This is a genomic window from Bacillus sp. AK128, assembly GCF_053903075.1.
Map to the genome: position 1 here is coordinate 3,168,874 of NZ_CP096379.1, position 115,343 is coordinate 3,284,216.

Consider the following 115,343-nt stretch of genomic DNA (forward strand, 5'->3'; position numbering starts at 1 on the left):
CAACACCCATTTTATCAAGGAACGACAAGCCGGCTACAAAAGTGACTGCGCTAACCGAACCATAATGTGCAGCTAACGCTAAAGAGTTAGCTGAATCAAACTTGAACATATTTCTAACAATTAGATAGGTAATCGCTAGCATAAATAAACTTAATAATAAAGCAGCAATAATGGTTAGGAACATCTCACTGAAAGAGGCGTTCTTTAATTTTCTACCCCCATTTATACCTATTGTTAAAAGGATAATCATCGTATACCCGGTATAAAAAGCCTCGGGTACTTTTAAATCTGAATTTACGAGTGTGGCGATAATTCCGATAATAAAAAATAATATGAGTGGAGATAGTAAATTTGTATAAATGACTTCAAGTACTGGCCCCATTTGTGTCCTGCCCCTTTTTGTATTTAGTATTCCTATTCAGAGTATATTCATTCATTTAATAACATATCAGCGTTGCTTTTATAAATTCATATGTTTTCTCATAAATCCATCTATACCTGTGCAATCTATAAAAGAGAGGAATGGTGACAACTATGGATTTTGCAGGGCTTGCAATTAAGCTGGTCGTTGGATATCTTGCTTTAATGATTACAACAAGAGCACTTGGCAGAACTCAAATTAATCAATTAACTCCCTTTGATTTCATTTCTTCACTTGTTCTAGGTGAGTTAGTCGGTGGAGCTATTCATGACAAAGATATTAATTTTTGGCAAATCCTATATGTCGTGACAATTTGGGGGTTCCTCATTTATTTTACTGAATTTATTACTCAAAAATTTAAGGCATCTAGAAATATACTAGAGGGAAGACCTTTTATCATTATTCACAGAGGTCAAATTAATTACAAGGAACTTAAATCAAATAATTTAGATCTTAACCAACTTCAAAACCTATTGCGGAAGAAAGATGTTTTCTCAATTAAGGAAGTAGAATATGCACTTCTAGAGACAGATGGAACGGTTAGTATATTAAAGAAATCAAAATTTGATACACCAACGAAACAAGATTTAAATATTAAAGAAGAACCCACTTATTTGCCTATAGCCCTCATTCAAGATGGGGAGATTGTAAAGGATAATATAATAGAGGCAGGCGTTAATCGTGAGTGGTTGTTAAGTCAATTAAAAGTACATGGATGCAATCGAATTAAAGATTGCTTATATGCAGAATGGAAAGAGGGAGAAGCCCTTCATGTAATTAAATACTAGGCTTCTCCCTCTTTTTTATCATGAGAGTATTATTATGTAATTCTAAAGTTACATCTTGATCATCGTAGAGCTTCGTTAAGTACGCAGTTATAGCCGTTCGATATAAGGCCCACGATGTTAGGTTTTTTAATTCAATACCTCTTTTTTCACACATTTCGCGAATCAACTGCTCATGACTAACCCCTAGATGATTCTCGTCAATAACTATTTTCATTGTATCTAGAATTTCTAAATGAATTTTTATATTTTCGTTAACCGTATTTTTAAACTCTTCCTCAAAAACACCGTGTCCTGGAATCGACCCAAAACAAGATAGACTATTTAGTTTATCTAATGATGTTAGGGTTTGCTCAAGATCAATAATATAGGGGATTTTATGCTTTTGTAAGGAGTCATTTCCAAAGTAAGAGTCAGCTGCGTACAAAAGATTATTTACCTTCAATCCCATCTGATTCATACTGTGTCCAGGAAGTGAGATCACTTCCAAGGTAAACCCATCTATTTCTACAAACCCTTCATTTACTACCTGGTCTACTTGGATAGCCTGTCCTTCTATAAATTTGTTACGAAGATCCCTGATTGGATAATTAGCTTGATAAAAGGATAATGAAGCCAAAATCGGATTGCGGAGCACTGCCTCCTCTAAATAGGGTGCAATTGTATAAACCTTCTTGTTAGATTGAAGATAAGCCGCACCACCATAGTGATCTGCGTGGGAATGAGTAATAAAAAGATGCGTAATTGGAAGTTGTTCTTCATCTAACCTCCTAATCACCTTTTTCATACTCTGGGAATCAAGTCCTGCATCAATTAAAAGCCCCATCCCCTCTTTTGATTGATGTACATAACCGATATTAACAGCTGCTTTAAAGTAGTAATGATCTTCAAATATTTTTATAAATTCCATTTTAGTTGATCCTTATCATTAAATTGCCTCGTCTATATTTCTACCCTTACCAGTAATTTTTGAGATTAGTTGATAATTTAATGTCGGCTTAACTTGCTGTTTAGTGGTAGATTGAGCAGTAATATTATGCTCCTCAGAAGCTTCGAATTCAAATTGCTCGTGGTTGGTTTGATCATTTAATCGCTTTTCTAATGATACCTTAGCAACTTGCGGTAATACAAATGGGGATGCTCCAGTTTTTAACATACGGTTCGCATATTGCGTATATTCATGCCTAGTTATTGGAAGTATATAACCCATTTTAAACACCTCTCCTTAATTATTTACCCACTTTTTTCACTTACTAAACCATTCGTATAATTTTATGTTTTTATGTCCATGAAACGTTCAGATCATAACCTAGTCCCATTATCTAATATGCCTATTAAAAACATTGACGTTTTTTGTTATAAAACAGCCAAAAACATACAACTTTTTCTGACATTCTTAGACAAATACAGAGACTATATAAAAAAGACCCTTCACCTGAGGCGAAGGGTTAAGAGAAATTAGCATTTGGGAATCTGTTCTCTATATACTATGTGGCTAGACCAGAACTGACTGGACAAGTGTACCGGGTCAAATGTGGAAATCCATAAAGAATCCTTCACCACATTAACGCGCCGGGGGCCTGTCCCCCACTCCTTTAACGCAGCACCGTGACGGGGGACAGGCCCCCACCGCTTTAGTGCGTTAGTGTGTTTGGTGATGGGAATCTAGGTTTTGGATGAGTGTGGACATTTGGGTAGCTTGTTGTTGATAGAAGGTTTGAATGGTTTTGTTAGTTGTTTGAAGGCTTATTAATTCTAGCTCTGCTTGGCATTTTTTTAAGGTTGCTGATATTCTTCTCGATTCGAATGTATAGTTAGTTCGTTGCTGGTCATCATCATATAAGTCAAGATGAAGTTGGTTGTTTCCATCAATTTGTGCAAGGTACACTTCTTCTTTCCTCACACCATTCTTTTCAAGCTCGTTCTGTAGCCAACTTTCGCTTAGTTGTAGTGTTGATAAATAATCATCTAAGACTTTTCCATCCATTATAATAACCTGAGGTTCTCTTTCAGATTTTGGATGTTGATTAAGATCATGTGGAGTTATTGGTTGTTTCTCTCTTTTTAACATGACGCTTAAATCACCTGTAGGTTCTAAAGAGGCGAATTCGACGTCAGCTACTTTAAACACATTTTTTTTACGAAGCATTTCCAGCAGTTCGTCAGCAGAGAATTTTTCTTTTGTTAAGTTTTTCTCTAATATTTTTCCATCTCTAATAAAAACGGTCGACTTTCCTTCCACAAAATCACGAAATCTTTTGCTCTTTACAGCAAAAAAATCCAAGAGAAAGGGAATTAATGCCCAAATAAAAATTGCTGCAAGGCCTTGTACATACGAAACGGCTAAATCCATAGAAATTGTCCCTGCTATATCACCTATTGTGATCCCAACAATCGTCTCAAAGAAGGAAAGCTGTGATAATTGTTTTTTTCCTAGGATTTTTAATATAAAAAAAAGTCCTATTAATATAGAAATAGATCGTATGATAACATGCAGCCACTCAGGCATAAAATCCCTCTCTTTTTTAGGCTCTTTACTAAAATCTTTGCTTATCGAAGGTAGTCCTTCGAAGGTAAGAATCCGATACCTTGGATTTTTACCTTACTCCACCACTATACGAACAGCACTTCTTTCATCCCTTAGGTTTAAATATTAAGGCACCAATAAACCCAAAGATGATAGCAGCTGAAATACCAGAGCTTGTTACCTCGAACATTCCAGTTAAAACCCCAATAATCCCATGCTGCTTTGCTTCTTCCAACGCACCATGAACAAGAGAATTACCAAAGCTCGTGATCGGAATAGTAGCTCCAGCACCGGCAAAGGCAATTAACGGCTCATAAAGGCCAAAACCATCTAGAATAGCACCCGCTACAACTAATGTACTCAATGTGTGGGCTGGAGTCAGTTTGAATACATCCATCATAATTTGTCCAATTACACAAATAAGGCCACCTACAACAAATGCCCAAAAGAATGTTCCAAGCATTATGCCTCACCTCCATATTCAATGGAAACCGCATGCGCGATACAAGGAATCGATTCCTTCTGTTGAAAGGAAAGTGGAGATAAGAGCGCACCAGTAGCACAAACCAATATTCTCTTTAGTTCTCCTTTTCTCATCTTGTTTAATAGATGTCCATACAAAACGGTTGCTGAGCATCCAGGACCACTAGCTCCTGCCATAACCGGTTGGTCGTCCTTGTAAATTAATAATCCACAATCCTTAAACTGGTCTGGAGCAATCCCAAGTTGATGCTCTGTCATCAAGTCTAATGCAATCTTTCTTCCGATTTTCCCTAAGTCCCCTGTAAGAATTAAGTCATAATAGGAAGGTTCAATTTGCCTCTCCTTAAAATGAGCTTCAATCGTATCAACCGCAGCAGGGGCCATTGCTCCTCCCATATTGAAAGGGTCCTTAAGACCCAAATCCATTACCTTACCTATCGTAGCAGAGGTAACACGTGGACCCTGACCGGTTTTACTCACCACACATGCTCCCGAACCAGTGACTGTCCATTGTGCAGTAGGCGGCTTTTGTCCTCCATATTCAGTAGGATATCTGAATTGCTTTTCCACTGCAGAATTATGACTCGAAGCGGCGGTCACGATATGCTCGGCCCCACCATGATTAACAATAAACGATCCCAGGGCAAGTCCCTCCATCGAGGTTGAACATGCACCAAACAATCCAAAATAAGGAGTTCCAAGTGTTCTCGCCGCAAAACTAGTTGGTGTAATCTGGTTAATTAAATCACCTGCAAATAAAAATTGAATATCGTCCTTTGTTAAGTTAGCTTTTTCAATCGTTTTATATATCGATTCCTCTAATAAAATCTTATGAGCTTTTTCATAGGTGTCCTCACCCATCCATAAATCATCATGGAGAATATCAAAGTCATCTGCTAGATTTCCATTTGCTTCAAAAGGACCACCAACTGCTGCAGAAGCCGTAATGACAGGCTTGTTTTCAAACACCCATGTACGTTGCATTTGAGTCATATTAGAGTACACCCCACATGGTTAAAATTGTTTTAATTAATGCGACAACAAAAGCGGAGAAGGTACCAAACAGAACAACAGATCCTGCGAGTTTAAATATATTTCCACCGACTCCTAATACAAAACCTTCTGTTCTATGTTCGATAGCAGCAGAAATCACAGCATTACCAAACCCTGTAACAGGTACAGCACTTCCCGCTCCTGCAAATTGGGCAATATGATCATATACTCCAAATCCGGTTAAAAGCATTGAAAAGAAGATCATCGTCGCAACAGTCGGATTTCCTACTGTCATCTCAGTAAAATTAAAAAAGCTAATATAAAATAAGGAGACGGCCTGTCCAATACAACAAATGAGACCTCCTACTAAAAAAGCTTTCAAACAATTAGTAAAAACAGGTCGTTTAAACTCTCGCTGCTTTTCAAATTGCTGGTATGCCTGTTGTGAAGACATATGATTTTTATTTGCCATTGGATTCTCCCCTTCCCATATTGTTAGGTTTTTTCCTTTGAAAGGTTTTTAATCTTATTAAGTTGCTTTTCAATATCTTTTTCAGATAAATTCTTATCCTCATCCAAAAGCTTTCTTAACTCAATCAATATCTTCTGATCATGCGATACCGTAATCTTTTCATCAGGAAAGAGCTTCGCTAGCCTTTTACTTACTTTGGCTTCTACATCCATTACCTTGAATTCATCAAGCTTGTTCACATTAAAGCCGACAAGCAATTCCTGATCATGATGTACCGCAATGACCTCATTGATTTCCTCATAATTTAAAATTTCATGCTTAGCCTTTATAGCTACAGCATCTCTTGTTAACCTTAGCTTTTCACTATACGTTTCATTGGTTGACACATTACGTATGCCATTGTCTCCTTGAGCTGTACCTTCTTGATTCGTCCCTGTACAACCAGCTAGATATAACAAGACTAGAGAAATAACAAAACATTTTTTCATAGGTATCATCCTCGTTCTAAACTATAAGCTGTATTTTAAGTACTTAAATTAGATTGTGTTGTTTTGATTCAATTATGATGAAACACTACTTCCAATTTTTTCAACATAAGAAAAGAATAGGCATCATTCTGCCTATCCTTATAAGTTTTGTTTTCTCTTTCTACCACAGCCACAGCCTTTTTTCTTTTTCTTTACTGGTTCCGTCGTGACTTGCTGTTTTTTAACAGAATTAGCTTGCTTATTTTTCATCTGTTAGTTCCCTCCTAGCTTGTTAGCTCTACTAATATGATATGAAACCTATAGAAACAGAGTTCCTTTCCAAGCTAAAAAAGGCAAAACTACCTATCAGAAATTTTTAAAACCATCGTTTCAATAATGGCCGCACAGCCGGCTATTGCAAGAATAATCACGAGTGGTTCAACACCAACCGGCCAAAACCACCAAGCGCCATATAAGGCAGCTGCACACCAAATCCCTGTACACCAGTAACAGCTAAGCAGCTCGCCAAACCACTTCCTAATACCTGTACCTTTTACAATGATGTAAGTAGAAGTTGTCCCATCCTCTTCTTCTTCTGTTACCTCATCATGAAAGGGCCTTCGTAAAAACGAGGTGATATTGTCAAAAACCAGCAAATGAGTTAATCGAAAGCTTGCTAGGCTTAACAAAATAAAATGTAACCAAGTCACCCTACCGCACTCCTCTACTGAAAGCATAACTGATAAAATTTATCTCACTACAAATCTAAATAGAACAATTTCCTATAAAAATAAATTCATCTTTATACATTATTCAGCTAGTACAGGGTTGGTGACATATAAAAAAGGAGCAGTTGTAGTTGCTCCTTTTAGATCGCCTTTTTTTGAAGAGTCAAGAATAGAAGTCTGCAGAATAAGAGGAATGCAATGAACGCAACAAAGGAGTAAGTATGCTTCCAGTTTTCTAGGGTAAACATATTGAAATAAACAAACCCAGGCTCAATTACAAATGATAAAATTAAAGACCAAATAACTGTTGCTATACAAAAATTTTTCCAATGATTATACCTCTGATAAATGAGCATAGCAGAAACAGGGATGACAGAAATATCTGCAGGGAAGAGGGGTGGTATCATTGAAAAAAGCTTATCTGGATATCCCCACAATATTAAATCAACACCTATAACATCCAAAATAGTGGCCATGATGCCACAAAATAATCCAAATGATAAAATCTCAAAAAATCTCTTTTGGTCTACAAGCTTCCACCATATGATATAAGGAAGAATGGAGGAAATTAGCAGAAACCACCAAGTCACCGTAAAAAGATCATCTTTTACCCAGTGGTTAATAGACATCTGACTAAGAGTTCTTCTAACTTCTTGGATTTCTTCATAACTTGGTATTTGTCCGATTAATAGATTTTCCATACTTTTCTCCTAACTCTTCTTCCTTTTAGTATGAAAGATAAGACTAGGATTCATGTATGCTTTTTAAAAATATTGATACCTTATGCATATCATTCAAGAGAAATCTTATTTCAGCACCAAAAAATAAAAACACTACCCGTTTTAATTTTACTTAGGTAGTGTTTCTATTTTTATTTAGATCGTAGTTCAGCAGAATCAACAGTATGCTTGAGTAGCATCGAAATGGTAACCGGACCGACCCCACCTGGGACAGGAGTAATCGCACTTGCCTTTTCAAAGCAAGCATCATAATCAACATCCCCAATGTTCCCAGCATTATAACCAGCATCTAGAATAACAGCACCTTCTTTGATCCAATCACCTTGGATAAAATTCGGTCTTCCAACTGCTGCCACGACTATGTCTGCCTGTTTTACGATTTCAGAAAGATTTTGGGTTCTAGAATGACAAGTTGTAACAGTAGCATCACGGTTTAAAAGCATAATGGATACAGGCTTACCTAAAATCGGACTTCTACCTACAACCACAGCATGCTTGCCTTCTAGTGGAAGATTATAATAATCAATAATTGCCATAATAGCAGCTGGTGTGCAACAAGGGTATTTACCAAATCCGAAAGCAAGCTGTCCAAAACCATAACTAGTTACACCATCAACATCCTTTTCTATTGAAATAGCTTCAAATGCTGCTCGCTCATCAATTTGTTCAGGAACTGGATGCTGAAGTAAAATCCCATCAATATGAGGATCTTGATTTAATTCTTGAATACATTGAATAAGCTCTTCTGTCGTTGTTGCTGAAGGTAAATGAATCCTCTTTGAATGTATACCCAGCTTGTCGCAAGCATTCCCCTTCATACGTACATATGTTGCGGAAGACGAATCATCTCCAACTAAGATTGTAGCCAAACAAGGAGTGATTCCTTGTTTTTTTAAATCACTTACTCTTCCCTGTAGTTGTGACTTAACATGATCTGCTACTTTCAGCCCGTCCAAAATTAATGGTTGTTTCATCCACCTTGCCCCCTTGAAATGGTAAAAGGTAAGGATTTTCCCTACCTCTGCCCAGACGACCGGCTATCTATCGACGCAGCTCCCCAGTGGTCACTTCCACTATGTCGTCAGTTACTGCGATTTTTTATAATCCTATCATAATAAGTTATATAATAACACAGAAAAACCGAATAAACAATTCAACTACAGGTATTTTCGTTCGCTTTTTGTTCATGGAGAAATTTCGCATACTGTACCGTGTTTCGAGCAACATCTAATTCCAAGCTATAGGTGGGAGGAGTACCAGGTCTCCAATTCACTTCATAAATCCACGCCTTTTTCATATCATCAATACCGATATCAATCCCTAGTTCATCTAGACTTTCATCATACAGACTATCAAAGTGTTCTGCAAAGCTAACCGCAAAACGTTCTAAGTATCGCTTCATATTATAATAATCACTACCGTATTCCATACGTAAAAAATCCTCTAGTAAATTGGTATAGCCACCACCACTAATATTAGCTACAATCCCTTTAATTGTAACCCTTGGATAAATGGTAGTGATCTGCCATACACCCTCCCCATTTTTCTGAACATGTAACCTAAAATCATAAGGATGCCCATCCTTTGTTATCGATTTTAAATATGGCTGGATCAGCCATTCATTCATTGACAATAAATCGAGAACATAACGATTGAGATCCTGAATACCAAGTTTGAGTTCCCGCTTCTTCACTAATAAACGAAATTCGTCTTTTGATAATTTTTCTACAAAAAGTACATTTTCTCCTTTTCTACCTGATACTGGTTTAATAACAGCTTTATCAAATCTTTGTAAAAGCTTATGAAGTAAGGAGATCGATTGTAACTTAGTTGATTCAAGTAAATAGTGTTTAAATTCTTGACCTTCAAGAATCCTCTTATATACGCTCATCTTATTTCCTATAGAATGACTCGTAAAGGGAATCATCTCCCTAAGTTTCTGCTCTACCTCATATTGCATCCCCATTTTTGCACTTCCTGCATTATAGATCACATCAGGAAAAGGGAAGCTCTCTTGTATCCAACTTCCTTGTTCATACTTATACCCTGTAATCTGCTTTGTCTGAAAGTTAACCTTTGAAAAAGAAAAATAATAAAACTGTACTCCTTCCATCTTAGCTGCTGCTGCATATGCATATGCCTTTTTTACAGTTTCAGGATGTTTACGAAAATGAAGCATACCGATGGTGACCATCTAAATTCACTCCTGCTCTTCAATATAAAATTTAATTTCTTTAGCAGCTAAAAGGGCAAGCTCCTTTGCACGAGCTTTTGAGTCAGCTTCAATAATTAAATACCCATATCGGTGACCCATCGATGTCGGTGGATACACGTGCATTCCTTTTCGAGGTTTAATAAACACTTCCTTTACCCCTTCACATTGAGAGGCCCTCTTCTTTCCAGTAACCTTTAACAGACGTCCCTTGGTATAAATGGTTAAATAATAAGTATACACATACTGTTTTTTCTTAGGGGTTAGATCAAATGGTAAAGAAAGAAATAATTTTAATGTCTCTTCGACTAAATTAATTCCATAGCTATAATAGATCATTGAATTCATTGCTCCACCTGAAATCCGCGGATTTACTTCAATTAACTTCCACGTATTATTGCTTAATCTCAATTCGAAATGGCAGGCACCTTTATTAAGTCCAAATTTGTTAACGATGGCTAACAACGTCTCCTCCAGATCTTTTAATAAGGAAGGATCCATATCTAACACAGAATAATAACCAGTTATAATAAATCGTTCATTCTTAGTGATTTCTTGTTCTATAATGGCAATGATTTCAACTTCACCATTCACAACAAGTGTTTCAACTAAGTATTGTGGACCATCAATAAACTCTTCAAGCAGAATCGGTTGGTTCTCGTATTTTTTTTGGAGTCGAGAAATATCTTCTTTCAATTCAGAATCATTGCAAATGAGAGAAACATCCTTTGAACCTGTGGATGAAGGTGCTTTTACGATACAAGGGAACTGAAAATGCTTATTTTCAATCAATTCATCAATTGAATCTTCAGGAGTAAAAATGAGATGTTCCACATTAGCTAAGATATCATTTAACGCTTTTCTAGTTTGAATTTTATCCTCCATCATTTCAATTGCTGAATGAGTAAATCCCTCGATTCCATATTGATTAGACATTTTCATTGCTAACGTAACGTACGGATCCACAAAACTAATAACCCCTTTAATGAGCTTTCCTTGCATAAGGAGCCTATCTATTTTGGGTATCATCTCTACTTCTAAAATATCATGTAGAAAAATCATTTCATGGACATCCGGAAATTCTTCTCGTTGTAACATAAAGTTTTTCTTTTTGGTAAATAGGACTGTATAAAATCCAAGCTTTTCTGCAGACCGAATGGCCTCACGGCTAGAGCCCGATTTATTTGTTTCGATAAATATAATCGTTTTCAACACACGACACCTTCTTTGCTATAAGAAGACTAAAATAACATCTAGTTATAGCATATAAAGTTTTTTAAGGAACGTGATGTGTCCACATGGAAAATAAAAAAGACTAAGCATGAAGCTTAATCTTCTTCAAATTAGAACTATCTTTAGAACCATCTTGGACGACGACGATCGTCTGCAATATCTTCTGCATCTTCTTTTTTATCCTCTACATCCTCCACTAAATCATCATCTTTAAATTTGTCATCCTTAAACTCGTCACTAACACCTAATACATTATCATCGAAATCACGGCGATCCCCTCTTAAGAAACCAAACCAAGGATCACGGTCACGATCCTTTTCACGGTCACGACGGTGGTCATCATTCAAAATAATCACTTCATCTGCTTTTACAATTAATTTATCTACATGGATAACCTTTTTCTTTTTAGACATCTTTTCTCCTCCTTTAATAGTTGGTCAGATTTATCATATGTTAACTTTCTTTTTAAGGTATAGGCGGTTGTCTATTCTGTTAACGAACCTTTCTCTTTAACACATTAACGCATTGGGGGACAGGCCCCCAATGCGTTAATGTGTTAAATCACCATTTCGGTTCTACGATTGGCCATTTACGATTCACTAAACGTGGATCCAGAAATTGAACGCCACATATATCTTTTAACGGAACCGTTAAGCAACAGGATGTTCTTTCTAAACGATACAATTGATATTGGGTATTTACAGGATTTCCATCAATGTCAAACGGCAAGAGATAACTAATTGTTATACATCCATCAGCTTCATGAATCTCTTCAATTCTAAAATACATGGTAGAAAAGTTTTTTATTTTTTGTTCTCGTTTACTATAATAAAAGCCTATTGTTTCAAGCCAATCCCCAGCACTCTCACTAGTAATTAATGTAAATGGAACTGTATCCTCTCCCATTTTTCCAGGAAGGAGAGACTTATAATACGTAGACATAAAATTATAAAAAGTGTCTTGAATATTTAATGTCTTCTGTAAGATTGAACAAATACTTTGGCTATACGTCATAGAAACACCCCCAATACCTTCCTAAAAAACAGTGTATGCATTGGGCAAATAACTAGTGAATTCCCATTCCTTTTTCCGCCAAATAATTGGCATAAAGAACAAGATTCCTTGCTGCTTCTAATTCACGATATTTACTGCCAGGTCTCCAATTCACTTCAAATATCTTTAAAGACATCTGATGATCTAGTCCAACATCTATACCAAGTTCATCAAAAGAACAATCATATAACTGTTCGAAAGCAGCAGGAAACCAATCAGCAAATGTCTCCAAGCTATTCTGAATTGTATGTGCAGACTTTGGAAATTCGTTACGCAAAAAAGCTTCTAAGTCAGCTCGATAACCACCACTATGAATATTACTAACAATCCCATTTAGTTGACCCACTCTAGGATAAATATGATTTATGACCCATAAACCTTCACCGTTCTTTTGTACATGAATTCTAAAATCAAACGGATTCCCATTTTTGGTTAGACATTGAAGATAAGGCTGGAGTAAAAAAGCCTTTGATTGAATTTTTTGGTTGATCCGGAATGTTGCATCTTTAACTTCTACTTCTTCTTTCCCTTGATGTTCAGTCCAATTTAAGACATCATCCTTCAGTGAATCCATAAAAATAATCTCTTTTCCTTTACTACCCTTCTTCGGTTTTAAGACTACCTTTTTATATTGTTCCATATACCTAAACACTTCTTGAGCGTTATTAATCTCATGAGATGGAATAAGTATTTCATCAAACTCTCCCGAAGCTTCCATTCTTTGATATACAGCATATTTATTTCCGATTGAATAACTGGTATAAGGAATAAATTCTTTTAAATGGTTATTAATCTTTCTTTCTCTCTTACTCCTTGGTGAACCTGCATTATAAATAACGTCTGGATAGGAAGTGAGAATTCCCTTCCACTCTCCGTCCTCATAAACTTTCCCTTGAATTAGTTCCTCTTTCATATTCACATCTTCAAACGTAAAGTAAAAAAATGAAAATTGTTCCATTTTTGCAACTGCAGCACAGGCATATGCTTTTCTAAGCTTCTCTGGTTTCTTTTGATGGTGTAGCATTCCAATCGTCGTCAACATAACTCTCTCCTTATTACAAAAAAATTGACGAACCATAAGCATCTATTTCTATATTATTTACTGGAAATTAGAAGGTGAAAGAAATTTACAATCTACTAGACTATTTTAGGATTTCTAAAAAGAGATGATAGCCGTACCTGTCCAACTTTAAACCTCTTACATAAGATATAGTATCCCCTTTAGAAAGAGGTGAGGATTCATATGGCTAAAAAGAAAAAGAGAAAAGTAGAAAAAGTAGTCAAAGTAATCGTAAAAGACAAACGCCATCATCACATTGATGATGACTGTCATTGTAAGTCACTCTGTAGACGCTTCCGTTGTCGTCCAGTTTGTCATTTAAGACATAACTGCGGCTGTAGACGCGACCATTTCTTTGATGAGTATCACCATTATTGGTAAACACACATTTTTGGAGAGGACAAGATAAACTTGTTCTCTCTTAAGGCTTATGTCCATTTCAAATTACAAGATATTTCATATTATATGATATACGGGGATAGGAGGTTAATGAATGTCACATCAGCATGTCACTTGTCATTCATGTCAATCAAAGTTGCACCAACAATCTCATGTTCATTCTACTAATAGATTACAATCTCTCCATCATCACTCATGTCGTTGCCACCATAGTAGCAGATTACTTAGTGATGGTCATCGTAGTATTCATCACAATTGTAGTATTCAGCGTACTGGCTTGCGAAATCATCTAGGAGTTCAGAGATTAACTCCACTAAGAAGGAGAAATCACCATTTAATTGAGGACAACGGTCTTCACCATTACAACAATGGAGGAAGATCTTCAAATACAACGATAAACTTCTTCTTATAATCTCATTAAAGTTTTTTTAAAATTATCATATGGGAGGAAAAAAACTATGACTCAATATTGTTCAATATGTGGTAAGAAAACTTCTTATCACGATTTCCATCATGAGCATCACGGTTTCGAACATCATAGTCACCACCACCATCAAGATCATCATAGACACCATGATTTTGATCATCATGACCATGATCATTTCTGTGACCGCTTCTTATGTGACAAGGATTTCCGTGTACGTTTAGGAGGCTTACAAGGTGGGTTAAACTTCCGCCTTCGCCAGCTTATTGGATGTGTAGTGAAGATGGAGCTTGAAGGAGATCGTAAAGTAAAAGCTAGAATTTGCTTTGTAGGCTCTGATTTTGTAGAAATAGAAGTTTTAAATGATGATAGAAAAGAAGATGAGAAGCAAATAGAAAATAATGAAAAGAAAAAAAAGAAAAAGAAGAAAAAAAAGCACAAAAAAATGGGTAAATCATGGATACTTCCGTTCGAATCAGTAGGATTTGTTGAATTAGATGATCATCACAATTAAGTAATACCGCTCTCTATGGGCGGATACATACAAATAGAAAGGAGGGTAAACAATGGAACGACAATTGTCTATACAGCGATTAATCCAACTCACTCAAAAAAAGAAACCTTACTGTTTTGGTGAATTCGTGCCTGAAATTGTTATTGCCATCTATTTAGAAAATGGAAAGCCTTTTACTCCATTTATTCATATTGGTAAAGAGTGTTTCTCTACAAAATATCTCAAACCTTTACATGTAGACATTGAAACAAACTGTCTTTTTGTTCGACCGGTCCATGAGCATCACCCCTCTTTCAAATCCCGGCAATGTATTACCTTGGACTTAAAACAGGTTTGTACTATACAATTTTTCGAGGTAAACATGAACAAAGAAGAAAGCTATAATGAATTAGATGAACTTGTCACAGCCCATTCAGATAAAGCAACTGAAACAACTTCTGCTAAGAGATCAAAGAGAACGATAACTTTCCCTCACTCCCCAACTATTACTAAAAATGAAGATAAAAACAATGCCTTTAAAGAAAATGAAATCACCGATAAAAAGCTAAATAAGCCTAATACTTCTAAAAAGGGTATTGATAATACTAAAGTTTATTCTGATGAAGCAAAAGATGATCTAATACAAAATGATTCAATTATAGATCAAGTAATTGAAGCTCAATCTGAGTTAGAAATAGAAGCAGAGTTAGATACAAACATGGATACACATATACTAGAAGCTACCCCTTCCAAACAGGTTCAAAATAAACAAATGAAAAAAGAGCCCGATATGCCACTATTAGATAATAAACCACGAAAGAAGAAAAAAAGTAAGTACAATCATTGGATTGTACCAGTTTCATCTATAATTAAAATTGAATTAGATGAAGAGAATGATAGAGGTGAAAAATAAATTCACCTCTATTTTTCTTCTCATCACAAATAAACGTCACTTTTGAATAAGTGACGTTTATTGTCTATTTCTTTAGTACAGCTATCTTACAGACGTTATTTATTGGGATTTCTCTCTCTTTACTCTTCATTTTTATTGTGAAGGACTCATCATGAACTTCACATACTTTTCCTTTCATTTTGCGACCATCTAAACTAACCTTTACCTTTTCACCTATTAGTAACATTAGATAGATTTTAAGATTAAGCCTGAAGAAGAGCTGGATTAACTCTGGGGAAGATGAAACTACCTCACCAAAGTTATACGTTAAACTTCTTCTAAAGCATGGATCTATATCGCTAAGTCTTGCTTCCGATTCTGGTTCAGCGAATCGATTCTTTAATTTTATTAATAATACTTGTTCAAACCTTACCAATACATCTGATTTCTTTCTCTTCAACAATACAAAGTCTTGACCTACAAGATATACTCTTCCTTTTATACTCATATTTTTCCCGTCTCTAATTAGGCTTGGGCAAATTAGCTTTACTATTACCTGTTGTCCCACTAGCCCATCAAACGCTTCCTTGAAGATCTCATTTGGCTCCCTCTCTCCTGAAAGCCCGAGATTTAATAAGAGCTCATTTACTGCTTCTATATTAGCTTCCACTTCTTCTAATTCTTCTTCAGGTAAACAGGAATTGGGGGATGGATATTTTGGTTGTGGTATTTGTTCTGGACAACACTCTTCTGGAATGCAAAAATCATCTGGGGCATTAGCTGGTACAAATTCAGGACACCTAAAATCTCTACATCCATTTTCATTTTCCATATTTTCACCACCTTCTTTTTATTAGGGGACAATTAGTCCCCTATTTACTTACTTTTCTAGTGGAGGTAAATGCTTCATGAACCTCTCATGAACACGCATGATTCCCCACATCCCTAACTCTATATCCCACATAATATTACCTGAACGATACATATAATCTCCTGGGAAGTTAAAGTGACCACCTGCACCACCTATCAGTTCTAAATCTGCTTTTCTTCCCATTACATTAAATCCAACAAAAGATTCAATACGTGAGTTCAAATCTCTCGGATCAAATCTCCAGTAATGTCCATGCAGGTGGAAGGTATGAGTTCTTCTTCTTTCTGCAGGAGTTACCAGTCTAATTGATACTGGGTCCCCAGGGTAAGCTTCAAAAACAGGTGTAGCAGGATCCCCAAATACTTTAGAGCTGAATAGATCACTTAATTCTGGATGTTCCCTAAATCGATTGATTAAACGTTCAGTACGATAATTAAAACCTCTTGAGCCTTGGTCATAAGTATCGGCTTCTTCTATAGCCAAATCCTCTGGACCATCTGCTAACAATACTCCATCAATAGGATCTACAATCACTTGACCTGCCTCATCATGAAGGCGAACACCGTCATGCATAATCATGACAAACTCACGTATATCAGGAAGAAGAGGATGACGTAAAACTGCACTAGACCCAGATTTAAGGGGTTCAAGCGTGTAAGGATCTAAATATACAGTCCCCCTTGATTCACCTATAATGGCTCCAAACGCCCCTTGTGAACGATGGTTGCGGATATCTGCCATATCCCACATTCCCCTTGCTGAACCGTTCGCCCTATCTATATACCATTTATATGTGATGGTCTCACCAGGACCAACTGTTTGATCAGGATTAAATCCAACTGTTTCACCGGCTGAGGTTTTAACATCATATAATAAGAGTTGTGGGTGTAAAGAAACCCTTAAAGAAGGTGGATAAAAGGCCTGTTCTTTTACAATTGGATATGGGTAGATTCCATCTTTAAATGGAAATTTATCGAATTCTAGTAGACTAGTAAGATTTATCTCAATGGTATCTCCTACATTCCCCCTTATCACCAGTGGTTCAGGATTTTTCCGGCCAGCAAGTATATCTTCAACATCTTCAGCTAAAGCATACACAATGCCATTCTGATCCACTTCACCATAGGATACGTTATAAACGATTGGGGTTTGTACGGCTACAATATCATAGCACCTAACAGGGCTATCCGGTGGTCCAAGACTTACTAACTCTGTTGCCTTTTCTGGTGGCTTGCCTGTACAAACTGGTAATGGCTTGGTACGTTTTGGTGGAAGAGGCTGATCTGACAACGGTATTAAGTTTGGTACTTCTTCATCGTAGGCACGGATGAGACCCCATGTTCCATTCCATAGATCCTCTTCTGTTTCAAAAGTCCATAAATAATCACCCGAAGTATGCACATACGTTTCAAATGTGAAAGATTCTGAGATCCCTATATGCATTTGATCTTCATTCTTTGAATCCAAATCTCGTCTTTCGCTGAGCCATTCCAATCCATGAAGGTTAAAGCTGTGAGATTCTTCATGTGCTCCTTGTAGAAGCCGGATACGGATTGGATCCCCTTCATAAGCCTTTAATATATCCGTTACTGGATCACCGTGAACGTAGGAGCTAAAGGAATATGCAGGATCACAATCAGGTCCAAGTCTGAATTGAAGTGGTTCATTTCTAAGGTTTACAGCAAATACGCCTGGATCATCTAGAGAACCTGGGTATCCTGGTGGCGCAATGGGATTTCCGTCCTTATCAAATAAATAGACAAAATCCTGAACACTTAATACGAGGTCACGGTAGTCAGGTATGAGAGGATTAAACACTGTAACCTGAGTGCCTCTCACCGTTTCTTCACCAGTCTCAGAATCTACAGTAGTAGAAAATCTTGGTTGTACTACCCCTGAACCGAAAACTCCATGCTGTTCATGTTGAACGGCAAATAAATGATCGTGGAAAAACCATGCCTTTAATTCTACATCTGCAAAATATTCGTAACGAATGGTTTCACCTGGTAACACACTAGAATCATAGTTCCATCCTACATTGGCTCCATCATTTACTAAAACATCAAATTTCACAAAGTGAATATGCATTCCAACTTCATACGTTCTAACCGCAGTTTGAAACGCGTCCCCATCTAATATATGAGGTAGCCTATTTGTAAAATTCACACGTATACATACACCTGCTGGCTGGTGAATGATTAAAGGTACTGGCTCTTTTCGTCCTGATAGAACGTCATCAATATCCTCATCGAGGATGAAAATACGTCCCTTTGGATCATGCCAGCCTTGTTTATTATAGACAATTGGTAACTCAATAAGAGAAATATCATATTCAACAACCGGAGCATTATCTAAACATGGATCTGAAAAAACTGCACCAGGACGCGGATTGGGAATAGCCGCATTAAGTTCTAGTTCTGTCATTTCTCGACCACCCACTATCCCAAGTGGAGGCCTTGGTGCTTTACAACCTACTTTTCCAGGAATAAAGTTAGGAAACCCAGGACGTTCTGGAGTAGGAATTGGTGGTGGCTCTCTGTCAGGAAGTGGCTGTAATGCTTTAATCGGGACGCCGTTTGGGTAGCACTGAGTGCCATCCTGAAGGGTATCAAATATCCTATTAATCCCCCACATTCCGGCTCCAAAATGTGGATATAAATGACAGTGAATAATACCGTCACCGATTGCTCCATGCAAACTACCTAACCCATATAAAGGTTCAATATCGTAATGCGTTTGCGGGCTTGTTGATTGAGAGTCAAATATTTCCGAATTTATATTTTTAGGATCTCTAAACCACTGGTGAACATGGTAGTGAAAGACATGAGTTTCTTTTACCCCTGCATGACTAAGTCTGATTTTAGCTGGGTCTCCAACATAACCTCTCAAAATTGGTGTGGCTGGATCTCCAAACACCCATGAATCATGATGGACTTCTTCCCCATCACAATCAGGACAGACAACCCCTTCAGAGATTAACTGTTTCCTTCTATTTAATGGTTCGTAACGATAATTAACACCATGAAAGGATTCTGACTCTTGTCCTGTATCAAAATCAATCGGTCTATTCCCTGTCATATCATTGATTTCCATCTGATCTGCAAACATCCAAGTGTACTCTCTAAACGATGGAACATATGGATTGTGAATATCAGCATCTGCACCGCTGTTAATCGGGCCTCCAGTTACTGGATCTGTCCACCATGAAAAGCGTTTCTCTACATATAAAGCTCCATATAACCCATTGCTATTAGAACCATTCTCACTGCTAGAAGGATTTCCCAGGTCAGTGAACAAATAAATTCCTTCGTGACTTGCATTCAATCGATAAAGAATTTTCTCACCGGTGGGGACAGTCGTATCTGGATTAAATCCAACATTTGCCCCATCTGAGGTTAGTACATCATAATCTGCTTCTTGAAAATGCATGCTTGATGCAAACGGTAGCTTATTTTCAAATAAAATTTCAACAACATCCCCCTGATTTGCTCGAATTATGAGCGGTTGAACTAAGTCAACTGGAGTAAATGGATTCTTCTTAACAAGTTCTCTTACTTTCTTCTCGTTTTCTTTTAATACGTACATCATACCGTTTGGATTGTGATCTCCAAAGGTGTTTACAACTATACGTATCGGAATCGCGACGACATGATAGCATCGCTTCATTATAAAACCTCCTCTCTACTAACCATTTGTTAATTCAGGAATAGTTGGCCCATCATCTCTTTCAATATAAAAGACCTCAATATTGTGGATATGAACATGCCACAACCTATTCTCTAATTGGGCATAGTGTGTTGTTTCCACATCAATCTCAACTAGGTCATTAATAACGTCTACAATAGTTCCTATAAACAGAAAAGGAAATGACGGCATTAACACAAATACTTTTCTACCAATCCCATCAATGAAATGCTGGATAATCGCTTCATCATGAATATCATTTATTGATGTAAACGATTGATCATTACTAAATTGGCTCATGGGTTTTACCTCCTCTTATGAAATTGGAAATCTTGTACTACAATCAAAATTAGTAGTAAAGTGGGCAATTTTTTCAAAAGGTATGCTTATTGGAAATGGATTTTCGTAAAATGGGGCATTAACAAACTTTATAACGACAGGAAATAACGTAATATGCCCCGTCTCAACCTCTGCAATGGTTCCACAGAAAATGGGTCTAAAGGTTTGACCCAATAAGTTTAGTTGTGGAGCTTCTGTAACAAGTAGGATTTCATCCCCAATCATTCCTACAAGATCTTCAAAAATGCGGTCAACAATAGGTTCTTGGTCATGGTTGTGGCTCATACCATATCCTCCTTTTAATAAAAGATTATTAGTAATCTATTCTTCTTAATTACAGTTGGTATAGGTCCATATACTGATTACACTTAAAAATTCATCCATTTTTTTATAACATCAAGTAGTCTTATCGTCTCAATGTAAGCAATATCCTTCACATTGACTTCAATATTTTTTTTCCAAATTTTCAAGTGAAGCACATCTTTTTTCACATTAACAATATTTCCTATTTCCCTATTTCCTGAAAGGGTTCTAACTTCTACCCAGGACCCAATCCATCTCTTAAGGCTAGACTGAATAGAATCCTCATTAAAAAGTTGATATATGGGGTCTCTTTTAGTAACCGTTTCTCCAAATTGGTATAAAAGCTTTTCACGATATTGATTGTCATATAAAAAATGTTGATGAGTGTTGGAGTAGTTAGGGATTCCATACGGAACATTTGCGGAGTCAATAAATTGATAAGGTATCCAAAACCTACTTTTTAAATTGGTTAACATCACATGGTCCCTTCCAACCCCACTTACTTTCCCCACCGTATAAATTGACATTTCATCACAAAGTGAATAGATCTCGACCTGTTGATTTCGCTTCATTTTAAAGAATTTTTTTAGTGTTAGGACCTTTTTCCTTGCTGGATCTTCACTTGTTATATTGAATAGGTTTCTTTGCTCCATATATTCTATTAATATTCTTGTTTCTTCTGTTGAAAGGTTGCTTGTTGGTGAGGTTAAGCCATCACCTAAAGATATATTTCTTTTATTAATTTGATCTATTTCAATTACTTCGTGTTTTCTCTTTTCAAGTAATCTTTTTACATATTCATCATGAAGAATTCTTTCCTTCAAGAAGCTTCCTCCTTTCTTTTAAAGGATATCTCTATAATGTATGTCATTAGTCCTACATACGTAATTGGCATATGCCCCTCAATATCAATTATTTGAATGACTACGTTTAGCCTATTTTTCCAAACTAGGGACACCCTCCCAACACCAAAATGCTGTCCACTCATAGATTAGTTAGTGACGATAAGTCAAAAACAAAAATTCCGAGGAGATGATTTTCAATGAGTTGTAACGATGGATTAAACTGTGTATGTGATGCAGTAGAAGCTATTCTAGATGCTCAAGAAGCTGTTGAGGATAACTGTCCTACAAGTTGTTATTCAAATCTTTTAAGCCCTGTAGCGGCAGGTAGAGACACAATTCCATTTATCCTTTACACGAAAGAAGGTAAGCCGTTCACAGCATTTGGTAACCTTAAGCCAGGCTTAAATTCTTTCAAAACACCTTTCTTCCGTGTTAGAGGTTTAGACGGTTGCTGTGCTACACTTGAGTTACTTGAATCAGATGTAGAACCAGATTGCGAAATCGACAATCTAAAAGAGTTAATCTGTGACACAGAGCAATTATTCAGAACTAACAACTGCATCGAAGTAGACTTAAAATGCTTCTGTGCAATTCAATGCTTAGATCCTAGCTTAGTGGCTCCACTAACTGGTCAATTCAGAAAATAAAGATACTAACACAAGACAAAGAAAGCTCGAACATTTCGAGCTTTCTTTTTTCTGTCTAGTAAAATAGGTGTTTCCCTACACACATGTACACCTGTCCATCTATATGATAATAAGGACTAACAAGGTCAAACAATCCTCGGGAGGCAATAATAATGAGTAAACATAAGGATGAGTTTAATTGTGTATGTGATGCAGTGAAAAACATAGCTGATCTTCAGGATGCTGTAGAAGACAGATGTCCGACTAGCTGCTTTGAAAACCTTCTAGCACCAGCGAATTTTGTAGGTGATACGATTCCTTTCTTGCTTTATACAAAAAAAGGTGAACTTTTTAAAGCATTTGGAAACGTTGGAGAACTAAGAGGTGGAGACTGTTTTGTTACTCCATTCTTTCGTGTTGAAAATGTAAAGGATGGCTGCTGTGCTACTCTTTCTCTGTTAAGACCAGCTGGTGTTGACTTTCAAGATGAGAAAGACTTATGTGATGTAGAAAACTTACTAAAAACAGACTTTTGTTTTGAGGTTGATCTAAATTGCTTCTGTGCTATTCAATGCTTAGATCCTCGCTTGGTAGTTGATTTCTTTACTGTAACAAATCAAGAAGATGAGGTTGAAGATGTAGTAGAAGAAATTATTGAGGATACACCTAGAAGACGTGGAAGAAGAGGATAACATAAAAGAAGAAATTGTCAAATCGACAATTTCTTCTTTTACCAAAGTCTATAGGCTAATAATATCTATACTTTGAATACTTTCAATTGGCAATTCAACCTTATACGGCTCATTGAAAGTACTGATGGTAACTTGCCCCTTTGAAAGTTCAGTAATTTTTCCATGAATTTTTTCATCAAGCGTGATAATTTCACATGTTGATCTTGGTACATTCATAGGTAGCTTAATAAAGAAGTTAATTTTCTCTTCAATGGATAGTTCTATAAATCTTTTTCTTCTATCTGCTTTTGTTTTCTTAGACTCCCGACGTTCTGGTTCTTTTCTAATTTGTTCAGGTTGTTCTTCTTCAATAACCTCATCCATTTCCTTTTGTTCAGGCTCCAACACCAATGGCTCTCGTTTACTAATAACTGTAGTCTGCATAAACACATCAGTTGGTTGTAAATTCGGCTGTGTGATATACATAAGAGGACGCTGTTTGACAGATTTCGTTTCCTTCACACTCCTCAACCTCCGTTAACTATTTATCTCTTATTTGTATGCAAATTAAATATGGTATGTGCCTAAGTAATGTTTCAGCTTTAAAATAAAAAAGGTCAAATCCTGAAGATTTGACCTTTTTTATTATCTGCTTCTATTACGAACTAATTCCCTAAAATATGATATCCAGAATCAACATGAATCATCTCACCCGTAATCCCACGAGATAGATCACTGAATAAGAATACAGCTGTATCGCCTACTTCTTCTTGTGTCGTTGTACGACGTAGTGGAGATTTCTCTTCAATTTCCTTTAAGATGGAGTTAAAATCACTAACTCCTTTTGCTGATAAGGTACGAATTGGTCCAGCAGAAATGGAATTCACACGGATTCCTTGCTTCCCAAGGTCATTAGCTAAGTATTTCACACTAGCATCTAATGAAGCTTTCGCAACACCCATAACATTATAGTTGTTTACAACACGCTCTCCACCTAGATAAGTAAGAGTGACAATGCTTCCGCCTTCAGTCATTAAATCCTTCGCAACTTTTGCAACGGCAGTTAACGAATACGAGCTAATATTATGTGCTAATAAGAAACCGTCTCTCGTTGTATTCATATAGTCGCCATTTAGCTCTTCCTTGTTTGCGAAGGCAATACAATGGGCAACGCCATGAATTACACCAACTGATTCCTTAATTTCCGCAAAACATTTTTCAATATCCTGATCATTTGTCACATCACAAGGTAGAACAAGAGAATCTTTTCGATCTAGTGATTCAGCAAGATCACGTACACTTTGCTCTAAACGTTCTCCTGCATACGTAAATACCAGGCGTGCACCAGCATCATGTAGTGACCTAGCAATTCCCCATGCAATACTTCTTTTGTTGGCAACACCCATTACCACATATGTACGATCTTTTAATGAAAAATTCATCAACGAGTTCCTCCTAGACATACTTTTATACAAGTTATTAGTACCTAGTCATAGTATATCATATAAACTTAGAGCTTTACCATATCCTTTAACTAAAAAAGAAAAGCCTTATCAAAATGATAAGACTTTTAAAGATTATACAGATTTACCAAACTCTAACACTCGTTTTAATTCATCGACATACTCTCTTGTTCCTGTAACAATTAATCGATCTTCTAATTGCAGTTCAGTGTCACCATGAGGTACAATCGAATCTTTCCCTCTAAAAATACGTACAAAGATTACATCTCCTGTAAAAGGAAAGTTTCTTAGCTGAATCCCGTTGTAGAGGCTATTTTTCATATTAATTTGATATAGAGCTGTTTCTTGATTGGTTAAGATATTCATGACACTTGGTGCCTCGATTAAAGCTCGCAATAATGATTTCGTTGATAACAGTACGGAAAATACTTCTACTCCATGACTCTTCAAAGCTTCATCGTATTCAGGAGTTTCAGCTCTTGCGATTACTCGTTCTACACCATATTCCTTTGCAAATGTGGCAATTTCTGAATTAGTCTCCTCATCTCCTGTGGTGACGACAAGAATATCTACTTCAAAAATATCCAGTGTTTTCAATTCATCTACGGAATAGCTTTCTAGCTCTACAATATTAAATAATGAGTCGGATACTTGCTTCTCGATCTTATCTTGCTTGATATGGTAAATCGTCGTTTCATACAAATCTTTGTTTAATTCTAAAGTTGCAGGTAAAGTCAGTTGGTTCGCACCAATAAATGCAACTTTTTTCTTTAAGTCCTCTTCCTTTTGCTCAGGGAAGATTTTCTTAAAGGCAATTGGTGTAATGATACTCGTAATAACTGCTACAAGGATTAGTGCACCAGACATTTGTCCATCAATGATTCCCATTCTTTCTCCAATGGTAGCAGCTGCAATCACTAATGATAAAGTAGATGTTAATAAGAAACCGGAAGCTAAGACGGTTTTATGATCAAACCATATTTTCATAATATAAACAGGAACTATTTTAGAGATAAATAGTGCAATTAATAATAATGGAATTAAGTAAATCACCTTAGAATCTTCAAAGAGACTCCAAATATCTAAATTAACCCCAACCATTACAAAGAATATTGGAATTAAAAAGCCGTAACCAAATGAGTCTAGCTTATGAACAAGGTCGGCATTGGGTGATAATAAAGAGACCAATACCCCCGCTAAGAAGGCGCCAAGGATATTCTCAGCTCCAACAGATTCAGATAATCCCACTAAAACAATTATTAGTGTAAAGACTGCTCTTGTTCCAATTTGGATTGTTCCTTTTGACATAGTTTCTAAATAAGTTTGGTTTTTAAAGTATTTACCTAGTAGATAAATACCTACTCCGGCACCAAACAGAATAAGTAGTAACCACATATTCCCTTGATCTTCACTGTATAATGAAACAAACACAGCTAGTAAGATCATCGTAACTAAGTCAGCAATGACTGCTACTAAGAGAATAGTCTGACCAATAGAACGCTTCATTATATTTGCATCTTTTAACGTTGGCACTACAACACCAAGTGATATCGTAGAAATAATAAGCGTCATTAAGAAAGCATTCTCGATAAAACCTGTCCAGACAAATAAATAAGAAAGAAATAATGAAATACCAAAAATCCCCACAAAAACGACAGAAGACACTAAAAATGCATTAGGTGCATTTTTCCCATTTGGTAATACTTCTTTCTTCTTATTACCTGCAAAGGCGGAAAAATCAATTTCTAAACCACTTAAAAACATTAAAAATATAAATCCTAGAGTTGAAAGTGTTTCAATCCACATATCAGGATGAATGAGATTAAAACCTGACTTACCAATGATTAACCCCATGATAATTTCAGCAACCACTACGGGGAGGAAATTAAGCTTGAATCGATGCATGAGCAATGGTGTTAAGAATGCGACAATCACGACAATGAGTAAAGATGTTACGGAAGCATGATGCTCCATGTTTATTCCCCCTTTAACTATAAGAGTTGTGGATCCACATCCACTAATACTAAAATGCCTTTTACCTAAAAAATTCTTATAACAGATACTGCATAAATATGGTTGCTAATCCAAAATATACGATAATACTAATAATATCATTAATCGTTGTAATAAACGGCCCAGAAGCAACCGCTGGGTCAATTTTAAACTGGTGCATAATTAATGGAATTAATGCTCCTGCGATTGTAGCAATAAATAGGGTGATAAAAATTGAAATACCCACTAATAATCCTAGAAAGAAATGTTGCTTCCAAATAAATACGACGACTGTTACTAATATTCCACAAGAAGCGCCAGTTATTAGTCCAGTTCCTGCTTCTCTCCAAATGGATTTCCAAACTGATGCTTCAAATGCATCTCCTGTTGCTATGTTTCTAACGGCAACAGCTAATGCCTGAGTTCCTGTGTTTCCAGCCATTCCTGCAATTAATGGAATAAAAACTGCTAATATAGCAACCTGGTCTAATGTTTGTTCAAATCTTCCAATTAAACTTGCTGTCAACATACCTAAAAATAGAAGAATAATTAGCCATGGCAATCTCTTTTGGGCTGCAGAAAAAGACCCTCTGTCAATTGTGTCCATATTAGATACGGCAGCTAGCTTTGAGTAATCATCTGATGCCTCTTCATCAATAACATCAATAATATCATCAACCGTAATGATTCCAAGGAGATGTTGATTAAAATCAACAACAGGTAGTGCTAAGAAATTATAATCCTTCATCGTTCTTGCGACAACTTCTTGATCATCCCCTACACTAACAGAGACAACGCGATCATACATGATTTCCGATATCATTTTATCCTCATCAGAAATAATCAAATCCCTCAAGCTTATGACTCCAACTAATTTTTTATCATCATTGATCACATATAAGTAATAAATCGTTTCAGCATCTGGCGCTTCATTTCTTAATATTTGCATAGCTGAACGAATCGTTTGGTTAGCTTCGATGGAAATAAACTCCGTCGTCATAATACTACCGGCTGTATACTCATCGTAGTGAAGAAGCTCTTTAATTTCCCTTGCCGCTTCATTATCCATAATTGTCAAGTAACTTGCAGCCTGATTTTTATTTAGCTCATTTAGAACATCTGCTGCATCATCAGCGTACATTTCCGATAACATGTCAGCAGCATAGCGAGGTTCCATATCTGACATGATTTCTTTGACCTCGTCCACAGTATCCAAATTCTCGATAATAGGTGCCATTTCTTCGGGTGACATGTACTCATAGATGCGACGCCTTAACTCACGATTCTGGTCTTCAAAAAACTTAGCTTGATCATAAGGATGAAGCTCCAAAAATTCCTGTCTAAATAAGAGAATCTCTTCTGATTCTAATAAATGAAGCAGTTTTTCTTCAACCAATTCGTCTTTTACTTCAGTCATATTTTTGCCACCTCCCTTTTAACGCATAGAATCTTTCGTCAAGATTCAACATTTTTCTCTATAGTAGCATGAATTTATTGTAAAAGTCCTTTCTAACGGACCAAACTGGATTAGCAATAGATATAATTGGTTTTAATGTTAATTCACTTAAAAGATAAAGCAAAGCCGAATAATAGTACATACCCACTTCTCGGTTTTATTAACCCTCTTACAAAAAACTAATCAAAAATAGGTTAGTTATTGGAAAAATTGGTATTACTGATAATAACCATCATTAGAAGAAGGGACATCTATGGATTCCGAAAAAACTTTGCAACAACGACTCGATTATACATTACTCTTCATTTTATTTTTATTAAGTATAGCAAGTACCTTAGCGATCTTCAGTGCTGAGGCATCTCTTCCTGAAAAGCTTCAACACATTAATTTTGTTGCTCAACAATGGCAGTGGTATATAGTGGGTTCAATAGCTATTTTTGTAACCATGATTGTTGACTATGACCGCTTTAAACAAGTAGCCTGGTATTTATACGGATTTGGTTTAATGTTATTAATGGGGCTTGAGTTAAATGTCCCTTCCAACTTGGTTCAAACGATTAAAGGGGCTACAAGCTGGTATAAACTGCCTGGAATAGGAAACTTCCAGCCTTCAGAGCTTCTCAAGATCTTTCTCATCCTAGTTTTAAGTCAGCTTGTCGTTTCACACCGTGAAAAATACCAGGATGGTTCAGTTAAACTGGACTTATTATTACTATCCAAGTTATCCATTACCACCCTTGCACCGGTATTATTATTAATCAAGCAGCCAGATATGGGAATGTCTATGGTATTTATGGCTATCTTTTTAACCATCTTAATTGTCTCAGGGATTCGCTGGCGAATTTTACTAGTGCTTTCCATAGTTTTTAGTGGAATCGTGTTGTCATTCATTTATATGTATTTTGCTTTCCCAATATTTTTCCGTGAGAATATCCTTGATGATTATCAATTAAATCGTTTCTATGGATGGCTCACACCCTATCAATATTCTAGTGGACAAGGCTTCCAGCTTATCAAATCATTACTTGCCATTGGTTCTGGTGCACTTTCAGGAAAGGGTTATATGCAAACGGAAGTTTACCTTCCAGAGCCCCATACCGATTTTATTTTTTCGGTGATTGGTGAGCAATTTGGGTTTATTGGGGGAAGTATCGTCATTTCTTTGTTTTTCTTACTTATCTACCGAATGATTCGTATTGCTATGGAATGCAATGATCCTTATGGAAGTTATTTATGTGCAGGGGTGATCGGTATGATTACCTTCCAGGTATTCCAGAACATCGGCATGACAGTGGGGTTATTACCCATCACGGGGCTTCCCCTCCCCTTCATTAGCTATGGTGGAAGCTCATTGGCTACGTATATGCTAGCAATCGGCATCATTTTGAATGTCCGTTCACGAACAAAGAAGTATTTATTTGATTGAGGTTTGGAAATAAGCATTTCAGCCAGTTATAAACCCGAACTAGTAGGTGATATACTGAAGTATCTTTCACCTACTAGTTCGGGTCTCTATTTGTTACATTCAATTAAGTCGTGGATTTTGAATACTATTTTTATAAACTAGTGGAATGGAGCGGAAGACACTCGACTCCTGTGGGAGAAGCGTGTTGAGAGAGACCCCACAGGCGCAGAACGCCGAGGAGGCTCCCGAGACCGCCCGCGGAAAGCGAGTGTCTGAAGCGCAATGGAACAACCCTGTTATCCAGCTTAACAGGTTAATAAGTATGAAAGAAACCACAAACATTATTATATTTGATAGGTAGACTAATTTTGAGATTGTTCGTCTTTGAGACTGGGGTATTAGGTTTTTTCCAGCCTTTTTTGGTTTATACTAATCCGGTACAAGAAGGAGGATTCAACATGAAATTAGATATTATTGGAGATATTCATGGATGCTACAGCGAGTTTGTCGAGCTTACCAAAAAGCTGAATTATGATTGGGAACAAGGATTACCTATTCATAAGGATGGAAGATTGCTTGCTTTTGTTGGTGATTTAACCGATCGTGGTCCTCATTCATTAAAGATCATTGATACCCTACATAAACTTGTTATTGTTGCTAAACAAGGCTTTTATTGTCCTGGTAACCACTGTAATAAACTTTATCGATATTTTTTAGGAAGAAAAGTACAAATCACTCATGGTTTAGAAACGACGGTTGCAGAATTTGAAGCATTATCTAAGCAAAATCAAGAAAAAGTGAAAAAGCAGTTTATTGAATTATATGAGGCTTCTCCTCTCTATCACATATTGGATGAAAAAAGAGTGATCATAGCCCATGCTGGTATTCGAGAGGATTACATTGGGAGACAAGATAAAAAAGTTCAAACCTTTGTATTATATGGAGATATTACAGGAGAAACCCATCCTGATGGATCTCCTGTTAGACGTGATTGGGCACAACATTATAATGGTAAGGCATGGATTGTTTATGGCCATACTCCTGTTAAAGAGGCTAGAATTGTTAATCATACAATTAATATTGATACGGGAGCTGTCTTTGGAGGAAAGTTAACGGCATTTCGTTATCCAGAATTAGAAACCATCTCTGTTCCATCCTCTATGCCAGTTGTTCAAGAGAAATTCAAATTTTTCCTTTAAATGATGTAGTCATAAATTTCACCATAAAGTAAGCTAATCACTCTGTAATACTTGCTCCATATCAATTGGAAGTGGAGTGGATAATGTCAATTGTTCTCCTGTGATTGGATGAAGAAAGCTTATTTCACGACTATGTAATGCCTGTCGTGTGATGAATAATTTACTTCCACCATAAAGTTCATCCCCAAGAAGAGGGTGACCTATATAAGACATATGGACTCTAATTTGATGGGTTCTTCCCGTTTCCAGTCTTAGTGCAACATGAGTAAACTCTTTATATCTCTTTAGCACTTCAAAATCAGTAACAGCCGTTTGTCCATCTTCTCTCACTTCTCGCTCTATGATGCTTGTATCTTTCCTTCCGATTGGTGCTTGAATGGTTCCACTGTCCTCTAATACCTGACCGTGGACAAGGGCTTCATAGGTTCTTTTTATTAGAGAGGCTTTCTGCTGTTTAGAAAACAAATGATGTGTATAACGATGCTTTGCAACGATTAATAGACCACTAGTATCCCGGTCTAGACGGTTAACAATATGAACCGTACTACCGATATTCTTTTGATCATAATAATAGAGAAGAGCATTTGCCAAAGAACCACGTGGATGTTCCCTTGATGGAATGGTCGGAATGTTAGCAGTTTTATTGACTACAAGCAAATAATCATCTTCAAATGCAACAGACAGTGGAAGGTCTTCCTTTCTTAACTCCTCACTTGGCAGTTCAATTGGGAAAATGACTTGAAGGTGATCACCGTCTTTTAATTGATACCGAACAGTTACAGGAAACAAGTTAACTAGTATTTCCCCACCTCTAAATTTAATATCCGTTAAGGCAGTTTTAGAGATTTCCCGCTCTTTTAGAAAATCTCTAACTAGCTTCCCTTCATTTTCTTTATTAACTTCCCAGCTTAATTGAAATCGTTCCACAAGCCTTTCCTTTCTCACTAGTCTCCAACGAATGAATCTCTAACTCTCTTCCAGAACGGAAAAGGACGGAAACGAGCAAATTTAATTTTTTCTTTTGCGACACGGTATTGAATTGATTTAACGTCCTTGTGAAGGAGCGTTAAATGATCAACTGTGATTTGAAAATCAACATGGTTAATGGGCTTTAGCATACATGTATGATGATTGGGTAGAACAAGAGGAGAACCGATTGTTCTAAACACTCTATTATTAATAGAAGCCATTTCTGCAACCTGGATTGCTTCTATAGATGGGTGAAGAATCGCACCACCTAATGCTTTATTGTAAGCGGTACTGCCTGAAGGTGTAGAAATACATAAACCATCCCCGCGAAATGTTTCAAAGCCTTGCCCTTTGATTTCTAAATCCATCACAAGGGAACCCTCAACAGCTTTTACCGTGCTTTCATTCAAGGCCAAATACCTTGCTTCTTTTCCACCATTTAGGTGACGTATAATTACTTCAAGAAGAGGATATTCAACCACCTGGTATGGAGTTTTTGCAATGGCAATGACAAGCTTCTCCACTTCTTCAGGTACCCAATCTGCATAAAACCCTAAGTGCCCAGTGTGAACACCTACAAAAGCTGTTTTATCTAGACGTTTTTGGTACCGATGAAAGGCATATAACAGTGTTCCATCCCCACCAACTGAAATGACAATATCGGGTTGATCTTCATCATAAACAAGCTCAAAATCCTGTAAATAAGTCTTCATTTTAAGCATTAATGTGTTAGATACTGTATCACCTTTAGATGTTATTGCAAACTTCATTGTTTCACCCACCCTTAAATCTCATTCTTTCTAGAAAAAGCAGCCTGAGCTTCCTGAATTTCATCCTTGATTAAGGACATTTCCTCATCTAATTGAAAGGCAGCCTCTGCTGCCCGCTGAAGTCTTTTTTGAATATTGATGGGAATCTGACCACTATATTTATAATTTAATGAATGCTCAATTGTAGCCCAAAAATTCATAGCTAACGTTCTAATTTGGATTTCAACTAATATTTTTTTTACACCTTGTAAGGTTTCTACGGGATATCGAATGACTAGATGATAGGAACGATAGCCACTCTCTTTGTTTTTGGAGATATAATCTCGTTCCTCAACAATTTCAAAGTCTCTTCGTTTTTTCAATAACTCAACTACTGTGCTGATGTCCTCCACAAACTGGCACATCATTCTAACTCCTGCAATATCTGAGATTTCCTCTTCTATTTTTTCTAGTTCAATACTTTTATGTAATGCCTTGTTCATAATACTTGGAATAGGCTTGACTCTTCCCGTTACAAATTCTATTGGTGAGGTGAGTGAGTGCTCCTCAAATTGAGAACGAATGCCTTTAAATTTTATTTTCAATTCATCAACAGCTTGAACATATGGAGCTAAAAATACATCCCAGTTCTCTATCATTTTATCACCGCCATTATCATTCACATTTCATTCTACCTATTTTAGAACATTAAAAACCGACTCAACTTCTTTCACCATTTCATCTCCATAATTGGTGTTGCCTTCAATATTTTGGACTAACTCATCTAGCTCCATTTCTAAACCAATTAATTCGATTTCTTGTTCACCCATTATCAACTTAACTGGATAATGGCTTTCCAATACTTTTTTAAGCTCTGGCCAAATATTCCTTGATAAGGATAAATAAACATATTCATCTACCAGTTCTAGTATGTAAACAAATGCTAATTGATCGGAGTCTACAAGTACCCTTTCAGCCGCCTTAATTGAGCTCCCATTAAGGTCTACAGGGCTTGAAATAAGAAGAAGTTCTTCTTCCTTCCACTCTATCTTCTCAATTGAGATTCTTTTCTGCATATTGATACTCCTTCCATTACTTAAATCTACATGTTATTTTACCATATAAAACCTTACCACATTAACTGTTTGATTATAGTATAATGGTTTTTAGGTAAAGGAGTTTGAGTGATGACACAAGAGATTGAAATTGAATTTAAAAATCTAGTAACTAAAGAAGAATTTGATTATTTAATAAAAGAATTTTCAATTGCGAAACATCAATTTATCATACAACAAAATCATTACTTTGATACAGATGACTTTTCTCTAAAGAATCAGAAATCAGCTTTGCGTATTCGCTTCAAAAAGAACAGCTATACACTTACGTTAAAGCAAACAATTGAAGAAGGAATTCTTGAAACTCATCAGGAACTTACAGATAAAGAAGCAAAAGAAATGCTTGATGGGAAGTTTTTATCTGGAGAGATTTTTAATATTATCACAGCTCTTCATATAAACCCTAAAGAAATTAAGTACCTAGGTACACTGGAAACAAATCGAGCTGAAATTGATTATTCAGATGGTACCCTTGTGTTTGACCATAGTCGCTACTTAAATAAGGACGACTATGAAATTGAATTTGAAGTACCCGACTTTCAACAAGGGCAATTGGATTTTCAGCAGCTTCTTCAAAAATATCAAATACCTATTCGAGAAACAGAAAATAAAATACGTCGTTTTTTCAATGAAAAACAAAGGAGACTGGAGGAGCGTTCATGAATATTAATCAGCTAAAAATGGTACTAGAGCTTCAAGCATTGCGCAACTTTTCTGGATCTTCATCTGCAGGTGAAACAAACTCTAATTTATTTCAGGAAATGTTCACAGAGTTATTATCAAAAGGACTCAATACTAGTGAACAAACTCTATCCTTCTTAAAAAATGAAGCCCAAGTAATGCCAAGTTCTCAAGCAATAACTGGATTATCTCCTGTATCAAAAGCACTACCTCCTATCCAGTTAGGTAGCATTGATGAGATGATCCAACAAGCTGCAAGTAAATATAATATCGATGAAAAGCTAATTAAAGCAGTGATAAAAAATGAGTCAAATTTCAATTCAAATGCGGTAAGCCACGCTGGTGCAAGTGGACTCATGCAGCTTATGCCTTCCACTGCTAGAGGTTTAGGAGTTACCAATATATTTGACCCTGCCCAAAACATTGAAGGCGGGACAAAGTATTTAAGAAATATGTTAGATCGATACGATGGTAATTTACGATTAGCCTTGGCTGCCTATAATGCAGGACCAGGTAATGTTGATAAATATAATGGAATTCCTCCATTTAAAGAAACCCAGAATTATGTTAAAAAGGTTACGAACACCTATAATCAGTTAAATGCATAAACACAGAGATACAAGCGCCCCGCTACTATGAACCTCCAGTTGGAATCCCAACTGGAGGTTTTTTACGGTTAGAAACCATAGAAGAGCACTGGATAGGACATGTAGCAAGCACTTTATTTGATGAACCTTCTAATGCTTGATAAAATAAAATCAGACATAAATATTTAACTTGGTGAGAAATTATAGCTAGATACTATAACAACTTGAACCTTCCTATAATGAAAAAGGAGTTTTTATTCATATGACAGAGCAAGAGTATGGCAATACCCCTTTCCAGGCAATCGGTGGCGAGGAGGTTATCTCTCGTTTAGTAGATGCCTTTTATAGAAGAGTAGGCAGCCATCCTGACTTAGAACCTATTTTTCCTAATGATTTAACGGAAACTGCTCGAAAACAAAAACAATTTTTAACACAATATCTAGGAGGACCTAGTCTTTATACAGAAGAACACGGTCATCCCATGCTAAGAGCTCGTCACTTACCCTTTGAAATCACCCCAACTCGTGCAAAAGCATGGCTAGCATGTATGGATGAAGCGATGGATGAAATTGGCTTTGTTGGTGAACTTCGTGATGGATTTTACCAACGACTTGTATTAACTGCACAGCATATGATCAATACTCCTGAACATAAGGAGGACAGTCATCGTGAATAACCACCTTGACCAATCAATTGTTCCGGAATGTAGCAAGAAGCCTTTAGAAATATATGTGTTTATCGATCCTCTTTGCCCTGAGTGCTGGGCACTGGAGCCAGCTTTAAAGAAACTACAAATTGAATATGGTAAATATTTTTCTATTCGCCACGTTATAAGTGGGCGATTGGCCTCTTTAAATTTAAGGAAGGCTACATTAAATGGAAATATCGCCAATGTTTGGGAGCGAACGGCTAGTCGATCTGGAATGTCTTGTGATGGGGATATATGGTTTGAAAATCCTATCTCAACGCCCTATACTGCATCCATTGCAATTAAGGCTGCAGAGCTACAGGGAAGAAAAGTCGGCCTTAAATTCTTACGAAAATTACAAGAGCTTCTTTTTTTACAAAAGCAAAATATTTCTGAAGAAGCTGTTCTAATTGAGTGTGCAAACGAAGTAGGTTTAGAAGTGGAAGAGTTTGAGAAAGACCTTCATTCTGAAAGTGCTGCAAAAGCATTTCAATGTGACCTAAAGATCACATCAGACATGGAAGTAGAAAAAATACCAACGCTCGTTTTCTTTAATGAAAATATTGAAGAAGAAGGTATGAAGGTGACTGGTTTATATCCTTATGACGTTTACGTGCGAATCATTCAGGATCTACTTCAGGATACACCTGCACCAAGCTCACCTCCACCGTTAGAAGATTTCTTAAAATATTTTAAGTTTGTAGCAACTAAGGAAATCGCAGTTGTATATAACATGGAACCAAATGAAGTTGATAAAGAAATGAAAAAACTGTTATTGAAGCAAAAGGTGGAAGTTGTACCTGTTAAGTACGGTACCTTTTGGAGATATATCGAATAACCAATAAGGAAATGTAATTATGCTTGGCTGATAATAAATACAGCCAGGCTTTTTTGTGTCTCGTTTAAGGTGTTTATGGTTTTCTTAAATTCAGCGAGGCAATGGAATAAATCTTTTTTGCTTTTCATCAATAAGATGCAAAGTTTTTGCATATGCATGGTAAAAAGGACGACTTCGAGCTTATCCATAACTACTTCATTGGAGGAATGCTTCATGAATATAAAAGTATTAGTCTGTGCTATAGCTTTTCTAGGAGCTTTTTATTTTCAACTTCTTGGTATGCTTAATTTGATCCCACTCTTCATCACTACCCCAATCCTATTTATCGTTTTACTACTTATTGTCAGTACCTTTAACAATCGAAAGCGTTTTAAAGGTTTTTAACAACACCAAGGTAATACATTACCTAAATTCAATTTTATTAACTCTAATAGAAAAATCACAAACACGATTCTACCTTTTTAGGTAGGATCGTGTTTTTTAAATTTTTGATGTACATACATTTAGAATTGGTTTAAAATATAAAAATGGAAATATTTACAATTTTTATTTTTCTCAATTCCTGAAACAATCTTTCTTAATTCAACGTTAAATACACTATAAGAGGAGGATAAGAATGCATGTTGTAGGTAGCTTTATTAAACAAATCATCATATTTATAGTCATTTCATTTCTATTAATATCAATTACTCTTATTCCAATTGGAACCGAGGAAATCATAAAGGATTATAAATTAACCTTTGAATATAACTGGTCTTTGTATTGGAATGAAGTGAAAGATACAAGCCTAAACTTGTTGGCGGGCCATGGTCTAGGAACGACTAGTATAGGTATTTCGGTGTTTGAGCATATCCAACAATATGTAGGACGTAGTTTACTACTGATTACTCTAGGCTACTTACTTAGCTTGGTATTTGGTTTTATTAAAGGCCTGTTAGATTTTAAATTTTCAAGGATGTCTCAATCATTAATGGGAAGAGTGAGTAATATTCTATTCACTTCTTTGCCTGATTTCTTTGTATTTATCTTACTCCAATATTCGTTCTTACTTTTGGCAAGAGCAGGGTTTCCAAGACTTGATTTATATGGTTTCGAAAATTGGTATAATATCTTCTTACCATTAATTGCATTGCTTATATTTCCTGTTTTTTATCTATCAAAGATTGTTCTTACAGAGCTTAAGCTTGCTGAGAAAAATGACTATGTATTAACAGCAAAATCAAAAGGCCTTCATTCGTATTGGGTTTTAAATAGACATATCATTAAGAACTGTATCCAAACCTTTATGGCTCATGGCCAAACTGTGTTTCTCTTCTTTTTATCCAGTCTTCCTATTATTGAGCTATTATCAGCTTATAACGGAGCAGGATACCAATTAATGACAGCGATTATGAACAAAGAATTACATTTGGTCATAGGATACTTCCTTACATTTTTACTAATTATGTATGTGGCCGTTTGGTTCAATAAAATTATTTTAATGATTTGGAAAAAAGAACGTCATTCTAGACTACTAACTAATAGACTGCCAGAAACTAAATCAAATCTTGTCCAACACTCAAAAGGAGTCTCACGATGAATGTATTTCGGTCAAGTCCTTTATTTCTAATCGGTTGCATTGCCTTAGCATTTTTGCTATTCATTACTTTCATAGGTCCTTATCTACCATTTGTTAGTGAGGATCTAGAGGAAAAAATGTTCGTACTAGATGAAAATCGAAAGCCTGTTCCTCCCCCGTTCCCACCTTCTGATCAATATCTTATAGGAACGGACTCAAAAGGTAGAGATTTGTTAAGTGTATTAATTCATGGAGCTAAAGAAACTTTATTGTTTATTGTATGTATTTCTTTAATTCGTTACATAGTAGCTTTACCTCTAGGCTATATTGCAATTTATAATAGAATGGTTAAAAATTTGATCTTGTCATGGAACAGATTGTTTTCTTATGTTCCTACTTTTATGGTGATATTAATTCTTTCTTTATTGCCCTTTATCTTGTATTCCTTTAATCGTTTATGGATGATGATTTTACTAATTGCATTAATAGATGTAGGGAGAGTTGCAGAATTATATCGTGAAATGTTTGATCAGATCAAAGAAAAACAATTTATCTCTTCAGGAATTTCTGCAGGAGCAAAGCCAGTTTATTTGTTCGTCCGTTATTATCTTTTCCCAGCTAGAAACCAAGTAATTGTTCATCTTATTCTTGATTTAGGCAGAAACCTACTTTTACTTGCCCAATTAGGATTTGCCTCCGTATTCCTTACTCAAGTAATCTTTCAAGATGAGACAGGTCAATGGATTTGGATGAATAGTTCAAATAACTGGCCAATTTTCTTAAAAGACGTGCTTGAAGACATTCGGAGAGCTATTTGGATTCCGTTTTGGGCTTCTGTATTTATTGCTTACACCATTTTTGCCATTAATTTGTTTGGTGAAGGGTTAAAGGATTTATTTGAAAAGAAAGCTAGAACATAATTAAACATAAAAAATGCCGATTTTCCATTTGAAAAATCGGCATTTTCTTTATTGATTACGCATTTCTAGGAATTGAATTATTTTCCTTCTAACAGCTGTTCCATTTCAGTCAGCTTTTCTTCAAATACCTGTAGAGCTTGCTTGATTGGCTCAGAAGATGTCATATCGACACCAGCCTTTTTCAATACTTCAATTGGGTAGTCAGAGCTTCCAGCTTTTAAGAACTCAAGATAACGATCCACTGCTGGTTGGCCTTCTTCAAGAATCTGCTTAGACAGGGCTGTAGCCGCACTAAAACCAGTAGCATATTGGAACACATAGTAATTGTAGTAGAAGTGAGGAATTCGTGACCATTCCAGTCCGATTTCTTCATCAATCACAATTTCGTCTCCGAAGTATTTCTTATTTAGTTCAAAATACATACTTGTTAGTAGATCAGGCGTTAATGCTTCTCCTTGTTGAGCTTTTAGATGAATATCATGCTCAAATTCAGCAAACATCGTTTGACGGAAAACCGTACCACGGAAGCCTTCTAAATAATGATTTAACAAGTAAAGACGCTTCTGCTCGTCATCAATTGTTTTTAATAAATAATCGTTGAGCAGGTTTTCATTACATGTAGACGCTACTTCTGCCACGAAAATCGAATAGTTGCCATATACATAAGGCTGTGTCTTTCTTGTATAGTAGCTATGCACAGAATGTCCAAACTCATGAGCCAGAGTGAAGAGATTATTGACATTGTTTTGCCAGTTCATAAGAATATATGGATTAGTTCCATAAGTCCCTGATGAATACGCCCCGCTACGCTTACCTTTATTTTCCTGAACATCTACCCATCTATTTTGATATGCTTCTGTTAAGATTCCTTGATATTCTTCACCAAGTGGAGCTAAACCTTTAAATACAAGGTCCTTTGCCTCATCATAGCTAACCTCCATTTTTACATCCTTTACAAGAGGTGTATATAAATCATACATGTGAATCTCATTAAGTTTTAATACCTTTTTTCGTAATGATACATATCGGTGTAATAGGTGAAGATGATCGTTAATCGTACCCACAAGGTTTTCATAAACCTGTTCCGGGATATTGTTATTGCTCAACGCTGCCTCTCTTGCAGAGTTGTAATTTCTAACACTTGCATAGAAGTTATCCTTTTTAACAGTACCTGCTAACGTGCTAGCAAAGGTATTTTTATAGTTACCATATGTTTCGTAAACTTTTTTAAACGCTTCTTCACGGACTCGTGGGTCACTACTCTCTAAAAAGCGAATATAACGGCCATGTGTAATTTCTACCTCTTCACCGGTTTCATCCTTAATAGCTGGGAACTTTAAATCGGCATTATTCAGCATTCCGAATGTTGTGCTAGGTGTGCTTGTTACATCGGAAGCCTTTGCCAAAAGAGCCTCTTCTTTCGCACTCAGAACATGTGGACGAGTTCTAGTAATATCTTCAATTGCATGCGCATATACTTTTAACTCATCTTTTTCAGCAATAAAAGATTGAACCTTTTCTTCTTCTAATGCTAGAATCTCAGGAACAACGTATGAAAGTGCACTCGAAATTTGAGTATATAAATTTTGAGCGCGGTCATTTAAGCCCTGGTAGTGGGAATTTGTAGTATCTTGATCATATCTCATATGAGCATAGGTATAAAGCTTCCCCATTCTCATCAGTAGTTCATCTTGATATGTAAGTAATGCTAAAAAAGTATCGGCCGATTCGCCAAGTTTTCCTTCAAACTCACTTGCTTTAGGAATTAAAGCTTTTACAGCTTGAAATTCAGCTTCCCATGCATCATCTGTTGTAAAAATATCTTCGAGTCTCCAAGTGTCACCATGTGGAACTTCGCTTCTTGTCGGCAATGTTTTAGTTGCTGTTTGTTCAGTCATTGTGTATACCTCCTAATGCATTGTAAATAAACATAAATTAATTGAGAAATCTTCATCTCTCATACCTATTCGATACTTATTAGTTTATTCCCTCTTTTATAACACTTATAATAGTTTTTACGAATATAATTTTTTATATCCTTTTCTTCAACGTTATAATAAAGAAAAGTTTAGTAAACGGTGGTTATAACCACTACTTAGATTAAAAGGAAGTGAACAACATGATTACATTGAAAACGGAAAGAGAAATTGGCTTAATGCACGAAGCAGGTAAGCTTCTTGCAGCCTGTCACAAGGAAATTGCGAAGCTTATTAAACCTGGAATATCAACAGCAGAGATTGATGAATTTGTAGAGGAATATTTAGCAAAGCATGGTGCCACTCCTGAACAAAAGGGTTTTCGTGGATACCAATATGCAACATGTGCTACCATAAATGATGAAATTTGCCATGGCTTTCCAAGGAAGGAACCTTTAAAGAATGGTGATATTGTCACTATTGATATGGTTGTCAATCTAAATGGTGCATTGGCGGACTCTGCCTGGACCTACGCAGTTGGCTCTATCCCAGACCAAACACAAAAGCTATTAGATGTAACAAAAGAAGCTCTTTACCTAGGCATTGAAAAAGCTGTGGCAGGAAACCGGATTGGTGATATTGGCCATGCGATTCAAACCTATGTTGAAGCTGAAGGCTTCTCTGTCGTCAGAGACTTTATCGGGCATGGTATTGGACCAACCATTCATGAGGAGCCACAGGTTCCACACTTTGGTCTCCCCCATCGTGGATTACGGTTAAAAGAAGGAATGGTGATTACCATTGAACCTATGGTCAATATCGGTGATTGGCCATCTAAAATGGATGATAACGGATGGACTGCTCGAACAGTAGACGGATCCCTATCTGCTCAATATGAACATACCATCGCAATTACCAAACAAGGACCTATTTTATTAACTGAACAGCTGTGAGTGAAAGAGTCATGCATGAGCGCATGACTCTTTTTTTAATCAAAGGATCATTATGCTAAAAATTGTTGTATTTATATAAACAACTTCTTATGTTCTATTAACAGACTGGAGTCCCTCTGTAAAGCCTCTTCAAGATTCTTAGGATAGTGACAAGCCTCCTTTCTAATAAAGGTTTTTCTATTTATACGAGTTAAAATCCCCATCTCTACTAAAGCATGTAAATACTCCATAATAGCAAAGGAATAATGTCTGTTTGCTATAAGTGGCAGTTCCCTTAGGTAAAATGGTTGATTTCTCTTTTTTTTATTGAAGTAATCATAGACAGCTTGGAAGCTGAAAGGAATAGAAAAAGGTAGGTTTTCAATATATTCAATCAGGATCCATGCCTGCCAAACAATCGGGGATGTTTGAATCCAATACATGGATGGGACTGGAATACCTACTTCTGAAGGTAGTAAGGAAGGGTAAATTTGTTTTTGATATAAGAAAGTGAGTAGTTTTTTCATATTATGAGAGGGGTACTGGGTACAATTAAGTCTCCAGCTTCTTTTCATTGTCAACCATTGTTGAGCAGGAAACGGACCATCAAGTTTTCTTATGAGCAAATCACTGAAGGAAGTTTCACTTGGAGATAGTATTTCTAGATTCCCAGTTGCTTTAGAGGCCGATAGAGGCAGTAGATTGTGGAGGAGAAGAAAATTATTTGATTCCGAACAGTAGTAAAGTAAACATGGCTTTTGGTGAGTTAGTCTAGTAAACATCCAATCAAACGGAGAAAGCGAGAATTGATTTTGATCCAGCCGTTTTAATCTTTTGCCACCTAGAATCCAAATTGGTTGATAGCCATTTAGCAGATAACCATCTGTTCTTTCTTTAAATTGTTTAGAGTCAATGGTTGAACATTGGTATTCAATGACGGGATTAGAAGGATGAGTAGGAAGGTAAAGGTCGGGCCGCTGTTTTACTATTTTTAAATAGGGCTCTAATACTGGCTTGAAGGCTTGATTATTAAGCCATTGATAAAGCTGAAGTTTTCCATTTAAATGATAGGCTGATTCTGGTTCGGAGAAGGATTCACATTGGGTAGATTTAGAGTGTGCAAAATGGGGAATTCTCTGTTCTCCTATCCGCAACAATACAACTTCCTTACAAACAGGACATTGGAACACCTCGTCATTTCTTAACGAGATTAATGCATCCCTTGTCCACTCATTGGTCATAGAGAACATTACACCTTTCTTATTTTGGGCTACTAACACAAATAATTTCAACTCCTTTTATCATTTCTTCTTTAAGTTTCTCTTTTAGTCTTTAAAATCCTTCTTCAATAATTAAAAATATCCTTATTAAGCATGTAAACAAAAAAAGCAGTGCTATACACACACTGCTATAATAACGGAGAGAGTAAACGTGACAATGATTCAAAAAGCCTTTCATAGATAGAACGTTTATTAAATGTATGACCCTCGATTGCTTTTGAATTTTTAACATCTTGATTGAATTCATGAACCAACGACTTAATGCTAGTTGTTTCATATAAGAATGCGTTAACTTCAAAATTCAAATGAAAGCTTCTCATATCCATATTTGATGTACCAATCGATGCTATTTCCTCATCAATAATAATAAATTTACTATGCATAAAGCCCTTCTGATATTCAAAAACCTGAACTCCTGCTTCTATTAAATCTGGATAGTAAGAACGTGATGCGTAAAACACAATCCGCTTATCTGGTCGTTCAGGAGTAATAATCTTAACATCCACTCCACTTAAAGAAGCTATTTTAAGAGCTGAAAGTATATCTACATCAGGGATTAAATAAGGGGTGGCAATACAGATGGAATGCCTTGCTGATGAAATCATCTCAAAAAATAGATTTTTAATTACTTCCCATTCATTATCAGGTCCACCTGCTACTAATTGAACGGCACCCCTATCATTTACATGCTCAAATGAAGGAATTAAGTATTTTGAAGATAGCAATGTTTCATTGGTCATGTAGTACCAATCCTGAAGAAAGATGACTTGTAAACTTCTAACAGCTTCTCCTTCAAGATATAAATGAGTATCACGCCAAAACCCAAAATATTCATTCTTCCCTAAGTATTCATCCCCTATATTAAGTCCTCCAACAAAGCCTTTCTTACCATCAATCACAATTATCTTCCTGTGGTTCCGAAAATTCACTTTATGGTTTAAAAAAGGTAATTTAACAGGAGAAAAAGGAACAATTTGTACATTGGATTGCTGTAATGAATGAATATAGGTTTTAGATAATCTCCAGCTCCCCACAGAGTCATAAAGAAATCTAACCTCTACTCCTTCACTGGCTTTTTGGATAAGGATATCCTTTATTTTGTTTCCTATTTCATCATCTCTTACTATGTAATATTCAAGGTGTATGGACCTGGTTGCCTGCTTTAATTCTTGTAGAATTCTAGAATAGGTTTCAGTTCCATTGGTCAAAACCTCAGTATGTGTATTCTGAGAGATCGGAGTTTTCCCTAATCGCTTTGCTAAATGATATAGACGGTATTGATGGCTTTTAAATAGACCTTCTTCCACGTTTGTCATTCCAAGCTCTTTAAGCTCATGAAAGGTTTCATCATCCATCATAGCTTTCTTTCTAAATATCTTCTTTTTTCTAAAGTTCCGGCCAAACACAATATAAAAAACAAAACCAACTACTGGAAAAATTCCTAGTACTATTAACCAAGTAATCGTTTTAGTTGGACTGCGATTCTCAAGAAAGATGACAAACCCTGTTAAAACAGCTAATAATGAAAAGACGATACTGATTAATCCTATAATATGTTGTCCCGTATATGTTTCAATATAAAAAAGGGAAAATAAAACAAACACAATAAAGAGAATAACCTGGATAGTCTGCTTCATAAATAACCTCTTTTCTATAGAGTGCCTTGTAGCATAATGAATTTCTCTTCCACTTTACGATTAATTACCCTTTGATTATAAGATTCTATCTTAAAAAAACCGATTCCTTTTAGAGGGAATCGGTTTAAGGTTTTAATGCGAAATGCTGATTGACTACAGATAAGGCCTGCTCATTTATAATATTTTTCCCATACTCTTCAAGACGGTGTATAGTTAATTGGCTCTCATGTCCATATTCTAGTATTAAACTTAGAATATTATCTAAATTTTGTTCCTCTACTTCTTCATTAAACTCAACAAAGAGGTAATAGGAATTCTCATATACAAATAGACTATTTTGTACATCTTCGAGATTAATTCTATGACTTAAGGAGATAACATCTTCAAAATCACGGAAACGTACTAGGAATTGCAGTGACTCTTTTTCTGCTTCTTCTCCAGCGTCACCTTGATCCTTGTTCTTTGTTTGAAAATGTTGATCTAGTAAAGACTCAATTTTTTCGTCTACTGGAAGATCTAATGCCTTTTCATCCGATAACGATAAATCAAACTTTTGTCCATCCTTTGAGATTTGTGCTTTAGTGACAACTACCTCAATCCCTTTATCAAGGGCCTGAACCTGGATCCAAAGTGGACCTTCAACGGAGAACTCTTCTTGATGATGAACCTCATCCATCATTTCCCAAAAAAGTTCCTCACTTCTTTCGCGATTATACCAGATTTCTTCACGGTCAAAACCACGATCTTCGATATCACCGTATGTTATATAAAACTTAACTGTATGCTCATTGATACGTTCAATTTCCATCTTTACCTCTCCCTTCTTAACCTATTTTTGAAGGGACATACAACCCCCAGAGCGGTCGCTCTATTATACAATTTACCCAATTTAAAGTTATATCAATCGTATCATATTTAAAGGAATAATTCGACTGAGAACTATTAGTAAATTGTATGGCGTAATGCCTTTATCTTGTACTTCTATTTTATGATAAAACTCAAAAATAGGGAAATAAAAACTCCTAAACAATTAAAAACAAACGCATGCCTAGTATTCATTCTACACATTATATTCAATCCGCAACCTATATTAACCCAACTAAAATGGATAGCTTGTTCTCCTTGACAGGCTCTTTGCATATGCTTATAGTGATAAAAGTCAATTTAAAACGGTTAGGGTGTTAAACATGGAGTTAGAATTTCTGACAGCACTTTTATTAATCATTGGTATTGATATCGTATTAGGTGGGGACAATGCTATTGTTATTGCATTAGCAAGTCGGAATTTACCTGAGGCTAAGCGAAACAAAGCAATTTTCCTAGGAACTGGACTCGCCATTGTAGTAAGAATCCTCTTAACAGTTATGGCAGTTTATTTACTACAAATACCTTTTTTACAGTTCGTTGGAGGTATACTCTTAATCTACATAGCTTATAAGCTATTAGTGGATGATGGTGATGATCATAATGATATTCACGCAGGAGTTACCCTTGGTGCAGCCGTTAAGACGATCGTATTCGCCGATATCGTAATGGGATTTGATAATGTAATCGCTGTTGCTGGAGCCGCTCATGGTAATATTTTTCTAGTAATGATTGGCTTACTAGTATCAGTTCCTATTATTATTTGGGGAAGTAAACTTATTCTTTATTTTATGGAACGTTTTTCGGCTCTTGTCTATGTAGGTGGAGGAATTTTAGCGTTTACTGCTGGAAATATGATGGTTCATGAAGAAAGACTTCAGTTATTTTTTAATAACTATGAGATGCTAAAATTAGGACTACCAATCATTACCGTCATCTTACTCTTAGGCACTGGGTATTGGATTAATACCAATAAATTAAAAAGTAGATAATAGTTAAACAAAATGAAAAACTTCTACAGTTGTTGTAGAAGTTTTTCTTATATTCATTATCTATTAAGTTTAGTTAACGAGACGTTGTGCCTCTCTAAGTTGGAAGGTACGTACCTTTCTAGGTAAAAATCTTCTGATTTCATCTTCATTATATCCAACCTGTAGACGCTTTTCATCGATGATGATCGGTCTTCTTAACAGGCCAGGGTTTTCTTGAATTAATGAATATAGATCCTGTAGAGGCAATGCTTCAACATTAATATTAAGCTTTTGAAAGATTTTGGATCTTGTTGAAATGATTTCGTCTGTTCCATCTTCAGTCATTCTTAGAATTTCCTTGATTTCCTTAATAGATAAAGGTTCTGACATGATATTTCTTTCCGTATACGGAATATCATGTTCCTCTAACCATGATTTTGCTTTACGACATGATGTACAACTTGGTGATGTATATAATGTAACCATTAATACTTCACTCCTTTATTTAATATAAGGTATATTTTTAATGATAATGATTTTCATACTTAGTTTAGAATTAATACTAAATAGAAATATTTATATTTATTATAAACGATATTAACAAATAAATATAGGGAAATTTCCTGACTTATTTTGACTTTTTAGTGACTTTTTCGCCTAACTAGACTTATTAATAAGTATGTATACTAATACTACGAGTTTTACATCAAAAAGGTTTCACCTTTCTTCTTCTTTTCCCCCAAAAAATTATTTAAAACATTAATTCTTCACTTTTTTTAAAATAACATAAAAAATTCAAGCTTTTCTTTGTCAATTGTTCCTAATACATGATAATTTTATCTTTAGACATCCTAATAACAGAGGTGAACAAGTTGAAAATTCGTATATATTTAGTCATGAGCATTTTGATCATAATTAGCGGTTGTACTACTAAAGAGATAACAAAACAGGATACCGGTCAGACCCAGCAATTACCCGTTAAAACGGAAATAGTTGCCAATAAGACCATCTCAAATTCTATTCAACTGACTGGGCTTGCTATTCCCCATGTCCAAATCCCTCTATTTACTCCACAACCTTTAACTGTTAATAATGTTCACGTAAAGGTCGGTGATGAGGTAAAGGAGAATGATCTCCTTATCTCTCTAAATAATGAGGTGGCAACACAACAATTAAATAATGCTAAAAGCACAGTAACAAAATTACAAACAGCTCTAAATAGCGCCAAACAAGCAGTCCCAACTGAAGCTCAACTTATGGAAATAAAACAATTGCAACAAGAAGTGGAAACAATCCTTTCACAGACCACCGAATTAATTAACCAAATTGAAACAGGTGAGGTCACTACAGAAAAGGTCCTGAAACAATCCCTTGAAATTTCTATTAAACAAGCACAGCTTGCTAATGCAACTAGTCAATTGCAGCCACTATCTCAAGCATCTATTACAGAGCTTGAAGCTCAGTTAGGACAAGCAAATCAGGCGGTCGAACAAGCGAAAAAGTTAGTAGCTGCAACAGAAATCAGATCACCTATTAAAGGAATCGTTGCTTCTCTGGATGTTGTTGAAAATGGGCAAGCTTTACCAAGTTTACCATTAACAACTGTTATTCAACTTGATCGAATTGATACAACCTTCCAAGTTAATAGCTTTGAAGTCGTTAAGCTAACTCAAGGTACAGAAGTAGATATTTCTTTTACAGGCTTAGAAGAAGTATTCAAAGGGACTATTGATTCTATATCTCCAGCTGTAAATCCTGAAACTAATATGTTTACTGTCATAATTCCGATTGAGAATTCTACTAAGATGATTAAAGGCGGGATGAAAGCAGCTGCTACGGTATACATCGATGAAGTCGAACAAGCATTAGTCATTCCAATCGAGGCTGTCATGTACGACGATAATAAGCCTTTTGTTTATGTAGTTGGGAATGATAAGGCCCTACAAAAACAAATCGAAACAGGAATAAGAGACGGTGAATTTATTCAAGTAGTCTCAGGATTATCTGTTAATGACAATGTGATTACTGAAGGGAAAGAAAGACTTAAAGATGGGGATTCTATCTATGTATCAAATTAAGAGAGAGATGAAAGTATGAACCTTTCAAAATTAGCTGTTTTAAGACCCATTGCCATGTCAATGGTCGTTTTACTTTTACTCATACTAGGTGTAGTTAGTGTCCGTAATATGACCATTGATTTATTTCCTGATTTGACATTTCCTGTTGCTGCCGTAACTGCTACTTATGACGGAGCAGGCCCAGAAGAAATTGAAAACCTGCTTGCTGAACCATTGGAAAACGCATTAGGAACGATTCCAAATGTTGAATCCATTTCCTCCTTCTCACAAAATGGAGGAGTATTAGTAGTAGTCTCCTTCCATTGGGGAACAGATATGGACTTTGCATCTCTTAATATGAGAGAAAAAATAGATGCTGTACGTGATTTTTTACCTGCTGGGGTAGAGTCACCTAGAGTAGTTAGATTTGATCCTAGTGATTTACCAATTATCCAGTTGGCGGTTAAAGATGTAAGTAATGAAATGATTGAAGCAAAACAATTAGCTGAAGAGGAAATTAAACCACAGTTAGACTCTATAGATGGTGTAGCTTCAGTGACCATTGAAGGTGGCGTAGAAAATGAGATTAAGCTCATCGTTGATCCTAAGGAATTAGCCACCTACAACTTAACACTTGAGCAACTTCAACAAATTATAGGATCTGAAAATTTAAATTTACCTGCTGGTTCTATTACTGATCAAAATCAACAGCTTCCAATCAGGGTTACTGGACAGTTCCAGTCCATTTCAGATATAGAATCATTACCCGTTCCAACTAACCAAGGAATTCTTCCCTTGAATCAAATCGTAAAGATTGAGGAATCTCTTAAACCGCATTCTCAGTTAAGCTTTCTTAACGGAGAACCTAGTGTTGGTATCTCAATTTTAAAGCAATCTGGTACCAATACCGTAGCTGTAGCCAAACAAATTGAAGAACGTCTGGACGAAATAAAAGGACAACTTCCTGAAGGAATGGAAATTCAAACTGTTTTTGACCAAAGTAAATTTATTAATCAATCGATTTCAGCTGTAACCTCTAATATGATTATTGGTAGTATTCTAGCTGCACTTGTTCTTTACTTATTTTTACGTAATATAAGAAGCACTTTAATCATTGGTTTTAGTATTCCAATCTCTATCCTCACTACCTTTATCTTTATGTATTTCAGTGGTCATACTCTTAATCTGATTACAATGGGCGGGTTAGCTTTGGGTATTGGAATGATGGTTGATAACGCGATTGTCATATTAGAAAACATATTTAGATTACGCCAAGCTGGTCATTCGATGAAGGATGCAGCCATTCAGGGAACGATGGAAATTGGTCCAGCGATTATTGCTTCTACATTAACTACCATTATCGTATTTTTACCGATTATCTTTGTTGAAGGTTTAGCAGCACAATTATTTAAACCACTAGCGATTATTGTTTCGTTTTCATTATTTGCATCCTTATTCACCGCTCTGATTATCGTTCCTTTATTATCATCTCTTTTCTTAAAAACTACAGAAGAAAAAGAGGAGCAAACGAATCGGTTTACTAAGTTAGTTAATCTATATAATCGACTATTAAAAAGCACTCTTAGACATCCAAAAAAGACAGTGATTATCACTCTTACCTGTGTAATTGTGTCTCTTAGTGGTATTCCTTTCATTGGGACAGAATACTTACCAGCACAAGACCAGAGCTATATCAATATGACTGTTCGTTTACCTGAAGGTCGTTCATTAGATGCAACCTATGAAGTGACAGAAAGAATCAATAAACTAATCGAAGATATAGAAGAAATCGATCTTACTTTCGTCACAATTGGTGGGGGGAATAACTTTTCTGTTGTGGCGGGTACTAGGACTAATCAAGCTAACTACACCATCTTATTAGTGCCGAAGGATGAAAGAAGTGAGTCAGACCAAGAGGTGGCAGAACGTATTCGAACAAGAGTATCAGACCTCTCTTATGCAAAAGTATCTGTCGAGGCTAGTGATGGTGGATTTTCAGATGACCCTGTTTCCTTGACAATTTCAGGACCAGATATTGAAGTTCTTCAAGGAATCGCAGATGATACCATTGAGTTGATTTCACAGGTCGATGGAGTTCGAGAGCCTTCCTCTAATTATACGGAAGGTAACCCACAGATATCAGTAATTATAGACCGTAGCACTGCAAGTCAATATGGAATTGGGAGTGCTCAAATTGCATCTGCGGTTTCAAATGCGACAAGAGGTGTCGTAGCCAGTAGACTTGCTCGTAATGGGGATGAGCTCGATATCCGTCTAATGGTAGAAAACACATACACGTCGTCCATTGAGGATCTATCAGAGTTACTCCTTACATCACCTACTGGACAAAAGATTCCTCTTCATGTAGTTGCCGAGATAATTAGGGATCAAGGACCAAGTCAAATAACAAGAACAGACCGTGTTCGTGAAATTACAGTTAGAGCCTCTATTCTAAATAGAAGCCTCGGAGATGTAACAAAGGATATTGAAGAAACACTCAAAGAAAATATTATATTTCCGTCTAATCAATATAAAATATCTTTTGGTGGTCAGGATGAGCAAATGAATGATGCATTTTTTAAGCTTTCACTTGCACTTGCTTTAGCTGTCGTGCTTGTCTACATGGTAATGGCAGGACAATTCGAATCATTCCTATATCCGTTTATTATCATGTTCTCTGTACCTTTAGCAGCAATTGGGATTATCGTTGGTTTACTACTAACAGATCAACCCTTTGGCGTGGGCTCCCTCGTAGGGATGTTAATTCTAGCTGGAATTGTCGTCAACAACGCCATCGTGTTAGTTGAAACCATTAATCTTCAAAAGAAACGGGGAATGGAAACGATGGACGCCATTATGAGTGCAGCACCTACTCGTCTAAGACCCATTTTCATGACGACATTGACGACCATTTTGGGACTGATTCCCTTAACATTGGGCTTCGGTGAAGGAACAGAAATCCAGCAACCCATGGCGATCGTTATTGTGTTTGGTCTAAGTATTGCAACTCTCATTACATTGCTCTTTATCCCGTCGGTCTATTTATTATTTGACCGAAAAAAGAAAAAACAAGTTGATGATAGTATGGATGTAAGTTGACCTGTGACATAAAGTAAAGTATTTGAGCCAATGAAAAACCCCAACTATTAGGCGATATTCTAATGAATCTAATCACCTAATAGTTCGGGTTATACTTATTGTTTACAATAGATTTTTGATTGAAACTAATTTAAAAATAGCTTACACATTCCTTAAAATATCCTTTTCAGGGTCTTCACCTTCATCAAATGTTAGTACATCTTGAACATCTTGGTAAGCTTCTCCATATAACTCCTTATCTTTGTACGTATGAATAAGCTGATACGTACTCTTCATTCCTTCAAAAATTTGTTCCTCATTCTGATCATTAGGTGACCAGTATAATATTTCTAATTGATTCACTTCGTTTGTCGCTAAAGATTTTCTGCGGTAGCCAATCGAATTAGCGTGTACAAAGCCTTCTCTTTTATAAAATCTTAACCTTTTCGATGAATCCGAGTCGTCATAATTAACAGGCTCAACTTCTAGTATGATTGGTTTCCCTTTTTCCTTAAGTCTTTCGATTAATTGATGACCAAGCCCCATTCCCCTTGCATCTCTAGAGACGAACAGGTAATCGATAAATAAAAAATCATCTAACTCCGCATACATTAACACATGATGTCTACCTTCATCCTTATGATAAATATCTCCCTGTTCCTCTAGTAAAATCTCCATATGTTCCTTAGACTTCATCTCTTCAACTGGAAAATATTGATTTAATTTCTCATACCAATTCATTAATCTTCTCCCCTCCTAAAAAATTCATCTTGTTAATCGCTGTATTTACTATATAGGTTTCTACCAAAATTTCAAACTTCTCTTTAACAAATAGCCCAGTTGTATATACAATATCGTATTCATTTTCAGAATTGATCGTGTACTTCTCTTCTAAAAGTTAATTTGCCCCTCTTTTCTTTTGGCTAAACATTGACTACAATAGAAGTAGATGCCATTTCCTTGGAGGTACATATTATGGTCGAATATATAATTGACTTTAGCCTAGTTGCCCTATTAGTCATTGGGCTAACTGCTATTATCGGTGTCCTGACTAATGGGATCGGTGAAAAGCTTGCTGGTGGAGAAGGAGATCCAGAGAGCTTTAATCAATCAGCGAACACACAAACGGGCTGGAATAGTGTAGGCGGTAAACGTAAAAAGTAAACTGCACCCCTGAGGGGTGCAGTTTTCTCATTGTAAAGGCGTAAAGTCAACATTTTCTGTATAGGTATTACCAGCATTCCATAATAGGAATTCGTTAATTCCATTCTCATTTAATGCTCTAATTTGTGCTTCAACCTCTTCTTTACCATACTTTTTGTAATTCCCCGCACCCAAATAGGAAGCTGTAAAATCCTGAATCCAAGGCCTTGAAATCGGTGGATTTTCCAGTTCTTGAAGTTTTTGATTTTCTAACTTAGCATATTCCGATACGAGCTTATACGGTTCAAGATCTGGCTTAGCGATTCCGAAATAAGAAGTCCAGTGGCTTGGATAAATCATAGAAGAAATTACATCTACATGCTCTGATATCTTGGTGAAATTTTGACCAATCCCTGGAGCTTCAGGCAAAGTAGCGGTATAACCAAAAATATCTACTGATACCTTAACGTTATACGGCTCTAGCTTTGTTTTTGCATATTCGACAAAATCAGTGACAGCTTTGACCCTCTTTTGGACGTTTTCAAGAGGCATGTCAGTGTAATCTCCCATGTCATAGCTAAGTTCTTCATCTCTTTTTTCAAAACCTTCTGGGAAACGAACATAATCAAATTGGATTTCTTGGAAACCAAGCTTCGCTGCTTCAATTGCGATATCTACATTATGATCCCATACTTCCTTTAAAAACGGATTGACAAACGATTCACCTCGTCCATTTTTCCAGACCTGACCATTTTCTGTAAAAGATAAATCAGGACGACTTTCTGACCATACACTATCTTTAAATACGACTACTCTTGCTATTGGATAAATTTGATGTTCCTCTAATATTTTTAATTTTTCTGTTACATTTCTAATATAAGGTTTGCCAATTGGATATAATGGAGAACTTTCTTCTGGTACATAGGTCAGATGTCCCCAATCATCCTTAATATCGACAACCATTGCATTTAATTCTGTATCATCCATTAGCTTAACTAGCCGTTCAAAGCGGCTACCACCAAATGAGTGCCCCGTGACATAAACACCCCTAATGGCATCAGGATACTCAAATATATATCCTGAATCAAACATGAACCTGGCAAGTTTTTCAGGTAATAGCTTTTTCTCTAGGGAAATACTTCTATACTTATGGTCTTTACTTATTCTTGTGGTTTCTTCAGCATGTGAAACTCCTGTTTGCAAGAAGCTTACACACACTAATAACATCACAACCTTTTTCAAGATTTTTCTCATATTTAGTCTCCTATCTTTGTTACTTTTGTTTTTACTTTGAAAAATTTCAAAGTTAGGTCAATAAGACTTTCTACAAAGGAATAGGTAAACCTAAACATATCCTATATATCATCATATGAACGACTTGTCATCGCTCATGCAGCATAAAAAGATTTTCTACACTTATTGTTTCACAATATGAGATGTACATTATATATTCTAGTGGCCAAAATGTATAATGTTGGAAATTACATAGATAAAGGAAACACATATTTAAATTTTTTTAGCAAATACTTGATAATAGATGATACTTTTTATATAATAAGTAACAATTAAAAATTAAAATAATGTGATGATAAAGAATAGTATATGTACTTAATTCCTTCTCAGAGAGCCTGTATTGGTGGAAGCAGGTAAGGGACTACATAGAATGGCCTTTTGAACATTTAAACCGAAATGAGCAATCAAAGTAGGCTTTAACGCATGTCCAAGCGATAAAATGGAACCCTGTATCACTAATTGTACAGGAAATAAGATATTTTGCACGAAATGTGAAATAATTAGGGTGGCACCACGGTCATTCGTCCCTATCCATTGGGGATGAGTGGCTTTTTTTATTGTCTAAAAATAGGAGGAACAATAACATGAAAACAATTTTTTCTGGAATTCAACCGAGTGGTACCTTAACATTAGGAAATTACTTAGGTGCACTAAGACATTTTCCTTTGTTACAAGATGAGTATAATTGCTTCTTTTGTGTAGTAGATCAACATGCCATAACAGTTCCACAAGATCGCTTAGAGCTTCGTAATAATATTAGAAGTCTTGCGGCTATTTATATTGCTTCAGGGATTGACCCTACTAAATCAACCCTGTTTATCCAATCAGAGGTACCAGCTCACGCCCAAGCTGGATGGATGATGCAATGTGTATCTTATATTGGGGAGCTAGAAAGAATGACTCAATTTAAGGATAAATCTCATGGAAAAGAAGGGGTATCTGCGTCTTTACTTACTTATCCACCCTTAATGGCTGCAGATATTCTTCTATATAATACAGATTTAGTTCCAGTTGGAGATGATCAAAAGCAACATATCGAATTAACCCGTGATCTCGCTGAACGTTTTAATAAAAAGTATAATGATATCTTTACAATTCCTGAACCTAGGATATCTGAAGTTGGCGCTAGAATTATGTCATTACAAGAGCCTACAAAAAAGATGAGTAAATCTGATGAAAACCTTAAAGCAACCATCTTTATTCTAGATGATGAAAAACAAATTGAGAAAAAAATAAAAAGCGCAGTAACTGATTCAGAAGGAATTGTAAAATATGATAAAGAGAATAAACCTGGTGTATCTAATCTTCTTACGATTTATTCTATACTTTCTAACAAAACAATTGCTCAACTTGAAGAAGAATATGATGGAAAAGGCTACGGAGAATTTAAGGCGGATGTTGCCAAGGTTGTCATTGATACACTAAAGCCGATACAAGAAAAGTATCATGAGTTAATAAACTCTAAGTTATTAGATCAATACCTAGATACTGGCGCAGAAAAAGCTAATGCCGTAGCAACGAAAATGCTTCGTAAGATGGAAAATGCGATGGGGCTTGGAAGGAAAAAAAGATAACAAAACAAGGGATGCATAGGCATCCCTTTTAGTTTACTCTTGTTTCATGTTCTAATTCCCAAAGCTTTTCAAAGAATGGTTGTCCCTTAATTAGATTCTCACATAGCTGAACATGTCGTTCACTCCAGCCATACTGGACCTCCTCAATAAGGTTGTCCCATACTTCATCAAGGTCCATCTGCTGAATATCATTATATTTACCCGGGTCCCAATCTGTGTACCAATAACGTATTTCTGCTATATTTTTCGAATTATATAACTGATCAAGTGCCATGAAAAGTAATTGTTTAAGCTGGCGCTCCTTACGAGTCAACCCACTCATATATTGAGGAGATAAAGAAAGTATATGGTATTCCTTGTATGTATCAATCTTTGTTGCATTAAACTGATAGTTTGTTGGATCGAGGTCTGAAATCATATCGTACACTAATTGTTCTTGTCTTGGAATTAATCTACTTTTGCGAATCGGTATATTGTACCCAATGGTATCAACTGCTAATATCCCAGTTCCATCTGTTATAATAAAACAATAATCTAGTTGGATACGTTCATGATTTTTGCGTAAATATGCTTTATGAAATACATCGTTCATCAGCTGACCTGGGATTTCCATTAAATCATTCTCAATGTAATGAAATAATGTAGAATCCACTTTAATTAATGGTACTTGGTCTAGTAATTCGACTCGATCATCCTTTCTCCACTCATGGAAATGACATACATTATAGCCATTTTCTTCACCCTCAAACCAATTTACCCATACATCATGCAGATACAACATCTATGATCCCTCACTTTATATCTGTTTGTTATGAATCAGTATAGGCAGAAGTTGTCTAATTTATTCCATTCAGGGAAAGTTCTTGAATAAGAAAAAGTGTTTACCTAATTTTTGGAAATAGGGATATAAATACTCATCCATAATATTGATACTCCGAGTGGTAAGAGATAGCATTCGACTCTACCTGATATAAATAAGAAGTATTCATAAAATCCATGTCCGTGCGTTAGCACATTTAAATAGGCTATTGTAGATACTCCTCCAACAACTGATATACCAAATCCAATTAGAAATAGAAATAATCTAAATACCATTCTTCCCCAACCTCTCCGCCTCTTTTCAAAAGTTAAGGTCTTGTCCATCTTCTATTTAATATATGATGAGAGGTAAACAGTATGTCCTAATTTAGCTCAAAATTTTTTATATACAAGCAAAAAAGCCATCACTGTGAGTGATGGCTTTTTAGTTCTATTAACGGTTTGACTTAGGATTAAATGCATCCTTTAGACCTTCACCTACGAAGTTAATAGAAAGGATTGTTAAAGTAATAACAGCTGCTGGCGGAATCCAAATCCACCATTTCTTACTTAAAACGTCTGGGCTTCTTGCTTCTTGGAGCATGTTACCCCAAGTAGGAGTAGATGATGAAACTCCAAATCCTAAGAAGCTTAATCCAGTTTCAACAACGATCATAACAGCTAATAATAATGTTGCTTGTACGATAATTGTTGACATAACGTTTGGTAATAAATGCTTCGTAATTACTTTGAATGGTGAACAACCGATAGAAATAGCACTTAATGTGTACTCATTTTCCTTCTCGGCTAAGATTTTACTACGGACTAGACGAGCAAGTCCTCCCCACGAAAGTAAACTAATTACGATGATTAAAGTCCAGATTCCAGAACCTTGGAAAATCGAGTTTAATACGATAACAAAGATTAAGAATGGGAATGTTAAGATAAAGTCAGTAAAACGCATCAGGATATTGTCAATTCTCCCACCAAAGAAACCGGCTGTTGCACCAACTAATGTACCGATTACAGAGATACAAAAAGTAATCGTAAATGCTAATGTTAATGATACCTGACCACCATAAAGCAAACGTTGAAATACATCTCTTCCTGCTTTGTCAGTCCCGAAAAAGAATTCAGATGAAGGTTCTTTAGCCATTTGAGATAGATTAACTTTCTGTACTTCTTCCATTGGTACTGTAAGAAATTGAGCAAACATCGATACAAAGGTAATGAAAATAAGGAATACTAATCCAAGCATTGCTGGAATATTACGTAAAAACTTTCTTCTTGCAATCGCCCATGGAGATTGTCCCTTTGTTACATTATTCTGTTTATTTACCACAACTGAGCTTTCGTTATTAGTAACTGGTTCCATGGTTTCACCTCTATTCTAATCTAATACGTGGATCAACTAATCCTAGTAGTATATCCGCGAGTAAGTTTCCAATTAGTGTAAAGATTGTGAGCATTAGAGTAATCGCTAAAACTACAGAATAATCACGTGCTGTAATCGATTCAACAAATAAATAACCAATTCCAGGGTATGTGAAGATTGTTTCTGTAATAACAGCTCCACCTACTAAACTAGCAAAGTCAAAACCGATAAGCGTTACAATTGGAATTAATGAGTTACGTAAAATGTGCTTATTAAAAATCGTTGATTCTTTTGTACCTTTTGCTCTTGCAGTTCTTACATAATCTTTTCTCGCACTTTCAATCATATCATTACGTAAAAACTGAGTATAACTTGCTGTTGCAAATGCACCTAAACAGATTGCTGGAAGTATAGTGTGCTTGATTTTACTTAAATAAAACTCAAGTGTGCCAGGCTCTACACCGATTCCGATACTACCTGTTGCAGGAACCCATCCTAATTGGAATGCAAAGATCCAGATTGCAACTAATGCAGCCACGAAGCTTGGAATCGCTAATCCTAAATAGTTGTAAAAGGATATTGCATAATCTCCTATACTGTATGGGTGACGACCTGCATAACGTCCCATGATAAATGCAAGAACATATGTGATTAATAAAGCAAATAAGGCTAAGAATATAGTGTTAGGTAAACGAGATCCTATTAAGTCCATTACTGGCATTTTATGATTAAATGAATCGCCAAAATTTCCTTGTAGAATCCCTCCCATCCAGTTTAAATATTGTTCATGCACAGGATCATTCCATCCCATTTTCTCACGCATTTCTTCAATATATTCTGGACTAGAGTTTAATGGATCTACTTTTCCAGTTAGTGCATCACCAGGCATTAGCTTAGCTAGTGTAAAACACACCACTGAGATAAGAAAAAGTAATGGAATCATTCCTAGTAATCTACGAAGTGTGTAAATTAGCATTATGAATTCCCCTTATCTGTTGTTTATTCTTATTATGCTCTTACTGTCGGTTGTCCTCCACATTATCTTCAATACGTGGGGGATAACCGACAGTAAGAACTAACTTTCGTTCTTTAAACAAACACTTGGTGGGAGTTTCCTCCCACCTAGTGAAATGTTCATTCAAGTGTCAATTATTCTTTAATCCACCATAGGTGAACATCTTTTTGTACTGTAAATGCGTTAGCATCCGTACCTTGTAGACGCTCATTAACTGCATAAACATCTAATGGTTGGAACATGAAAATTGATGGAAGTTCTTCGTTTACAAGTTTTTGCCACTCGTAATAGATTTCCTTACGGTGTTCAAGTACATCCTTACTAGCATCTTCAGGGAACTTAACACCAGCTGCGATTAACTCATCAGACTTTTCATTATACCATCTCATCATATTCCATTTAGAATCACTAGACCAAATACCTGCTGGATCTGGATCTGTTGCTAGACCCCAAGCACCATTGAATGTTTCAATAGTTGGATCATCAGCATCGATTGAATCATAGAATAAGTTGAAGTCTTTTAATGCTCCACCATTTAGACGAGCATCAAGTCCTACATCCTTCCAGTTTTGAAGAATGTATTGTGCACGTGGCTCAGCAGTTGAAGTTGAGCTCATAGCATCAAAGTTAATAGTTAACTTTTCACCATTTGGATCTTCACGGAATCCATCTCCGTCTGTATCAACATAACCAGCTTCGTCAAGGATTGACTTAGCTTTTTCCGGATCAAATTCATATGCATTGATTTGATCGTCAGGAATCTTAGCCCATGATACTGAAGGAAGTGGTACGTTTACAAGTTGACCTAAACCATTAGAGAATCCATCTAGGATACCTTGACGGTCTAAAGCATGTGCCATTGCATGACGTAAAGCTTTGTCTTGGAACTTAGGATTGTCAGATACTACGATACCAGCTTCGTTATCATAATGTCCGAAGTCAAATCCGATATAGCTATAACCTAAGCTTGGCTCTTCATGTAATGTTAAGCCTGGAAGTTCTGAAATTTCAGGGTACTGATCAGAAGGAGCTTCCATAATATCAACTTCTCCACTTTCAAGTAATCCACTTGCAAGTGCTGGATCAATAACTTTATAAACTACACCATCAAGTAGTGCAGGACCTTGCCAGTAATCATCAAAGCGTTCGAATTCGATCATTTCTCCAGGAACGATATTCTTCACTTTGAACGGACCAAACCCCATTGGGTTTTGACGAACTTGTGGAGAATCGATCATGTCAGCAACTGCTATGCCTTCATAGTGGTCTTTGTGCATTGGGTATACCCAAATGTTATCAAGAAGGTTTACAACTGGCTCTTCAACAGTAACAGTAATTGTGTAATCATCAACTACAGTAATACCTTCGATTGTGTCAGCTGTGCCATCTTTGTAAGCTTGTGCACCTTTAATCATAGAAACGTTAGTAAAACGAGTTCCAGGGTAATCTGCATCAGAAATTACATACCAAGCAAATTCCATATCCTCAGCTTTTAATTCATCACCATCGTGCCATTTAACACCTGGCTGAATTTTGAACGTTAATTGTGTTTGATCTTCGTTAAATTCCCAATCAGCCACGTTAGGCTCTGGTAATAAGTCATCACCAGTTGAGATTAATGCTTCAGCCATAAAGCCTAATGCAAGAGAATCATCTTGACCTTCATAAAAAGCAAAGTCTAACACACCTTTAAAAGCTTGTGTGAAAGCGTAAGTTGCTACTCCACCTGCTACAGGCTCGTCAGTAGCTTCTTCTTCTTCTTCTTCAGTTGTGTCTTCACCAGTAGTTTCTTCTGGTGTTTCTTCAGTAGTTTCTTCGTCAGTTCCACCACTACACGCAGCAAGGAACATTGATAGTACTAATAGCATAGCTACTAGCCATAATACTGACTTTTTCATTGATTTCCCCCCAATTGATTTGAATATTTCTTTAAAGGTTGATTAAGCAAGAACTTAGATCTGTCTCTCTTTAGTTGTAAAGGTGACATGCAACTCTATGTCCTGGCTTCACCTCCTTTAAAGAAGGAATTACTTGCTGACATTCCGGCATTGCATGTCGACAACGTGGATGGAATGTACAGCCTGAAGGCGGATTGATTGGACTTGGAACATCACCTTCTAAAATAATACGATCTTTTTTCTTTCTTGGGTCCGGCTCAGGTATTGCTGAGATTAGTGCTTGTGTATAAGGGTGTAATGGCTCACTGTAAAGACTATCCTTATCAGCAATCTCTACTAATCCACCAAGATACATAACACCAATTCTGTCACTCATATGCTTTACTACACTAAGGTCATGAGCAATAAATAAGAAAGTTAAATCAAATTCATCTTGAAGCTCTTTTAAAAGATTTAGTACTTGTGATTGTACAGAAACATCTAGCGCAGATACAGGCTCATCCGCAATGATCAGTTTTGGTTTCAGCGCTAAAGCACGAGCAATCCCGATACGTTGACGCTGACCTCCAGAGAATTCATGTGGATATTTATAATAAGCATCTGCAGGTAATCCTACTTTTGTAAGTAATTCCATTACTTCATCTTTAAGATCTTTCTCAGAACGAGTCGTATAGTTACGGATTGGTTCTGAAACTAAGTGTCCAACCATCATAGTTGGGTTTAAAGAAGCATATGGGTCCTGAAAGACCATTTGAAAGTCTTGACGAATTTTTCTAAGTGATGTTCCACGTAGACTTGTAATGTCTTTTCCTTCAAATATAATTTGCCCTTCAGTTGGTTCTAATAACCGTAGGATTGTTCTTCCAGCTGTCGACTTACCACAGCCAGACTCTCCTACTAATCCAAGGGTTTCACCTTTTTTAATTTCAAATGAAATCCCATCAACAGCTTTAACTGCTCCAATTTGGCGTCTAAAAAATCCACCCTTGATTGGGTAATGAGTTTTTAGATTTTTGACTTCTAATAGTATGTCTTTTTCTACTTTAACTGCTTGGCTCATTAGTTTGCCTTCACCCCTTCTTTAGGATAGCTAACGTCATACAGCAAACAGGATACATCGTGTCCTGGGGATACTTCAGCAAGCTGAGGTGTTATTGTTTTACATTCAGCAGTTGCTTGTGGACAACGCTCAGCAAAACGACATCCGACTTGTGGCATGTTAACTAGGGATGGAACAATCCCTTTAATCGTACTTAGTTCTTCAACTTCCTCATCCATTTTCGGAATTGCACCCATTAATAACTTTGTATATGGATGTTTTGGATCATGGAATAATGTATCTACATCTGTTTTTTCAACGATTCTTCCTGCGTACATAACGATTACTTCGTCACACATTTCTGCAACCACTCCAAGATCATGAGTGATTAATAAAACTGACATATCATTTACTTCTTGAATCTCTTTTAGAAGTTCAAGAATCTGAGCTTGTACCGTAACATCAAGAGCAGTTGTTGGCTCATCTGCGATTAACACTTTAGGTTGACATGCAATGGCAATGGCAATCATAACCCTCTGTCTCATCCCACCAGATAGTTGATGTGGATACTCGTCGACAATTTTTTCAGGTCTTGAAATCCCAACACTCTTCAATAGTGCAATACTCTTAAGTCGAGCTTCTTTTTTCGTTAAATCTGTGTGATTTAACAATGCCTCTTGGATTTGAAATCCTATCGTAAATACAGGATTTAATGAGGTCATCGGTTCTTGGAAAATCATTCCAATATCTTTCCCTCGGACTTTATTAATCTCTTTTTCTTTTAATTTAGCTAGATCTCTGTCTTGGAATAGTATTTCACCATTCACAATTTTACCGTTTTCTTTTGGAAGAAGTCCCATAATAGATAATGACATAACACTTTTCCCACAACCTGACTCTCCAACAATACCAATTACTTGCTTAGGTTTTACTGAGAAAGATACGCCATCTACTGCATTATGATACTTACCGCCAATACGAAATCCTGTTTTTAGATCCTTAATCTCTAAGACCGGTGCTCCATTGCTAGGTTTAAGTTTTGCGTTCATTTCAACACCTCTTATTTTAACAATTGAATTTTTTGATAATTCCCAATGTTATCTGAGTTTCATATTATTACAGAATCATTACAATTGCAATACTCTTTTTTAAGAAATAAGTTCCATTTACGCTTAGAAAATTTCAAGAATATTGATAAATCAACTCTTATGGCTTCTAGAAAGGTAGTAATTTACAGATTTTTTTACTAGTTAATTTTTCAACTAATTGTAAAGAATATTTACCTTCGCTTACTAATTGGTTAACAACAAAGTATCCTACTGAATAACCAAGCATATGTGGATAACCATTTGAACCATATAAAATCTCTTGAAAGCGATGATCTGATTTCTTTATGTTGCGATTAGGTAAAATAAGTTCCTTGTACCACTTTTCAAGCTGTTCTGGTTTATAAAGCTCTGTCCAGTATGCATTATACTTTTCCCCACACTCTTCTTTAACTGCATGTTCTGCCAACCCCTCTAGGATAATAGTATCTATAAGTCTGAGTTCTTCATCGTTATGATAAAAATCGTTTAGTCTACATACATGATGATACTCATGTGTTAACAATGCTTTAATTTCTTCTGTGTCTGTAGTGGGAGATAAAAATAGAAATAGTTTATCAAAAAAAGCAAGTCCTGACTTCCCTTTATTTGCTTCCATCATTCTAGAATTTCTCTGATTGATTGGGAAAATAAATATCGGTATATCAGGACCTTTAAATTTTGCTTTTAATGAAGCATACTGTAATTTTACATTTTTCCAATGATTAGCTTGAATAAAATCAGCAACCTCTTTTTTTCTGTTGAAGATGGAAGGCTTATACATGCCGAATAAGCATAAGTTTTCATATATTTCTTTTTGAGAACTGCCACTAAAGTATTGTACTAGTTGTTCACAAAGCTTTACAGGGTTCTCCCCGTACTCAGATAACCATTTTTTTGTGTTAACGACTGCCACTTTTTCCACTCCTCTCATTCAATAACTTTATTATATGAGAGGTAGGTGAAGTTGTTAGCTTACTACGTTAATTATAAATGATAGTAAACAAAAAAGACCTACCAAAATATTTCCATTGGTAGGTACTTCATTAATTATTCGTATTTCTTGAAGATCAATGTTGCATTATGACCGCCAAAGCCAAGTGAGTTACTTAGGACTGCATAAACATCTTGTTTTCGAGCTTGGTCAGGTACATAATCTAGATCACATTCTGGATCAGGTGTCTTTAAATTAATCGTTGGAGGGATGATCCCTTCAGCAATTGCCATTACTGAGAAGATTGCTTCCACTCCTCCGGCTGCTCCAAGTAAATGTCCTGTCATTGATTTTGTTGAGCCTACTGCCATTCTATAAGCATGCTCTCCAAAAACTTCTTTAACTGCCATCGTTTCAAACTTATCATTATATGGTGTACTTGTACCATGGGCATTCATATAAGTAATTTGATCAGGATTTAATCCTGAGTCTTGTAATGCCTGTTGCATGGCTCTAACTCCACCTTCTCCGGCTGGTGCTGGTTGAGTAATATGATAAGCATCTCCTGTTGCCCCGTATCCTACTATTTCTGCATAGATTCGTGCACCTCTTGCTTGAGCATGTTCAAGATCCTCTAAAATTAAGATCCCAGCACCCTCTCCCATTACAAAACCATCTCGCTCTAAATCAAATGGACGACTTGCTGATTGTGGGTCTGGATTAAAGGATAATGCCTTCATCGAACTAAATCCTGCAAATGCCATATTTGTTAACGGCGCTTCAGTCCCTCCAGTTACCATCACATCAGCATCTCCGCGTTGGATAACTTTAAAGGCGTCTCCGATTGAATTAGCACCAGATGCACAAGCTGTTACCGTACATGAATTGATTCCTTTTGCACCAATTGCAATGGAAACCTGTCCTGCTGCCATATCAGGAATCATCATAGGTACATAAAAAGGACTTACACGTCGATATCCCTTAGCCTGGAAATTCTTATATTGCTCCTCATGTGTTTCCATTCCACCAATTCCTGATCCAATCCATACACCTACTCGCGGTGCATTTTCCTCAGTAATTGTTAAGTTTGCGTCTTTTACAGCCATTAACGATGCTGCTAGCGCATATTGAGTAAATCGGTCCATTTTTTTAGCATCTTTTCGGTCCATAAAGTCTTCTGGATTAAAATCTTTAAGCTCTGCAGCAACCTTCGCTGGGAAATCGTCAGGATTTACCCTAGTCAATGGTCCAATTCCAGAAACCCCGTTTATTAAATTATTCCACGTTACATCTAAATTATTTCCGATTGGTGATAGTATACCAAGCCCTGTCACAACTACTCGTTTTTTTTGCATTATAGATACCACTCCTTCATATAAGATCTATATAAGTTTCTGTTTGTTCGGTTGATCCTATCTTCCCCACCGAAGAGCAACCGCTCCCCAAGTTAATCCTCCACCAAAACCTACCATTACTAGAAGGTCGTCATCTTTAATTTTTCCTTTTTCTAGCTCTTCGACAATCGCAATTGGGATCGAGGATGCTGAAGTATTTCCGTATTTACTTACAGTCTTCGCCATTTTTTCTTCTGGTAGCTCAAGACGTTGCCTTGCTGCTTCCATTATTCTAATATTAGCCTGATGTGGAATAAGGAAGTCAACATCCTCTTTGCTTAAGCCAGCTTTTTCTAATACATTAATGCTTGATTCTCCCATTTGACGAACGGCAAACTTGAAAACCTCTCTTCCGTTCATGACAATGTAGTCCTCTTGGTATAAATGCTTAGCTCCACTTCCATCTGAACCCAATTCAAAGGATAAGATACCTCTTCCCTCTGAAACAGGTCCCATAACAGCTGCACCTGCTCCGTCACCAAATAGTACAGCTGTATTTCGGTCATTCCAATCTGTAATCTTTGAAAGCTTTTCGACACCTACAACTAATACGTTCTTGTATACGTTTGATTCAATAAATTGCTTTGCCATGACCATTCCATACATAAAGCCTGCACAAGCTGCTCCAATATCAAATGCTGCTGCATTTTTTGCACCAAGTTTATCTTGAATTAAACAGGCCACTGAAGGAAAAGGATTGTCCGGTGTAACTGTAGCTACCACAATTAAATCAATATCTTCTGCCGTAATTCCAGCATTTACAAGTGCTTTTTCCGCTGCAAAAAATGCCATATCTGAAGTATCTATATCGTCTGAAGCGATTCTTCTTTCTTCTATTCCAGTTCTGGTACGAATCCATTCATCTGAAGTATCAACCATTTGCTCTAATTCATGGTTGGTTACAACTCTTTCAGGCAGATAACGCCCGATCCCAATGATCCCAGCATTCATAAAGAAAACCCCTTTTTCATAATTTATTATCAATTATTATGACTTGGTACTAATTTTATAGTAAATACTTTTATTTTTCAATCTTTTACTTATACTCTTAAAAACTTTGTGGCGATCTATCCTAAGTTCGAATGTTACCTTTCGTGTTTTGTGCAATCAGGTATATTAAAAATTTTTTCAGAAGAGATTTTAGCTTACTAAAATAACCTTGTGAAAAAAATTGAGTTGGTTGGAGTGCAAGGCACTTGACTCCTGCGGGAAGTGAGGGAAGTGTGAGACCCCGCAGGCGAAGCCGAGGAGGCTCACATCCCTCCCCGCGGAAAGCAAGTGCCTGTAACGGAAATCAACGGACCATATTATAATTAAAACTTAAGTTTAAAAGGTAACAAAGTATGCAAAAACAATAGAAGAAAGCACTCTCTTCATGTAAAGTGATAATTTTCTATAATGTAAAAATCCTGCTACTGGGATTCTCTCAAACAATTTAATTGATTTTTAATATAAGGACAGCCGACTAGGGCAAAGTTACATATTATTCATAATTTATATAAGAGACAAATTTGTATATTTTTAATTGGTTAACCATTCAGTAGGAGGTGGAAATGATGAGCGATAATACGAAGGATCGTGAACAGCACCGTTTTGATCAATTAATGTTTGGAGCAAGACGGGTACCTACGCCTCAAAAGGAAGACAAGATCAACGATGAACCAGTGCAAGATATTGACAAAACACCTGATTCAACCTCTACACAAGGAGAATTTGACCTATTTCAGATGCTCCAAAGTGTTGATGAACTAATGGGCAATGTTAAACAATTTAAGCCTATGGTTCAACAGCTTGCTCCACTCTTAGATTTATTTAAGCAAAAAAAATAGACGCTATGCCTTAGCGTCTATTTACTCTTTTACTTTACTGTTGATAATAAACTTAATTATTTAATTGTTGCTTGCGTCTGATTTGCCAAGTTCATAAGCATCAGACATGACCTTTGTTAATAATTCAATGACAGGCTGCATTTTACTCATATCTAATTCAATCCCTGTATCGTCAAGTATCGCTTTAGCCTCTGGTAAGTATTTCATGGCAATTTGCATAAATTGTAGGTTTTTTTCTGAATCCATTTAAACTTCTCCTTTAATCTACTTGATTTGGAAGGTTTCCTGTTTCTTTATAGGCGGTAATTGCCTGATTAATTTGTTCCTTTAACTCTTCACTTACCTCAGTACTATATTTACCCATAGTAATGACTTGATCATCAAAATCAAAATAAAGATTACCACTTTCAAGCTTTCCTTCATTAAACTCCTTAGCAACAACCGTGTAAAGTTGGTCAACATTTTGAACCGTACTTGTTAATACGGTAGCTTCACCTAAATCTGATTGGTCTGAAATATAGCCAATAGCGTAGAGCCCGTTTTGTTTCAGTCGTTCAATTACATGAACATTATACCCATCACCCGCTGGATAAATAACATCCACACCTTCATTTATCATTGTTTCTAATAGTTCAAGTGCCTTTTCTGGATCATCCCAATCCTCTGTATAGCTAATTTCTACCTCTACATCGGGATTTTGGAAAATTGCTCCTTCAAAAAAGCCGTTAACCTCTGGTTGCCATTCAAATGCAGCAATGACTCCCACTTTGTTTGATTTCGTCATTTCACCTGCAACCATACCACCAAAGAATCCCATTGCATCCGCTTTAAAAGTCAAGCTTGTCACGTTGTCACCGCGAACATCTCCATTGAAGCATACAAAATGTATATCAGGATACTTTTCAGCAAGACTATTAAACCACGGAGCATATTCACTCCCATGTCCGAAAATTATATTAACTCCATTTTCGGAAAACTCCTCGATTGCTTTCATTACATCACTTTCATTATTCATACCCTCTTTATAAAATACGTCAACCTCAAACTCTGATTGAATTTTAAGCAATCCTTTATATCCTTTTGTACCCCATACTTGATCATTGACTGTTTCAGGTACCAAAAGACCAACTTTTTCAATCGTTCCAGATGAAGTTGAATTAGCACAACCAGATAAAATAGTAAGTAAGATTAAGAGTGCATAAAGTGGCTTTTTCATATGTAGTCACTTCCTTTATTGAAACCTAGTTTAATGGAAAGGAGTATTCTGCTTATTTCCGCTTTAGCTTGTCCAGAATCATTTTACCCTTTAACCATATAAATGGTAAAGGATAAATCGTTTTTACTCCATAAATCTTCATATTACTCCCTAATTCTTCCATTTCAAATCTGGAAATGATCGTCTAAATTGTCGTTGCCTCTCGATACCTTCTTCTATTAAAACTTGTGGGGTGAAGTCTAGCAGGTTCTTTGCTTTTGAATGATCAAATGTAATTGACTTTTTGCTCTGTTCAAATTCTTTATTATTAATAAGCGAAAGTCCTTTCTCCCAGTCACCTTTTTTACCAGAAGTTACATGGATCGTTTCATTTTGAATCTGAGCTTTGCTTCCTTTAACGAATGCCTCAACTGCATCGCTGATGTATAGTACGTCACCTTTATATTCTACTTTCAATTCTTCTCGAATATCTTCATCCCTATCGTTCAACAACAGTTGATAAACATTGTGTTCAGGCTGACCAGGTCCATAAATAGTTGGGAATCTGAGAATTAAATAAGGAAAACGTTTTTCCTCATATTTCTTTCTTATTAGATCTTCAAGAACAACATACCCTTTTCCTCTTAATGTATTAGGTTTAATAGCTGAGCTTTCCGTAATGACAGCCTGATTCTCATGATCTACTACCTCCATAGAGGATGCGATTATTAACGTTTTGGAATTTGACTGGCAATATTCAATCGCTTTATTCAAATAATCGCTAGCTCTTGTTAGCTCCGTTGCTTCATTTGAGGTTATATTTAAACAATAAAACACGTAGTTAATGTTCTTATCTATATTTCTGTTAAGAAATTGCTCCCATTCTGCTTCCTCGTGACTATGAAAATTAGCATTACGTCCAAATCCCATTTCCATTTCTTCTTTTACCTTTTCTGAGGTAGGGGTAATTTCAAGGTTAACCCCATGAACAATGACTCCATCTTCTAACAGTCTTGTAATTAAATGATAACCAAGAAAACTGAAAGTACCCATTACAATTGCTTCTTCCAACTTAAATGCTCCTTTCTAGCCTCTCCTTCTATTATTCTATGATAGCTAGGAAGCGTTCTATGACGAAATGACGAAAATCACACCTTTCTCCTATTGTTTTCGGCCAGTCATGGTTATTTAAAGCTAAAAAAGCCCAAACTCGGGCTTTTTAAAGCTTTTTTTCATGCTTTCCAAAAAACTGAAGGATGGAGCTACCGATGCCAAACCGTTTCTCATTAACGTGTAAGGTTAATTGAATGGGTGCAGATTCTCTCCTGCTTTGCTCATATTTACGACCTAATACTTTAGATTGGTAAGTTTGCTCTTCTGTCGATATCCATATTTTAACAGGGACGTTAGATTGATAGTCCTCTAGTTTTGGTAATTGAGTCAATTTTTCCTGAAGTAATTGCTCCTCCCAGTCATATGCATCAACCACTTCCTTACTAATCCTCTTGTAGAACAACTTATTTTCTTGTTCATGCTTCAATTGTTCTTGTAGACTTAAACAAGGGTTCAGCATAGCGACAGATCGAACTTTATCATCCATTTCCTCCATTAGCTGAAGTCCAGATAGAGCTCCCATCCCCTCAACTAATAAGTGAATCTGCTCATTTAAAATTTCCCTCTTCATAACTATATGGTACACGCGTTTCGCTAATTTCACAGCTTTAGGTGAACCCCAATTCCGACCAAATAAATTAGAATAGAAAACTGTATATCCATTTCTTAGGAATTGCTCAATGAATGCATATCTTCCAGCATTTTGGATCCAAAAGCTTGAGTGACTATCCACAAAATGATTGCGATCTCCGATGATAAAAATAGCAAAGCCATTTGGGCGTTCCGGCAAATGAACGACGCTCCATTCTTCATCTAATAAAAAATACTGCTGTTCCATATCATTACTCCCCCGCTCAGGCTTGTTCCTGGTTAAGATTCGCGCACATAATAATGTATGTAAACGACCTCCTACTTGAAAGGGGGATTGCCTAATTTTTTATATTCTTTTCTACATAGAAAAATAATTTTAATGCGATATACTGATTCGCTATGACACGCTTTCTTCTTCTCTGTACTTACGGTTTAATTCATTCATTAAATCCGCTAATCTTTGTTTTCCCATTGTTGTTAAGTTTGACTCGTCCTGTTCTAACAGAATGTCAGACATGTGAGCCCCTCCTTATTCAAAAAAAGTTCATAAATTTATTATGACTTCTATACGTATATTTATGTTACTATTTAATCGTATTATTCTTTCTTATTTTTATGGTTTGCTTGTGGTACAATAAGGTTATATGTGTAAAACAATATGTGTTAAGAAATAGAGGTGAATTTATGCGTTACTTGTGGACATTCTTCTGGTCTTTCTTATTAATTCAAATGGTGCTTTATGTAGTGAACTCTATGCAAGGCGGTACATATGACTTTGTACAAGGTTCGATTATTGCAGTAGTCTTCTCTATCCTAATTTTCGTTTTAGGTGATGCTCTAGTACCTAATGACAAAACTCAAAATCATCATTAATTGTCTAACCCTTCAGGCATAAACTTGAAGGGTTTTGTTTATTTTGGTTTATACTATATATAAGAAACTTTTGAAAGGTGAGGGTGATATGACATTAACGAAGAAGGTTTGCTTTTATATTTTAATGGGATCTTTTCTTTCATGGGGGATTTGGATTATAATTGAAATCCTAAATGGGAAAGGCTTTCAATATAATAGCTCGGGACTTTTATTTGGATTAATTCTTACCAGTTTAGCCTTTTTAATTTACTACTTATATTTCAATCTTAAAAAACAAGGGATTATTTTTGGTATCCTAACCGTATGTGGTCTCTTTTCCATTACCATGTTTGTCGTTTCTTACTTTACTAGCTCAGGACATTAAAATAATCCATAACAACCTAAACAGAAAACACCTCCAAATCAGAGGTGTTTTTCTCATTTTAAGATAATATGGTTGTCAGCATAATCAATTGTTACTAGTGAGGAATCCTTCAGGTCACCAGCAATAAGTTTCCTTGCAAGCATGGTTTCAATATGCTTTTGAATAAATCTTTTTAAAGGGCGTGCTCCGTAGGTAACATCATAGCCTTCGTCCACAATGAATTGTTTGGCATCTCTTGTTAAAAGTAGATCAATACGTCTATCCTTCAAACGACTTGCTAAATCAATAATCATTCTTTCAACAATATTTCCTATTTCATTCTTTGTTAAGGGCTTGAATAAAATAATTTCATCCAAACGGTTTAAGAATTCTGGGCGAAAATAGTCTTTGAGTTTTGTGAAAACTTGCTCTCGTGCTTGTTCTCCATTACTGTTTTCGTTAAGCAGGTATTGAGAGCCAATATTAGAAGTCATAATCATAATGGTGTTTTTAAAATCAACGGTTTTACCCTGAGAATCAGTAATTCTTCCATCATCTAGTGCCTGTAATAAAAGGTGAAATACCTCTGGGTGGGCTTTTTCAATTTCATCAAATAAAATCACAGAATAGGGATTTCGACGAACTGCTTCCGTTAGCTGCCCACCTTCTTCATATCCCACATAACCTGGTGGCGCTCCAATTAAACGAGAAACGGCATGCTTTTCCATATACTCAGACATGTCAATTCTAATCATATGTTCTTCACTGTCGAATAGGGACTGTGCTATAGACTTTGCTAATTCTGTTTTTCCAACACCGGTAGGTCCTAAAAATAGAAACGAGCCGATGGGCTTATTTGGATCTTTAATCCCTGCCCTCGCACGTAAAACTGCATCAGCTACTAAGCTAACTGCTTCATCTTGTCCAACCACTCGTTCATGCAGATGGCTCTCTAAATGAAGTAATTTTTCTTTTTCACTTTCGACTAGCTTTGCAAGAGGAATCCCCGTCCATCTAGAGACGATTTCACTAATTTCTTCTTCCGTGACCTCTTCCTTTAACAGACGATTGTGGTCGTTAGCTTTCAGTGTTCTTTCCTCTGCTACTCTTATTTCCTTTTCTAATTGAGGGATACGTCCATGTCTTAATTCTGCTGCACGATTTAAATCATACTCTCCCTCAGCAGCTTCTAAGTCCCGCTTTGCCTTTTCTAAAGATTCTCTAAGTGATTGAGCTCCTTGTATAGCTTCTTTTTCACTTTGCCATTGCTCCCGCATTTTACTGGCTCTCACTTTAAGAACTTCTAGCTCTCTTTGTAAATCTGAGAGCCTTTCTAACGTACCTTCATCATACTCATTACCTATGGCAGCTTCTTCTATCTCTAGCTTCATGATTCGCCTCATCACTTCATCGAGCTCGCTTGGCATCGAATCAATTTCAGTTCGAATCGTTGCACATGCCTCATCTATTAAATCGATGGCTTTGTCAGGCAAAAAGCGTTCTGTAATAAATCGGTTGGACAGGACAGCAGAAGCAACAATGGCTTTATCATGGATATGGACCCCATGATGCACTTCAAACCGCTCTTTTAGGCCTCTTAATATAGAAATGGTGTCCTCCACTGAAGGCTCAGAAACTAGAACCTGTTGAAATCTTCGTTCTAATGCAGGATCCTTTTCCACATACTTACGGTATTCATCTAGAGTTGTAGCCCCAATACAATGTAACTCTCCTCTAGCTAGCATGGGCTTGAGCATATTACCAGCATCTAGTGCGCCGTCTGTTTTACCTGCCCCTACAATGGTGTGTAGTTCATCAATAAATAAGAGAATTTTCCCCTCACTCTTCTTTATTTCATTAAGTACAGCTTTAAGACGCTCCTCAAATTCTCCTCTAAATTTAGCACCTGCTATTAAAGAACTTATATCAAGGGAGAATAACTTCTTGTCCTTTAATCCTTCTGGTACATCCTTTCGCAAGATCCGACTTGCCAGGCCTTCAACAATTGCCGTTTTCCCAACTCCTGGCTCACCGATCAATACAGGATTGTTTTTAGTTTTTCTTGATAAAATCCGAATCACTCTTCTTATTTCTTCGTCTCTTCCAATAACCGGGTCAATTTTACCCTGTTTTACTTCTTCCACTAAATCTCTTCCATATTTCTCAAGTACTTCATACGTCGCTTCTGGATTCGTACTTGTCACTCTTTGGTCACCTCTTATTTCTTGAATAACTTTTAACAACCTTTCTTTTGTTAAATGAAACTTCTTATATAATAGATACACATCACTTCTTTTGTCTTCCTCCGCAAAAGCCAGTAACAAATGCTCTACTGAAATATACTCATCCTTATAAGAATGACAATACTCCTCTGCTTTAAGAAAGGCTTTTTGAAGTAGGCTTGATATATACACCTTACCATTTTCTACTCCTATACCATTAACAATTGGTTTTTTTTGCAATAAATGATCAATTTGGTTTATAAAATCTTTCCGATCAATGTCTACTTTTTTACAAATTGAAGGAAAAATCCCTTCGTTTTGATTAGAAAGAATGTAGAGAATATGTAACTGATCTACTTCTGGGTGAGAAAGTCTGGTTGCTAGCTTCTGTGCTCCTAATAATCCTTCACGAAGTCGCTCTGTTAACTGATTAGAATTCATGGTAACACGCCCCCTGACTATTCTTTTTATATATAATCTGTTTCGTATAGATTGTTGCTTTTGGTAAACTTTGTTAAAACACTGAGATGATTGGAGCGGAAGGCACTCGACTCCTGCGAGGAAAAAGGAAAGAGCTTTTTCTCCGGAAGTAGAGGAAAGGCTGAGACCCTCCAGGCGTAGCCGAGGAGGCTCAGATTCCTCCCCGCGGAAAGCGAGTGCATGCAGTGGAAATCATCGGACCCAGTATAAATTAATTTTTCTTTTAAAATAGCATCAATGTTTTAGAAAAGAGCCCATTATATATGTAAAGCCACCTCGATAAAGAGATGGCTTTTTTCTTAAGGCTTTCGCTTATAGCTCCATTTTCGATTGTGGTTACTTGTTTCAGGAAAAGTATCTCCTGCTTTTAAACGAATCTGTTTAGGATTCATAACCATACTCCCTGTTTCACCAATCTCCACATACACACCATTATTAGGAGCTTTCTTTCCTGGCATAAATTCACGACTTTGTCCCATTATGCACCCTCCTTTTTTTATTGGTTGCACGATATATTGTACCCTCTTCAATTGTTTTTTTTCATAAAGCTCTCACTTATTGATGATCAAATATTGGTACATACTGATTTTCATTCTTTAATTTAGTTATTATGATTGTATATGTATAAGCAAAGAAAAAAATTCCGAATCGGGTTATATGTTTTTTAACTACTTGTTATTTCCTTACCTTTTCAGAGGGCTCTGTTAATGTTTGTTGTTGATTTCCGTTCCAGGACACTCGCTTTCCGCGGGCGGGTTCGGGAGCCTCCTCGGCGTTATCGCCTGCGGGGTCTCCTTCACCACGCTTCTCCCGCAGGAGTCTCGCGTCCTTCCACTTCAATCAACTCTGCTAAAAATCAACACTGTACTTTATCACAACTTTCAGAGAAATGAAAAAGCTGACAAATGTTAAAATTCGTCAGCCTTTTCTTTCATTGTTAATCAGCTACACCTAAAGCAATCTTTGCATAACGAGACATTTTATCCTTTGTCCAAGGAGGACTCCAAACAATACTTACTTCTGTTTCTTTCACTTCTGGTAAGTCTGATAATGCTCTTTTTACTTCATCGGCAATTGTACCTGCCAGTGGACACCCCATTGAAGTGAGTGTCATCGTAACTGTAGCTACCCCATTTTCATCTAAATCGACACCGTATACTAGCCCCAAATTAACAATATCAACGTTTAACTCTGGATCATTTACGGTTTCTAATGCGCCATAGATACTTTCTTCCATTGCTTGATCCATCTTTTCAGCCCCTTTCAAATTCTTTCTAACATAAGTATACCCCACAACTTCTAAGGTTTTAAGTCATCTGCTCGACTACTTCTGCTTTTAATAATTTATCATTTCTTTTAGACATATGATAAGAAACGATAAAAGTTACAATTGGTAAACACCATAAAAAAATCGCATATATAAGATAATCAACTAAAGGGACTCTCACGATTGCACTACACATAATTGCTAATACACTCCAAGGAATCATCCCAGCAAACAGCATGGATGAATCCGCCATTACCCTTGCTAGCTGTTCCTTTTGATTGGAATCTGACCAAGCTGGTAAAAATGTTCTACCTGTTAGGATAATCGGAAGGGTCTGGTTACAAGCCAATAGTGAAATAAATATTGTAGCAAACATGGTTTTCCAAGTCTTAGCTATTAATGTGTCCTTTGAACTGAGCCACCTCATCAGGATAGACTGAAATATTCCTAAGGCCTCAACAATCCCATTAAAAGCACCAGCTAAACCAATAAAGGCTACTAAGGGTAGCATCTTCTTAAGACCTCCGCCAGATGATTCAGTACCACTCCAAAATAACTCCAATTCAAGAGGAGTTTTATGAAGAAACATGATTAGGATTACAGCTACAATTGTACTTAGCAAAAAACAAGTCTTAATATTCACTCTAAATAATGCAAACAATAATAGTAAAAGGATGGGTAGCATTACTAACATATTTCCCTCAAAACCTTTCATTATGACAGATGTTTTTTCCGGAGTTGTTGTAAGATCTGTCACAACAAAAAACAAGAGAGATAAACCAATTCCAATACACCCCGTTCTCCAAAGTGTTCTTTGAAAGAGCTTCCTGTCAATCTCAAGCGTATTCGACAACAGCTGATTGGCGCTAGAAAATGGAGAGGTACGGTCTCCAACAAATGCACCAGATACTAAAGCACCAGCAGTTACTTCAATGGATAATCCCAATGACATGGCTGCACCAATAATTGGAATTCCTATTGCACTCAAGGATCCTACACTAGTTCCAAGAATCATGGAAACAAATAGCGTACTAATAAATGCAGAAATAAAAAAATAATCTGGATTAATAATTGAAAGAATCAACTGAACCATACCATCAATTGTCCCAGCAGCCTGCCAAGCTGGGAGTAGTAAGCCCACTAATAATAGAATCAGCATGACTTCCTTTGTTTTCATAAAACCACGAAAAGCATAGCCTCTCAATTCACTAAAAGTGATTCCTTTTCTCAAACAAATGAATACTAAAAATAGAAATCCTGGCGTAAAACCTACTAGTAATAACAAATCCAAAAATATGGACGAAGCAATCCCAATCAATGTAACAAGGATAATAGAAGCGACTTCTGTAATGGTAAAGTGATTATTCATTTATATTAGACACCTACTTAAATATTTTCGAAAAGTGGACAATCGATTTTAAAAAACGGTAAACTGAAATTAGCTTACCATAAAACCAATATTTCTCTATCCATTGCTATTATACTTCATAAAGCAAAGGCTTGAGGAGATATGTTAAAAAGTACATATACGAGGAGAAACGTATGATTAAACCACATTTAATTGCTGTTGATTTAGATGGAACGCTATTAACTGATGAAAAAGTAATCTCAACCCGTACAAAGCTCGCCCTACAAAATGCAATGAAGCAAGGGCACCATGTGGTTATTGCCACTGGTAGACCTTTTCGTTCAAGCCATGGGTACTATAAAGAACTTGGTCTTTCCAGCCCTATTGTTAACTTTAATGGAGCGTTTGTCCACCACCCTACCTCTTCATCCTGGAGGACTTACCACTCACCTATTGATATTAAAACAGCTCAGCAAATTGTAGAGGCAAGTGAAAATTTTACGATTAAAAATATTTTAGCAGAGGTCATGGATGATGTTTACTTTCATTATCATGATTCACATTTTATTGACCTATTTAGCGGTGGAAGTACGAATGTATCTACAGGGAATTTACGTGAAACACTTTTAAACGATCCTACTTCAATTCTCATTCATGCTGATGAAAATAAAGTTTCTGAAATAAGAAAGCACTTATCGGATGTTCATGCTGAGGTAATCGATCATCGTAGGTGGGGTGCGCCTTGGCATGTAATTGAAATTGTCAAATATGGATTAAATAAAGCAGTCGGATTAAAGCGAATTGCAGAGCATTATCAGGTGCCAACAGACAGAATTATAGCCTTTGGCGATGAGGATAATGACCTTGAGATGATCGAATATGCGGGCCACGGAATTGCTATGGGAAATGCTATTGATCAGCTTCGAAATATATCCACACATGTGACAAAAACGAATGAAGAAGATGGCATTGCTGTTTATCTTGAAGAAGTTTTAGGCTTATCAAAACAATAACTATACTGCTAAATTATCTCTGGAATAGGTTTTCCCTTTCCTTCACAAGCTATATCATGACGCTTCGTTAAGCGTTATATTCTTTAAGGGGGAATCACTCATGGGTCGAAGCAGTAAATCAAAACGCTTTGTACAAAAAGGTAAAGATTTTATAACCAAGCATGATGAAAAATTCCCGTACCATTCAACATTAGCAGAAGCTGAAGAAAAAAAGCTTGAAAATGTAGAAAAAAGCTCATATGGAGGCGTATAAAGTATGGCTAACCAGCTCTTTCAAAAAGCTCGTGAATCCGTAGCAATTGCAAAGCAAGCCTCCAATGGAAGCAACAACTCGGTTGATGTAAATCAGGCAATCGATGTGGCAAAAAATGCACTTTCTTCAGCCTATGCTAATTCTACTGTAGCTGAACAAGAACAATTAAGAGAGCTTCAGAATGAGTTAGATCAGATCCAATCATAATAATCTGGGGTCCTACGGATGAGTTCCGTAGGTCCCTCTTTTCATATACATTTAGTTCTGTTACTATTTAAATTATCTGAACTACCGGGGAGAAGCTACATTAATGAAAGTTATTTCTTTGAAAAATAAATCCAATGAGCATTATTATCCTATAGATTTAATTGATACATCCTTATTCTATTTGTCAAAAACAACAACCATATTTCCAATTGCTGATTTTACGGTCTTTGAAAAAAAGGGACAACGTTCTAAAGCCATCCACTCAGTGAAGGATGCTATTGAATTTCCATACGAATTTCCGTACTTAAATTATGCCGTTAGAATCATGTCGACGAATCAGGTATTTTATACCTTTTATCGCTTTCATTTAATTAGTAAGGAACTATCCGAAATTGGTTCGGTTCATTTTTCTTATGATGCTGAGTTAGAGGGTATTTTTATGACTGAAACCGAGGTAATGTATCTTGTTAGGAAGATGGATCCAAATGATTATGAAGATGAAGTTACTTACTATTTGTTTGATGCGAAAAAAGAAAAGCAGTATGTGATTCATGACAACAGCTTACAGGATTCTATATCTACTCCAACCATTTTTAATCACCAAGGAGAGGCCTACCTACTGCTTAATCCCTACTATTCAGAAACTTGGGAAAAAGAGGATCAGGCTAAATATCAAGAACTCCAAAAAACAAATGAATTTATCGGCGTACTTCCTTTAAAGCAGTATATAAAAAATATAAAAGCGGATTTCCCAATATCACCTACCATTATTGAAGAAATTAATCAAAATGGATTTGTACGAGTAATCGCAGAAAATGAAGATTTTATTTATTATATTAGAAAGAACTTCCCTTCAAAAAAGGAAGAACTAGTTGAACTATCTAAAGATAGCTTTCTGAAAAAAAGCTATCCTCTACCTAGTGGATTCTCCTATCATTCAATTCGCATTTTTAACGATACTGTTTATTTTGTTTCAACTGATGAGGATTACTTTTATTCTCCGATGAAGAAGGAAATATTTAGACTAGAGCATACTTATTTTCAGCATTTGCCAGGGGTAATGAACGTATATGTTCACTATTTAGATGAGCAGTACATTGTCGCAGATTGCTGGACTAGGAATCATGGAGAGGATTTATTTTATGTAGCCATCATTGATAAACACGCAAGAGATATTCAGTACTTTAAAGATAAAGCATTAGGCTGTGAGGTTTTTGACCAGACAGTTGTCATATATTAAGAAAGAAGACAAAATGTCTTCTTTCTTTTTTTTAGAAATACCTTAAAACATCCTGTGTGCCTTTGCATTACTTAAAGCTCTGATAATAGACTGTGATCGCATTGTGTGTCCATTAACCTGAGAGCTAGCGTGCTTCGGTCTTGTCCAATTATGGTGAAACAGTTGAGAATGTGGATCTAAATGATCTTTATAACTCATGCGTACTCACCTCATCGTTAGGATAGGAATTTCTAAAACAAAGCTGATATTACAAGGAATATCAGTACTTAATATGTGGAGTAAAGCAAGAATTCATACATACAATTTCGGTCTTTCCTACTCAAAAAAATTGATATGATGTTTTTCCTCTCTGTAATATTTTAATCTGTCCTGTAAAGTTCCGGTATGGAATTCTAACTTGTGACCATCAGGATCAGTAAAATAGATCGATTTTTTGTCTTTTTCATCTCTTTTTCGTCCTTCTAAGATGTTTACATTCAGTCTTTCTAGCCTTTGAACCAGTTCTTCAAAGTCCTTATCTTCCACTGTAAAAGCAATATGGGTATAAGATTCACTTATCTCATTACGGGGAATATCCTGTTCGAGATTAAGTGCAATCCATAAACCATTTAAATCAAAATAAGCAGTCGTTCTACCCTTTGCCACTAATTTAGCCTCCAGTACCTCCTCATAAAAAAGTATCGACTTCTTTAGGTCAGATACTGAAAATAAAAGATGGTTAACTCCCTTTATAGTCAATTCATTCACTCCTTGCTTAATATTATATGTTTATGTCAATTAACATTTGGTATTTCAATTTTATTTTCCTTATTTTGGATTTAACCCTTCTAAGTATAATGATTTTATGAACATATAGGAATAGATTACTACTTCAGAATTTTTAAAATAGGAATCCACGGTGATACCCGAAAACTAACAACACTGACAAAATAAAACTAAGACAAATGAATAAGATTCCTAAGCGATTTTAAGATGATTTTCAAATGTTTTAGAACATACTTCAGGTGGGGGAGCCTAAAAAATGAAATCTATACGTACAAAATTATTACTAGGATTTGGTATTGTTCTTTTATTAGTCGTCTTTATGTCAGTTTTTACAGTAATCAATACAAGTAATTCAAACAATCTCGCTGAGGAATTAGTTACTGATGATCTAGAAGAGTTAATCATTTATCAAACTCTTCGATTCAATATGGCAGAGCGTATTGCTGTCACACGAGGATATTTATTATACGGTGACCAAGAATTAAAGGAAAAGTTCTTTGCTTATACGGAGGAAAGTAAGCAGCTAGAGGAACGTTTAGATGAATACTTATCAGAAACAGAGCGTCCATTAGCAGAAGAAATCATTCAGAAAAGCATCGCTTGGGGAGATTTCATTACTGAAAATGTTTATGGTGTCTATGAGACTGACATAGAAGCTGCCACTGAAAATAATAAGACAGCCAGAGAAAAATCAGTTGAGATCATGGATTTATTAGGAAAAGCAGTTAATGAAGAAAGCCAAACAGTTCAAACTATGGGTAAAGATATATTAAGTACTGGAAAAGCAACTGAAACTTCTAATATTATTATATCTATTATTGTTATATTAGCAGGAATTGGAATTGCACTTGTCGTTGCAAAGATCATCGTTAAGCCAATTCTACAAGTAGTAGATCGTTTGCAAACTGTTGCTAGCGGAGATTTCTCTGGACAGGATATGGTGACCACTTCTAAGGATGAAGTCGGTACACTTATAAGAACGATGAACAAAATGGTGAATGAATTGCGTAGCGTCATTGAGCAGGTTCGTTCTACCTCTGAACAAGTAGCAGCCTCTTCTGAAGAGTTGACGGCTAGCGCAGAGCAAACAAGTACTGCTACCGAACAAATTTCTACGGCTATTCAAGAGGTATCTGAAGGATCTAATCAACAGGTGTCAACGGTGAAGAAGTCCAGTGATATTGTGTTAGAAATCTCAAAAGGCATGAATCAAGTTGCCGCGTCTATTCAATCTGTTGCAGAACTTACTGTTGAGACAACTGAAAAGTCCACAGAAGGTAATGAAGTCGTAAACCGTACAATCCAGCAAATGAATAATGTACAGCAACAAGTTTCTGACACCTCTCAAATCATTAATTCTTTAGGTGAAAAGTCAAAAGAAATTGGTCAAATCGTAGATCTAATTGGTCAAATAGCAAACCAAACAAATCTATTAGCATTAAATGCTGCTATTGAAGCAGCTAGAGCAGGTGAACATGGCCGTGGATTTGCAGTCGTTGCAGATGAAGTAAGAAAGCTTGCTGAACAATCAGGACTTGCTGCAGCACAAATTGGAAGCTTAATTGGGGATATTCAATCTGAAACATTTAAAGCTGTCGAATCGATGGAAAAAGGTACTTCATCTGTTAACGACGGAATTGTATTGGTCAACCAAACAGGACTATCATTTAAAGACATCACAAACATGATAGAGGACATTTCATCACAATCACAGGAAGTATCAGCAATTGTCGAAGAGGTTACTGCTGGTTCAACAGATATGGTGGAATTGATTGAAAACGTGGCTAATATTAGTGAGCAATCAGCTGGTAATGCCCAAAATGTAGCAGCATCAGCAGAAGAGCAGCTTGCATCAATGGAGGAAATCTCATCCTCTGCAAATTCCCTATCTATAATGGCTGAAGATCTACAAAGTCTGGTGAGAAAGTTTAAGATTTAAGCTAAAGGTTTACCCTGGCTATGGCATACAAGATTCGAGTATCCTTTTAATATAAGGCTGTTTTAAATAACAATGTAGATTTTTGCACTGTTGATTGAAGTGGAAGGACGCGAGACTCCTGCGGGAGAAGCGGTACAGGTGAGACCCCGCAGGCAAAGCCGAGGAGGCTCACCGACCGCCCCGCGGAAAGCGAGTGTCCTGTAACGAAAATCAACACTTATGTTTAACAAAGTTTAATATAAACATCCTACAAGAAAGAGCAAGGCACCTATTTAGACAAGGGCCTTGCTCTATTTTAAGGCTAATTTTGTATAGCGAGTCTAAATGTCACGATAGCAACAAATTTTCGAAAAGAGTCTTATTTAAAACTTTTCTAAAGTTACAAAATAAGAATTTACAATTGAATCATCCTTCGCACTTCGTTCGTAAATATGTGCAGTTAATGTAGCATTCGTAGGTAACTGATCCTTTGGAATAGAAATCTTTAGCTCAAATTCTGACCAAGATGGAGCTCCTTCGTCTGCAAAAAAAGGTGTTTCCTGAATTAACTGGTTATGCCCATCCTCCACTGCATACAAAAATACAGCTTCAAAAACTCGTGCCTCACCCTTTATTACGTATTCTCCGTTGCTACCTGTGGCTTCGATGTTTCTAAAAGCAACATTCTCTTTATTCTTCGTATCCTTATCAGCTTCACTAGTATCTTCCTCTTTAGAAGATTGTGACTGAGCAATTTCTTCAAGCGTAAAACTCTCCTCAGCTTTAAATGCACCTTCGTCTGTTTTCTCTCCATTTACCTCGATTGGAATCACTGTAGCAACTACAGAATAATTTCCTGGCTGTACTTTCTCACCATTTGTTTGATAATCCCATTTGTCTTCAAAGGTAAGCTTCTCACCTGCATCAAGCTTCAATGTCTCTAATGCCATCGTGAACATTCTGCCTTTTGAAAAACGGTACACTTCTTTGCCCTCAGCATTTCTTACCACGATTTCAAACTTCTGGCCTGATGAAAAAGTTAGGTCAGTAGGTTCATTGGATTTATTTTGAAGGTGAATCGTGAACATAACCTCTTCCTCAGTCGAGTTGACTTCCAGAGTTGCTTCAAAATCAGCTAAATCAATCGTTGGTGAGGTTGTTTCTGTTGACTCTTCGTTATTTGAACTTCCAGTTGTTTCTTGATTCGTTGAAGCGCAACCTGTCAATATCATCACCAAACTTACTATATAAATAATCCCTTTCATTAAAATTCCTCCTGTTAAATCCACTATTTATAATTATCGTCGTTTATTGGTTTAAAAGGTTACAAAAAATAGGTAAACGGTTAGGTTATGAATCGATAAAAGTTTCGTGGAAAATTTTTAATCGCTTACTAACTGTCCCTACGGAAAAAGCCAAACACACCAGTTGACTGAACAATATTAGTAAAAGCATTTTGATCCACTTCTTTAATCGTTCTCTCTAAGTCATATAATTCATATCTAGTTATTACGATCATCATCATTTCTTTTGATTCATTCGTAAACGCACCTTTTGCCGGTATGATGGTAATTCCTCTAACTAGCTTTGTTTGGATCGCCTCTTTTAGCTCATTACTCTTTTTCGTAATAATCATAGCTGTTAGTTTTTCATGTCTTGTATGAATTGCATCAATGACTCGAGTGGATACATACAAAGCTACTAGTGTATAAAGTGCCTGCTCCCAATCATATAAAAGTCCTGCGGCCACAATAATCACTGAATTCAAGGTAAAAATGTACGTACCAACTGGTCGATCCTTCATTCTTGATAACACCATTGCAATAATATCCAATCCTCCAGTGGAAGCCCCCCACTTTAAGGTCAGTCCTACCCCGACTGCCACAATTACACCACCGAATACAGCATTGAGGAATATATCACCTGATACAGAGTGAACAGGAATGAGTTCCAAAAAAAATGTAGTAAGTGCAACACTAATAAAACTATATAGAGTAAAAGATTTCCCAACCTTTTTCCAACCTAAAATGGTAACTGGAATATTTAAAATAAACAGAAGTATACCTGTTGAGATATGAAATGGAGTATAGTCTTGAATAAGACTTGCAATTAGCTGTGAAACCCCTGTAAACCCACTCGCATATACGTGTGCAGGTATCAAGAAGAGATTTAATCCGACTGCATTTAATAAGGCTCCAATTATCACAATAATAATCTTTTTACTCTCTCCTAAAATCATGGAAAAGCCCCCTTATTATCCCTATAGCCTTAATGTTACCTATTCAAAGCTTTTGAAACGGGATTTTTAAAGTTTTTCATGGAATTTGTTTGATCAACGCATAATAAAGGTATTATTAAAACCAAGTTTAGTGAAACTCTTACTCATTAGGTGATGATTACCGGAATGCCAAATCCTATAAGCACATCTCAATTCTATGACACATCAAATTTACGAAAACATCTTAAAATAATAATGTGAAAATCCCTGATTACATATATAATGCAAATAGAGGTGATGAAATGTCGATTAAACTTTTAACAGATAGTGGTTGTGATTTAACTAATGAATGGCTGAACAATGAAAACGTTCACTTATTTCCATTAGTCGTACATTTAGACGGAGAAGATTATTTTGATATGGAGACCATCCATTCTTCAAAAATTTATGACGCTATGAGAAATGAGCGTGTTCCCAAAACATCGCAGGTCCCCCCAACACGGTTTGAGGAAACCTTTACTAAATTAGCGGAAGAAAAAGCGGAAGTTTTGTATGTAGCTTTCTCATCTGGGTTGTCAGGTACATATCAAACGGCTAGTATGATGGCAGACCAGGTTAAAGAAAATTATCCAGATTTTAAAATAACCGTCTTAGATACGAAGTGTGCTTCTCTGGGGATGGGGTTAGTTGTTGTAAAGGCAGCAGAACTCATTAAAAATGGACATTCCTACGAGGAAGTAGTGGAGCAAACCACTTTCTTCGCTGAGCATATGGAGCATATTGTAACTGTTGATAACCTCGAATACTTAGCAAGAGGTGGTCGAGTATCAAAAGCATCAGCGTTCGTTGGTGGCTTATTAAATATCAAACCCCTCCTCCATATGGATTCCGGTAAGCTGATACCTATCGAAAAAATCAGAGGACGTAAAAAGGTTCTACAAAGAATGATCGATGTTATGATAGAGCGTGGACAAGATCTAACGGATCAAACAATTGGGATTAGCCATGGAGATGATGAGGTAACTGCTCTTGAATTAAAAGAGAAAATTTCGGAGCAATTAGGCTGCAAATCATTTATGATTACCCAGATTGGATCTGCTATTGGCTCCCATTCAGGTCCAGGTACCATTGCACTCTACTTTTCAAATGAGTTGAATAAATAGGTTTGAAGATTCTAAAATTCCTTACATAAAGTAAAGAATTTTGAGTCACGCTAAGGATGTACTTTATCTTGAGAGGAGCATCTTTATGCGTAACACAAGTGATAACGATAAAAAGGCTTTTGATAATAATGCACACCGTGCCCAAAAGAATGAAGAACGAGAAGAAAATCGTCAAAAGGGTAAACGTCAATACTCAAAGAAGACCGATCATTTATAAGAGCTTGGCAATTTTGCCAAGCTTTTTGTATACCTAGGTAGAGGCCGAGAGTAAGTCTGCTGTACATTGTGGGCATTTTACTGCCTTTAATGGAATAGCTGTAACACAGTAGGGACATTCTTTAGTGGAAGGTGCAGCAGGAGCCTTCTCTTCTTTTCTCTTAAGTCTATTGATTTGACGAATCACAAGAAAAATAATAAAGGCAGTAATGATAAATTGAATAATATTGTTTATAAACACACCATAGTTAATGGTTGCAGCCCCGGCCTCCTTTGCCTCAGATAACGTCTTATACTCTTCTTTCCCTAATGTAAAGAATAAATTCGTGAAATCCACTTTCCCAAACAACATTCCGATGGGTGGCATCACAACATCATTCACCAGTGAAGATACAATTTTATTGAATGCACCCCCAATAATGACCCCTACAGCTAAATCAATCACATTACCCTTTACAGCAAATTCTTTAAATTCTTTAAAGATACCCATTTCATCTCTCCTTCCTCTATTACTTTGTACAAAAAAAGCCTGCAATATTTGTAAATCGTTCACTTGAGGAAGAAACAAAATAAAAGGTGAACCTTCTTAAGTAGATGATGGGCAAACCAAGCCACGAATAGTTTGGAAGTGGTCTTCACGGTGCTGATGAAGGACATTTCGAGCTAGAACCAGTTAGCTTTTGTCCTTCATGATGCTGATGAAGGACTTCTCAAGCCACAAACAGGGAGCATTTGTCCTTCATAATGCTAATGAAGGACTTCTCAAGCCGAAAATAGTGAGCATTTGTCCTTCATGTTACTGATGAAGGACTTCTCAAGCCACGAACAGTGAACATTTGTCCTTCATGATGCTAATGAAGGACTTCTCAAGCCACAAACAGGAAGCAATTGGCCTTCATGATGCTAATGAAGGACTTCTCAAGCCACAAACAGTGAGCAATTGGCCTTCATGATACTGATGAAGGACTTCTCAAGCCACAAACAGGAAGCATTTGTCCTTCATGATGCTAATGAAGGACTTCTCAAGCCACAAACAGTGAACAATTGGCCTTCATGATGCTAATGAAGGACTTCTCAAGCCACGAACAGTTAGCATTTGTCCTTCATGGAGCTAATGAAGGACTTCTCAAGCCACGAACAGTGAACAATTGGCCTTCATAAAACAGAAAAATAGAAATCAAGCAATATTTACCCAATAAAAAAACACTTGAATCACGTTTCATCTGTGACCAAGTGTTCTTTTATGTTAAAGCTACTGCTGAATATTGTGTCTATTAAAAATGTATTTCCAACTAATTCAACTTAAATTGTGAAAGTACTTCTTTTAGTTCATTGGTTAGCTCATTCATGGCTGTAACCTTTGAGGCAAGCTTTCCAAATGCTTGGAGCTGTTCAGTGGTTGAAGCTGAAATCTGTTCACTTCCGGCTGCTGACTGTTCAACAACTGAGCTAATATTTTCAACTGATTCTAGCACTTGGTTTCCTATTGTCTTGGAATGTGACATGCCATCCACAATTCCTTGGATATGGGATGAAATACTTTGAACCTTTTGATCAATCACTTCAAATGCTTGATTCGTTACAGTCATTGATTGTTCTTGTTTTTTCGTTATGTCTACACCTTGATTTACAGCTTGAATAATTTCAGATAGCCCTGATTGAATATGATCCACCATGCTAAATATTTCTGAGGTCGCCCTTGTTGATTCCTCAGCTAGCTTTCTAACCTCATCTGCTACTACTGCAAATCCTTTGCCTGCCTCTCCTGCTCTTGCAGCCTCAATCGCAGCATTTAAGGCAAGTAGGTTGGTCTGACTAGCGATTGACGACACTGAGGTAGCCATTTCTTCGATTTTACTAGCATATCCAGTAAACTCCTTGGTGGCCTGCTCGATTTTATTGGTAGATGAGATGTTAGTAGATAGAAGAATACGCTGTTCCTCTATTGCTTTTCTACCTGATCCAATAGATTCGACTGTTTCTAATCCGTAAGCAGCAGTTTGTTTAGAGGCCTCTAGGTTTTTCTCAAACTCTTGATCAAGCTGCTCTACTAAATGAACGGAATGTTGAAGATCCTCTGAAATAGCCTGAGAACCTGATGAAAGTTCTTCTGTAGAAATGGCTACTTGATTACTGATTTCAATAAGACCTTTGTTTTCACCCTCTATTTCACTAGAGAACTGCTCAACTCGTTTACTAACATCTTCTACTGAACCAATCAGGCCTCTAAGCTGGTCAACCATTTGCGAAAACGATTGATTTAACTCACCAATCTCATCGTTCTTCTGATAATTAACCTTCTCAACTACAAGATTACCATTTGAAATTCTTCTTGCATTCTCAGTAAGTGCTTTAAGTGGCTTTGTAATAGAAAGAGTAAGTCGATAGCTTACAAGGATAGAAGCTACGATCAGCACAATTGATCCAATAGCAGCTACAAGAATAGCTGTTCCAATCTTTGATCTTAATGTTTCTTGGATTCCCTCATAGTGAGTTGCAGCATATAGGGTTAATAAATGAAGATCATTAATTATCCCATCTGTACGGATTGATTGTCTCTTTACTTCTGATGCCTCATTATTTTCTAACGCCTGTTTAGCTTCAGCCTTTAACTCTTCAAACTTTAGTTTAGAGGTAGCAATCACTTCATTCATATGCGGAATAGAACTTAGCTTCTCTACCTGAGTAAAGCTTTCTTCGGTAGCAGTTAGTTGGCTAAGTGCTTCTAGCTTATTGCCCTCCGTCATATTAAAGGAAAAATTATTTAAGCTTTGTTTGGTAATCTTCATTTGTGCATCAAGTTCTTCTACAGATAATAAAAATGGCACAAAGTCTGTGTTTAATTTATCAATCTCAATCATTTTCACCAGAATATACCCTATCATGGCAATGGCTAAAATTAATCCAACCATAGATTGTAGCATTAGCTTCTTTTTTAAGTTCATTATTTGCACCCCCTTCAATTATTGATTGATTTTCGTCACACCAGAAATAATGGCTTCTTTTTGAGATTCAATAATGTTTAATTGTTCATCATTAAATGGAACAACTCTTATTGGAGACAAATCTACTCCGTTTTCCTTAAGACCTAATTCAACATGTCCTGTAGGTAACTCCTCATTCTCAACAAAATCAGAAATGACTTGATAGAGAGCTACGTCAACATTTTTAAGCATAGATGTAATGACTGCTTTTTCCGCATAAAAATATTGATCACTATCCACACCAATAGCAAATACATTTTGATTTTGTGCTTCTCTTAAAACACCTACACCCGTGAAACCAGCTGCTCCATATAAGACATCTGCACCGGCTGTAATCATTTGGCTTGCCATGGTTGCGCCTAGTTTATCGTTACCAAAATCATTTGCATACTCAATAATGACCTCTATATCAGGATTGATAGATTTCGCACCTTGTAGAAAGCCAGTAGCAAACTTATTAATTAGTGGAACATCTGCTCCACCTATAAATCCAAGCTTATTGGTTTTAGTTGTTAACGCAGCGGCAACTCCTGCTAGATAACTACCCTCATCCTCTTTGAATGTAATAGAGGTAATATTCTGAAGCTCTGAAACCGAATCAATTAAAATGAATTTTTGTTCCGGATACTTTTGTGCTACTATTTCTAGATCCTCTTGAACCATAAATCCTAATCCAACAACAACATCATTTCCAGCTTCCACTAGCTCCGTTAACCCTGCTTCGTAGGTTTCCGTATCACTTAACTCACGGTAATCAAATAGAATGTTTAAATCATCCCTCGCTTTTGTTAACCCATTAAATGCAGAATCCGAAAACGATTGATCGCCTAAACCTACATCAGAAAGCATAATACCTATTTTTATACGGTTTAATTCCCCAGATGAGTTTAGTTGATTTGAAGAAGTACAACCAGTTAGAATAAGAACTAAAATCAACAATAGAGGTAACCATAATTTCCTCATATTTTCACTCCTTTTTTTATCACAAGGAGTATATCGACATATTTCGACTTTTATTTAGGTATTCTGGAAAAGTTGAAATAGTAGGAAAAATGAATCAAATACCTACGTTTTTCCATACAAAAAAACTACTGACAGTAATCAGTAGTCTCGTAAATAGTTTATTTTCTAGACATAAAATAGGTCCAGCCTTCCTCTTGGTACACCTGATTTTCTTTCATAAGCTTCCCTAAAGCACGCTTAAACGCACCTTTACTCATATTAAATCTTTCTTGTATATCATCACTATTACTCTTATCCCAGAAAGGCATCGCACCACCACGGCCTTCCATGTATTCTAAAATGACTCTAGAATCCTGGTCCATTCCCTCATGAGCTCTTGGCAACAACGAAACATTAACAGTTCCGTCTTCTTTAACATCAATAATTCTTCCTTCAATGGTTTGTCCAAGACGCGGTTCTACTTTCCTCTGTGAGTCATGAATAAAGCCAATATACTTCTCTTCTGTAAAGATATAAGAGCCTACTTTTACTGTACGATAAATAATTCCTTTAACATTTTTATTAAATGCATTTCTTTCTGCAGACGATGATAGCTCTTGAATGACAGGATCTGTCGCAAGCTTGCCAAATAAGCGTCCATTGCGATCAAGCTTTAAGCTACAGTATAATTGATCTCCTAGATCAGGCCATACCTCTTCAAACAAAGGTAAGTCATCCCTTGAAACTAGCATATCCTTTGATAAACCAATATCAATAAATACGCCTAACCCTTCGTGAACACCGACTACCTCAACCCACTCATATGTATCCATTGTCACCTTCGGGGTTTTCATGGTTGCGATTGGTCTTCCTTCATGGTCATGGTAAACGAATACCTCTATTTCATCTTCTAACTCAATATTCCCGTTTATCTCACCTTTTGGAAGAAGGACCTCCTCCTGATCCACTGTATCTAAAACATAGTACCCAAAATCAACTTCTCTATTTACAAGTAAAGTTTGAATGTTCCCTGGATTTATTGCCATTTATGTACCCACCTTTAATTAAAATCGTCATAGTTATCATTGTTTCCATTTCGAACCATTATATCACTATTTTGAAAGGAAAGTACTTTTTAATCAATTGAGTGGTTGATAGTTGTTTTAAAAGGTGGAAATTTTGTACAATATGAACATGATTAGATACGGAGGGGATTCATATGTCAAAGGAAAGCTCATTTGATATTGTTTCAAAGGTAGAACTACCAGAAGTAACAAATGCGATTAGTATCGCAATGAAAGAAATCCAAACTAGATATGACTTTAAAGGTAGTAAGAGTGATATTTCATTAGATAAAGAGGAGCTTGTTCTTGTTTCTGATGACGAGTACAAATTAGAACAGTTAAAAGATGTTCTTATAAGTAAACTAATTAAAAGAGGCGTGCCCACTAAAAACATTGACTATGGAAAAATTGAAAAGGCATCAGGTGGAACCATCCGCCAACGTGGTAAACTTGTTCAAGGAATTGATAAAGAAAATGCCAAGAAGATTAACACCATTATTAAAAATTCTGGTCTTAAAGTAAAAAGTCAAATCCAGGATGATCAGATCAGGGTTACTGCCAAAAGTCGTGATGACCTGCAAGCCATTATTGCAGCAGTCAAACAAGCGGACTTATCTGTTGATGTACAATTTTTAAATTATCGTTAAGAGCAGAGTCATTGGACTCTGTTTTTTTTTTGGCTGTTTTCTCATACTTTGTTGCTATTTTAACAAAAAATGAATTTATATTGAGTCCGTTGATTTCCGCTACAGGCACTCGCTTTCCACGGGGAGGGACGTGAGCCTCCTCGACTTCGCCTGCGGGGTCTCACGCTTCCCTCTATCTCCCGTAGGAGTCGAGTGCCTTCCGCTCCAATCAACTCAATGTTTTTACAAAAGCAAATCAAATAGCAACAATCATTACGAAAACAGCCTTTTATTTACTAGGAATTTTATAAAGCTAGATCGTCTAGGAAAATGAAAATCCTATTGTTTGAAGTCTAATTATTTTGGCATACTAACCGTTAGACTTTTTTATAGGGGGATTAGTATGAGTAATAATAATCAGAATCAACCAAAACAAACATTGCCTCCTCAGCATCAAAATCGTCAACCTGGCCTTGAATCTGAAATGAATCCCGCTCCTGTTTCTGTGGATTCTACTTACAAAGGCAGTGGAAAGTTAAAGGGTAAAACGGCGATTATTACAGGAGGAGATAGTGGAATTGGAAAATCAGTATCCATCTATTTCGCAAAGGAAGGCGCTAATGTAGTCATCGTCTATTTAGATGAACATGAGGATGCCAATGTAACCAAACAATTGGTAGAAGCAGAAGGAGTTAAATGCCTTTTAATAGCTGGTGATGCCGGACAGGAAGTATTTTGTCAGGATATCGTAAACCAGACCATTCAAACATTTGGGAGTATAGATGTCGTGGTGAATAACGCTGCTGAACAACACCCTCAAACTAGCTTAGAGGATATCACGGCAGAGCAATTAGAAAAAACGTTTCGCACCAATGTTTATTCCTATTTTTATTTAACTAAGGCAGCCCTTCCTCACTTACAAGAGGGTAGTTCGATTATAAACACCACTTCGATTACAGCATACGATGGAAATGAAAAGCTTCTCGATTATTCCTCAACAAAAGGGGCAATCGTAACCTTTACTAGGTCTTTATCTAAACAATTAGTGAGTCGTGGTATTCGTGTAAACGGTGTAGCACCAGGGCCAATTTGGACTCCGTTAATTCCGTCTACGTTTACAAGCCAAGAGGTGGCTAGCTTTGGTGCAGATACTCCAATGGCACGTCCAGGACAGCCAGCTGAATTGGCACCGAGTTATGTCTTTTTAGCTTCTCAGGATTCTTCTTATATGTCTGGACAAATTCTTCATGTTAATGGTGGGAAAATTGTAAATGGGTAAACAGTAAAAGGGGCCTCAAAAAGGCCCCTTTCATATTTTAAATTAAGATGGGTTTGTTGACCATAGTCCCGCTGATTTAACAAATACTCTGCGATTAAGCTTTAATTGAGAAACAATTAATTCTGCAAGATCTTCAGGTTGCATGAACTTTTCTAGGTTATTCTCGCTTATTAAGTTCGTGTCAAATGCCAGGTCAGTTGCTACTGTACTTGGTGTTAATGCACTAACACGGATATTATGCTTTCTCACCTCAAGCATAAGAGATTCTGTTAATCCCAGAACCGCAAATTTAGAGGCACTATATGCACTCGTTACTGGCGCACCTTTTTGTCCTGCTGATGAGGAGATATTGATAATGTCACCTGTTTTATTCTCAATCATTCCAGGTAGGACTGCTCTTGTTACATTATATACCCCCATCACGTTTACGCGGATGATGTTTTCCCATTCCTCTGGAGTTAGATCAAGGAAACCTCCAAATTTGGCGGTTCCAGCATTATTAACAAGAATATCAATTGAACCTAAGTCACTTTTGATATGCTCAACTGCACTATGTACGGATTCTAAATCACTAACATCAGCAACAGCAGCAGATGCATCTACATCATACTCTGAAAGCTCTGCGATTACATTCTCCAGATTACTCATCGTTAATCCAACTAGACCGATGTTTACTCCCTCTTTGGCAAGAGCAATAGCTGTGGCTCTACCAATTCCTCTACCAGCACCTGTTATGATGGCTGTTTTTCCTCGAAGATTTTCCATTTAATTAGCCCCCTTTAGAAATTCACTATAGTAATATACCCTAAACTGTTCTACCATTAGTGCTTTTTACATCTGGTTTTTATATATTCAGGTTAAATAACTTGTTTCTTTATATTTATCAAAGAAAATACTTTCAATCAACTTTTAACTTTCAACTCGTTTGGATTTCCTCTTAACAAACCAAATAAATAGTCCAAACAATGTCCATACACCAAGCATTCCCATAATAAATGTCCAATTTACCCCGGTTCTTTCATGTAGCATAAAGATATTAGAAGTTTCACGATCCATCGCAAGCCTAAACATTCCATCATTTGCTCGTACAACATCATCGGTTAATAAAGCACGAAGCTCTAGGTTACTCCCAATTACTTCTTCAGGAATTTCAGCAGCAATGGTCTCACTTGAATTATTGAGTGCTACAATAATGGACTCGCCTTCATAAGTTCGTTTAAACACAGCCATATTTTCACTACTAAAAATCATCTCGAAATCACCATATCGAAGTGAGGAATGATGCGCCCTAATCTCCGCTAGTTTCTTCATATAATCAATAATAACCTTGTCCGCTCGAAAGGCCATCATTCGGTGATTATCCGGTACTTCGCCACCATCTAAAGCAATCTCTGTACCATAATAGACCATTGGAATTCCTGGTGCACTGTATAAATAGGTTAAAGCTAGTTTCAAACGAGTTTCTGGGTTTTGCTGTTTTTCAATAAGCTCTCTTGTAAAACGAACCGTTTGTTCATTATCTATAAAATTAACGGTTTCATTTATATTAGACCCAGTATTTAGTTGTTGCTCCCAAAGCTGATATAGCTCATCCACGGGTTGATCAAACTCACTAAATGTTTCAGTAGCTTCTTTTTGAAACTCATAGTTGGAGAATGATCCCCATTGATCCATTTCTTCTATTCGGTCACCCACTAAAATAAAATCTTCATTTAGCTCTTGGATTTCTGTACCAAGACGTTCCCAAAATTCATTTGGAGGAATCGCTGCATTCACTAAACGATAACCGTCAATTTTTGTTTCTGAAACCCACCATTTTGCCATATCAATGATATATTCTACTACCTCATCATTTTCGTAGTTTAGTTGGGGAAGTCCTGAAACAAGGAATCCATCGGCTCCTTCTCTACTATACCAATCTGATTGATTTGGTTCGGCAAGCCAAGGATGACTCTCACCTATATGAGATATAGCCAAGTCAACCATTATTTTCATTTCACGTGCATGCGCTTCTTCTACTAATTGTTTGAACTCATCAATTGTTCCAAAATGTTCTTCTACTTCATAAAAATCCTCAGGCCAATAGCCGTGATAACCGTTCGTGTCATTATTTACGATTGGGGATAAAGAAATCGCCGTAAATCCTAACTCTTTTATGTAATCTAGCTTTTCAATGATTCCTTGAAAATCTCCCCCATGATAAGCCAATGGATCTTGGATATTCACGTTAATATCATTGTTTGCATCTCCGTTAAAAAACCGATCAATCGTGATCGAATAGACCATTTCATCCTGCCAACTACGTTCTTCTTTTTCAACAGCCATTACCTGGCTACAAAAAAGAAGAAACGGAATAAGCACTAATACTACCTTCCTGCTCAATGTCCGTTCCTCCCTGTTTCTTTCTTATCATTTTTTACTAGAGTGGTCATGATTTTTTAAATATAAACCTACAAGACATTATACATAGTTTTATCTTTAAGACCAACTATAATGTCCTATTTAGGAATTTGATTGGATTTACTCCCATATTACAAAAAAGTACACCCATTCGAATGAAGTGGTGTACTTTTAAAGTTTACAGATTATTCTTTAACATTAATTCCATAATGTTCAAACCAAACGTGAATTTGGGCAAGATGAGCAAGTAGCTGTGGACCCGTCATGAGCTGACCAAACCAAGGGACTGTAAATGCCTCTCCTTCTGTATCAACAATATCCTTAAGCTTTTTGGCATCAAAGAAGTGATAAAGAGCAGATGATTTATCTTGCAGTATAGTTTCCAACCAACCTTTTACAGCCTTTGTGTAATTAGGGTTGTGTGTTTTAGGATAAGGACTCTTCTTTCGATATAATACATCATGAGGTAAAATACCTTCTAGTGCTTTACGAAGGATCCCCTTCTCACGACCATCATGCATTTTCATATCCCAAGGTATATTCCACACATATTCCACTAATCGATGGTCAGCAAACGGGACACGTACTTCAAGGCTCGCCCCCATACTCATCCGATCCTTTCGATCAAGTAAAGTCGTCATAAACCAAAGCATATTTAAATAGAATAACTGTCTTCTTTGGGCTTCTTGTGGTGTCTCACCATCAAGGACAGGCGTTTCTCTCACGGTTTCATCATAACGATCCTGTACATATTGATTCAGGTTCAACTTTTGTCTCCAGTGAGATTGCAGAAGTCCCTCTCTAAGCTCTGTTGATCTCATCCAAGGGAAGGCGCTGGATGCAAGATCCTCAGGTCGATGGAACCAAGGGTACCCTCCAAATATTTCATCCGCACATTCACCTGAAAGTCCAACAACGAAATCCTTTTTAATTTCTTTACAAAACCACAGAAGTGAAGAATCTACATCTGCCATCCCAGGTAAGTCCCGAGCCAATACCGAGTCGGTTAAATGATCAACTAACTGATCGGTTGTAATAATAGAATTATGGTGTACAGTTTTGAATGTGTCAGACATTAGCTGAATCCATGGCTGATCAGAGTTTGGTTGAAATTCATTGGCTTTAAAGTATTTATCATTATCCTCATAATCAATTGAATAGGTGTGAAGCGGTCCCTTTCCCTCTTTTTCAAAAGCCTCAGAGGCAATTGCAGTAATTGCACTCGAGTCCACACCTCCAGATAAAAAGGTCATGACAGGAACATCAGAAACAAGCTGTCTCGTTACTGCATCTGTGAATAAAAATCTTACCTTTTCAGCTGTTTCTTCCACATTTTCAGTATGAGGTTTACTCTCAACATTCCAATATCGCCAAATTTTCAATCCGTTTTTTGAATAAGTTAAGGCATGAGCAGGTCGGAGCTCCTTCACACCTTTAAATACACCGTGTCCTGGTGAACGTGAAGGGCCTAACCCAAATACTTCAGATAACCCATCCAAACCAATTTCGGCTTTCACTGATGGATGAGAAAGAATGGCTTTCAGCTCGGAACCGAAAATTAGGTTTCCATCTTGTTCATGAAAAAATAGTGGTTTTACCCCTAACCGATCTCGACCAATAAACAACTTTTCATTTTGCTCATCCCAAACCGCAAAAGCAAAAATTCCATTTAAGTATTCAACACATTGCTCGCCCCACTCGATAAACGAAGTCAATAAAACCTCTGTATCTGAGTGAGATTGAAATGTATATCCTTTTGAAAGTAATTCTTTTCTAATGTCCTCAGTATTATATAGCTCACCGTTATAGCAAATTGTATATGAAAGGTCACCTTTTTTCCTACTCATCGGCTGTTTACCACCAGCAGGATCGACAACAACTAATCGTTTATGTCCAAAAGCTACATGTCGTTTGACCCATACATTCGTATCATCCGGGCCACGAAGCTTCAAAGCTTCTGCCATTTTTTCTACGGTGTTCACTTCCGATTCTAATGATTGTTTATAGGATACCCATCCTGTAATTCCACACATGGTGTCATCATCCTTTCCCTCGTTCTGTTCAAACGATGCAAACACTCCTTCCATTCTATGCACGAGTTTTTAAAAGGATTCTACAAGGAAGCTTAAGTTATAGCGCACAAGCATACCAAAGAAAAGGCTTCCATAATTGTTAAATAAACATTCCGTTGACTTTATAGTGGTGTGCCTCACAATAATTATTTTTTTTAATAAAATATAGGAACGGATTATAATTTAGTCTATTTCTGTCAACAAATGAAGATAAGACTGATTGAATGACGGAGGAAGCCATGAAACTACAACAACGACTAGAGCAGCTCCCACATCAGGAGAGAGCATACATGATTGGGTCAGTTGAAGCTATTCATAAACAATGGGTTTTCTTTGATGAACAGGATGAACCTTCTGCTTTGACAGACATTATTAACGATACGTATCAAATCAAAATTAATAATAATTGGGAAACCTTTCATTCATTTGAAAACGGTGTGGCCATCGGAAAACAAGTCTATGCAATCAAAGATGGAGACCAATTAAAAATCCAAAAGCCACTGACCTATGTTTATCAAGAATGGTTAAATGAGTTATCTGATGAAGCTTTTCAAAAGCTAATTAATCTGTTGAACACCTTACAGTTTTCGGTGTTTGATTGTATTTACTGTCACAATTCACTATTTTTCAAGGTTCAGACAAAGCCTTCACAAGGAGTAAATTTTATTGTCTATGATAACGGTGAAGAGCTATGCTCCGTTCACCATCATTTTCAACGAGGGATTGAACGAAATGATCGATTTGAGGTCACCTTAAATAACGGCAAACGCCATATCTTGACCAATTTATAAGTTAAAACAGGGGCTATTGTAGTCCCTGTTTTTTTATGAATGTTTAGAATTATTGTTGCGAGTATTTAAGGTTATGTGCACAAGATTGATAGGGGTAGTATTTTGGGGCGAGGCAAGATTATCGGTGGGTTCATCAAGATTCTGAGTCAAAGTCGCGAGATTAATCAGGAAATCAGCAAGTTTATCAGCTCCTGGCAAGATTCTATGGTGTTTCTGCAAGATTCTAAGCCAAAGTCGCAAGATTAATTAGGAAAGTAGCAAGTTAATACGGTAATGCCAACCTACAAAAGAAAATTTGTCTATTTTCAAGTGTATACTTCCTTTACAAGTCCAGCTCAAATGGGTTTATCAACGAAAATTACTGCTTTATCAACGAAACAACCTAACATATCAACGATTCCTTACTGTTTATCAACGAAAATCTATAGTTTATCAACGAATACTCTAAATTTATCAACGAAATTCCTTTTTCTACCATAAAAAAATCCCATCTTCATCTAAATGAAAATGGGATTTCTAGAACAAACGATTTATCCTAATCTAACATAGCCATAATAGAATACTAAGACAAGGGAAATGACTAATTGAATCCAAAAGATCTTGGTTGGTTTTCCTTTACCACCACGAGTAAGGATAAACTCCATACAGAATATAACCCACAGTCCAATAATTCCTTTAATTAACGCTTCACCTTGGAATTGGTAGTATGCGGCTAGAAGATGCAAGCCCGTACCTAGTACGAGTAGGTAAAGTAGACGTAGAATCATTTGAATAATTTTTAATGGCTTCTTTTTATCAGCTTTTAGTAAGTATACGCCAACGAAAAATAATACTAGAGTTAAAAACCATGTTGTTACGTGAAAATGAATCATATGTAATCCTCCTTAGTTCTTACGATTGTCCACACTCATCATACACGATTTATTTGCAAAAATGAAGATTTAGCTTTGAAATTAACAAAATGGAGTACAATATTGTTATAATGTAAATTGTCTTTGTAAGTGCTTGAAAATCAGATTGGAGGATTATTCATGACAAAAACTCAAGAAATTATTTCACAAACTGAAAAGTACGGTGCAAATAACTACCATCCACTACCAATAGTTGTAGCAAAAGCAGAAGGTGTATGGGTAGAGGATCCAGAAGGTAATAAGTATATGGACATGCTTAGTGCCTATTCAGCAGTAAACCAGGGGCATCGCCATCCAAAAATTATCCAAGCGTTAAAGGATCAAGCTGATAAAATCACGCTTACCTCACGTGCTTTCCATAATGACCAATTAGGACCTTGGTATGAAAAGGTATCGAAGTTAACTGGAATGGAAATGGTGTTACCAATGAATACAGGTGCCGAAGCGGTGGAAACAGCTGTTAAAGCGGTTCGTCGTTGGGCTTATGATGTTAAAGGTGTCCAGGCTGACCAGGCTGAAATCATTGTTGCTGAAGAAAACTTCCATGGTCGTACTATGACAGCGGTGTCAATGTCATCAAACGAAGAGTATAAGCGTGGGTTTGGACCGATGCTTCCAGGAATTAAGATTATACCATACGGAGATACTGAAACTTTAAAAGCTGCAATTACCCCTAATACGGCTGCGTTTATTTTTGAACCGATTCAAGGTGAAGCTGGCATTAAGATTCCTAGAGACGGATTCTTAAAGGAAGCATTTGATATTTGTAAAGAAAATAATGTTTTATATGTTGCCGATGAGATTCAAGCTGGATTAGCTCGTTCAGGCAAGATGTTTGCCTGTGATTGGGAAGGCGTTAAACCTGACATGTTCATTTTAGGTAAAGCTTTAGGTGGTGGAGTATTTCCTATCTCTTGTGTGGCTGCCAATCGAAATGTATTAGGTGTTTTCGAACCCGGCTCTCATGGATCCACTTTTGGAGGAAATCCACTTGCTTGTGCTGTCTCAATTGCTGCACTTGATGTATTAATTGACGAAAAGCTTGCAGAAAGATCTTTTGAATTAGGTACATATTTTGCTAACAAGTTGAAGGAAATTAATAATCCTGTTATTCAAGAGGTTCGTGGTAGAGGGTTATTTATTGGAGTAGAACTAAAAGAACCAGCTCGTTCTTATTGTGAGAAACTAAAGGAAAAAGGATTGCTTTGTAAAGAAACACATGAAAATGTAATCCGTTTTGCACCTCCATTGGTTATTTCACAAGAAGATTTAGATTGGGCCATCACTCAAATTAAAGAAGTGCTAGCTTAGGTCGGAGATATTACATACCGCTCAGGGAAAATCATTCCTTGAGCGTTTTTATTTAGAGGCTACCCTGAACGAGACTATTTAAATGTTATATATTACATATTCTTGCTAATCACCCTATAGATGACTATAAAAAAATTGTTAGTTTTTCAGAACTTTTGTAGGAATATCACTAATTTTGACGAATGCGTTTTGATTAATAGTAGAATGTGTATAATATATTTATTAGTCAGGTTGTATGACCATATAAATATTATGCAAGGGAAGAAGCTAGATGCTAGAATTATTAATTGAAGAAAAAAGAGCAGAAATGATTGGCTTAGCCATGAAGTTAGGTTTTACAGCAAATGAAACAGTAAAGTGTAGTCAAGAATTGGACAAACTTATAGATATAAAGCTTACCTCCTACCGTTATTTAGCGATTAGTGGGTTCTCATTAAGCCAAGCTTCCATACATCACTTACAATGACTGATCCTACCTAGGATCAGTCATTTTTTAGTTTATTTAACAATAGTGGAATTTCTTTTCTGTTTTTTAGATGGAAAATCTCCTTCGTTGACTCTAGTTCCTTTAGCTTTTTTCTAATATCCGGTGCCTTCTGTTTTGGATAATCATACACCCATTTAATAAATTCCCAGTCTAGCTTTTCTTGACAGCCTTTTGCCATATCAGGGCGAGTTTTCCCATGATACATAATCCTTCTCTTCACAATATTCTTCAAGCAAATCCATCTTGAAAAGTCTAAGAATATGATCACGTCCGCAGCTGCTAATCTAACTTCCATTGTACTTCCGTAATTACCATCAATAATCCAGTTTTCTCTTTGTATAACCTCTTCCTGCCAGCTCATCCATTCCGGTCGTGGTGTTTGCTGCCAGTTCGCTTTCCAGAAATGAGCATCTAGGTGAATCACCTCGATATTTAACTGTTCCCCTAAAATCCTAGCCAAAGTTGACTTTCCGGCTCCTCCCGAGCCAATTAAAACAATTTTCATCGCTCTTACTCTCCTTGCCAAAATAAGTTTGAAAAGGAGATTACATAAGTAATCCCCTTCTACCTATTATTCTAAAATTCGTAGCTCATCAATTTTCATTTGACCCCATGGAGCAATTTTAATAGTTGCCTCCATATTGTCACGATTTTCTTCTAACTCTACCCCTGTACCTTCAGGAATAAAATAACGTTCAAATCCATATTCAATGAACAGCTCCTGCTCATTAAAATTATATAAGTATCGACCTTTTAAGATGATTTGATCATCTTCAATATTAGGTTCATTTCGACTGACAGAAACCGCTTGATGATAGTCTCCATCTTGCTCGAGTACTACATAAACAGGTTCATCATAGGATAGCTCCTCGGAATCTACAAATAACTCCTTCGGAATAGTAGAAATCGTATAATGTAAGATGACATAATCACCGTAAAAAATATCCCTCGGATCCACTGGCTCCGTTTTTAAACGAATTTCTTCTCCGAACCAATCAATTGCATAATAAGAAACTGACATAAGTAAGAGAAATAGGACTTGCAAAAGGATTACTCCATAAAAAAGAGTTCGTTTAATCACTTTTTCTCACTCCCTTTACAAGATTACGTCTTCGTTTCTCTAAAAACCAACTCAAGATAAATAAGATGATTCCACCTAGTAAAAAGAAGATTGATTTTGGCATAAAGGCCCATGCCAGTTGAATATAGCCGATAAACGCACTAATCAAAAACAAAAGGGTACCAAACGAAGCTTTTTCAGTTATCTCCTCTTTGTAACCAATTATTAAAAGACTAATTGAATAAATAAATAGAAGTAATAAATACAGAACATCTACAAAGGCACCTACATAAAAGAAAGGTAAATATAATAGTAGATCAGATAAATCATTGGTTTTTTTCTTTTTAAGCCATATGAAAGCCACAATTAAAATGGCAATAATGATTGGGTAGATGGTTAATCCATTTGTATTCAGTTCCTCATATCTACTAATCATTTCGTAGAAAAAGATCGTAAAGATTGTAACAAGCACAGCTCCTACTTGCATGGTTAGCTGAACAGGTCTTGTTACCTCCTTTTTATTTAAAAGCTCACTAACAAGATAAAGAGCCAAAAAGAAAAGGAAGAGAAAATGGTAGTTCCATTCTTCATGAATCACTAGCAATAATGAAGTAATCGAATAGGACAGAGAGAACAATGTGCTAATTAAACGACTTGGTCGGTGATAAACAAAGTGTCCTACTCCAACTAATAATAGTAAACCAAGTAAATAGCTAAATGTTGAAAATTGAACCATTGTGTACATTTGACCGATTGTGATAATAATAATCGTCAGCGTAAGTAAAAACCTACTTTTCCATACTTGAACAACCATTAATCCTGCCAAGGCCCAGATGATGAAAGGTCTCCCATCATAAAATTGAAAATGATACATCTGGCCCAGTAGAAAAATTCCAGCACCAAATGACATCAAGCCTATTCCGAGCAAGCCATTTCCTAATCGCTCATTCCCTTTTCGATGGGCACGTTCTCCAGCAATATAAAAGGCACTCATCACAATGGAAATAATAGCTACTCTTGCAAGGTCATGAATTCCATCCCAATTGGAAGCAATAAATGATAAAATTCCTAACCCTATTAAAATACTAGCAAAAAGGGGCAGCAAATTTGATGTCTTTTCATTTTCATACCTTTTTAAAATTTGATTAAATTGAAGATCTGTAATTATGCCATCTTTTACCCACTTATCGCCTTCTTTAAGTAACCATTTCCTCAATTACCTTACCTCCTTTTGAATGGCTGTGCTCTACCATAGGTCAATGATCTCCATCCCCATTCGACGGGGCCATAAATAAAGAATTTCAACCAGAAATAACTAATGACAACCTGAATGACATAAATGGCAAGAGTTAATAGAAGTGCTTGAAAATGTGTAATCTCACCATAAAGACCAAATCCATAACCATAAAAGAGCGTTGTACAAACAATGGATTGGAATAAGTAATTTGATATAGATAGCCTACCTACCAAAGCAAATGGTTTTAGGATTTTCTGCCAAACCTTCTTCTCCATTAATAAGACAAATGTCGTCGCATAAAATAGAGCAAGTGCAGGCCCACCAATTGCATCCTGAACAAATTCAGTTGCTACGTTTTTAGTCGTCAAATAAGGAAGGAGCTTTGAAGGAATTGCTGCAATAAATGAAATCCCCCATGTTATAAGAATCGCCTTCTTATACTTTTGACTTTCTCTAAACCAATTCACTTTAGCTACATAAGCACCTAGTAAAAATAATGGAAATAAGGAAATTAGTAAAAAAGGTGCAGCTGCGAAATTATTCACAAAAAAGTAATCGGTAATTCTTTGAGAGGTTGCATCAAAGAAAGTGCCATATTTATAATTTTCTAGGGACTGTTCCATCATCAACTCGTTACGTGGTAGCTGTGCATCAGCTGGTGACAAAATAGATACTAGTAGTAATAATCCACTTATTAGTACAGCTGGTATCAGTAAGATTGATAAACTTGAAGCAAGCAGTACCTTTGGCCTTGCATGATAAAATAAAAGAAGAATACCACCAATTAATGAATAGGTAATGAGGATATCGCCATGCCATATTAGAAATGCATGAATTAATCCGATCAACAATAATACAAGCAATCTTCTCATGTATAAAAGCTTATACGATAGCCCTTTCTCTTTTGCACGGTCCAGGAAAATAATCATTCCATAACCAAATAAAAATGAAAAGAGGGTATAAAAACTTGCCTGTGCGAAAATATCGATAAAGCTTGTTGTCCATAAATCCAGATTACTAAGCTCCTTATGAGTGCCAATATATAATGCCGGCGAATGAAAGGATGCCATATTCACAAGGAATATACCTAAGATGGCAAAGCCACGAATAACATCCAATGAGTGTAGTCTTTCCTTTTCGGTAATCGGGTTAAAAGGTTGCATAGATTATGTCTCCAATTTTTAAAATTTTTATTCATTTCTATTATACTTCGGTTCTGCTAATATTTGTTAATTAATCTACTGTAAACAAAAACGGGCATTTGTCATAGGATACTCCATGGAATTTTTATAAAAAGGGTGTTTTTTATGCCAGCAATTGTTGGGGCAGTAAAAGTAATTAGTATCGGTGCATCAAGTGTGTTTAATATTGGGGATGTATTCATGATTACCCCAAGTTCCTCAGCCAAAACATTTTCCGGAGCTGGTTCTTTTAATACTGGTGATGGACTCCGGGTCATTAACAATCAAAGTGCAACGAATACCCAAGATTCTGATGGGGTCGACCAGCCAGTCATTGATTTAGCTTAAAGGAGGAGTGCTCATGAACTTCTATATCCATCAAAATATAAATATTAATATGTTGAAAGTAGGAAGTGTTTCTAACTCTTCTGTTTTACAAATCGGGAGTGCTGGGTTGATTAAACCAATGTCAAACTTATATAACACAGGAGGGTTTAAAGAACCTGCACCTACGGTCGGGACGCCAGGAGGAGCTCTTTCTGGACCCGTTGTACCTTTAACACCGCCAACTTCTTAGTTTTTTTCTAGGCATTCACCCATTTTTAAGATTGAACATATGATAAGGCATGCACTTTATTTATGTTTCGGGAGATTTCTAAAGAAAAGGGTGAAATTATGTATAACCATTACAATCAGTATGATCTAACTCCGTATCTACAGCAGCTTCACCAATACATTCAGCAGCAGCAAAGGGAAATTAATAACCTTCAGAAATCCATTCTAACATTGCAAACCGAAATGAAGGAATTAAAGACCAAACCCGCTACTAATATCGAAAAAATTGAATATAAGTTCGATCAATTAAAGGTGGAAACTTTAGAAGGCACTTTAAATATTGGACTAAATCCATACAATACCGACCAAGTAGAAGAGTTTGCTGTTAATCAAGGTGGATTGAATGTTCCACCGAACCAAGCACTCTTACCACAAATACAACAAAGAGTTCGTCAATCTATTGACGAACATCTTTCCGCAAATGGATATCAGATGATTCAGGACATTGAAAATAAGTTAGGTGTTCCACATAATGAGTCGTATTATGATTTTATGATTCAGGATGTAAAAAGGCAGCTTGAGGGACGAATAAACTATTATTTAGAACAGGTTCCAGTTGAACAGCGCTCGAATGAAGAACGCTCTGAACTAGTAGTAGAGCAGGTAACTCTTAAGCTGAAGTCAGATATTGATCAAGCATTTTCAGCATTTATACAGCATTTACCTAAGGAATGGAAGGATGAAAACTCATGAATTTTACGGTAGTGAATAAAGGAATTCAAGTTGGACATATAAAAGTGGTCGGGGTTTCCTCTTCCTCTGTTTTTTTAATTGGGGATACTGAAACCATCTCGCTTTCCTCTACTTTTGACACACCACCAGAATCACTTATTATCGGACCATTTGTGCCATTAAGCTAGTTAGTAAGAAGGAGGCTAAAGCATGAATCGACGGAGTTCTATTGTTCCTAATATATATATAAACTCACTTGCCTTTAGCTCTGTCTTTGAAATTGGCGATGCTCACGCTATTCAAGCAAACTCAAGAGCTATTGCTGTCCAACGGCAACATCCTTTATTTATAGAAAATGAAGCTGACTTTACTTCCTATTCTGTTTTCTCAGAGCCCATTCCTTCTCCAGTAATCGACGAACCTGTTTCCACGACTTTTGTTCATGAGAACCCTGTTATTAAGGTTCAGTCCCTATATGTAATCGGTGCTTCCAATGCATCAGTTATACAAGTTGGATCGACAAGTCATATAACAGCCGAAGCGCGAGTAAAACACATCCGACAAATAATCGATGATAATTTTTAATGAGTGATGTCGAACCCATTCTCCATTTCTAACATAGTTTATTAATAGATCATACCAGTAGGCTGTTTTCAAATAAGTTTTCTCTCTTTTTCAATTTACGAGGAACGGCCTTCACTACAAAGTAGAAAGCACGGATTTGGACTCGGGAAGAGTTTGACACAAGAAATAAAGGGTGTACCATATGCCATCAATCGTTGGACCTATTACCATTAACAGTATTGGCGGAGGAGTCGTAAATTTTGGCGATTCACTAAATATATCACCAACTAGTTCTTCTAAAACAAATGCAGGTTCAGGTGCATTTAATACCGGTGATTTTATTTGTACGAATAACGGAATTAGTGCAACCAACACGTTCGATCCGGATATTAACGATCAGCAAACAACTGACGTAAATTGAAGAATTCTATTTACAATGCGAAAAGGCTTCCCTATTAAGGAAGCCTTTTCGTATAGATCATGATCGCCCTTTACGTTTTCGTTCATTGGATTTTCTTATTCTCATAACCTTTCCTGGCGGCTGTTTCCTAATCCATTTCACAAAACTAGCCAGTTTTTCATCCTGTCTTAATTCCTCAATCGTGGTTAGACGGACGGCAATTTCTTCATTCGTATATAAAGCATGGATTTGCTTATGACAGGGTATACATAACAGAGCAGTAGGTCCAAATGTTCCCCCCTTCTCCTTCGGTAGAAGATGGTGTACCGTTGTTTCAACATCAGACCTCCCACAAAGCTCGCATCTATTCAAAGCCTTTTTACCTCCTGGGATTTCACTTCACTTTACGTTTTATTTTCCCCAAAGAACCTTCATTCACTCTAATCCTTGCAATCATTATAGTATTTCAAGCTTTACTCGAGTCCCTCTTCCTGAAGGCTCGGCAGGCTCCACGACTAGTTTCTTAGGCAGTCTTTGTCTTAGTTCATGTACATGGCTGATGACTCCAACTGAAAGATTATTAGTATGCAGCTTTTCCAGTGCAGTTATGACGGTATCTAATAGATCACCATCTAGTGTCCCGAACCCTTCATCTAGGAAAAAGAATTGAAGTGGGTATTCGCCTCGTAATTGAATCTGTGCAGATAAAGCGAGTGCTAGTGCTAAAGAAGTCAAGAAGGTTTCCCCTCCTGAGAGAGTATTAACAGGTCGTTTTACTCCCCCGTTTGCATCGTCTCTCATAATAAATCCGCCAGTCGAGTCTACTTCAATCGCATATCTTTGCCTTGTTAGTAAGCCCAGTCGCTCAGAAGCATCCCTTGCTACACGAACAAGTTGCTCTTCTGCTAAAAATTCTACAAAACTATTCCCTTTTAAAACCTGCTGAAGCTTCCCGAGCTGTTCACTCTTTTCATTATACTGCTGACGAATTTCTTCTAGTTCTGTATACCTGGTATGCTTTTCTTTTAACAATAATAACGTCTGATTTACTGAACCCTTTTGCTCAACAAGTTCTTGCAACTGCTCCTGCATCTCTTCAAATAACTCTTTTGTTTGGATCCAGCTCTCTTCTGAAATAACTTGGTCACCTAACTGATTTTCAATAACGGATAATTGATGATTCAACTGTTTAAATTGATCGGTATAAAGTTGGAGTTGTTCCTTAATTTCCTTCGTTTTCGTAGGCGATAAGATGACCGGTTGTAAATCATCTAGCTGTTTAAACTCAGTATCCTTGCTCTGAAGGATCCATTTTTCCTTTGCTTTTTCAAGCTGCTGTTGAAGATCTTTAATCAGTTCAATATGAGTTTTCAGCTCACCTTCAGTTCCTTGTAATTTCCTACCTAGTTCCTGATAAACTCGCAGCTTCTCTTTTTCATCTTCATATAAGCGCTCTAGCTTTGACTCGGTTTCCTTAAGCAATAAGTCTACGTCACCATCATTAGTGATCTGCTTGACTTGCATGGACAATTCTTGAACTCGTTCTTTTTTATAGTTAAATTGGCCTTTCAACTCAATTTGCTTCTTTTCTAACCCATTCACTTGTTCCTTTAATCTATTTACAACCTCTTCTTTTTCCTCAATAAAGGTAATACTTTTTTCAATCCGAGATTGTAAGGCTTGCGCTTCTTTATCCTGATCCATTAATTCCTTTAATCGATCTTGAAAGGTCTCTAGATTAAACGTTGGGAAATCATTTTGCCATTTATTCTTAGCCGTTAATTCCTCTTGTTGCAATTTCTCGATTTTCTTTTTTAATTGATCCCATTCATCGTTTAAAACCCTCATCACATGCATCTGCTCTGATAGGTCTTGTTGAACCTGATGCTTATTTTTCAACTCTCTTTGAACAAGCTCTTTTTGTTGAAGAACATCCTGACCGATTGCCTTTATTTCTGTTATAAGTGTTTCAATCTCTTCAATCTCAACACCTGAATTAGACTGTAAACTTACTAGAGGAGCTGAGAACACAGTTGAACTTACACCTTCATTAACTAGTGTATCTGCGAGTTGCTCAAGCGAAAGCTTCAAGGAAATTACATGATGAATCGCTTGCTGGAGTGTATTTAACGTTTTTTTCCATTTCCCCATCTGAGCTTCTAGATCTTTTTCATCCAAAGGTTCTCCGTTGTGGCTAATTTTATGCTCAACAGAACCACATACCGGACATGGTTGTCCCTCTTGTAAACGACTAGCTAAATGCTCAGCAAGTTTCTTCTCGCGATTGCTTTCCTGTTCTGCCCTTAAGTTCTCAATCGTACTTTCACTATAATGCTTCGCAAATTCAAGCTTCCGCTCCTGCTCGCAAATTTGTTCATAGATGCTTTCGATTTGCTTAAAGGAGCCCATTAATTTAGTATCATATGCTTCCGCTTGCTTATTGTATTGACTAATTATTTTCTTGGTTTGGTCTATTTGTGTACTCCGTTCATGAGAGGCCTTCGTTTGTTCTTCTAGCTGCTTATTCAAATGCTCCATATCATTCTTTTGGTCACGAGCACTTTGAAGCTGTTCTCTCATCTCAGAAGTAATGGTTACCTTACTTAGCTCTAGCTTAAGTTCCTTTTGCTTTGCCTGACCTCTTTCTAGCAAGGATCCGTTTTCCTGTAAACGTTTTTGCTCAAGCTCTAATTCTTCCTGTAAGGAAGTCAGCTGGTCTTCTACTTCCTTAAGTTCTTTCTCAAGCCTTGCTTTTGAAAGGGATAATTCTTTTGCTCCCAATAATTTTTCCTTTTGAGATAGTAAGACCGGCTCTTCGACGATTCTCTTTTTATTTGCTTCAGTATATTCCAATTCAGCCTTTTGATAGCTTTCCTGGTAAGTAGATAAAGCATTCTCAAGCTCTATCTTCTTCTTTTCAGTCGTTTGAAATCGACTTTCTGTTTGGGAGAGCTCCTCCGCATAAGGAAGTAGCTTAATCGCTTCGTCAGACCTTTGCACTTGTTTACTTAAATTTTGGATTGTTTCTTCATTTGCCCGTAAGGAATTTAGCTTTTCGATTAGCTCCTGCTTGTCTTGCTCCAATTGCCAAAGCTTCGTTTGTTTGTCATATGCTTTCTCGATTTCAGTTAATTCCTTTTTTCTCTTAGTTAAAAGGATTTCGATATCGTTTGCTTCTTTAGTAGCTGCATCAATTGCCTCTTGTGATGCATCACCAAGACCTGTTTGTTCCGCTAGAACTTCATTTACCTTTTGATTAGCTTCCTGCAATCTTGTTTTTACCTTTTTACCAAGCTGATCCCCATATTTTTCAAGGTGAAATAACCGCTGCAGCATTTGACGACGATCGACACCTTTTAGAGATAGAAATTCAGCAAATTTACCTTGTGGTAACACGACCGCTCGTGTAAAGTCTTCAATCGTTAAACCTAAAAGCTCTTGTATTTTATGATTAACCTCACCAGTTTTATCGGCAAGCACAATACTTTCATCCGTCTTTTCAATGAGTCGACAAGAACCTGCTCGTAGACGAATTTCATCCGCACGTTTAAAGCTTCTTTCGACGATATAACGCTTTGTTCCTGATGAATGGAGAAGTTCAAAGGTAAATGAAACTGTCAATTCATCCTCGGCATGGTTCATGATCCCTTGAGTTTGATTAGACGCTCTTTCTACTTTTCCATATAGGGCTAGTGTCATCGCATCAAGTATGGAGGATTTCCCACTGCCTGTTGGGCCAAAAATCCCAAATACGCCTCCCTCACAAAGTGCTTCAAAATCAACCTCCTGCTTCTCACGAAAGCTATGCAAACCAGCTATTGATAGTAAAATCGGTTTCATTTTATTCCTCCTCTCCCTCATTTGATGGTTCTTCATTTAACAGTTCTAAAAATACTTGTAAAAGCTCAGGCTCAAGCTTTGCACCACCAGTTTGTCTTTCATAAAAACGTTTGAAAAGCTCATCAATTGGTAGATTAGTTGCCGCTAACTCTGCTTGATTTAGCTCTTCCTCAAAAATAGGACGAATGTGAATAATCCCTGCATGTGCTTTTCGGATACGTTGGATTTCTTCAATAGATAAAGCATTGGTTACATTAATTTCTAGATCAATCCATGCACCTTGATCTTTCCCGCTTTCTAGCCACTGATGTACCTGAGCGACTCCTTCTGTTGCCTTCCATTTAACTAACGGTCTACCAGATGACAGGTATACCTCCGTCACCTGTGCTTCGCCGCCTGGTACTACATCAATGATTGAGACAGACTTCGTGTAACCTGCTTCAGAAAAGCTATAGGCTAATGGCGAACCAGAGTAGCGAGCAATCGTTTCAGCACGTTTAATCATTTGGGGACGATGTAGATGACCAAGAGCTACGTATTGCGCTTGTTTAGGCAGGCTTGTACCAGCAACCGTATAGGCACCACCTACCTCAATGGGACGCTCTGAATCCGTGCTACTTCCTCCCTGTACATACAAATGACTCATGGCAATATTCACTGTATGAGGAGAGAACTGTTGGCTCATAAATTCAAACATTCCTCTAATCCGTTCATCATATTTATTTCGTAGGGCAAGCTCATCATTAATTTCCGAAAGTACTTCTGCTAATCGAGATTCGGATGGATAAGGTAATCCTGCTAGCTTTAAGGTCTCATCAGTAGTAGGAACATAGATGTTTTGGACTTGTACAGTTGGAAATCCGATTATAGATATTCCTTGTTTAGTTGCAAGTGGAGCAGCTGCCATTAGTCGATCCGGGCTGTCATGATTCCCTGCAATAATCGAGATTGGACGGTTTCCATTATTGGATAAGCGAGAAATCCCTTCATAAAACAGTTGTTCAGCTAATGCTGGGGGATTTACCGTATCAAACACGTCACCAGCCATGAGAATGACATCCACCTTCTCGCGTTCTACTATATCGACAAGCTCGTCCATAAACTGAGCCTGTTCCTCCAACCGACTTCGCCCTTCCAACGTTTTTCCTAAATGCCAATCTGCCGTATGTAAGATTCTCATCTAATCAGCTCCTACCTCTCTTAATAGAACTATTCTACCATGCCGAAAACTATCAATCTATCTTGATGGGCTAACAGATTTTGTAATTTCCGAGAATCTAAAAAGCACGAACTCTTTTTAGATGTCCGTGCTTCTAGAATTATTTTATACTTTCACAAGATGTTCACCATCAAAGAAATAAAGGTATTTCTCTTGAAGTGGTTTTTTCCATATTTGTTCAATTGCCTTACTATATAGCTCCACCTGAACTTCGTATCTATCTTTCAAGATCTGTTCTAATGGTTTGGAGCCTTTTGAAATTCCAGTTGTCACATCTGTTTTAAAATCTAACAACACCGTACCATGCTCGTCTTCAAATAAAAGGTCAATTACCCCTTGCAGTAGGATTGTTTCCGACTCACCCTGCCAATCTGGGTAAACCACATGTGAAGGTAACCCTAAACTAAACGGTACCTCTCTCATAACATCAGTTGCCTTTAAAATTCGCTGCCCTAATACTGTTTCAAAAAAAGTAACAATTCCAGTTACATTTATTTGACTAGATTGTTCTTCTGTTAATAGCTCATTGAAAACCATATAGGCAAGTAGCTCATTTACCTCTTTTTCTGTTACTGGTTGATCTAACCGGATATGCTGCATCACCATATGCATGGCAGTTCCTTTTTCAGCCGGGGTTAACGATTTTTCCTGCAAGAAACGTGGGCGATCCGTAATAGGCTTTTTCAAGGATTTTACAAGGGTTGTCTCACTATACGCATCATGAACCTCTCTCATTCTCTTAATCTCCGAAACAGTTTGTTTGGAACGATGAAGAGTAGCCGTTTTATGATGATATTCCCAAGTTAGTCTGCTTTCGATTTCTGCTTTAAATTCTCCCTCAAGCGAAACTCGTTCACCTTTTCTAATAGCTGAAAGGAGATTTTCATCAATGCCCGCCACTCCCTCAACTGGCAATTCTAGCTGTCTCGGATCAATCAACGAAAGGTTCCATCTCGATGGGTGGGTGGAGACCTCAGCATCAAGGGTAGAGGATTGCTCACTAGCCTCTCTTAACACCTCTGAATCAGAATGTCTTATTAATGCCGGGGCAATCCAGTCCATATAACATTTTGCTTTTGATCGCTCATAGCTTGGTAAAAGCCATTCCTGGTTTAGAAGCTGCTGATTCCATTGCTCTAGCTTTTTCTCTAACCGCTTGACTGTCCCAATTAAATAGAGTTTCTCCTTTGCCCGTGTTAAGGCAACATATAAAACTCTCATTTCCTCAGCCAGCATCTCATTTCTCATTTTTTGCCTAATCGCAAGCTGTGGAAGTGTTGGATAGGTAATTCTTAACACAGGATCGATATACTTTGAACCAAACCCAAGGTCTTTATGGAGTAAGAAGGTCCCATTCAAATCTCTCACATTAAAAGGTTTAGAAAGCCCTGCTACAAATACGACAGGAAACTCAAGACCCTTACTTTTATGGATCGTCATAATTCGAATAACGTCCTCCTGTTCACCTAATGCTCTTGCGGTTCCAAGGTCATCTCCGCGATCCTGCATTCTTTCAATAAAGCGGAGGAAACGAAATAGCCCTCTAAACGAAGTGGATTCATACTGTCTTGCGCGATCATATAGTGCCCGGAGGTTCGCCTGTCGTTGCTTGCCACCTGGCATTCCTCCCACAAAGTCAAAATAGCCTGTCTTCTGATAAATTCTCCAAATTAATTCGGATAAAGATCCAAGTCTGGCATATTTTCTCCATTTTTGAAGCATCAGGTAAAATTCCATAAGCTTCTCATACGTTTGACTGTAAGAGGAGGATTCTACTCCTGTTTCAATGAATGCTTTTACTGAATCATAAAACGAACCTTTCTTATCCTTTAAACGGATGATTGAAAGTTCTTCTGCATTTAACCCAACAATTGGTGAACGAAGGACAGATGTTAAGGGAATATCCTGATATGGGTTATCAATCACCTTCAACAGTGATAACATAATCGAAACCTCGGTTGCTTCAAAATATCCTGTAGAAAGATCCGCATACACGGGGATACCATGTTGCTTAAACTCATCCATTATCTGGGGAGCCCAAGGCATTGATCGAAGTAGAATCACAATATCTCGATACGTTATATCTCTATTTCGACCAAGCTTTTTATCAAACACCTGATACTGCTGTTGAATAAGCTCTTTTATTTTACCAGCCATTAACCTTGCTTCTAATTGAACAGTTTCTAATTCAGCTGGATCAAAACCTTGCTCCTCATCCACCTCTGGCTGTTCATCACCATCATGATTGACAATAAGTAATTCTGCTTTCGTATCATGATGCTCTGGATAACTTGCTCCTAGCTTCAATTCTGCCTGTTCATCATAGGTAATCTCTCCAACCTGCTCGTCCATAATCTGTTTGAAAATATAATTCGTTCCATCTAACACCTCTGAACGGCTTCGGAAGTTTTGAGACAAGTCTATTCTCAGCCCATGCTCATTGCCTTCAGGAGAAAACATCTTATATTTTTTCAAGAAAAGTCCAGGCTCAGCTAAACGAAAACGATAGATCGATTGCTTGACATCTCCGACCATAAATAAATTCCCAGCATCAGGCTTGTCCTTACATACAGAACGAATAATAGACTCCTGGACATAGTTCGTATCCTGATATTCATCTACTAGTACTTCATTGAAGTGACGCTTGAAATATAAAGCTGCTGCAGATGGTGTGTAGTGATCACTTCCAGCCGTTTTTTCTCGTAAAATATTCAAACAGTAATGCTCTAAATCTGCAAAATCAACTAAGCTTTTGGATAGTTTCACCTTTTCATATCGCTCTCCAAATTTACGCACAAGCTGGGTTAAAGCTTCTATAGAAGGCTTCATCTTAAGTAAATCTTGTAAATAGGAATCCGGCTGTCGATCAAAAAAGTCTTCCTTAATTTGCTTAACCGCATTCTTAGCCTGTTCCCTTAAATCCTTCACCTGTTCCTTAAGAAGCTCGTCGTACTCATCACCTTTAACTGTTTTGAGAGTACTAAACTTCAGTTGCTGAATTCGCTCATAAAGCTCCTCCCAGCTTGATTCATAAGCTCTCTCTAACTCGTCAATTTGTTTTAGATCTTCTTCAATATTAACAGCCCTTGGTGCTGGACCACCTGGAATTCTGGTCATCTCTAATGCCTGGTGTAGCATCGCTTTTGCCCCACTTAGCTGCATGTATATTTCTCTTTGAAGGACAGATAGGATGCTTAGATCATTAACTCTTGTATTCTCAGAAATTTGATAAGCATCCATTAACCCCTGTAACCAAAGATCAGGACTTGGATGGGCACGTGATTCGTCATAAAGCTTCCTTACCATAATCTGTAGGTCACTATCACTTCGATCTCCCGTATAGCGATCAACTAAATCAAAGAACGCCTCATTTCCTTCGGTTCCATACTCTTCTTCAAATAACTCCTCCATGACTTCTTCACGAAGTAGCTCCGCTTCTGTATCCTCTGCAATCCTAAATGAAGGATCTATATCAATGAGATAATAATACTTTCTTATTACTTCTAAACAAAAGGAGTGGAGCGTCGAAATAGAAGCACGGTTTAATAGACTTAACTGCCTTCTTAAATGTAAGGATGCTGGATTTTCAGAGATAGCTTTTTCAAGAGCTTCTCCAATTCGATGTCTCATTTCAGCAGCTGCGGCATTCGTAAACGTAACAATTAATAGTCGATCAACATCTACTGGATGGTCCTTATCCATTACTTTTCGAATGATTCGTTCTACGAGAACGGCTGTTTTTCCCGATCCAGCAGCAGCAGCCACTAATATATCTAATCCTCTTGCAGTGATAGCTTTCCACTGGTCATCTGTCCACTGAGCTCCTTCAGGTTTAGCTGGAAGGGAGAGTTTCATGCTGTAACACCTCCTGCTTTATACGTTCTAATACAGTCGTATCATCAGAACCTTGTAGAGTACGGAATTTATTTTCATCTAGACCATCATCAAATTGACAAAATGGCTTGTAACTACAATACGTACATGGTTTACGATCCTTTAATTGGTAAGGACTAATCTCGACATTTCCACTGACAATGTCTTGTCCAATATTTTGGAAGGTTTTCCTCACATATTTTCGCAAATGAGTAAATTCCTCTTCACTCGCAATAGATGAATTACTATAAAAGCCACCTGTTTTCTTAAGTCCTGCCGAAACAATTCGTGAATGCCCACTTTCTAAGGTGGAATCCATTAATCTAACAGACTCTTCGTCCCCAAGAAGTAACCCTTTCATCTTAAAGCTCTTCAATAGCTCCTCTTCGATTTCTTCTAAAGACAGCTCAGATTTTGTCTTTAGCAATGGATTATGAACATGGAAATATAAGACACCTGCTGGCTTCGTTTCGTGCCCAATCCAAGACTTTGAATGAGATAGAACAATATCGAGATAGGTTAACATTTGTAAGGATAATCCGTAGTAAACCTCTGATAGATTTAGAGCCTTTTGACTTGATTTATAATCAACAATTCGTAAATACGTACCTTTTGAACCCGTTGCCATGTCTACTCGGTCAATTCGACCCATTAACTCAAGCTTTGCTCCGTTTTCAAGATCTAACTGAATAGCTGGTAGCTGTCCATTTCGACCAAAGCCTAGCTCTAGACCAACCGGGGTAAATCCACTCGCTTTGGCATGTTCACTTAATACAATGGAAGCTCTACTAATTACATTTGTTAGCTTTCGCTTTAAATAATGATAGCGGTTAGAGCTTAGCAGAATTTCCTTTTGAATTTGTGGTGCAAGTATATTTACAACCTGGTTGGCTAGCACTTCACTTTGTGTTTTCGTTAATTCACTCCAGGTAAGCTT

116 protein-coding genes, 1 pseudogene, 1 riboswitch and 1 other annotated feature (2 of these 119 only partly in view) are annotated in these 115,343 nt (G+C 36.7%); of the genes and pseudogenes, 42 read left to right on the plus strand and 75 right to left on the minus strand.

Going from position 1 to position 115,343, the window contains the following annotated elements; all coding sequences use genetic code 11:
- Nucleotides 1–382, minus strand: partial view of a sodium-dependent bicarbonate transport family permease gene (locus M1D60_RS15905; RefSeq protein ID WP_456275815.1) — the 5' portion only. 599 nt of this gene lie to the left of the window's left edge; only the first 382 of its 981 coding nucleotides appear in the window; the start codon lies at nt 380–382; its stop codon lies off the left edge, out of view.
- Nucleotides 383–522: 140 nt separating this feature from the next.
- Between M1D60_RS15905 and M1D60_RS15910 the strand changes: the two genes are divergently transcribed.
- The gene (locus M1D60_RS15910) at nt 523–1,209 is read left to right on the plus strand and encodes a DUF421 domain-containing protein (RefSeq protein WP_456275816.1); all 687 of its coding nucleotides are present in this window, start codon (nt 523–525) and stop codon (nt 1,207–1,209) included.
- Here the strand turns inward: M1D60_RS15910 and M1D60_RS15915 are convergent.
- The 15 genes from M1D60_RS15915 to M1D60_RS15985 form a co-directional block, all read right to left on the minus strand.
- Nucleotides 1,199–2,116, minus strand: a complete 918-nt coding sequence (locus M1D60_RS15915; RefSeq protein WP_456275817.1) for an MBL fold metallo-hydrolase — start codon at nt 2,114–2,116, stop codon at nt 1,199–1,201. The two genes, M1D60_RS15910 and M1D60_RS15915, sit on opposite strands and share 11 nt — an antisense overlap.
- 18 nt (nt 2,117–2,134) lie before the next feature.
- Nucleotides 2,135–2,416: a hypothetical protein gene (locus tag M1D60_RS15920; protein WP_456275818.1), complete on the minus strand. Its 282-nt coding sequence runs from the start codon at nt 2,414–2,416 to the stop codon at nt 2,135–2,137.
- Between the two features lie 432 nt (nt 2,417–2,848).
- The gene (locus M1D60_RS15925) at nt 2,849–3,715 is read right to left on the minus strand and encodes a DUF421 domain-containing protein (RefSeq protein ID WP_456275819.1); all 867 of its coding nucleotides are present in this window, start codon (nt 3,713–3,715) and stop codon (nt 2,849–2,851) included.
- Between the two features lie 124 nt (nt 3,716–3,839).
- A complete protein-coding gene (spoVAE, locus tag M1D60_RS15930; RefSeq protein WP_456275820.1) occupies nt 3,840–4,196 on the minus strand; it encodes a stage V sporulation protein AE in 357 nt (118 codons plus the stop codon).
- Entirely contained in the window at nt 4,196–5,209 is a 1,014-nt protein-coding gene (spoVAD, locus tag M1D60_RS15935) for a stage V sporulation protein AD (protein ID WP_456275821.1), read from the minus strand. Before spoVAD ends, spoVAE begins: the two co-directional genes overlap by 1 nt.
- A gap of 1 nt (nt 5,210) precedes the next feature.
- Nucleotides 5,211–5,681 (minus strand): stage V sporulation protein AC, encoded by a 471-nt coding sequence (spoVAC, locus tag M1D60_RS15940; RefSeq protein ID WP_456275822.1) that lies wholly within the window; start codon nt 5,679–5,681, stop codon nt 5,211–5,213.
- Nucleotides 5,682–5,704: 23 nt separating this feature from the next.
- Nucleotides 5,705–6,169 carry a YhcN/YlaJ family sporulation lipoprotein gene (locus M1D60_RS15945; protein WP_456275823.1) on the minus strand — a complete coding sequence of 155 codons (465 nt, stop codon included), beginning with the start codon at nt 6,167–6,169 and terminating at the stop codon, nt 5,705–5,707.
- A gap of 338 nt (nt 6,170–6,507) precedes the next feature.
- Nucleotides 6,508–6,885 (minus strand): DUF1360 domain-containing protein, encoded by a 378-nt coding sequence (locus M1D60_RS15950; protein WP_456275824.1) that lies wholly within the window; start codon nt 6,883–6,885, stop codon nt 6,508–6,510.
- Nucleotides 6,886–7,016: 131 nt separating this feature from the next.
- The gene (locus M1D60_RS15955; protein ID WP_456275825.1) at nt 7,017–7,577 is read right to left on the minus strand and encodes a CBO0543 family protein; all 561 of its coding nucleotides are present in this window, start codon (nt 7,575–7,577) and stop codon (nt 7,017–7,019) included.
- A 170-nt stretch (nt 7,578–7,747) separates the two neighbouring features.
- Nucleotides 7,748–8,590 (minus strand): bifunctional 5,10-methylenetetrahydrofolate dehydrogenase/5,10-methenyltetrahydrofolate cyclohydrolase, encoded by an 843-nt coding sequence (locus tag M1D60_RS15960; protein WP_456275826.1) that lies wholly within the window; start codon nt 8,588–8,590, stop codon nt 7,748–7,750.
- 42 nt (nt 8,591–8,632) lie between these two features.
- Nucleotides 8,633–8,715: riboswitch (ZMP/ZTP riboswitch) on the minus strand.
- A 54-nt stretch (nt 8,716–8,769) separates the two neighbouring features.
- Complete coding sequence (locus M1D60_RS15965) at nt 8,770–9,810, minus strand: YheC/YheD family protein (RefSeq protein WP_456275827.1); 1,041 nt, start codon at nt 9,808–9,810, stop codon at nt 8,770–8,772.
- A gap of 6 nt (nt 9,811–9,816) precedes the next feature.
- Nucleotides 9,817–11,040: an ATP-grasp domain-containing protein gene (locus tag M1D60_RS15970; RefSeq protein WP_456275828.1), complete on the minus strand. Its 1,224-nt coding sequence runs from the start codon at nt 11,038–11,040 to the stop codon at nt 9,817–9,819.
- 143 nt (nt 11,041–11,183) lie between these two features.
- On the minus strand, nt 11,184–11,474 hold the full coding sequence (locus M1D60_RS15975) for a hypothetical protein (RefSeq protein WP_456275829.1): 291 nt from the start codon (nt 11,472–11,474) through the stop codon (nt 11,184–11,186).
- A 148-nt stretch (nt 11,475–11,622) separates the two neighbouring features.
- Nucleotides 11,623–12,075, minus strand: coding sequence for a CotY/CotZ family spore coat protein (locus M1D60_RS15980; RefSeq protein WP_456275830.1), 453 nt, complete (start codon nt 12,073–12,075; stop codon nt 11,623–11,625).
- A gap of 52 nt (nt 12,076–12,127) precedes the next feature.
- Nucleotides 12,128–13,156, minus strand: coding sequence for a YheC/YheD family protein (locus tag M1D60_RS15985; RefSeq protein WP_456275831.1), 1,029 nt, complete (start codon nt 13,154–13,156; stop codon nt 12,128–12,130).
- 511 nt (nt 13,157–13,667) lie between these two features.
- Between M1D60_RS15985 and M1D60_RS15990 the strand changes: the two genes are divergently transcribed.
- The 3 genes from M1D60_RS15990 to M1D60_RS16000 are packed head-to-tail and all read left to right on the plus strand — an operon-like array spanning nt 13,668 to nt 15,403.
- Nucleotides 13,668–13,985 (plus strand): hypothetical protein, encoded by a 318-nt coding sequence (locus tag M1D60_RS15990; RefSeq protein WP_456275832.1) that lies wholly within the window; start codon nt 13,668–13,670, stop codon nt 13,983–13,985.
- A 46-nt stretch (nt 13,986–14,031) separates the two neighbouring features.
- Nucleotides 14,032–14,511, plus strand: coding sequence for a hypothetical protein (locus M1D60_RS15995; RefSeq protein ID WP_456275833.1), 480 nt, complete (start codon nt 14,032–14,034; stop codon nt 14,509–14,511).
- Nucleotides 14,512–14,563: 52 nt separating this feature from the next.
- On the plus strand, nt 14,564–15,403 hold the full coding sequence (locus M1D60_RS16000) for a hypothetical protein (protein ID WP_456275834.1): 840 nt from the start codon (nt 14,564–14,566) through the stop codon (nt 15,401–15,403).
- Between the two features lie 64 nt (nt 15,404–15,467).
- On the opposite strand, the gene M1D60_RS16005 is transcribed toward M1D60_RS16000, so the two are convergent.
- The 5 genes from M1D60_RS16005 to M1D60_RS16025 form a co-directional block, all read right to left on the minus strand.
- A complete protein-coding gene (locus M1D60_RS16005; protein WP_456275835.1) occupies nt 15,468–16,214 on the minus strand; it encodes a hypothetical protein in 747 nt (248 codons plus the stop codon).
- A gap of 48 nt (nt 16,215–16,262) precedes the next feature.
- Nucleotides 16,263–19,919 carry a multicopper oxidase domain-containing protein gene (locus tag M1D60_RS16010; RefSeq protein WP_456275836.1) on the minus strand — a complete coding sequence of 1,219 codons (3,657 nt, stop codon included), beginning with the start codon at nt 19,917–19,919 and terminating at the stop codon, nt 16,263–16,265.
- Nucleotides 19,920–19,937: 18 nt separating this feature from the next.
- Nucleotides 19,938–20,237 carry a hypothetical protein gene (locus M1D60_RS16015; protein ID WP_456275837.1) on the minus strand — a complete coding sequence of 100 codons (300 nt, stop codon included), beginning with the start codon at nt 20,235–20,237 and terminating at the stop codon, nt 19,938–19,940.
- A gap of 15 nt (nt 20,238–20,252) precedes the next feature.
- Complete coding sequence (locus tag M1D60_RS16020) at nt 20,253–20,561, minus strand: hypothetical protein (RefSeq protein WP_456275838.1); 309 nt, start codon at nt 20,559–20,561, stop codon at nt 20,253–20,255.
- 83 nt (nt 20,562–20,644) lie between these two features.
- Nucleotides 20,645–21,403, minus strand: coding sequence for a hypothetical protein (locus M1D60_RS16025; RefSeq protein WP_456275839.1), 759 nt, complete (start codon nt 21,401–21,403; stop codon nt 20,645–20,647).
- A 218-nt stretch (nt 21,404–21,621) separates the two neighbouring features.
- On the opposite strand from M1D60_RS16025, the gene M1D60_RS16030 reads away from it, so the two are divergent.
- Both M1D60_RS16030 and M1D60_RS16035 read left to right on the plus strand, forming a co-directional pair.
- The gene (locus M1D60_RS16030) at nt 21,622–22,071 is read left to right on the plus strand and encodes a CotY/CotZ family spore coat protein (RefSeq protein WP_456275840.1); all 450 of its coding nucleotides are present in this window, start codon (nt 21,622–21,624) and stop codon (nt 22,069–22,071) included.
- Between the two features lie 152 nt (nt 22,072–22,223).
- Nucleotides 22,224–22,742 carry a CotY/CotZ family spore coat protein gene (locus tag M1D60_RS16035; RefSeq protein WP_456275841.1) on the plus strand — a complete coding sequence of 173 codons (519 nt, stop codon included), beginning with the start codon at nt 22,224–22,226 and terminating at the stop codon, nt 22,740–22,742.
- 48 nt (nt 22,743–22,790) lie between these two features.
- Here the strand turns inward: M1D60_RS16035 and M1D60_RS16040 are convergent, their stop codons facing one another.
- The 4 genes from M1D60_RS16040 to mgtE all read right to left on the minus strand — a co-directional run bounded on the left by M1D60_RS16040 (nt 22,791) and on the right by mgtE (nt 27,593).
- Nucleotides 22,791–23,243 (minus strand): CotO family spore coat protein, encoded by a 453-nt coding sequence (locus M1D60_RS16040; protein ID WP_456275842.1) that lies wholly within the window; start codon nt 23,241–23,243, stop codon nt 22,791–22,793.
- 143 nt (nt 23,244–23,386) lie between these two features.
- Nucleotides 23,387–24,163, minus strand: a complete 777-nt coding sequence (fabI, locus tag M1D60_RS16045) for an enoyl-ACP reductase FabI (protein ID WP_456275843.1) — start codon at nt 24,161–24,163, stop codon at nt 23,387–23,389.
- Between the two features lie 135 nt (nt 24,164–24,298).
- Nucleotides 24,299–26,158 (minus strand): monovalent cation:proton antiporter family protein, encoded by a 1,860-nt coding sequence (locus M1D60_RS16050; protein WP_456275844.1) that lies wholly within the window; start codon nt 26,156–26,158, stop codon nt 24,299–24,301.
- 76 nt (nt 26,159–26,234) lie between these two features.
- On the minus strand, nt 26,235–27,593 hold the full coding sequence (gene mgtE / locus M1D60_RS16055; RefSeq protein ID WP_456275845.1) for a magnesium transporter: 1,359 nt from the start codon (nt 27,591–27,593) through the stop codon (nt 26,235–26,237).
- 292 nt (nt 27,594–27,885) lie between these two features.
- Here mgtE and M1D60_RS16060 point away from each other — a divergent pair, with 292 nt between their 5' ends.
- Nucleotides 27,886–29,058 carry an FtsW/RodA/SpoVE family cell cycle protein gene (locus M1D60_RS16060; RefSeq protein WP_456275846.1) on the plus strand — a complete coding sequence of 391 codons (1,173 nt, stop codon included), beginning with the start codon at nt 27,886–27,888 and terminating at the stop codon, nt 29,056–29,058.
- A gap of 437 nt (nt 29,059–29,495) precedes the next feature.
- Nucleotides 29,496–30,236 carry a bis(5'-nucleosyl)-tetraphosphatase PrpE gene (prpE, locus tag M1D60_RS16065; RefSeq protein WP_456275847.1) on the plus strand — a complete coding sequence of 247 codons (741 nt, stop codon included), beginning with the start codon at nt 29,496–29,498 and terminating at the stop codon, nt 30,234–30,236.
- Nucleotides 30,237–30,269: 33 nt separating this feature from the next.
- On the opposite strand, the gene M1D60_RS16070 is transcribed toward prpE, so the two are convergent.
- From M1D60_RS16070 to M1D60_RS16085, 4 genes are read right to left on the minus strand one after another with little or no spacing between them, the layout of a single operon-like run.
- Nucleotides 30,270–31,163: an RluA family pseudouridine synthase gene (locus M1D60_RS16070; RefSeq protein ID WP_456275848.1), complete on the minus strand. Its 894-nt coding sequence runs from the start codon at nt 31,161–31,163 to the stop codon at nt 30,270–30,272.
- Nucleotides 31,164–31,180: 17 nt separating this feature from the next.
- Nucleotides 31,181–31,975, minus strand: coding sequence for an NAD kinase (locus M1D60_RS16075; RefSeq protein WP_456275849.1), 795 nt, complete (start codon nt 31,973–31,975; stop codon nt 31,181–31,183).
- Between the two features lie 14 nt (nt 31,976–31,989).
- The gene (locus M1D60_RS16080) at nt 31,990–32,613 is read right to left on the minus strand and encodes a GTP pyrophosphokinase (RefSeq protein WP_456279466.1); all 624 of its coding nucleotides are present in this window, start codon (nt 32,611–32,613) and stop codon (nt 31,990–31,992) included.
- A 36-nt stretch (nt 32,614–32,649) separates the two neighbouring features.
- Nucleotides 32,650–33,030: a UPF0738 family protein gene (locus tag M1D60_RS16085; RefSeq protein WP_456275850.1), complete on the minus strand. Its 381-nt coding sequence runs from the start codon at nt 33,028–33,030 to the stop codon at nt 32,650–32,652.
- Nucleotides 33,031–33,141: 111 nt separating this feature from the next.
- Here M1D60_RS16085 and M1D60_RS16090 point away from each other — a divergent pair, with 111 nt between their 5' ends.
- The 6 genes from M1D60_RS16090 (at nt 33,142) to M1D60_RS16115 (ending at nt 38,341) form a co-directional block, all read left to right on the plus strand.
- On the plus strand, nt 33,142–33,732 hold the full coding sequence (locus M1D60_RS16090; RefSeq protein WP_456275851.1) for a CYTH domain-containing protein: 591 nt from the start codon (nt 33,142–33,144) through the stop codon (nt 33,730–33,732).
- A complete protein-coding gene (locus tag M1D60_RS16095) occupies nt 33,729–34,358 on the plus strand; it encodes a lytic transglycosylase domain-containing protein (RefSeq protein WP_456275852.1) in 630 nt (209 codons plus the stop codon). The genes M1D60_RS16090 and M1D60_RS16095 overlap by 4 nt, the downstream gene beginning before the upstream one ends.
- A gap of 241 nt (nt 34,359–34,599) precedes the next feature.
- Nucleotides 34,600–35,013, plus strand: coding sequence for a globin domain-containing protein (locus M1D60_RS16100; RefSeq protein WP_456275853.1), 414 nt, complete (start codon nt 34,600–34,602; stop codon nt 35,011–35,013).
- Nucleotides 35,006–35,863 (plus strand): ClpXP adapter SpxH family protein, encoded by an 858-nt coding sequence (locus M1D60_RS16105; protein WP_456275854.1) that lies wholly within the window; start codon nt 35,006–35,008, stop codon nt 35,861–35,863. The genes M1D60_RS16100 and M1D60_RS16105 overlap by 8 nt, the downstream gene beginning before the upstream one ends.
- A gap of 616 nt (nt 35,864–36,479) precedes the next feature.
- Complete coding sequence (locus M1D60_RS16110) at nt 36,480–37,442, plus strand: ABC transporter permease subunit (RefSeq protein WP_456275855.1); 963 nt, start codon at nt 36,480–36,482, stop codon at nt 37,440–37,442.
- Nucleotides 37,439–38,341 carry an ABC transporter permease subunit gene (locus M1D60_RS16115; RefSeq protein WP_456275856.1) on the plus strand — a complete coding sequence of 301 codons (903 nt, stop codon included), beginning with the start codon at nt 37,439–37,441 and terminating at the stop codon, nt 38,339–38,341. The genes M1D60_RS16110 and M1D60_RS16115 overlap by 4 nt, the downstream gene beginning before the upstream one ends.
- 77 nt (nt 38,342–38,418) lie before the next feature.
- Here the strand turns inward: M1D60_RS16115 and pepF are convergent, their stop codons facing one another.
- A complete protein-coding gene (gene pepF / locus M1D60_RS16120; RefSeq protein ID WP_456275857.1) occupies nt 38,419–40,239 on the minus strand; it encodes an oligoendopeptidase F in 1,821 nt (606 codons plus the stop codon).
- Between the two features lie 221 nt (nt 40,240–40,460).
- Between pepF and map the strand changes: the two genes are divergently transcribed.
- A complete protein-coding gene (gene map, locus M1D60_RS16125) occupies nt 40,461–41,210 on the plus strand; it encodes a type I methionyl aminopeptidase (protein ID WP_456275858.1) in 750 nt (249 codons plus the stop codon).
- A 71-nt stretch (nt 41,211–41,281) separates the two neighbouring features.
- Here map and M1D60_RS16130 read toward each other — a convergent pair whose 3' ends face one another.
- The 3 genes from M1D60_RS16130 to mecA all read right to left on the minus strand — a co-directional run bounded on the left by M1D60_RS16130 (nt 41,282) and on the right by mecA (nt 44,914).
- Entirely contained in the window at nt 41,282–42,469 is a 1,188-nt protein-coding gene (locus tag M1D60_RS16130; protein WP_456275859.1) for a competence protein CoiA, read from the minus strand.
- 128 nt (nt 42,470–42,597) lie between these two features.
- The gene (gene cls / locus M1D60_RS16135; RefSeq protein WP_456275860.1) at nt 42,598–44,106 is read right to left on the minus strand and encodes a cardiolipin synthase; all 1,509 of its coding nucleotides are present in this window, start codon (nt 44,104–44,106) and stop codon (nt 42,598–42,600) included.
- Between the two features lie 124 nt (nt 44,107–44,230).
- Complete coding sequence (gene mecA, locus M1D60_RS16140) at nt 44,231–44,914, minus strand: adaptor protein MecA (protein WP_456275861.1); 684 nt, start codon at nt 44,912–44,914, stop codon at nt 44,231–44,233.
- Nucleotides 44,915–45,293: 379 nt separating this feature from the next.
- Between mecA and M1D60_RS16145 the strand changes: the two genes are divergently transcribed.
- Entirely contained in the window at nt 45,294–45,962 is a 669-nt protein-coding gene (locus M1D60_RS16145; protein WP_456275862.1) for a TerC family protein, read from the plus strand.
- Between the two features lie 69 nt (nt 45,963–46,031).
- On the opposite strand, the gene spxA is transcribed toward M1D60_RS16145, so the two are convergent.
- The gene (gene spxA, locus M1D60_RS16150) at nt 46,032–46,427 is read right to left on the minus strand and encodes a transcriptional regulator SpxA (RefSeq protein ID WP_456275863.1); all 396 of its coding nucleotides are present in this window, start codon (nt 46,425–46,427) and stop codon (nt 46,032–46,034) included.
- A 386-nt stretch (nt 46,428–46,813) separates the two neighbouring features.
- Between spxA and M1D60_RS16155 the strand changes: the two genes are divergently transcribed.
- Both M1D60_RS16155 and M1D60_RS16160 read left to right on the plus strand, forming a co-directional pair.
- The gene (locus tag M1D60_RS16155; protein WP_456275864.1) at nt 46,814–48,019 is read left to right on the plus strand and encodes an efflux RND transporter periplasmic adaptor subunit; all 1,206 of its coding nucleotides are present in this window, start codon (nt 46,814–46,816) and stop codon (nt 48,017–48,019) included.
- Between the two features lie 15 nt (nt 48,020–48,034).
- Entirely contained in the window at nt 48,035–51,097 is a 3,063-nt protein-coding gene (locus tag M1D60_RS16160; protein WP_456275865.1) for an efflux RND transporter permease subunit, read from the plus strand.
- Between the two features lie 141 nt (nt 51,098–51,238).
- Here the strand turns inward: M1D60_RS16160 and M1D60_RS16165 are convergent, their stop codons facing one another.
- Nucleotides 51,239–51,817, minus strand: coding sequence for a GNAT family N-acetyltransferase (locus tag M1D60_RS16165; RefSeq protein WP_456275866.1), 579 nt, complete (start codon nt 51,815–51,817; stop codon nt 51,239–51,241).
- Between the two features lie 234 nt (nt 51,818–52,051).
- Between M1D60_RS16165 and M1D60_RS16170 the strand changes: the two genes are divergently transcribed.
- A complete protein-coding gene (locus M1D60_RS16170) occupies nt 52,052–52,240 on the plus strand; it encodes a hypothetical protein (RefSeq protein WP_456275867.1) in 189 nt (62 codons plus the stop codon).
- A gap of 27 nt (nt 52,241–52,267) precedes the next feature.
- Here M1D60_RS16170 and M1D60_RS16175 read toward each other — a convergent pair whose 3' ends face one another.
- Complete coding sequence (locus M1D60_RS16175; RefSeq protein ID WP_456275868.1) at nt 52,268–53,473, minus strand: putative glycoside hydrolase; 1,206 nt, start codon at nt 53,471–53,473, stop codon at nt 52,268–52,270.
- A gap of 322 nt (nt 53,474–53,795) precedes the next feature.
- Nucleotides 53,796–54,044: a binding site (T-box leader), on the plus strand.
- A gap of 52 nt (nt 54,045–54,096) precedes the next feature.
- Here M1D60_RS16175 and trpS point away from each other — a divergent pair.
- Nucleotides 54,097–55,086 (plus strand): tryptophan--tRNA ligase, encoded by a 990-nt coding sequence (trpS, locus tag M1D60_RS16180; RefSeq protein ID WP_456275869.1) that lies wholly within the window; start codon nt 54,097–54,099, stop codon nt 55,084–55,086.
- A 28-nt stretch (nt 55,087–55,114) separates the two neighbouring features.
- On the opposite strand, the gene M1D60_RS16185 is transcribed toward trpS, so the two are convergent.
- The 10 genes from M1D60_RS16185 to M1D60_RS16230 all read right to left on the minus strand — a co-directional run bounded on the left by M1D60_RS16185 (nt 55,115) and on the right by M1D60_RS16230 (nt 65,575).
- Nucleotides 55,115–55,867: a DUF3603 family protein gene (locus M1D60_RS16185; RefSeq protein ID WP_456275870.1), complete on the minus strand. Its 753-nt coding sequence runs from the start codon at nt 55,865–55,867 to the stop codon at nt 55,115–55,117.
- A gap of 104 nt (nt 55,868–55,971) precedes the next feature.
- Nucleotides 55,972–56,181 carry a hypothetical protein gene (locus tag M1D60_RS16190; protein WP_456275871.1) on the minus strand — a complete coding sequence of 70 codons (210 nt, stop codon included), beginning with the start codon at nt 56,179–56,181 and terminating at the stop codon, nt 55,972–55,974.
- A gap of 157 nt (nt 56,182–56,338) precedes the next feature.
- The gene (gene opp4C / locus M1D60_RS16195) at nt 56,339–57,259 is read right to left on the minus strand and encodes an oligopeptide ABC transporter permease (protein ID WP_456275872.1); all 921 of its coding nucleotides are present in this window, start codon (nt 57,257–57,259) and stop codon (nt 56,339–56,341) included.
- A 10-nt stretch (nt 57,260–57,269) separates the two neighbouring features.
- On the minus strand, nt 57,270–58,235 hold the full coding sequence (gene opp4B / locus M1D60_RS16200; RefSeq protein ID WP_456275873.1) for an oligopeptide ABC transporter permease: 966 nt from the start codon (nt 58,233–58,235) through the stop codon (nt 57,270–57,272).
- A gap of 173 nt (nt 58,236–58,408) precedes the next feature.
- Nucleotides 58,409–60,172, minus strand: coding sequence for an oligopeptide ABC transporter substrate-binding protein (gene opp4A / locus M1D60_RS16205; RefSeq protein WP_456275874.1), 1,764 nt, complete (start codon nt 60,170–60,172; stop codon nt 58,409–58,411).
- A gap of 70 nt (nt 60,173–60,242) precedes the next feature.
- On the minus strand, nt 60,243–61,232 hold the full coding sequence (locus tag M1D60_RS16210; RefSeq protein WP_456275875.1) for an ABC transporter ATP-binding protein: 990 nt from the start codon (nt 61,230–61,232) through the stop codon (nt 60,243–60,245).
- Nucleotides 61,232–62,260 (minus strand): ABC transporter ATP-binding protein, encoded by a 1,029-nt coding sequence (locus M1D60_RS16215; RefSeq protein ID WP_456275876.1) that lies wholly within the window; start codon nt 62,258–62,260, stop codon nt 61,232–61,234. The genes M1D60_RS16210 and M1D60_RS16215 overlap by 1 nt, the downstream gene beginning before the upstream one ends.
- 166 nt (nt 62,261–62,426) lie before the next feature.
- Complete coding sequence (locus tag M1D60_RS16220; RefSeq protein WP_456275877.1) at nt 62,427–63,212, minus strand: DUF2268 domain-containing protein; 786 nt, start codon at nt 63,210–63,212, stop codon at nt 62,427–62,429.
- Between the two features lie 134 nt (nt 63,213–63,346).
- Nucleotides 63,347–64,585 carry a beta-ketoacyl-ACP synthase II gene (gene fabF, locus M1D60_RS16225; protein WP_456275878.1) on the minus strand — a complete coding sequence of 413 codons (1,239 nt, stop codon included), beginning with the start codon at nt 64,583–64,585 and terminating at the stop codon, nt 63,347–63,349.
- 57 nt (nt 64,586–64,642) lie between these two features.
- On the minus strand, nt 64,643–65,575 hold the full coding sequence (locus M1D60_RS16230; protein WP_456275879.1) for a beta-ketoacyl-ACP synthase III: 933 nt from the start codon (nt 65,573–65,575) through the stop codon (nt 64,643–64,645).
- Between the two features lie 602 nt (nt 65,576–66,177).
- Between M1D60_RS16230 and M1D60_RS16235 the strand changes: the two genes are divergently transcribed.
- Entirely contained in the window at nt 66,178–66,453 is a 276-nt protein-coding gene (locus M1D60_RS16235; RefSeq protein ID WP_456275880.1) for a hypothetical protein, read from the plus strand.
- Between the two features lie 60 nt (nt 66,454–66,513).
- Here M1D60_RS16235 and M1D60_RS16240 read toward each other — a convergent pair whose 3' ends face one another.
- The 4 genes from M1D60_RS16240 to M1D60_RS16255 all read right to left on the minus strand — a co-directional run bounded on the left by M1D60_RS16240 (nt 66,514) and on the right by M1D60_RS16255 (nt 69,599).
- A complete protein-coding gene (locus M1D60_RS16240) occupies nt 66,514–66,699 on the minus strand; it encodes a ComZ family protein (protein ID WP_456275881.1) in 186 nt (61 codons plus the stop codon).
- A gap of 13 nt (nt 66,700–66,712) precedes the next feature.
- Nucleotides 66,713–67,669 (minus strand): BMP family ABC transporter substrate-binding protein, encoded by a 957-nt coding sequence (locus M1D60_RS16245; RefSeq protein WP_456275882.1) that lies wholly within the window; start codon nt 67,667–67,669, stop codon nt 66,713–66,715.
- Between the two features lie 150 nt (nt 67,670–67,819).
- Entirely contained in the window at nt 67,820–68,719 is a 900-nt protein-coding gene (locus M1D60_RS16250) for an NAD-dependent epimerase/dehydratase family protein (protein WP_456275883.1), read from the minus strand.
- A gap of 148 nt (nt 68,720–68,867) precedes the next feature.
- Entirely contained in the window at nt 68,868–69,599 is a 732-nt protein-coding gene (locus M1D60_RS16255; RefSeq protein WP_456275884.1) for a hypothetical protein, read from the minus strand.
- Nucleotides 69,600–70,036: 437 nt separating this feature from the next.
- Between M1D60_RS16255 and M1D60_RS16260 the strand changes: the two genes are divergently transcribed.
- Together M1D60_RS16260 and M1D60_RS16265 are read left to right on the plus strand one after the other, a co-directional pair.
- Nucleotides 70,037–70,225, plus strand: a complete 189-nt coding sequence (locus M1D60_RS16260; RefSeq protein WP_456275885.1) for a YjzD family protein — start codon at nt 70,037–70,039, stop codon at nt 70,223–70,225.
- 88 nt (nt 70,226–70,313) lie between these two features.
- Complete coding sequence (locus M1D60_RS16265; protein ID WP_456275886.1) at nt 70,314–70,589, plus strand: hypothetical protein; 276 nt, start codon at nt 70,314–70,316, stop codon at nt 70,587–70,589.
- Between the two features lie 53 nt (nt 70,590–70,642).
- On the opposite strand, the gene clpB is transcribed toward M1D60_RS16265, so the two are convergent.
- The 4 genes from clpB to M1D60_RS16285 all read right to left on the minus strand — a co-directional run bounded on the left by clpB (nt 70,643) and on the right by M1D60_RS16285 (nt 75,906).
- Entirely contained in the window at nt 70,643–73,231 is a 2,589-nt protein-coding gene (clpB, locus tag M1D60_RS16270; protein ID WP_456275887.1) for an ATP-dependent chaperone ClpB, read from the minus strand.
- Nucleotides 73,232–73,569: 338 nt separating this feature from the next.
- On the minus strand, nt 73,570–73,749 hold the full coding sequence (locus tag M1D60_RS16275; RefSeq protein ID WP_456275888.1) for a YjzC family protein: 180 nt from the start codon (nt 73,747–73,749) through the stop codon (nt 73,570–73,572).
- A gap of 458 nt (nt 73,750–74,207) precedes the next feature.
- Entirely contained in the window at nt 74,208–74,519 is a 312-nt protein-coding gene (locus tag M1D60_RS16280) for a metal-sulfur cluster assembly factor (protein WP_456275889.1), read from the minus strand.
- Nucleotides 74,520–74,577: 58 nt separating this feature from the next.
- Complete coding sequence (locus M1D60_RS16285; RefSeq protein ID WP_456275890.1) at nt 74,578–75,906, minus strand: Na+/H+ antiporter NhaC family protein; 1,329 nt, start codon at nt 75,904–75,906, stop codon at nt 74,578–74,580.
- A 173-nt stretch (nt 75,907–76,079) separates the two neighbouring features.
- Between M1D60_RS16285 and M1D60_RS16290 the strand changes: the two genes are divergently transcribed.
- From M1D60_RS16290 to M1D60_RS16305, 4 genes are all read left to right on the plus strand, one after another.
- Nucleotides 76,080–76,898, plus strand: a complete 819-nt coding sequence (locus M1D60_RS16290) for a Cof-type HAD-IIB family hydrolase (RefSeq protein WP_456275891.1) — start codon at nt 76,080–76,082, stop codon at nt 76,896–76,898.
- A gap of 100 nt (nt 76,899–76,998) precedes the next feature.
- Complete coding sequence (locus M1D60_RS16295) at nt 76,999–77,151, plus strand: hypothetical protein (RefSeq protein ID WP_456275892.1); 153 nt, start codon at nt 76,999–77,001, stop codon at nt 77,149–77,151.
- A gap of 3 nt (nt 77,152–77,154) precedes the next feature.
- A complete protein-coding gene (locus M1D60_RS16300; protein ID WP_456275893.1) occupies nt 77,155–77,358 on the plus strand; it encodes a DUF3813 domain-containing protein in 204 nt (67 codons plus the stop codon).
- 103 nt (nt 77,359–77,461) lie between these two features.
- A complete protein-coding gene (locus M1D60_RS16305; RefSeq protein ID WP_456275894.1) occupies nt 77,462–78,598 on the plus strand; it encodes a hypothetical protein in 1,137 nt (378 codons plus the stop codon).
- 42 nt (nt 78,599–78,640) lie between these two features.
- Here the strand turns inward: M1D60_RS16305 and M1D60_RS16310 are convergent, their stop codons facing one another.
- Nucleotides 78,641–78,796: a YpzG family protein gene (locus tag M1D60_RS16310; RefSeq protein WP_163177445.1), complete on the minus strand. Its 156-nt coding sequence runs from the start codon at nt 78,794–78,796 to the stop codon at nt 78,641–78,643.
- Nucleotides 78,797–78,913: 117 nt separating this feature from the next.
- Nucleotides 78,914–79,336 (minus strand): metallothiol transferase FosB, encoded by a 423-nt coding sequence (fosB, locus tag M1D60_RS16315; RefSeq protein ID WP_456275895.1) that lies wholly within the window; start codon nt 79,334–79,336, stop codon nt 78,914–78,916.
- Between the two features lie 781 nt (nt 79,337–80,117).
- Here fosB and M1D60_RS16320 point away from each other — a divergent pair.
- Nucleotides 80,118–80,312: pseudogene (locus M1D60_RS16320) on the plus strand (methyl-accepting chemotaxis protein); the annotation flags it as partial.
- A 42-nt stretch (nt 80,313–80,354) separates the two neighbouring features.
- Entirely contained in the window at nt 80,355–81,302 is a 948-nt protein-coding gene (locus tag M1D60_RS16325; RefSeq protein ID WP_456279467.1) for a methyl-accepting chemotaxis protein, read from the plus strand.
- A gap of 362 nt (nt 81,303–81,664) precedes the next feature.
- Here M1D60_RS16325 and M1D60_RS16330 read toward each other — a convergent pair whose 3' ends face one another.
- Together M1D60_RS16330 and M1D60_RS16335 are read right to left on the minus strand one after the other, a co-directional pair.
- A complete protein-coding gene (locus tag M1D60_RS16330; protein ID WP_456275896.1) occupies nt 81,665–82,546 on the minus strand; it encodes a BsuPI-related putative proteinase inhibitor in 882 nt (293 codons plus the stop codon).
- 128 nt (nt 82,547–82,674) lie between these two features.
- Nucleotides 82,675–83,520, minus strand: coding sequence for a YitT family protein (locus M1D60_RS16335; protein WP_456275897.1), 846 nt, complete (start codon nt 83,518–83,520; stop codon nt 82,675–82,677).
- 281 nt (nt 83,521–83,801) lie between these two features.
- Here M1D60_RS16335 and M1D60_RS16340 point away from each other — a divergent pair, with 281 nt between their 5' ends.
- Entirely contained in the window at nt 83,802–84,662 is an 861-nt protein-coding gene (locus M1D60_RS16340) for a DegV family protein (RefSeq protein ID WP_456275898.1), read from the plus strand.
- A gap of 85 nt (nt 84,663–84,747) precedes the next feature.
- Nucleotides 84,748–84,879 carry a DUF3941 domain-containing protein gene (locus tag M1D60_RS16345; protein WP_456275899.1) on the plus strand — a complete coding sequence of 44 codons (132 nt, stop codon included), beginning with the start codon at nt 84,748–84,750 and terminating at the stop codon, nt 84,877–84,879.
- A 33-nt stretch (nt 84,880–84,912) separates the two neighbouring features.
- Here M1D60_RS16345 and mscL read toward each other — a convergent pair whose 3' ends face one another.
- The 4 genes from mscL to M1D60_RS16365 all read right to left on the minus strand — a co-directional run bounded on the left by mscL (nt 84,913) and on the right by M1D60_RS16365 (nt 89,850).
- Nucleotides 84,913–85,362, minus strand: coding sequence for a large conductance mechanosensitive channel protein MscL (gene mscL / locus M1D60_RS16350; protein ID WP_456279468.1), 450 nt, complete (start codon nt 85,360–85,362; stop codon nt 84,913–84,915).
- An 808-nt stretch (nt 85,363–86,170) separates the two neighbouring features.
- Nucleotides 86,171–87,823 carry a methyl-accepting chemotaxis protein gene (locus M1D60_RS16355; RefSeq protein ID WP_456275900.1) on the minus strand — a complete coding sequence of 551 codons (1,653 nt, stop codon included), beginning with the start codon at nt 87,821–87,823 and terminating at the stop codon, nt 86,171–86,173.
- An 18-nt stretch (nt 87,824–87,841) separates the two neighbouring features.
- Nucleotides 87,842–88,825, minus strand: coding sequence for a BMP family lipoprotein (locus tag M1D60_RS16360; RefSeq protein WP_456275901.1), 984 nt, complete (start codon nt 88,823–88,825; stop codon nt 87,842–87,844).
- Nucleotides 88,826–88,983: 158 nt separating this feature from the next.
- The gene (locus M1D60_RS16365; protein WP_456275902.1) at nt 88,984–89,850 is read right to left on the minus strand and encodes a CvfB family protein; all 867 of its coding nucleotides are present in this window, start codon (nt 89,848–89,850) and stop codon (nt 88,984–88,986) included.
- Between the two features lie 173 nt (nt 89,851–90,023).
- Between M1D60_RS16365 and M1D60_RS16370 the strand changes: the two genes are divergently transcribed.
- Nucleotides 90,024–90,515, plus strand: coding sequence for a YajQ family cyclic di-GMP-binding protein (locus M1D60_RS16370; RefSeq protein WP_456275903.1), 492 nt, complete (start codon nt 90,024–90,026; stop codon nt 90,513–90,515).
- 382 nt (nt 90,516–90,897) lie between these two features.
- Nucleotides 90,898–91,773 (plus strand): SDR family oxidoreductase, encoded by an 876-nt coding sequence (locus M1D60_RS16375; protein ID WP_456275904.1) that lies wholly within the window; start codon nt 90,898–90,900, stop codon nt 91,771–91,773.
- A gap of 42 nt (nt 91,774–91,815) precedes the next feature.
- Here the strand turns inward: M1D60_RS16375 and M1D60_RS16380 are convergent, their stop codons facing one another.
- From M1D60_RS16380 to asnB, 3 genes are all read right to left on the minus strand, one after another.
- On the minus strand, nt 91,816–92,538 hold the full coding sequence (locus M1D60_RS16380) for a 3-ketoacyl-ACP reductase (RefSeq protein ID WP_456275905.1): 723 nt from the start codon (nt 92,536–92,538) through the stop codon (nt 91,816–91,818).
- A gap of 144 nt (nt 92,539–92,682) precedes the next feature.
- Entirely contained in the window at nt 92,683–94,155 is a 1,473-nt protein-coding gene (locus M1D60_RS16385; protein ID WP_456275906.1) for an alpha-amylase family glycosyl hydrolase, read from the minus strand.
- 203 nt (nt 94,156–94,358) lie between these two features.
- Complete coding sequence (gene asnB, locus M1D60_RS16390; RefSeq protein ID WP_456275907.1) at nt 94,359–96,206, minus strand: asparagine synthase (glutamine-hydrolyzing); 1,848 nt, start codon at nt 96,204–96,206, stop codon at nt 94,359–94,361.
- A 278-nt stretch (nt 96,207–96,484) separates the two neighbouring features.
- Here asnB and M1D60_RS16395 point away from each other — a divergent pair, with 278 nt between their 5' ends.
- On the plus strand, nt 96,485–97,036 hold the full coding sequence (locus M1D60_RS16395; RefSeq protein ID WP_456275908.1) for a DUF2777 family protein: 552 nt from the start codon (nt 96,485–96,487) through the stop codon (nt 97,034–97,036).
- Nucleotides 97,037–97,566: 530 nt separating this feature from the next.
- Here M1D60_RS16395 and M1D60_RS16400 read toward each other — a convergent pair.
- The gene (locus M1D60_RS16400) at nt 97,567–97,908 is read right to left on the minus strand and encodes a YisL family protein (protein WP_456275909.1); all 342 of its coding nucleotides are present in this window, start codon (nt 97,906–97,908) and stop codon (nt 97,567–97,569) included.
- 159 nt (nt 97,909–98,067) lie between these two features.
- On the opposite strand from M1D60_RS16400, the gene M1D60_RS16405 reads away from it, so the two are divergent.
- Together M1D60_RS16405 and M1D60_RS16410 are read left to right on the plus strand one after the other, a co-directional pair.
- The gene (locus tag M1D60_RS16405; RefSeq protein WP_456275910.1) at nt 98,068–99,258 is read left to right on the plus strand and encodes an ornithine--oxo-acid transaminase; all 1,191 of its coding nucleotides are present in this window, start codon (nt 98,068–98,070) and stop codon (nt 99,256–99,258) included.
- A 271-nt stretch (nt 99,259–99,529) separates the two neighbouring features.
- Entirely contained in the window at nt 99,530–99,724 is a 195-nt protein-coding gene (locus M1D60_RS16410; RefSeq protein ID WP_456275911.1) for a Spo0E family sporulation regulatory protein-aspartic acid phosphatase, read from the plus strand.
- A gap of 16 nt (nt 99,725–99,740) precedes the next feature.
- On the opposite strand, the gene M1D60_RS16415 is transcribed toward M1D60_RS16410, so the two are convergent.
- The 4 genes from M1D60_RS16415 to M1D60_RS16430 all read right to left on the minus strand — a co-directional run bounded on the left by M1D60_RS16415 (nt 99,741) and on the right by M1D60_RS16430 (nt 103,205).
- Nucleotides 99,741–100,250: a DNA topology modulation protein gene (locus M1D60_RS16415; protein WP_456275912.1), complete on the minus strand. Its 510-nt coding sequence runs from the start codon at nt 100,248–100,250 to the stop codon at nt 99,741–99,743.
- A 66-nt stretch (nt 100,251–100,316) separates the two neighbouring features.
- Nucleotides 100,317–100,826 carry a GDYXXLXY domain-containing protein gene (locus M1D60_RS16420; protein WP_456275913.1) on the minus strand — a complete coding sequence of 170 codons (510 nt, stop codon included), beginning with the start codon at nt 100,824–100,826 and terminating at the stop codon, nt 100,317–100,319.
- A complete protein-coding gene (locus tag M1D60_RS16425) occupies nt 100,819–102,021 on the minus strand; it encodes a DUF2157 domain-containing protein (protein WP_456275914.1) in 1,203 nt (400 codons plus the stop codon). The genes M1D60_RS16420 and M1D60_RS16425 overlap by 8 nt, the downstream gene beginning before the upstream one ends.
- 5 nt (nt 102,022–102,026) lie before the next feature.
- Entirely contained in the window at nt 102,027–103,205 is a 1,179-nt protein-coding gene (locus M1D60_RS16430) for a DUF418 domain-containing protein (protein ID WP_456275915.1), read from the minus strand.
- A gap of 144 nt (nt 103,206–103,349) precedes the next feature.
- Here M1D60_RS16430 and M1D60_RS16435 point away from each other — a divergent pair, with 144 nt between their 5' ends.
- The 6 genes from M1D60_RS16435 to M1D60_RS16460 all read left to right on the plus strand — a co-directional run bounded on the left by M1D60_RS16435 (nt 103,350) and on the right by M1D60_RS16460 (nt 105,495).
- On the plus strand, nt 103,350–103,571 hold the full coding sequence (locus M1D60_RS16435) for a spore germination protein (RefSeq protein ID WP_456275916.1): 222 nt from the start codon (nt 103,350–103,352) through the stop codon (nt 103,569–103,571).
- Nucleotides 103,572–103,584: 13 nt separating this feature from the next.
- A complete protein-coding gene (locus tag M1D60_RS16440) occupies nt 103,585–103,800 on the plus strand; it encodes a spore germination protein GerPB (protein ID WP_456275917.1) in 216 nt (71 codons plus the stop codon).
- 98 nt (nt 103,801–103,898) lie between these two features.
- Nucleotides 103,899–104,531 (plus strand): spore germination protein GerPC, encoded by a 633-nt coding sequence (gerPC, locus tag M1D60_RS16445; RefSeq protein ID WP_456275918.1) that lies wholly within the window; start codon nt 103,899–103,901, stop codon nt 104,529–104,531.
- On the plus strand, nt 104,528–104,698 hold the full coding sequence (locus M1D60_RS16450) for a spore gernimation protein GerPD (protein WP_456275919.1): 171 nt from the start codon (nt 104,528–104,530) through the stop codon (nt 104,696–104,698). The genes gerPC and M1D60_RS16450 overlap by 4 nt, the downstream gene beginning before the upstream one ends.
- Before the next feature lie 22 nt (nt 104,699–104,720).
- The gene (locus M1D60_RS16455; protein WP_456275920.1) at nt 104,721–105,095 is read left to right on the plus strand and encodes a spore germination protein GerPE; all 375 of its coding nucleotides are present in this window, start codon (nt 104,721–104,723) and stop codon (nt 105,093–105,095) included.
- A gap of 181 nt (nt 105,096–105,276) precedes the next feature.
- Nucleotides 105,277–105,495 (plus strand): spore germination protein, encoded by a 219-nt coding sequence (locus M1D60_RS16460; protein WP_456275921.1) that lies wholly within the window; start codon nt 105,277–105,279, stop codon nt 105,493–105,495.
- A 57-nt stretch (nt 105,496–105,552) separates the two neighbouring features.
- Here the strand turns inward: M1D60_RS16460 and M1D60_RS16465 are convergent, their stop codons facing one another.
- The 5 genes from M1D60_RS16465 to addB all read right to left on the minus strand — a co-directional run.
- Nucleotides 105,553–105,846, minus strand: coding sequence for an HNH endonuclease (locus M1D60_RS16465; protein ID WP_456275922.1), 294 nt, complete (start codon nt 105,844–105,846; stop codon nt 105,553–105,555).
- Between the two features lie 84 nt (nt 105,847–105,930).
- Nucleotides 105,931–109,314: an AAA family ATPase gene (locus tag M1D60_RS16470; RefSeq protein WP_456275923.1), complete on the minus strand. Its 3,384-nt coding sequence runs from the start codon at nt 109,312–109,314 to the stop codon at nt 105,931–105,933.
- A gap of 1 nt (nt 109,315) precedes the next feature.
- Nucleotides 109,316–110,494, minus strand: coding sequence for an exonuclease SbcCD subunit D (locus tag M1D60_RS16475; protein WP_456275924.1), 1,179 nt, complete (start codon nt 110,492–110,494; stop codon nt 109,316–109,318).
- A 144-nt stretch (nt 110,495–110,638) separates the two neighbouring features.
- Complete coding sequence (gene addA, locus M1D60_RS16480) at nt 110,639–114,388, minus strand: helicase-exonuclease AddAB subunit AddA (protein ID WP_456275925.1); 3,750 nt, start codon at nt 114,386–114,388, stop codon at nt 110,639–110,641.
- Nucleotides 114,366–115,343 carry the 3' portion of a helicase-exonuclease AddAB subunit AddB gene (gene addB, locus M1D60_RS16485; protein ID WP_456275926.1) on the minus strand. Its footprint extends 2,529 nt past the window's final position, so 978 of the gene's 3,507 nt are visible here — the last part of the coding sequence; its start codon lies beyond the right edge, outside the window; the stop codon is at nt 114,366–114,368. The genes addA and addB overlap by 23 nt, the downstream gene beginning before the upstream one ends.

Excerpts from the sequence above, each read along its gene's own strand:
- M1D60_RS16035 (WP_456275841.1), top strand. The coding sequence starts at position 22,224 with ATGAGTAAACATAAGGATGAGTTTAATTGTGTATGTGATGCAGTGAAA.
- M1D60_RS16440 (WP_456275917.1), top strand. The coding sequence starts at position 103,585 with ATGAACTTCTATATCCATCAAAATATAAATATTAATATGTTGAAAGTA.
- M1D60_RS16000 (WP_456275834.1), top strand. The coding sequence starts at position 14,564 with ATGGAACGACAATTGTCTATACAGCGATTAATCCAACTCACTCAAAAA.
- M1D60_RS15915 (WP_456275817.1), bottom strand. The coding sequence starts at position 2,116 with ATGGAATTTATAAAAATATTTGAAGATCATTACTACTTTAAAGCAGCT.
- M1D60_RS16400 (WP_456275909.1), bottom strand. The coding sequence starts at position 97,908 with ATGATTCATTTTCACGTAACAACATGGTTTTTAACTCTAGTATTATTT.
- M1D60_RS15910 (WP_456275816.1), top strand. The coding sequence starts at position 523 with ATGGTGACAACTATGGATTTTGCAGGGCTTGCAATTAAGCTGGTCGTT.
- M1D60_RS16110 (WP_456275855.1), top strand. The coding sequence starts at position 36,480 with ATGCATGTTGTAGGTAGCTTTATTAAACAAATCATCATATTTATAGTC.
- gerPC (WP_456275918.1), top strand. The coding sequence starts at position 103,899 with ATGTATAACCATTACAATCAGTATGATCTAACTCCGTATCTACAGCAG.
- M1D60_RS16015 (WP_456275837.1), bottom strand. The coding sequence starts at position 20,237 with ATGAGCCAATTTAGTAATGATCAATCGTTTACATCAATAAATGATATT.
- M1D60_RS16365 (WP_456275902.1), bottom strand. The coding sequence starts at position 89,850 with ATGGCAATAAATCCAGGGAACATTCAAACTTTACTTGTAAATAGAGAA.
- M1D60_RS16280 (WP_456275889.1), bottom strand. The coding sequence starts at position 74,519 with ATGGATCAAGCAATGGAAGAAAGTATCTATGGCGCATTAGAAACCGTA.
- M1D60_RS16340 (WP_456275898.1), top strand. The coding sequence starts at position 83,802 with ATGTCGATTAAACTTTTAACAGATAGTGGTTGTGATTTAACTAATGAA.
- M1D60_RS16100 (WP_456275853.1), top strand. The coding sequence starts at position 34,600 with ATGACAGAGCAAGAGTATGGCAATACCCCTTTCCAGGCAATCGGTGGC.
- M1D60_RS16005 (WP_456275835.1), bottom strand. The coding sequence starts at position 16,214 with ATGGAAAATGAAAATGGATGTAGAGATTTTAGGTGTCCTGAATTTGTA.
- M1D60_RS16075 (WP_456275849.1), bottom strand. The coding sequence starts at position 31,975 with ATGAAGTTTGCAATAACATCTAAAGGTGATACAGTATCTAACACATTA.
- M1D60_RS16240 (WP_456275881.1), bottom strand. The coding sequence starts at position 66,699 with ATGGATTCAGAAAAAAACCTACAATTTATGCAAATTGCCATGAAATAC.
- M1D60_RS16460 (WP_456275921.1), top strand. The coding sequence starts at position 105,277 with ATGCCATCAATCGTTGGACCTATTACCATTAACAGTATTGGCGGAGGA.
- asnB (WP_456275907.1), bottom strand. The coding sequence starts at position 96,206 with ATGTGTGGAATTACAGGATGGGTATCCTATAAACAATCATTAGAATCG.
- pepF (WP_456275857.1), bottom strand. The coding sequence starts at position 40,239 with ATGACTGAACAAACAGCAACTAAAACATTGCCGACAAGAAGCGAAGTT.
- addA (WP_456275925.1), bottom strand. The coding sequence starts at position 114,388 with ATGAAACTCTCCCTTCCAGCTAAACCTGAAGGAGCTCAGTGGACAGAT.
- M1D60_RS16290 (WP_456275891.1), top strand. The coding sequence starts at position 76,080 with ATGATTAAACCACATTTAATTGCTGTTGATTTAGATGGAACGCTATTA.
- spoVAC (WP_456275822.1), bottom strand. The coding sequence starts at position 5,681 with ATGGCAAATAAAAATCATATGTCTTCACAACAGGCATACCAGCAATTT.
- M1D60_RS16030 (WP_456275840.1), top strand. The coding sequence starts at position 21,622 with ATGAGTTGTAACGATGGATTAAACTGTGTATGTGATGCAGTAGAAGCT.
- M1D60_RS16245 (WP_456275882.1), bottom strand. The coding sequence starts at position 67,669 with ATGAAAAAGCCACTTTATGCACTCTTAATCTTACTTACTATTTTATCT.
- M1D60_RS16405 (WP_456275910.1), top strand. The coding sequence starts at position 98,068 with ATGACAAAAACTCAAGAAATTATTTCACAAACTGAAAAGTACGGTGCA.
- M1D60_RS16455 (WP_456275920.1), top strand. The coding sequence starts at position 104,721 with ATGAATCGACGGAGTTCTATTGTTCCTAATATATATATAAACTCACTT.
- M1D60_RS16335 (WP_456275897.1), bottom strand. The coding sequence starts at position 83,520 with ATGATTTTAGGAGAGAGTAAAAAGATTATTATTGTGATAATTGGAGCC.
- spxA (WP_456275863.1), bottom strand. The coding sequence starts at position 46,427 with ATGGTTACATTATATACATCACCAAGTTGTACATCATGTCGTAAAGCA.
- M1D60_RS16260 (WP_456275885.1), top strand. The coding sequence starts at position 70,037 with ATGCGTTACTTGTGGACATTCTTCTGGTCTTTCTTATTAATTCAAATG.
- M1D60_RS16085 (WP_456275850.1), bottom strand. The coding sequence starts at position 33,030 with ATGCAGAAAAGAATCTCAATTGAGAAGATAGAGTGGAAGGAAGAAGAA.
- M1D60_RS16230 (WP_456275879.1), bottom strand. The coding sequence starts at position 65,575 with ATGAATGCTGGGATCATTGGGATCGGGCGTTATCTGCCTGAAAGAGTT.
- M1D60_RS15965 (WP_456275827.1), bottom strand. The coding sequence starts at position 9,810 with ATGGTCACCATCGGTATGCTTCATTTTCGTAAACATCCTGAAACTGTA.
- M1D60_RS15995 (WP_456275833.1), top strand. The coding sequence starts at position 14,032 with ATGACTCAATATTGTTCAATATGTGGTAAGAAAACTTCTTATCACGAT.
- trpS (WP_456275869.1), top strand. The coding sequence starts at position 54,097 with ATGAAAACAATTTTTTCTGGAATTCAACCGAGTGGTACCTTAACATTA.
- clpB (WP_456275887.1), bottom strand. The coding sequence starts at position 73,231 with ATGAATTCTAATCAGTTAACAGAGCGACTTCGTGAAGGATTATTAGGA.
- M1D60_RS16235 (WP_456275880.1), top strand. The coding sequence starts at position 66,178 with ATGATGAGCGATAATACGAAGGATCGTGAACAGCACCGTTTTGATCAA.
- M1D60_RS16145 (WP_456275862.1), top strand. The coding sequence starts at position 45,294 with ATGGAGTTAGAATTTCTGACAGCACTTTTATTAATCATTGGTATTGAT.
- M1D60_RS16060 (WP_456275846.1), top strand. The coding sequence starts at position 27,886 with ATGGATTCCGAAAAAACTTTGCAACAACGACTCGATTATACATTACTC.
- M1D60_RS16295 (WP_456275892.1), top strand. The coding sequence starts at position 76,999 with ATGGGTCGAAGCAGTAAATCAAAACGCTTTGTACAAAAAGGTAAAGAT.
- M1D60_RS16010 (WP_456275836.1), bottom strand. The coding sequence starts at position 19,919 with ATGAAGCGATGCTATCATGTCGTCGCGATTCCGATACGTATAGTTGTA.
- M1D60_RS16375 (WP_456275904.1), top strand. The coding sequence starts at position 90,898 with ATGAGTAATAATAATCAGAATCAACCAAAACAAACATTGCCTCCTCAG.
- M1D60_RS15955 (WP_456275825.1), bottom strand. The coding sequence starts at position 7,577 with ATGGAAAATCTATTAATCGGACAAATACCAAGTTATGAAGAAATCCAA.
- prpE (WP_456275847.1), top strand. The coding sequence starts at position 29,496 with ATGAAATTAGATATTATTGGAGATATTCATGGATGCTACAGCGAGTTT.
- M1D60_RS16330 (WP_456275896.1), bottom strand. The coding sequence starts at position 82,546 with ATGAAAGGGATTATTTATATAGTAAGTTTGGTGATGATATTGACAGGT.
- cls (WP_456275860.1), bottom strand. The coding sequence starts at position 44,106 with ATGAAGCAGACTATCCAGGTTATTCTCTTTATTGTGTTTGTTTTATTT.
- M1D60_RS16170 (WP_456275867.1), top strand. The coding sequence starts at position 52,052 with ATGGTCGAATATATAATTGACTTTAGCCTAGTTGCCCTATTAGTCATT.
- M1D60_RS16380 (WP_456275905.1), bottom strand. The coding sequence starts at position 92,538 with ATGGAAAATCTTCGAGGAAAAACAGCCATCATAACAGGTGCTGGTAGA.
- M1D60_RS16165 (WP_456275866.1), bottom strand. The coding sequence starts at position 51,817 with ATGAATTGGTATGAGAAATTAAATCAATATTTTCCAGTTGAAGAGATG.
- M1D60_RS15920 (WP_456275818.1), bottom strand. The coding sequence starts at position 2,416 with ATGGGTTATATACTTCCAATAACTAGGCATGAATATACGCAATATGCG.
- M1D60_RS16210 (WP_456275875.1), bottom strand. The coding sequence starts at position 61,232 with ATGAGCCAAGCAGTTAAAGTAGAAAAAGACATACTATTAGAAGTCAAA.
- M1D60_RS16355 (WP_456275900.1), bottom strand. The coding sequence starts at position 87,823 with ATGAACTTAAAAAAGAAGCTAATGCTACAATCTATGGTTGGATTAATT.
- M1D60_RS16215 (WP_456275876.1), bottom strand. The coding sequence starts at position 62,260 with ATGAACGCAAAACTTAAACCTAGCAATGGAGCACCGGTCTTAGAGATT.
- M1D60_RS16255 (WP_456275884.1), bottom strand. The coding sequence starts at position 69,599 with ATGGAACAGCAGTATTTTTTATTAGATGAAGAATGGAGCGTCGTTCAT.
- M1D60_RS16360 (WP_456275901.1), bottom strand. The coding sequence starts at position 88,825 with ATGAGGAAATTATGGTTACCTCTATTGTTGATTTTAGTTCTTATTCTA.
- M1D60_RS16470 (WP_456275923.1), bottom strand. The coding sequence starts at position 109,314 with ATGAAACCGATTTTACTATCAATAGCTGGTTTGCATAGCTTTCGTGAG.
- M1D60_RS16325 (WP_456279467.1), top strand. The coding sequence starts at position 80,355 with ATGGTGAATGAATTGCGTAGCGTCATTGAGCAGGTTCGTTCTACCTCT.
- M1D60_RS16185 (WP_456275870.1), bottom strand. The coding sequence starts at position 55,867 with ATGTTGTATCTGCATGATGTATGGGTAAATTGGTTTGAGGGTGAAGAA.
- M1D60_RS16395 (WP_456275908.1), top strand. The coding sequence starts at position 96,485 with ATGAAACTACAACAACGACTAGAGCAGCTCCCACATCAGGAGAGAGCA.
- spoVAD (WP_456275821.1), bottom strand. The coding sequence starts at position 5,209 with ATGACTCAAATGCAACGTACATGGGTGTTTGAAAACAAGCCTGTCATT.
- M1D60_RS16430 (WP_456275915.1), bottom strand. The coding sequence starts at position 103,205 with ATGCAACCTTTTAACCCGATTACCGAAAAGGAAAGACTACACTCATTG.
- M1D60_RS16305 (WP_456275894.1), top strand. The coding sequence starts at position 77,462 with ATGAAAGTTATTTCTTTGAAAAATAAATCCAATGAGCATTATTATCCT.
- map (WP_456275858.1), top strand. The coding sequence starts at position 40,461 with ATGATTACATTGAAAACGGAAAGAGAAATTGGCTTAATGCACGAAGCA.
- M1D60_RS15990 (WP_456275832.1), top strand. The coding sequence starts at position 13,668 with ATGTCACATCAGCATGTCACTTGTCATTCATGTCAATCAAAGTTGCAC.
- M1D60_RS16285 (WP_456275890.1), bottom strand. The coding sequence starts at position 75,906 with ATGAATAATCACTTTACCATTACAGAAGTCGCTTCTATTATCCTTGTT.
- M1D60_RS16115 (WP_456275856.1), top strand. The coding sequence starts at position 37,439 with ATGAATGTATTTCGGTCAAGTCCTTTATTTCTAATCGGTTGCATTGCC.
- M1D60_RS16050 (WP_456275844.1), bottom strand. The coding sequence starts at position 26,158 with ATGGAGCATCATGCTTCCGTAACATCTTTACTCATTGTCGTGATTGTC.
- M1D60_RS16415 (WP_456275912.1), bottom strand. The coding sequence starts at position 100,250 with ATGAAAATTGTTTTAATTGGCTCGGGAGGAGCCGGAAAGTCAACTTTG.
- M1D60_RS16095 (WP_456275852.1), top strand. The coding sequence starts at position 33,729 with ATGAATATTAATCAGCTAAAAATGGTACTAGAGCTTCAAGCATTGCGC.
- M1D60_RS16265 (WP_456275886.1), top strand. The coding sequence starts at position 70,314 with ATGACATTAACGAAGAAGGTTTGCTTTTATATTTTAATGGGATCTTTT.
- M1D60_RS16450 (WP_456275919.1), top strand. The coding sequence starts at position 104,528 with ATGAATTTTACGGTAGTGAATAAAGGAATTCAAGTTGGACATATAAAA.
- mgtE (WP_456275845.1), bottom strand. The coding sequence starts at position 27,593 with ATGACTGAAGTAAAAGACGAATTGGTTGAAGAAAAACTGCTTCATTTA.
- M1D60_RS16345 (WP_456275899.1), top strand. The coding sequence starts at position 84,748 with ATGCGTAACACAAGTGATAACGATAAAAAGGCTTTTGATAATAATGCA.
- M1D60_RS16475 (WP_456275924.1), bottom strand. The coding sequence starts at position 110,494 with ATGAGAATCTTACATACGGCAGATTGGCATTTAGGAAAAACGTTGGAA.
- M1D60_RS16300 (WP_456275893.1), top strand. The coding sequence starts at position 77,155 with ATGGCTAACCAGCTCTTTCAAAAAGCTCGTGAATCCGTAGCAATTGCA.
- M1D60_RS16275 (WP_456275888.1), bottom strand. The coding sequence starts at position 73,749 with ATGGGACAAAGTCGTGAATTTATGCCAGGAAAGAAAGCTCCTAATAAT.
- M1D60_RS15950 (WP_456275824.1), bottom strand. The coding sequence starts at position 6,885 with ATGCTTTCAGTAGAGGAGTGCGGTAGGGTGACTTGGTTACATTTTATT.
- M1D60_RS16080 (WP_456279466.1), bottom strand. The coding sequence starts at position 32,613 with ATGATAGAGAACTGGGATGTATTTTTAGCTCCATATGTTCAAGCTGTT.
- M1D60_RS16090 (WP_456275851.1), top strand. The coding sequence starts at position 33,142 with ATGACACAAGAGATTGAAATTGAATTTAAAAATCTAGTAACTAAAGAA.
- M1D60_RS16370 (WP_456275903.1), top strand. The coding sequence starts at position 90,024 with ATGTCAAAGGAAAGCTCATTTGATATTGTTTCAAAGGTAGAACTACCA.
- M1D60_RS16175 (WP_456275868.1), bottom strand. The coding sequence starts at position 53,473 with ATGAGAAAAATCTTGAAAAAGGTTGTGATGTTATTAGTGTGTGTAAGC.
- M1D60_RS15925 (WP_456275819.1), bottom strand. The coding sequence starts at position 3,715 with ATGCCTGAGTGGCTGCATGTTATCATACGATCTATTTCTATATTAATA.
- M1D60_RS16190 (WP_456275871.1), bottom strand. The coding sequence starts at position 56,181 with ATGGTATTTAGATTATTTCTATTTCTAATTGGATTTGGTATATCAGTT.
- M1D60_RS15980 (WP_456275830.1), bottom strand. The coding sequence starts at position 12,075 with ATGACGTATAGCCAAAGTATTTGTTCAATCTTACAGAAGACATTAAAT.
- opp4C (WP_456275872.1), bottom strand. The coding sequence starts at position 57,259 with ATGGAACCAGTTACTAATAACGAAAGCTCAGTTGTGGTAAATAAACAG.
- mecA (WP_456275861.1), bottom strand. The coding sequence starts at position 44,914 with ATGGAAATTGAACGTATCAATGAGCATACAGTTAAGTTTTATATAACA.
- fabI (WP_456275843.1), bottom strand. The coding sequence starts at position 24,163 with ATGAATTTTTCATTAAAAGATCGTACATATGTGGTAATGGGTGTTGCC.
- M1D60_RS16020 (WP_456275838.1), bottom strand. The coding sequence starts at position 20,561 with ATGAGCCACAACCATGACCAAGAACCTATTGTTGACCGCATTTTTGAA.
- M1D60_RS16435 (WP_456275916.1), top strand. The coding sequence starts at position 103,350 with ATGCCAGCAATTGTTGGGGCAGTAAAAGTAATTAGTATCGGTGCATCA.
- opp4B (WP_456275873.1), bottom strand. The coding sequence starts at position 58,235 with ATGCTAATTTACACACTTCGTAGATTACTAGGAATGATTCCATTACTT.
- M1D60_RS15960 (WP_456275826.1), bottom strand. The coding sequence starts at position 8,590 with ATGAAACAACCATTAATTTTGGACGGGCTGAAAGTAGCAGATCATGTT.
- spoVAE (WP_456275820.1), bottom strand. The coding sequence starts at position 4,196 with ATGCTTGGAACATTCTTTTGGGCATTTGTTGTAGGTGGCCTTATTTGT.
- M1D60_RS15975 (WP_456275829.1), bottom strand. The coding sequence starts at position 11,474 with ATGTCTAAAAAGAAAAAGGTTATCCATGTAGATAAATTAATTGTAAAA.
- M1D60_RS15985 (WP_456275831.1), bottom strand. The coding sequence starts at position 13,156 with ATGTTGACGACGATTGGAATGCTACACCATCAAAAGAAACCAGAGAAG.
- M1D60_RS16410 (WP_456275911.1), top strand. The coding sequence starts at position 99,530 with ATGCTAGAATTATTAATTGAAGAAAAAAGAGCAGAAATGATTGGCTTA.
- fabF (WP_456275878.1), bottom strand. The coding sequence starts at position 64,585 with ATGCAAAAAAAACGAGTAGTTGTGACAGGGCTTGGTATACTATCACCA.
- M1D60_RS16310 (WP_163177445.1), bottom strand. The coding sequence starts at position 78,796 with ATGAGTTATAAAGATCATTTAGATCCACATTCTCAACTGTTTCACCAT.
- M1D60_RS16160 (WP_456275865.1), top strand. The coding sequence starts at position 48,035 with ATGAACCTTTCAAAATTAGCTGTTTTAAGACCCATTGCCATGTCAATG.
- M1D60_RS15945 (WP_456275823.1), bottom strand. The coding sequence starts at position 6,169 with ATGAAAAAATGTTTTGTTATTTCTCTAGTCTTGTTATATCTAGCTGGT.
- opp4A (WP_456275874.1), bottom strand. The coding sequence starts at position 60,172 with ATGAAAAAGTCAGTATTATGGCTAGTAGCTATGCTATTAGTACTATCA.